The following is an 87,202-nucleotide window of genomic DNA, read 5'->3' on the forward strand; positions in this document are numbered from 1 at the left end:
TAGACGCTGATCGTGATCTGCCCGGGCTCGGCCACCTTGATCGGCAGGCTCCAGTCCGGATGCCACTGCGTGCTGGTCTTCAGCGCCCCTGCCGGCAGCGTGGCGTTCGTCGTGGTCACCGCTGTGCAGTCCTGGCCCTGGTTCAGCCCGGTGACCTGCGCAACTTTCAGATTGCGCGTCAGATCGTTCAGGTAGCAGCTTCGCTTGCCGTTGAAATCATCCCGGCTCGCGATGTTCCCGTTGGCGTCATAGGCCTGACTCCTGCTGCTCTGCAGGCTCCCCGCCCCCGCCGGCTGGGTCTGGCTGCTGAAGTAGTTCTTGCCGTTCAGGCTGAGCGCGCTCCAGTTCGTCACCTGCCCGCTCGGCTCGGTCATCACGATGCCTTGCGGCAGGATCCAGTCGTAGGTCCGCGCCACGTAGAGGCCCTCACGCTGCTCCGTCACCCGGATGCTCGGCGGTACCGCATAGCTCACCGCGTACTTGTCCACCCCGCCCGCATGCTCGGTGCTGATCGCTCTTCCTTCCGTGTCGTAGCCGAAGGTGGCGTAGCGCACGCCGCGCTCGTCGCTGACGCCGGTCAGCGCCCACCCCAGGTCGGCGCGCTCGTACAGCAGGGTCTTAGTCGTCCCGTTGTGCCAGGTGACGCTCGCAAGGTTGTTCTGGGCATCGAAGCCCAGCGTCGTCACCTGCCCGTTCGCATCGGTGATCGTGCTCATCCGCGTACTGCCCTCGGGCCCGGCGGTGTACGCGAAGTTCAGGCTGTGCCCGCGGTTGTCGCTCGCCTGGGTGAGCAGTCCTGCGCCGTCGTAGCTCAAGTTCACCTGCGTGCCGTCGGTCCAGGCCATCGCCGTCAACCGGCCCGTGCTCGTGTACGTCTCCTGCACGTTGCTCGTGCTGTCGTTGTAGACGTAGCCGCCGCCCGCCAGCGCGATGAATCGATCCGCGTTGCCCGGTTCGGCCGTCGGCGGCGTTGTTGCCGTGCTGGTCATCGTCCTGGAGATGCCGTTGCCACGGTCGAACACCGTCGGGTTGGGCAGCGAGGGCGCCGTGCCCGCACTCCTCGTTCCCAGGCTCACCTGTCGGTGCAGGTTGCTGAACCACAGCAGGCTGCCCAGCTTGCCGTAGCGCTGCACCTTGCCCGTCGGCCCCGAAGGAGGCGTCGTCCACACCTTCGGAATCTTGTCGCTGCTGTCGAAGGTGAACTGCAGCGTCGTGTTGCCCATCGCCAGCCCCGTGTCCACCACCTCGCGCTTCACGCCGCGCAGCGGGTAGATCGGGTTGCCCTTGCACACCTCGCACTCGGGGGGCGGCGGGCTCCATGCATAGGGCAGCAAGATCTCGTGGAGTTCGATCTCGCAGGCCTGCGTCGCCTCATTCCAGGCCAGCCCGTTCGGACACAGCGAGGCCCGATAGAAGTCCGGGTCTCGCGACGCCAACCACGCCGCGCCACTGCAACTCGTCTCGTAGTGAATGAACTGCCCGCCACTGTCGAACTGCGTCGCCGCGCGATAGCTGTCCAGCACGACCCTCAGCGCCGGCACATGCTGCACGCCTGCACCGTCCCAGCAGATGCCCGGCGCACCCAGGAACCCGCGCGCGAACGCCTCGTAGTTCGCCGGGATCTCCCCGAGCGTCTTCACGCAGCGCGGCAAGCTTCCCGAGTCCAGGGTGTTGCAGTACTGGTACGGCTGCGACTGCGGGACTTGAGCGAACACCGGCATCACGCACGCACACGCCAGCAGCGCCAGCAGGCGCCACATCTTCGAAGTCATTCACGTCCTCCCAAACCGTTCCGAGGGAGCCGCCCCAACGCAATGAGTCGGGCGGCCTTCAGCGCGACATCGCAGCTTCTACTGCGGGCTGCATCGATGTCGCGGCGGGCGGATTAGACACGAACGAAATGACGGAAACGAGTGCTTGTCGGGGTCTGACGACAGTTGTTGACGATCTGCAATTCGTTCACGAAACGTGAGGCTGCGTCATACCGGCGCGAATGATGCAGATCCATCGCATTTCAGCTGCGCGGCCCATCCGAATACGCGCAGGCCGGCAGGCTGGAAGCCTGCCGGCCCTTCACGACTTACCAGTTGAAGCCCAGCGTGTACTTCCCGCTGGTCGCGCCGGTGCCGCCGCTGTAGAACTTCACGCGCACATAGCGCGCCGACGCCGCAGTGTCGGTGTTGCTGACGCTCGCCGCATCGACGACGCCCGACCCCTTCTCGCTCGCGGCCAGCTGGGTGCCCGACGAGTTGTAGATGTAGAGGTCGTAGTCGCTCGACGCGTTGGGCGTCAGCGTGGCGGTCAGCGTCTTGCCGGCCGGCAGGTTGACGAGGAAGTAGTCACCATCGCTCGACGAGCCGATCGCGCCGTTCCACGTACCCACCGACGCCACTGCATTGGCGGTGCCGATGTTGTCATTCGGCTCGGTCTCGTTGTTGCCCGGCGTGACCACGCTCGCGATCTTCAGGAACTGCGCCGTCACCGGCCCCCATTGGCCCGACGACACCTTGGCGCGCACGAACACCAGGTGCTTGCCCAGCGACAAGCCTGTCGTGGCCAGCGTGCCGCTGAGCGACTCGGTGGTCTGGTTGAAGCTGCCGTCGGTGGCCGTCAGCGCAATGGCCGTGGCACCGGCCACCCACGGCGGGGTGTCGATGTAGGCCTCGCCGCCGGTCACGTTCAGCACGGGCTCGGTGCCGTTGCTCTGGTTGAAGCGCGTGTCGGTGGCCGATGCCGTCAGCGACACCGGCGTGCCGGCGAGCACGCCGCCGCCGCTGGCATCGCTGCCGAGCGCCACCGTGGTCACGTCGGCGCCGGCCGGCGTCTGGTACGGCGCGCGCACCACCTTGGCGGCGTAGATCAGCGCCGGCAGGTTCTTCGGCTTGGTCGTGCTGTTGTACGTGGTGCAGCTCTCGAAGAAGCTGGACCCCAGCTCGATCGTGTAGGCCGCCACGCCGAGCTCGCCATAGCTCGGGCCGTCGCTGGTGCCGTCGGTGGCGTACAGGCCGATCGACTGCTCCGGCGTGTAGCCGTTGAAGTACGCGAAGCGGCGGCCCAGCGTCTGCAGCGCGGTGGCGTTGGCCGTCGGCGTGCTCGTGGTGCCCCAGGGCCACAGCACCAGCTGGCTGTAGCTGTGCACGTCGATGTGGATGCCCGAGGTGTCGACCGGCGCGCCGTCACCGGGATTCGGGCCGCGGCGATCCGGGAAGATGCTGCGGATGTAGTTCTGCACCGCCTGCGTCTCGGGCTCGGAGCCGGCCGACGCGCCGCGGTAGGTGAGGTCGCACTGGCTGCCGCTGGAGCCCGAGCCCCCGGTGCTGTTCCAGCCGAACGTGAAGTTGCGGTTCAGGTCGGCACCGCGGGTGTTGCTGGTGGCGCCGCAGTAGGCGGTGTTGGTGTTCTTGCGCCACGAGAGCCCACCCTCGGCCTTCTTGCGGCCGTCGGGGTTGGTCTGCAGCAGCAGGTGCACCTCGTGGTGGTCGACGATCCAGGTCGCGTCGGGGTCGGTGCCGTAGCCGTTGAGCAGCCAGCGCGCGAACTCCAGGTTCAGCGGCGCGGTGGTGTATTCGCGGGCGTGAATGGCACTGTTGACGAACAGCTTGGGCTTGGTGCCGCCGATGGCACTGTTGGTGATCTTCAGCACCCGCATGTCGTAGCCGCCGGAGCCGACGGTCTTCTGCCAGGAGTCGCCGATGTCGATCCAGCTCGCGAGCGTCGGGTAGGTGGTGGTGAAGGCCGCCGCGGCGGTGAAGGTTTCTTCGACCGTCTCGTAGCAGGCGAAGCCGGGGATCGACTGGATGGTGGCGTCGCCGGCAGCGGCGCCGGTGATGCCGGTGCCGTCGGTGGACGCACCAGGTGCCGTGGTGCGGCTCTTGGCATCGGCGGCGGCCTGGATGGCGGCCAGGAAATCGTCGCGGCGCTGGATGAACTCGGGCGCGTTCTCGATGCGGAAGCCGAAGCTGCGCAGCGCGGCGATGTCGGCCGCATCGAGTTCGAGGACGAGGAAGCCTTGCTCGTAGTTGGATTCGAGCAGGTTGGCGTGGAAGGTGACGGCGGCCTTGCGCAGCATGGCTGCGTCGGGGTAGAAGGCCTTGTAGATGTTGGTGCGCTGCTTTTCCTGCTGTCGCAGCAGGCGCATCTCGGTGGCGGAGTCTTGAGGCGTGGCCACCTGGCCGGGCAGGCGCGCCGGGGTGGTGGGGCTGGACTGCGTGGACTGCGAGAAAGCTGACGGTACTGCGGAAACTGCAAGGAACAACGCGGCAATTGCCGCCCGCGGTTGCGGACGTACGTTGGTCATGGAACGCTCCCTGTGGTTTACGGTACCAGCCCAGCTGCGTGGGCTGGATCGGCGCGCGCTCTCGGCTGGGGATCGACCCATCGGAGCGCCGAATGATTCTGGGCGACTTCTCCCTGTTCGGCGATGGGAGTAACAAGATGAACAAGGTTATTTATTGGGTATTGGCAATGGCCGCGTGTTGCGGTAATTCGCGTGCGTGCGAAGGGGATGCCGCGCAATGGGCGCGCGACTTTGCTGCATTGCGAACAGTGCGCGGACACTTTGATGGTGGAAGCTGGGCAGCGGATGTGGACCGCTGGCAAGGGCGCAAGCATCGGCTGATGCAATGCCTGGCTGCTGGGTTGTCAACAGCGGGGACGCCGGTGGCGCAGGTGGTAGCGCGGATGGGGGAGCCGGATGCGCGGGTGGCGTGCCCGTCGGCGGCGTGCGACGGGGTGGTTCGGCTGATGGAAACGCGGGGGGAAGGCGAGCGGGTGGTGGCTGAAGGCACCCAGCTGTGGGTCTACCTGTGGCGCGGGCAGCACGATCGGTTGGTGTTCACCGTGCTCGCCGGCAAGGTATCTGACGTGGCGTGGGCGTATGCGCTGGAGTGACTCCGCGCTAGGCTGCCTCGACCCGGGCGCAGTACGACTCGAAGGTGCGCTTCCATGCGGAGCGGGCCAGGCATCGGTCGCGGTACGACACGAGCTTCGGATACGGCGCGATCAATGACGCGTCCTTGATGCCCGACGAGAGCACGTGCGCCATCAGGATGTCGGCGACGGTGAAGTTGTCTGTCGCGACGAACTCGCGGTTGGCGAACCAGCGCTCCAGGTTGCCCAGCATCCGGTTCACCCAGCCGACCAGGAACTGGCGGTGCTTGCCGCAGCTGCCATCGGCCGACCAGTCGAGCACCATCAGGCTGAGCAACGGCATCTCGACCGAGTTCATCGCGGCGAAGCACCAGCGCATCACCTGCGCCTCGCCGGCGCGGTCGGCGGGCATCAGGCGGCCAGACTTCTTGGCGAGGTGGACGACGATGGCGGCGGATTCGGACAGCAGCAGGCCGTCATCGTCGATCGACGGGATCTGCTCGAACGGGCTGAGCCGGCGATAGGCCTCGGTGTTCAGGTCGTGCGCGGGGTGGTCCATGCCGGCGATCTCGAACGGGATCTGCATCTCTTCGAGCGCCCACAGCACGCGCAGGTCACGGGTGTGGCCTCGGGCGCCGGCGTTGACTTTGGAGAAGCCGTAGAGCTTGAGCATGGAAGGTCCTTTGCTGAGTCCGACGTGCCGTGAAGGGTAGCGGCATCGCGATGTGGGATGCGCAAAACCTAGGGATAGTCTGCATAGCTGGTGATTCCGAGGGTTGCTGTCCCGCTAAAGCGGTAGAGACGCCCGGCACCGGGGCCGCGCTGGACCGTCTGCGCCTTTTGCTGCGACAGCGGACGCACTGCGGGCGCACCCATCCCTCGGCCACCAACTTTCTTCGCGCCATCCCCGAGTTCGGATCTGCGCAGTGGTCTTAGCAAGCCCTCAGGATCGAACCTTGGTTAGCTCTCTCGGATAAATACCTCGATCTCAACGCCGTCGAAGCTGTAGAGCGTCTTGCTGATTTGCTGTGCCAAAGAGGCGTCTACAGGTGAGGATTCGGTTGGCGCGTGTCGGGCAGCGACTATCCGGAGGACGTCGGCGCTGGACAGGCAGCCATGTACGGTGCGGGCGAATTCAGGCCATGAAACCCAGGCACTGCGCCTGTCGGCGCTCGCTTCGCCCGAAAAGCGAGCGGCGTGACGAGTCATCACGATCAGGACAGGTGGTCCGGACGACTTTGCCGATAGGTTCCTGATCCCCAACGCGGCCATTACCGTGCCTGAATCCCGGTTTGCAACCCATCCATGGACCCGGTCAACCCAGGTCCCGGCGCCCAACATGTTGCGCCGCCGGCTATCCCGTTCACGCAGGGACCGGGAAGACACGTCGTACCACTTGATCTGGACCAGCGCGACCGTGCCGTGGAGGTGGTCCACGATCGCGGCGTCGATGTCGGTGAGCACGCTGCCGTCTTGCCTCTTCAGCTTGAAACCTGATGGGGCGACCTCGTAGCGGGGCCCAGGAAATAGTGCCGCGAGTTCCTTGCGAAGCCGGTCCTCACGTGCGTCTACGGCCGTGTCCCAGTCCCTACGGTAGTGCCCGCGAAGGTGCCGGACCATGCCCACGAAAGGGTTCAGGAGCGCCGACATCGAGGGCACCAATGCAAAGTCCGGGCCGAGGTCCACGTAGAACGGGAAGGGGGTGTCGTAGTGTGACAACCACCCTGGGTTGGACTCCCCATCGAGCGTCATGGACCGCGTCGCCATGTCGGCCCACACAGGCTCGTACCCATTGGCGTGCCATCCGTGCGCGATATCACCGCGGGTGCGGTACAGCGTGAGCAGATTACGAAGGTCAAGATGCCTGTGCGTCGAGACGAGCCGTGTGCAGAACTCGAGGTGGCTTAGCGCCTGCGCTGCGACAAGCCGGCAGGCATCCTTCCATTGCCGGAATGTCCGCCCCCCGACCATCGCGTCGTCAGCGAGTGCCGTGGCTTCGGGCCACCAAGCCTCAAGCTGTCTGATGCGCTGTAGGCCGCGCTCCATCAGCGCTTCGTCGAAGGAGTAGCGGATAAACCATCCCCCGAGATCCGTGCTGGACCGCTCATCCAGTCGGCGCCTGATGCGCTTCAGTTGAGCGGCGCTCAGCGGTGCCAGCGCGCCCGTTGTCTTTAGCTGCTGCGCGATTAGCCAAAGTTCAGCGTGGCGATCAGCTGCCTCGGCGCGACCATGTTCAATTTCTATCGTTAACCGGCGCTCACCTTCGAACTTGGTCCTGCTCAATCCGTAGCGTTCCAGACTCGCGAGGCGATGGAGCGAGTGCAGGGTGCCACACCGCCAGAGGTAGTTGTCCATGTACTCCGTAAGCCGGTCGCTCGAAGGGCCCCACGGCATCGGACCGCTGCAAGAACCGACCTTGGCTAGCAATGGCTGCAGGGCCGGCGCGGCACCCATCAACATCTGGTGACGGGCGACGTCATGCTTCACCAGGTCCAATCGGTTCGGAGCCATCCGGAATGCGAACGCACACATGTCAAGCGTCCGGAATATTTCCGTGATCGCCTGGCGCTCGCAGCCTGCAACCGCCGTAGCGGCCGCTGCCTGGTTCTCGGCAATCAGTCGCCCGAGCAATTCGACCGCGCGTCCACCTTCCACGCACTTACCTCCCGGATGGGCCGTCGCTAGGTCTTCCCGAGCAACGTGAGGATTTCGTTCAGGGCAGCCCGCTGCGCGCGCAGTTGCTGCCTGAGCAGAAGTGTGCGTGCTGCGTCGAAGGCCTCCTCGACGTTGTCCTTGATTTCGAAAACTGGGAATCCGTCCACGTGTCTCTTGGGCTTTTGGTGCGCGAGTGCGTTCCGCCATTGCAGCAGATCCTTGATGCTGCCAATGCCCTCCTTGTACTGCTTCAGACCCTCGTGGTCCTTGCATAGGCTGACCGCCATATCCACCCGGCGGCTGCTATCAAATGACCGCGCCTTCACGAGTGTCTCGAAGTCCACAGGGTCAAGTTTGACGATGGCATCGATGAGCGCCTCGATCTCGCCGAAGTGGGCATGATCTCCCTCTTTGACGAGGACCTTGAGGCTCTTGACAACCGGACGCATCTTTTCCAGCAAGCGCTTGCACAACTCAACTTGCTTGCCGGCTTCAAAGCTGGCGTGCACTGCGCGAATCACGTCTGTCACTAAGTGGTCGAGGTCCGCTACGCCTGCCATAACGATGCCACGCATGTTCTCGACGTCCACCACCTTACGCACCGTCAGGTTGAAGACGTCTTTGATCTTCCTCAACAACTGTTCCGTAGGACGGCCGGAATAAAAGACCCCCTCCAAACCGCGATCGGCCGCTTCTTGGCGAAGCTTCGGCACGCCGCTGGCCGAATAAAAGATGACCTCTGTGAGGCAGTTCTGGTCGCGGATCTGCCGGATGACGTCGCTTCCATGCAGGTCACCGTTATCACCGTCGCCATCCGCGATGTTGTAGTCGATGATCAAGAGGTCGAATTGCGATCCATCGACTGCGGCCCTGATTTCCTCAGGTGACATTCGATACTCCAACTTGAGGTCAAAGCCTTGCGACTCGACGTACTCCTTCAAGTCGTCGGTTTCGAAGCTATCAAATGCGGCAATCTAAGTGGCCATGCCAGAAGCATCCGTGTACGAACACCACGGCCCGATACTTTGGGAACACCAAATCAGGCCGGCCAGGCAAGGCGGGAGCATGGAGCCGGTAACGGAGTCCCCGAGCGTGCAGCAAGCTCCGGAGGCGCAACTCTGGCTTGGTGTCCTTTCCGCGGATACGGGACATCCGCTCGGAGCGCTCGGCCGGGGTCAGGAAGTCAGTCATGGCACCTGCTACTGCTGGTCACTTTGCGCGGCCCCATTTCCTTGCCAGCATCCGCCAGAAACCTTGAGTGCAGGTCAACTGGTTGGAGGCAACGCCCTGTTTTCAGGGTATCCGAGATGCCGTATTGGCTGCGCTAAAGCCCCTTGTATGAGTTCAATCTCGAGCCATGCGCCCACACTCGGCAACGTCGTCGGGCGTCTCGACGTCCAGTCAAACTTGCATCATCATTCAGTCCTCGAAAGCCGAAGGAGAAGCGCATGGAGATTGACCTCTCACTCGATGAAGTTGAGATCCTAAGAGAGTGCCTGAACTACTCAAAATTGAACCTGAGAGAGGGGGCCGCTCCCGATGACATCAAGCGTCGGAAATTAGAACAGTTGGATGCTTTGCAGAAGAAGTTCAGCACTGTCATCCACCAGCCTCCTTTAAAAAGGGATTCGTAGCCGCGCGCAGGCCATGCCTCAATGAGGCTCAATCATTTCCGACGAGCAGTGCGAAGCGCCGAAACCTCCTCGACGCTCAACCAGGGCCTGCTCGCATGCACGACGCGGTGGCAGTTTGCGCACAATAGAGCCAGATCGTGAACGCTAGTTCGATGTCCCTCGACCAACGTATGGAGCGGCTTCGTATGGTGCACGTCGATGATGCCGCTGGCCGACGGCCCATACGCATCGATGAAGTCGAATCCGCACGCAGCGCAAGCCAGTCGCCCGGACTGCTTGAGGGCCATCGCCTTCACCTGCTCGACGAGCTTTCGGCTGCGTTCCCGTTGCCGATAAACGCGCGTGAGAATCCGCCCTTCTTCGGCATCCTGAATTCCGGGCTCGTCCTCCGCCAAATAGGCTGAGGCGTCGTCTCGACCTGAGATGCAACCTCGGATGGCCTGACTGACTTCGGTCAGCCGCTGCGGGTCGTTGGCAAAGAGCCGCCAAACAACTCCTTCGTCCCTGTTCCCTCGTCGCAGCCCGACCCTACCCTGCGCCGTATAGGTTGGATCGAACCGCCGGAAGTTCATCATCTTCATGTAGACGCCGGCGGGATTCCTGAACGTGCGCTTGTCGTCGAGCTGCACGGCTCGACCGAGTTCGTTCAAGATTGACGACAGCTCCTTGACCGCGGCACTGTTCTTAGAAGGAGGAGAGACGCGGTGTCGCAGGTACAAGTCCAACGCCAGGATCAACTCGTCCCTCGTCCACGCGGGATTGCGTGGAGCCCCCGGAGTTCCAATTGCCTTCGGCGCCTTTGCCATGTCCATCCCAGTGCCAATGTCGACGCGCATCGATCGTGCGCGATTCGAAGTCGCATTGTCTCGAACGAACGAGGATGGAGTCCATCACATTCGCGTCACAGCTTCGCGCCGACGCGCACCCACTCCCCCACCCGCTCCGCCTCTTCCGACAGCAACCGCAACGCCGTGACGCTCAAGCGCCTCAGCGAATCATGCCGAGACCGATCGATCAGAGGCGTGTGATCGTCCATGCGCAGCCAATCGTCGAACTCCGCGATCTCCAGCAGCGCTCGAACGCCATCGGCGACATCGATCGTCAGCCCGACTAGTCGATTCAAGTGACGCGCCTCGATGACCCGAGCGTCCGTCGACTCATCGGTCCACCGAAATTCCTCGAACTGCGAGGGAGAGGACGAGGGAGACTCCTCGTCGTCAGCGGCATTGATGCTCATGCGTATTGGCTCCAGAAGTTGAATGCGCGCGCGTGAAAAAGCCGCCAGTGGGCGGCCTCACGCGGGTATCTTCCGAGACGCCAATCTCGACCCAGGCTCTCGCCTGGGCGCGGCCAATGTAGCACGCACCCTGCCGCAGAATCGGCCTCATGCGCCATGTGCCACGACTCCTGCTGACTGCCCTGGCGACCGCGCTGCTGCTCGCGCTCTTGCTCGTCTTTGCAGCCTGGTACCTCACCCTCCCCACCACCCCCGACCCCTTCTACTCCGCCACCTACCGCATCCCCTTCCGCCCCGGCACGCTGCTGCGCCAGGAGCCCTTCACCCGCGGCGTGCCCGAAGGCGCCGTCGCGTGGCGCATCCTCCACGCCACCACGCGTGACGACGGCTCGCCCGCCCTCGCCAGCGCCATCGTGATGGTCGCGCGCAACGCGCCCGCCGGCCCGCGCCCGGTCGTCGCGTGGGCGCACGGCAGCACCGGCATCGTGCGCGGCTGCGCGCCCTCGCTGCTGGGCGATCCGTTCGCCCACGTGCCCGCGCTGCAGCCGCTGCTCGACCAGGGCTGGGTCTGGGTCGCCACCGACTACGTGGGCCTGGGCGCCGCCGGCATCCACCCCTACCTGGTCGGCACCGGCCAGGCCCGCTCCGCGCTCGATGCGGTGCGGGCCGCGCGGCAGATGGTGGGCGTGGCGCTGTCCGATCGCACCGTCGTTTGGGGCCATTCGCAAGGCGGCAACGCGGCCCTGTGGGCCGGCATGCTCGCGCCCCGCTACGCGCCCGACGTGCCGTTGGCTGGCATCGCCGCCCTCGCGCCGGGGAGCGACCTGCCGGCGCTGGTGGCCGCCGTGCAGCACACGCCGGTCGGCCGCATCACCTCGGCGTACCTGCTGCAGGCCTACAGCGACACGTATGGCGACGTGAAGTTCGATGACTACGCGCGCGGCTGGCCGGCGCTGATGGCGCGCGACATCGCGTCACGCTGCCTGGCGGGTGGCCGGGCCTGGTTCACTGCGGTCGAGGCGGCGGCTGTCGGCGGCAGCATCTTCTCCGCACCGCCTACGAGCGGGCCGTTGGGCCAGCGGCTCGCGGAGAACACGCCTGTCGGGCCGTGGACGCAGCCGGTGTTGATCGCGCAAGGGCTGGACGACGACCTGGTGCCGCCCGCGGTGCAATCGCGCTTCGTCGCAACACGCTGCCAGGCAGGGCGGGCGATCGACCACCGGCGCTACGCCGGGCGCGACCACGCCTCGCTGGTCGCGGCAGATTCACCGCTGACGAAAGACCTGCTCATGTGGACGCAATCCCGCTTCAGCCACCAAGCGCCGCACCCCGGCTGCCGAACCACCGATCAGTGAGCCGGCAGCCGCCTGCGCCACACCTCCAGCAACGCCACCCCCATCGCCAGCGCCAGCGGCCCGATCACCAGCCCCGTCGCGCCGAACGCCACCAGCCCGCCGACGATCGCGATGAAGGCCGGCAGCGTGTGCAGCCGCAGCTGCTTGCCGATCAGCACCGGGTACAGCAGGTTGTCGACCAGCGCGACGACGATCGATCCCCACAGCGTGAGGATCAGCGCCTTCTCCCAGCTGCCCTCCAGCAGCAGCAGCCCCGCCGCCGGGATCCACACGATGGCCGCGCCCAGCACCGGCAGGATGGACAGCACGAACATCACCAGCCCCCACAGCATCGGCGCCGGCAGCCCCAGCCACCAGAACATCAACCCGCCCAGCAGCCCCTGCAGCGCCGCGATCAACACCGTGCCCAGCACGCTGGCGCGCACCACCTCGGCCACGCGCTTGAAGATGCGGCTGGTCTCGCGCGCCGTCAGCGGCAGGACCGATCGCAGCCAGCGCAGCGCCAGCTCGCGGTCGCGCAGCAGGTAGAACAGCGCGAAGAAGGTCACCAGCAGCTGCACGCTGCCCCACATCGAGCCGGTCAGGAAGCCCTGCAGCCGCGGCGCGAGCTGCTTGGCCATCTCGTCGCTCGACGGCATCTGCTTCGTCGCCCACGCCACGGCGCGCGCCAGCGTCGGCCTGTCGCGCACCAGGTCGTCGACGCGCTGGCGCACCTCGTCGGACCGCAGGTGCTCCCAGCCCTCGCGCGCCTTTTCGACCATCACCGGGGCGATTGCCGCTGCCAGGACGAGCAGCACGGCCGCGAGCAGCGCCGTCGTCAGGCCGGCGCTCAGGTTCGGGCGGCGCACGCGGCGTGCAATGCGCCGGTGCAAGCCGTTCGCGACGATGGCCAGCGCCACCGCCCACACCAGCGCCGACACGAAGGGCTCGGTCATGCGCCAGCACAGCACCAGCACGATCAGCGTGATGACGGCGAGCGCGAACACCGAGACGCGGTTGCGGGTCAGGCCGGCTCGAGGCGGCGCATCAGCGGGGTCTTCGGGGGCATCGGCATCAAGGCTGTCCATTCAGGGGCGCGGGCAATCGGTGTTCCTGATGCGGGCTGGACCTGCCGCTCGCTCCGGAGTGGATGCATCCACATCAGTTCGCCGAGGTTGACTGAATTGATCTCCAGATCGCGGCGCAGGACTTCGTAGAGCTGTACGTTTTGCTCGAATGACGTCATCGATGTCTCCGGTGATCTCGTCGGGCTTGTTAAAAGAGTGGGGTGGTTTTTTTTAACACCGTGCGGGCATGGAGCGGGCCTTCGATACCTCAGGCTGAACGGGTCTTTGCAGTCGTGCAGTTGAAGTAGGCGACGAACCCTTCGACGGACGGGCCCTCGACCAGCTCGGTCCCTGCTCTCAAGAAACAGCACACTTCCGTTCGCCCTGAGCAGCGACCGAGCTTGTCGATGGCGCGTCTGTCGAAGGGTTGCGTCCGAAGCGGGCCAGGCCTTCGACAAGCTCAGTCCGAACGGTTTCTTTGCAACCGCCGGGTCCCTTCAAGGACCTGATGTGCTCAGGGCGAACGGGGGCTTAGGGCAAACGGGGACTCAGCGCAACGGGGCTCAGTTCGAACGTGGGTCGGTGCGCGAACGGGGCGCGGTGCGGGAGCGGACGAGCGCCCTCACCCAACCACTCGCCTCCCCCAACCCCAGCACCTCCCGCACCCCCGGCTCCATCGTCGCCAGCATCCCCTGTCGGAACGCCCAGCGCGTGCCGAACGGCACCGTCAGCTTCACCACGTCGCGCAGGCACAGGCGCGCCAGGCGCTCGCCTTCGGGCGTGCGGGCCATGCAGCGCGCTTCATACTCGCGCTGCAGTTGCTGCCACTGCGGCAGCGCCTCGGGCAGCTCGCTTATCCCCATCTCACGCCCCACGCGCTGCCAGAAGGCCAGCAGCAACGCGGTCTCGTGCGCCTCCAGCTTCACCCGCGCATGCCGTGCGTTCCAGCGCAGTGGCTCCAGGAAGAACGTGGCCAGCACGTAGCGGTAGTCGCTCGCATCCGCCGGCACATGGCGGTGCACATCTCGCAACCGCTGCAGCGCCACCCGCCCCGCCTCGCTGTCGAAGCCGTGGCAGATCAGCTCGCGCAGCGTCTGCCGCGTGCGCGCCAGCCGGGCCTGCGTCTGCGACACCAGCTGCGCATGCCCGTACAGCGTCGTCACCAGGTGCGCGATGCCCATCATGCGGATCAGCGCCAGGTAGGTGCCGATGCGAAACGTCATCCGGTGCCGGCCGTAGTACAGCGCCTCGATCTGCGTCGTCATGCCCCGGCCTCCCCCGGCTCGGCCAGCGCGATGCGCGTCTCGAACTTCGAGCAGTTCATCGCGAAGGTGCTCTTGAAATTCCGCACGTTGTTGTTCGACGAAAACACCTCGCGCGTGAACGCGTGGTACCGCTCCATCGACGCCGAGTTCACGATCAGCAAGAAGTCGAACTCGCCCGACACCTCGTAGCAGGCCATCACGTCGTCCTGCGCCGCCATCTTCTTCTCGAAGTTGCGCAACAGCGCATCGTTCTGCTTGTCGAGCTCGACCGAGACGAACACCGTCAGCGGCCGCCCCACGCGCTGCCGGTCGACGATCGCCACCTGCTTCATCAGCACGCCCGAGGCCTTCAGTTGCGCAATGCGGCGCTGGCAGGTGGCCGGCGAGCTGTGCACCCGCTCGGCCAGCGTGCGCATCGGCAGCGAGGCATCGTGTTGCAGCAGGTTCAGGATCTGGGTGTCGAGTCGGTCCATTCGCCCATTCTCGGCCAGCAAAACGGGACAAACGCATCACGCGACGCCCGATCGCGATGATTCCGCTCACGCGCTGCTGCCGACAATGCAGCATCCCAGCGTCCGTCCTGCCCGGAGCCCGCGATGTCCACGCCATCCTCCCCCTCAGCCACCGAGTTCGAAGCCCAGCTTCAAAGCTGGCGCCACCACCTGCACCGCCACCCCGAGACCGGCTTCAACGAGCGCCGCACCGCCGACCACGTCGCCCGCGTGCTCGAGCTGCTGGGCATCGAGGTGGAGCGCGGCATCGGCGGCACCGGCGTGGTGGGCACGCTGACGGTGGGCACCGGCCGCGGCGCGATCGGGCTGCGTGCCGACATGGATGCCCTCGCCCTCACCGAAGCCGCCGAGGGCCGCGCCCACGCGTCGCTGAACCCCGGCTGCATGCACGCCTGCGGGCACGACGGCCACATGGCGATGCTGCTCGGCGCGGCGCAGCTGCTCGCGCAGCGGCGGGATTTCGACGGCAGCGTGCGCTTCATCTTCCAGCCCGCCGAAGAGCACGGCCGCGGCGCGGCGGCGATGATGGCCGACGGCCTGTTCGAGCGCTTCCCGGTCGACGAGATCTACGGCGCACACAACATGCCCGGCCTGCCGGTCGGCCACATCGCCACGCGCGTCGGCGGCATCATGGCCAGCGAAGACAACTTCGTGATCCGCATCACCGGCCGCGGCGGCCACGCGGCGCGGCCGCACATGGCGGTGGACCCGCTGGTGATCGGCGCCGAGATCGTGCTGGCGCTGCAGACCATCGTCGCGCGCTCGGTCGACCCGGGGCAGCCGACCGTCGTCTCGTGCACCGAGTTCATCACCGACGGGATCCGCAACGCGCTTCCGACGCACGTGACGATCAAGGGCGACACCCGCAGCTATGCGCCCGAGGTGCAGGCGCTGCTCGCGCGGCGCATGCGCGAGCTGTGCGAGGGCATCTGCGCGGCGCATGGCGCGAGCTGTAGCGTCGAGTACACGCACGAGTTCGCGCCGACGGTGAACTGGGCGCAATGCGTGCCGGTCGCGGTGGCCGCCGCGGTCGAGGTGGTGGGCACGGACCGGGTCGATGACGACGTGGCTCCGATGATGATCTCGGAGGATTTCGGCGCCTTCCTGCGCGTGGTGCCCGGCGCCTTCGTCTTCATCGGCAACGGCGATGGCGACAGCCCCGGCGCGGTGCCGCTGCACAACGCGCGCTACGACTTCAACGACGCGCTGCTGCCGATCGGCGCGCGCTTCTTCGCGGAAATCATTCGCCAGCGGCTGCCGCGGCGGGAGGCCTGAATGCTGTTCGTCAACCCGCGGGCTGAGCGCCGGTCTTACGACGCCACGCTGCAGGCGATCCTGAATGTCGAGTCCGGGCGCGAGGGCCGGCGCTGGCTGCGGGCGTGGTCGCTGTTGAACGAAGGCGCCACGCCGCTGTGGCCGCTGCCGCGGCTCGCCGCGCAGCTCGGCATCGCGCACCTCGCGGTCAAGGATGAATCGACGCGCTCGCCGCTCGGCAGCTTCAAGGCGCTGGGGGCGCCGCTCGCGCTGCTGCGGCTGGTGTTGCGGCGCTGGCCAAATCGCGGGTGGCAGCCGGCCGATTTGCTGGCCGGGAAGCACGGCGCCGAACTGCGCGAGCTGGTGGTCATCAGCGCGACCGACGGCAACCACGGCCGCGCACTCGCGGCAGCCGCGCAGAGCATCGGCTGCCGCTGCGTGATCGTGCTGCACGCGCACGTCAGCGCCGAGCGCGAGGCACCGATCGCCGCGTTCGGTGCCGAGATCGTCCGCATCGCCGGCGACTACGACGCGTCGGTGCGCGAGGCCGCGCGGCTCGCCTCGGCGAACGGCTGGACGGTCGTCTCCGACACCTCGTACGACGGTTATGAAGAGATCCCTCGCGATGTGATGCAGGGCTACGGCACGATCGCCGACGAGGTGCTGGAGACGGGTGGGCCGCCGTTCACGCACGTCATCGTGCAGGGCGGCGTCGGCGGGCTCGCGGCCGGTGTTGTCAGCCATCTCTGGGAGCGCTTCGGCGCACAGCGGCCGACGTTCATCGTCGTCGAGCCGGCGCAGGCGGATTGCCTGCTGCAGAGCGCGCGCAGCGGTCGGGCCGCGCGCGCCAGTGGCTCGGTCGATTCGGTGATGGCCGGGCTGGCCTGCGGCGAGACTTCGCCGCTCGCGTGGCGCTTCTTGCAATCTGCCGTCGATGCGTTCATCACGGTGGATGACGATGCGGCCGTGCAGGCGATGCGCATGCTCGCCGAAGGCAGCGCCGGCGACGTGCCGGTGCTCGCCGGGGAATCGGGTGCGGCCGGGCTGGCGGGCTTGATCGCCGCGTTGGCCGATCGCGGCGCAGCGCAGCAACTCGGCCTCGACGCGAACGCCCGCGTGCTGCTGCTGAACACCGAGGGTGCGACGGCGCCGGGCGTCTACGAATCGCTCACCGGTCAATCGCCCGATGCGGTGCTGGCGGCGCAGGCCGCGTGGCGGGCGCGCGAAGGCATCGACGGCGCAGCGCTGCTGGCGCGCATCGACCAACACGCCCGCATCGGCGCGATCGACGGCGGCGGCGTCTGCCGCATCGCGCTGACCGATGCGGATCGCGCGGGCCGCGAGCAGCTGGTGCAGTGGATGAAGGAGGCCGGGCTCGAGGTGCACGTCGACCAGATCGGCAACCTCTTCGGCATCCGCGCCGGCACGCACGACCTGCCGCCGGTGATGACCGGTTCGCACATCGATACCGTCGCCACCGGTGGCCGCTACGACGGCATCTACGGCGTGATGGCTGGACTGAAGGTGGTGCGGTGGCTCGACGCGCACGGCGTGCGCACGCGCCGCCCGCTGGTGGTTGCGGCCTTCACCAACGAAGAAGGCGTGCGCTTCATGCCCGACATGATGGGCTCGCTGGTGCATGCCGGCGGGCTGCCGCTGCAGCAAGCGCTCGACACGATCGGCACCGACGGCGCGCGGCTCGGCGACGAGCTGCAGCGCATCGGCTTCGCCGGTGCGATGCGCTGCGGCACGATCCGCCCGCATGCCTTCGTCGAGCTGCACATCGAGCAGGGGCCGGTGCTGGAGTCCGAAGGCATCGCGATCGGCGCGGTGCACGACCTGCAGGGCATCTCATGGCAGTCGATCGCGATCCAGGGGCAGTCGAACCACGCGGGCACCACGCCGATGCACCTGCGCCGTGACGCCGGGCATTGCGCGGCGGCGATCGCCGTCTTCGTGCGCGAGCTGGCGCTGCGCTTCGGCGGCGCGCAGGTGGGAACGGTCGGCGCGATCGAGCTGCACCCGAACCTGATCAACGTGATCGCGTCGCGCGCGACGCTGACGGTCGATCTGCGCAACACCGACGAGGCGGTGCTGCAGCATGCCGAGGCCGAGCTGGACGGCTTCGTGCAGCGGCTCGCGGCCGAGCAAGGCGTGACGATCACCGCGCGACCGCTGGCCCGCTTCGAGCCGGTGCGTTTCGACGAGCGGCTGGTCGGCCGCATCGAGCAGGCCGCGGCGGCGCGCGGGCTCACGCAGCGGCGCATCACGTCGGGCGCGGGGCACGACGCGCAGATGATCGCGCGCATCGCGCCGTCGGCAATGATCTTCGTGCCCAGCCGCGGCGGCATCAGCCACAACCAGCGTGAGTTCACTGCGCCCGGTCAGCTGCGCGACGGCGCGAACGTGCTGCTCGATGTGCTGCGGGCGCTGGCGGACGAATAGCAAAGCACCCCGTAGCAAATCACCCCGTTCGCCCTGAGCCTGTCGAAGGGCCTGCGCGCTTGGCACCACGGCTTCGACAAGCTCAGCCTGAACGGGTGAGGCACAACCCTTCGACGGACGGGCCCTCGACAAGCTCGGTCCCTGCTCAGGGCGAACGGGGATGGGGAGGCACCAGCGTCGTGCCGGTGATCTGCTCCTGCGCCTCCACCAGCGACGGCACGAACTTCGCGCCATGGCCCAACGCGCTGGCCAGCGTCAGCGACTGGTGCACCGCCTCGCCCAACCAGGCCGGCACCGTCAGGCTCTCGGCCAGGTGCGTGTAGTAGCGCAGATCCTTGCGCGCGTTGTCGAGCTCGAACGACAAGCCCTTCACGTCGCCCTGCAGCGTCTTCGCCATCGCCTGGAACAGCCCGGAGTTGACCGCGCCGACCGTCGTCACCGCCACCAGCTGACCCAGGTCGACCCCAGCACGCCGGCCGACCGCGAAGGCCTCGGCCGTCGACGTGCAGATGGCCTGTGCCATGAAGTTGTAGAGCAGCTTGACGACATGCCCCGCACCCGGCGGGCCGACGTGGTGCAGGTTCTCCGCGAAGCAGCGCAGCAACGGCTCGACGCGCGCGAAATCGGCCTGCTCGGCGCCGACCATCACCGTCAGCCGGCCGGCCTCCGCATCGGGAGCCGAGCGCGCCAGCGGCGCGTCGATCAGCAGCACCTGCTGCGCGGCACAGCGCTCGCGCAACACCGCGGTCGAGGCCGGCTCGCTGGTCGAGCAGTCGACGATCACGAGCCCCGGCTTCGGCCGCGCAAGCAGCCCGCCGTCGCCGGCGAACAGCCCCTCGACCTGCGGCGTGCCGGTCACGCAGATGAACACCACGTCGCAACGCGCGGCCAGCTCGGCCGGCGTGTCGAGCTGCAGCGCGCCACGCTCGATCAGGTCGGCCACGCGCTCGCGGTTGCGGTGCACGGTGAGGTGCAGCGCGTGCCCCTTCAGCTGCAGGTTCTTCGCGATGCCGTGGCCCATCAGGCCGCTGGCGCCGATGAATCCGATGTTGCTCATTTGGTGGTCTCCTGGTGTCTTGTTGATGGGACTGTTGGCAGAATCGATCGCTCATGACGCGCCCCACCGCCCCCTCGCCGCTGCCCGCCGACGCGCAAGACGTCGCCCGGCTGCTCGGCGAAGACATCATCTTCGGCCGGCTCGCGCCCGGCAGCCGCCTGGTCGAAGACCCGCTGATGGCGCGCTTCGGCGCGACGCGCCACGGCGTGCGCCAGGCGCTGGCCGAGCTGGAGCGCATCGGCATCGTGGTGCGCGAAAAGAACAAGGGCGCCAGCGTGCGCGCACTGGCCGCCACCGAGGTGCGGCAGATCTACGAGGTGCGCGAGCTGCTGCACCGGCAGGCGGCGCTGCGAATTCCGCTGCCGGCCGATGCCGCGCTGGTGTCGGCGCTCGAAGCGCTGCACCGGCAGTTCGTCGCCGCGCTGCACGCTGGCGACCACGGCACGGTGCACCGCATCAACGACGAGTTCCACCTGACGCTGTTCGGCGGCTGCGGCAACCCGTACCTCGTCGACTCGATCCGCCACTTCATGTGGCTGAGCCTGCCGGTGCGGGCCCAGCGCACCGCCGCGGCCGGCCATTCGGAAGCTGCGGCCGAAGAGCACCTGCAGATGATCCGGCTGCTGAAGGGTCGCGACAACGCGGCGTTGGCAGAGCTGTGCGTCGCGCATCTGCAGCTGGCGAAGCGGGACTACCTGGAGGCCACCGATCACCAGCGGTGATGGACCTGGGCCTTCGCGTGTTTCTCGTAGATGGCGTTGACGGCCCGCATCGTCTCGGCTGACAAGGCCGGCAGGTCGGCCGCGTTCATGTTCTCCTCGACCTGCGCCGGCTTGCGCCCTCCGGGAATCGCACAGGTCACCGCCTCTTGCATCAGGATCCAGCGCAGCGCGAACTGCGCCAGCGTCTGGCCGGCCGGCACCAGCGGGCGCAGTGCCTCGACCGCTTCGAGCCCGCTCGCATAGTCGAGCCCCGAGAAGGTCTCGCCCTTGTCGAACGCCGCGCCTTCGCGGTTGAAGCTGCGGTGGTCGTCGGCGGCGAACTGCGTCTGGCGCGTCAGCCCGCCCGACAGCAGGCCCGACGACAGCGGCAGCCGCGCGAGGATGCCGACGCGGCGCGCCAGCGCCTCGCGGAACAGCAGCTCGGCCGGCCGCTGGCGGAAGATGTTGTAGATGATCTGCACCGACTGCACGCCGGGGAAGTCGATCGCCTTCAGCGCCTCTTCGACCTTCTCGACGCTGACACCGTAGTGGCGCAGCTTGCCGGCCCGCACCAGGTCGTCGAGCACGCCGAACACCTCGGGCATGTAGTACACCGGCGTCGGCGGGCAGTGCAGCTGCAGCAGGTCGAGCGCGTCGGTGCCGAGGTTGCGCAGGCTGCGCTCGACGAAGGCAGTCAGGTTCTCGCGGTTGTAGCCCTCGGCCGCATGCGGGCTCAGCCGCCGGCCGGCCTTGGTGGCCACGTAGAAGGTCTCGCTGCGCTCCTTGCGCAGTCGCGCGATCAGCCGCTCGCTGTGGCCGTCGCCATACACGTCGGCGGTGTCGAAGAAGTTGACGCCCAGGTCGAGCGCGCGGTGCAGCGCGGCCATCGATTCGCCGTCGTTCACCTGGCCCCAGGTGCCGCCGATGGCCCAGGCGCCGAAGCTGATCGTGGACACCTTCCAGCCGGTGCGGCCAAGTTCGCGGTAATGCATGGGTCTGTCTCCAGAGATGTTTCGCGGATTATCGATAATTTCACGCGCACGGGGCCAATTGGGAACGTTTCTCAACACGGTAGCCCGGCGATTTATCATGCGCGCACGGCGAATGTCGTCCATCGTTTCATCAATCGCCAGCCATCGCGCTCCCAATGGAACCGCATCCGGTCCCGGGTCGCCCAGCCAGCACAAGTGCCCGCAACAGGGCATCGGAGCCTCTTTTCCATGGCAGTTCACCCCTCCTTCCGTCCGCTGACGGCCATTGCGCTCGCGATCGTCGCGTTGCCGCTCGTCGTGCGCGCCCAGCAGTCCGACGCGGCTGAAGTCACGCTCGAACCGGTGCAGGTCAGCGGCAACTGGCTGGGCAGCGGCCTGCAGAACAGCGTGAAGAGCTTCGCCGGGGCACGCACCGTCGTGAAGAAGGAAGAGATCGAGCAGACCGGCGCGGCCTCGATCGGCGACGTGATGCGACGCATCCCCGGCGTGCAGTCGACCGAGAACTCCGGCAGCGCCGGCAGCGCGATCTCGCTGAACATCGGCGTGCGCGGGCTGACCGGGCGCTACTCGCCGCGCTCCACCGTGCTGCTCGACGGCATCCCGCTGGCGGTCGCGCCCTACGGCCAGCCGCAGCTGTCGTTCGCGCCGGTGAGCCTGAACAACATCGAGTCGGTCGACGTCGTGCGCGGCGGCGGCGCGGTGCGCTACGGGCCGCAGAACGTCGGCGGCATCATCAACTTCAACACCCGCTCGATCCCGGCCACCGACACGTTGAGCGGCGACGCGACGGTGCGCTACAACGACTTCAGCGAAGGTGGCGGGCACAACACGCAGTACAGCCTGTTCCTCGGCCGTGAACTCGACAACGGGCTCGGCCTGGCGCTGCTGTATTCCGGGCTGGACGGCAGCGAATGGCGCGCCAACAGCGACGAGAAGGTGAACGACCTGGCCGTCAAGTTCCGCCAGCCGCTCGTCGGCAAGGCCGAGGTCTACGGCAAGCTCTCGTACTACGACGTCACCTCGCGCACGCCCGGCGGCCTGACCCCGGCGCAGTACGACGCCGACCCGTTCCGGAACACCCGCCCCACCGACTACTGGAGCGGCGTGCGCAAGGGCATCGACCTGGGCTACCTGAACCCGCTGTCGGCCACGCAGGAGGCCGAGGTGCGGCTCTACTACAACGAGAGTTCGCGAGCGAGCGTGCTGATCAACACCGGCGGCACCTTGCTGACGCACCAGCCGCGCAACTACCGCGTGCTGGGCGTCGAGCCGCGCTACACGCAGCGCCTCGCATTCGGCAGCGTGGCGCACGACGTGACGGTGGGCTACCGGTTCGTGCGCGAGCGCGGCGACGACAACAGCTTCACCGAGAACTTCCCGAGTGGCGGGGCCAACCCGACGACCAGCTTCGAGAACGAGACCGACGCCCATGCGGTGTATGTGGACGATCGCATCGCGATCGGCAACTGGCGCATCACGCCGGGCGTGCGCTTCGAGCACATCAGCACCACGCGGATCGACGGTGCTGGCAAGACCTTCGACACCGACAACAACAAGGCGCTGCCGTCGGTGAACGTGGCATGGCTGGTGACCAGCGAGTGGACGCTGTTCAGCAACTACAACACCTCGTTCGGCCCGGTGCAGAACATCCAGCTGAACTCGCAGACGGCCACCAACCCGCTGAAGCCCGAGGTCGCGAAGACCTTCGAGCTCGGCACGCGCTGGAAGAGCGCGACGCTGAGCGCGGAGCTGACGGCCTTCCGGCTGCGCTTCGACAACCAGATCCAGCAGGTGACTGCAGGCGCGTTCCCCAGGTTCGCGAACCTGGGCGCCACCAAGCACGACGGCGTCGAGACGGCGCTCGACTACAGCTTCGACAAGGACAGCGCCCTCGCCGGCCTGAACGTCTTCGCGAACTACACGCACACGCGGGCACTGCAGGAGTCGGGCGACACGGCGGGCAACGAGGTGCCGTTCTACTCGCGCGACACCGACACCGTCGGCGCGCGCTACCGGCTGGCCGCGTGGTCGTTCAACCTGTCGAGCACGCACCAGAGCTCGCAGTTCTCGGACAACGCCAACGGCTGGGCTGAAACCGTCAACGGTGGCGCCGGTCTCGTCCCCGGCTACCGCCTGTGGAACGCGCAGGTCGGCTGGAAGCTGCCGACCGCCACCGCGATCGATGTGCAGGTGGGCATCAACAACCTGGCGGACAAGCGCTACTACACGCGCAACGTCGACGGCAACCTCGGCCGCATGGTGGGCGCGCCGCGCACCACCTACGTCCAGGCGCGCGTGGCGTTCTGATGAGCGCCATCGCGCAAGCGCCGTCGCGACGCCAGGGGCTGCGCCGCGTGTGGCTGCGGCTGCACCGCTGGATGGGGCTCAGCGTCGGCTGGGTGCTGGCCATCGTCGGGCTGCTCGGCGCGGTGCTGGTGGTCGCGCAGCCGGTGGACCGCTGGGCGCATCCGAACCTGTTCAAGGCAGACACCCAGGTCGAGGCAGCCGGCGGGACCGCGGTGGCGCTGGAGCCGATCCGGCAGCGCCTGGTCGCCGAGTTCGGCAGCGCCAGCGCGATGACCTTCCGCCCGCCGCGCACGTCTGACGAGACGCTGTGGGTGCTGGTGCGCGGCAAGCGCTGGGGCGGCACCGTCTACTTCGATCCCGTCACCGGCCGCGAGCAGGGCCGGCGCGGCGACAGCGAAGGCTTCGTCGGCTTCACGTTCAAGCTGCACAGCTCGCTGCTGCTGCAGGACACCGGCAAGGCGATGCTCGCGTGCGGCGCGCTGGCCTACCTGCTGATGCTGGTGACCGGCGTGGTGCTGTGGTGGCCGCGGCGCTGGCCGCCGTCGTGGCGCGTCGAGCTGCGCCAGGGCGTGCTGCGCGGGCTGTTCGACCTGCACCGCACCGGCGGCGTGATCATGGGGCTGGTGATCGCGGTGTCGGTGGCGAGCGGCGCCTACATGGCGTGGCGGCCACTCGGCGAGTTCGTCACCTTCCTGGCCGGCGGCACGTTCATGCGCCCACCGGCCCTGCCGAAAGAGGCGAAGGACGCGCCGGGCGGATCGCCCGTCACCGTCGACGAGCTGGCCGCGCAGGCGCAGCGGCAGTTCCCTGCGGACCCGATCGGCTACATCCAGTTGCCCGGCCCGGACCGCCCGGTGCGCGTGCGCATGCGGCTGCCCGACGATCCGCATCCGAACGGGTTGACTTCCGTCTGGCTGCACCCGCGCACCGGTGAAGTCCTGTCGGTGCAACGCTGGAGTGAATTGGATCCGGGCGGCCGCGCGGTGGCCTGGGTCTACCCGCTGCACGTCGGCGAGCTCGGCGGCCTGCCGCAGCAGGTGCTGACCTTCTTCAGCGGCCTGGCACTCGGCGGCCTCGGGCTGACCGGCGTGTGGCTGTGGTGGCGACGCCGGCCGGCCTGAGCAAAACGGGGCAGGACTGAGCCCACCCTCGTTCGGGCTGAGCTTGTCGAAGCCCCGGTCCGATGCGAGCAGGCCCTTCGACAGGCTCAGGGCGAACGGGGCATTGCCGTTCGGGCTGAGCTTGTCGAAGCCCCCCCGAGCGTCGGACACAACCCTTCGACGGACGGGCCCTCGACAAGCTCGGTCCCTGCTCAGGGCGAACGGGTTTGTGCGGTCGTAGTCAGCCGCGCGGCCGGCTTGCGGCTCGACAGGAAGGGCCCGAGCGCCGCACGCGCCGCCTCGAACGACTGCCAGACCGCCAGGTCCGGCAACGCCGGGATCGTCACCACCTCGCCCTGGTCGAACGCGACCAGCGAGGCATCGACCATGTCCTCGGCCGACATCACGATCTCGCTCGGCAGGTGCTCGACCGGCAGCCCCGCCAACGCCCAGAAATCGGTGCGCGTCGCGCCCGGCAGCACGGCCTGCACCCGCACGCCCTTCGCGCCGATCTCGTGCTGCAGCGCCTCGGTGAAATTCAGCACGTAGGCCTTGGTGCCGCCGTAGGCGCCGTTCAGCAGCGCCGGCGCGACCGCCGCGATCGACGAGATGTTGATGATCGCGCCCAGTCCGCGCTTCACCAGCCGCGGCGCCACCGCGCGCGCGAGCCGCGTCAGCGCGACGACGTTCAGCTGGATCATCTCGTCGAGCCGGTCCGGCGACGAATCGACGATCGGCGCGGCGACGTTGAAGCCGGCGTTGTTGACCAACACCCCGATGCCGTCGTCCGACTGCAGGCGCTCGGCGATGCGCTGCTGGTCCTGCGGCTTCGTCAGGTCGGCCACCAGCACCTCGGTGCGGCGGCCGGTCTGCGCGGTGATGCGCGCGGCCAGGGCCTGCAGCCGTTCGCCGTTGCGGGCAACCAGCACCAGGTCGTGGCCACGCCGGGCCAGGCGGTCGGCGTAGACCGCACCGATGCCGGAGGAGGCGCCGGTGATCAACGCGGTGCCGAGAGGATTCGTGGAGCTCATGTCGATGTCCTTCAGGAACGCCGTGCCAGGCGGAAGTGCGGCACGCGGCGATTGACAGCTCGAAGCTTGCGCCGTATCGTTTTGACTCATAAGTCCTGGAAGCCTCGTTTCGTGCCATCTTCCAAAAACGCCCCCGTCCGCCGCATCGGCGTGATCGTCTTCCCCGGCTTCCAGATCCTCGACCTCGCGCCGATCGCCGCCTTCGAGCTCGCGAACCTGTACGCCGGGCGGGTGGTGTACGAGGTCGAGCTGCTGTCCGAGCACGGTGGGCTGGTGCGCAGCTCGTCGGGGGCCACGGTCGATTCGAAGCCGTTCAGTGCGGTGCGCTACGACACGCTGGTCGCCACCGGCGCGCTCGACGTCGCACCGACCACCGAGGGCCTGTGCCGCTTCCTCGCGCGCAGCCTGAAGCGCGTGCGGCGCATCACCAGCATCTGCAGCGGCGCATTCATCCTGGCCGAGGCCGGGCTGCTCGATGGCCGCCGCGCCACCACGCACTGGAACTTCGCGCAGGCGCTGCAGAACCGCTTCCCGCGCATCACGGTGCAGCCCGACCGCATCTACGTCAACGACGGCCCGATCTGGACCTCCGCCGGCATGACGGCCGGCATCGACCTGGTGCTCGCGCTGATCGAGGAAGACCTCGACGCCGAATGCACCCTCTTCATCGCGAAGAAGCTGGTCGTCTACCACCGCCGCATCGGCGGGCAGACGCAGTTCTCGGCGCTGCTCGAGCTCGCGCCCGACTCCGACCGCATCCAGAAGACGCTGACCCATGCGCGCGCAAACCTGCGCGACGAGCTGTCGGTCGACGAACTCGCCGAGGTCGCGCACCTGAGCCCGCGCCAGTTCAGCCGCGCGTTCAAGGCCGAGACGGGGCAGTCGCCGGCGCGCGCGATCGAGCAGCTGCGCGTGGAAGCGGCCCGCGCGCTGATCGACACCGGGCAGCTCTCGCTGGTGGTGATCGCGCGCGACACCGGCTTCGGCGACCCCGAGCGCATGCGGCGCGCGTTCATTCGGGCCTTCGGGCAGCCGCCGCAAGGCATCCGTCGCAGTACACGTGAGCTACAACGCGAGCAACAACGCGCCTGATTTGTCACGCAGGCGCACACAGCAGCGCCATTCGTCTGGACATCGACGGTGCGTTCTGCATCGTTCCTGCAGAACTGTTCGATAGCGTGTCCGCTTCCGGTATGAACACGAAGGCGGACGGGCATGAGCGACGAGATGGAGACCCAGTTGATGCGCTGGCCGCTGCGGCTGCTGCTGCAAGGGCTGGACGCACGCGACGAGAACGCGGTGCGCCACTTCCTGGCGCGCGCCACCCGCCAGCTGAAGCACGAGTGGCAGGTGGTGCATGACGGGGATGCCGAGGTCGTGCTGGTCGCGGGCCTCGAGGTCGACACGGTGCGCGGCATGCTGGAGCCGCCGCTGATGACGCTGCACCTGGTGCCCGCTGCGCAGGATTCGCGCGCACTGGCCTGGCGCACCGGCCGCGCACCCGGCAGCGTGCTGAGCAGCCCGCTGCAGTTCGACGCGCTGGTCGAAGCCCTCGAATGCGCCGAGCACTGCGCCACCGGCGAGGTCCCGGCCTCGTTCACGCAACTGTCGGCCGGCTGCCGCTTCCGGCTGCGCCGCTGGCCGCCCGCCGGGCTGCTGTGGGACGACGCCGAGAACCTGCGCCTCGCCAGCTTCCTGCTGACGCGCTCGCTCGACCTCGAGAAGCTGATGCGGCTCAGCAATGTCGCCGCCGACAAGTGCGTCGCCTTCATCACGCGGATGGCCGCCGCGAACCTGCTGCACCTCGAACCCGGCGGCCCGATCATCGAGCCCTTGTCACCCTCGCCCATGCCACCCGTGCGCAGCGATGCCTCGTCGCGCCGCCCCACCCGCGCCCCGACCGGCCTGCTGCACGCGTTGCGCCGGCGCCTGGGGCTGGCGAGCCGCTGAACGGAGTCGCCCATGCCGCACTCGGGGTTTCCGGACATCGCCTTCCACACCACCGGCTCCGAGGCGCCGCAGCCGCCGCGCGATCCGGTCGCGGTCGCGCTGGCGGGGCTGTGCCGCCAGGCCGGCGTCGAAGGCTGCACGCTCGTCGAGGCCTCGAGCGGGGCCGTGCACTCCACCAGCGGCAGCACGCGCGGCAGCGGCAGCGTGTGGGAAGCCGCCACCGACTACTGGCGCCTGTATCACCGGCAGCAACGGCATTTCGTGCCATGGGGCTGCCTGCGCGCGGCGGTGTTCGTGCATGACAGAGGCGCGATCGGCGTGCTGCCGTGCTGCGACGAGCCGCCGCTGGTGGTGGTCGTCAGCGCCCGCGCCGACGGCGTCGACTGGGAAGAGTGCGAGCGCCTGACGCGTGCGCTCGGCGCCGCGCTGCGCTCGCTGCTCGACCGGCCGCTGATCGAGATCGCCACCGCCTGAGCGGCCTGCCGGGGGCTCATCCGACCCCTATCCATCGTGATTTCGCGTGATGTCCATACGCCAACATGATGCATCAATACCAATTGATGCCACCTCTCGCAAGCATTGCAAGCGGGTGAAACCGCTTCCACTTCGGAGCAGACCGGCCTCCTACCATCCGACGGACTTCAGCCCCGGCGACCCCTGCGTCCCGGGCCCGCGAAGCCCCACAAGGAGGACGACCCATGTTTCCGTTTCGAAGCAGCAAGCTCTGCCTGGCGTTGATCGTCGGCGCCGGCTTCACGCAGCTCGGCCACGCCGCCGACCTGGCCGCCGGCCGCTACACCGTTCGCTCGTCGTTCAGCGGCCTGTGCCTGGCGGTCGACGGCGGATCGACCGCCGAAGGCGCGAACGTCGTGCAATCGACCTGCGACACCTCGCCGGCGCGCCAGTTCGACCTGCAACGCGACAGCCAGGGCTACTACCGGCTGGTGAACGTGAACAGCGGCAAGGTCGTCGACGTGCAGGACATCTCGACCGCCAACGGCGCCAATGTCCACCAGTGGACCTGGCTGAACGGCGACAACCAGCGCGTCGCGCTGCAGGACCTGGGCGGCGGCAAGTACTACGTGCGCTTCAAGCACAGCAACAAGTGCATGGACGTCGGCAACTCGAGCCGCGCGTCGGGCGGCAACATCGGCCAGTGGGAGTGCAACGACGGCGAGACCGAGAAGTGGAGCTTCGTGCCGGTGGCCGGCGCGCCCGCTCCGGCCCCTGCGCCCGCCCCGGCACCGACGCCAGCCCCCGCGCCGTCGTCGCGCTACAGCGTGCGCTCCAATTTCAGCGGCCTGTGCCTGGCCGTCGCCGGTGACTCGACCATCAGCGGCGCCGACATCGTGCAGATGGCCTGCAACAGCTCGCTCGGACGGCTGTTCGACCTGGTGCGCGACACCGAGGGCTATTACCACCTGACCAATGCCAACAGCGGCAAGGTCATCGATGTGCAGGACGTGTCGACCGCCGATGGTGCGAACGTGCACCAGTGGCAGTACGGCGGCGGCGACAACCAGCGCTTCACGCTCGACAACCTCGGCGGCGGCCTGGTGAACGTGCGCTTCAAGCACAGCAGCAAGTGCCTGGACGTCGGCAACTTCAGCAAGGCCGAAGGCGGCCACATCGGCCAGTGGAGCTGCAACGGCGGCGAGACCGAGAAGTGGACGCTGGTCGCGGCCGCTCCGGCGCCGTCTCCTGCCCCGGCCCCGGCACCCGCGCCTGCGCCCGCTCCGGCACCGGCTCCCACGCCAGCACCGGCACCGGCCCCCGCTCCCGCACCGGCCCCTGCACCCGCACCCGCACCCGCACCCGCACCCGCACCCGCACCGAGCCCGGCACCTGCGCCGGCGCCTGCGCCCGCTCCGGCACCCGCGCCTGCACCGGCCCCTGCGCCCGCTCCGGCACCCGCGCCTGCACCGGCCCCGGCTCCGGCACCCGCTCCGGTCCCCGGCCGCGGCGCCAACGTGCCCTGGGTCGAGTACCAGGCTGAAGACGGCAGCACCAACGCCCAGATCATCGGCCCGAGCCGCCAGAAGTGGGACGCGAACCACATCGAGGCCGAGGCCATCGGCCGCAAGGCGGTGCGCCTGAACAAGACCGGCGACTACGTGTCGTTCCAGACCACGAAGGCCGGCAACGGCGTCGTCGTGCGCTACTCGATCCCCGACGCCCCCGGCGGCGGCGGCATCGACAGCACGCTCGGCCTGTACGTGAACGGCGTGCGCGTGAAGACGCTGCCGCTGACCTCGCGCTACAGCTGGTCGTACCAGGGCGGGCTGATCGGCGACCCGATCGTCGACAAGCCGGCCGGCCAGCCGCACACCTTCTTCGACGAGGTGCGCACGCTGCTGACCGACAGCATCCCGGCCGGCGCGACGGTGATGCTGCGCCGCGATGCGCAGGACACCGCCGCGTTCTACGTGATCGACCTGGTCGACATCGAGCCGGTGCCCACCGCGCTGACGATGCCGGCGGGCTTCACGTCGGTCACGCAGTTCGGCATCCAGCCGAACGACGGCAAGGACCACGCCGACGACGTGCTGCGCGCGATGCGCTCGACCAGCAAGCTGTGGTTCCCGCCGGGCGACTACCTGCTGCAGAAGATCTCCGGCGGCAACGTCGGGCTCGACAACCCGGGCATCGAAGTGCGCGGCGCGGGCATGTGGTACACGAACCTGAAGGGTCCGAAGTCGCTGTTCTTCTGCTACGGCGCCAGCGCGAAATGCGTGTTCGGCGATTTCTCGATCCTCGGTGAATCCAAGGCCCGCGCCGAGGAATCCGAAGGCGTGCAGAAGGCCTTCGCCGGCCCGATGGGCGCCAACAGCCTGATCGAGAACGTCTGGATCGAGCACGTGGTCGGTGCGATCTGGGTCGGCAACGATCCCCCGTACCAGACGCAGGCGACGCAGAACCTGACGATCCGCAACTGCCGCATCCGCAACACCTATGCGGACGGGATCAACCTGGACAACGGCACGTCGAACTCGGTGGTCGAGAACTGCCACCTGCGCAACACCGGCGACGACGCGCTGGTGGTGTGGTCGATCAAGTGGACCGACTGGGTCAAGGACAAGACCTACCAGCTGGGCGAGAACTTCATCAGCCCGGAAGGCAGGAACGCGCCCGACCAGGGCCAGGGCGTCAACAACGTGTTCCGCAACAACACGGTGCAGATGCCGTGGCGCGCCAACTGCTTCGCGGCGTATGGCGGTGCGAACAACGTGTTCAAGGACAGCGTCTGCGAAGACGTGCTGACCTACCCGGGCATCCTGATCGACAACGAGTTCAGCTCCTACCCGTTCGGCCCGGCGACCACGACCTTCAGCAACATCTCGCTGATCCGTGCGGGCGGCCCGATGTTCCTCGAGAACACGGCCACCCCGTGGCAGCACGGCGCGCTGAAGTTCTACATGCGCGAAGGCGACGTGAACAACATCCTGGTGGAGAACGTCGACATCATCGACCCGACCTACTCCGGCATCGAGTTCCGCGGCTTCGGCTCGGCCTTCGTGCCGCCGGGCGAGAAGTTCCACCCGGACCTGCTGCGCGACGCTGACAACGCGAAGTTCAGCAACGTGAAGCTGAAGAACATCAAGATCACCAACCCGGGCAAGTACGGCATCGAGGTCATCGACAACGGTGGCCGCGGTGCGGTGAACTTCGACGGCGTGGTCGTGACGAACCCGGCGCTGGGCGGCCTGAAGCAGGACACCGCGCCGAGCAGCTTCTTCATCCGCGGGACCGGCAACTCGGGCTGGTAAGACAAGTCTTGCGCCTGCCAGGGCCCGGTGTCGCGCTGCGATGCCGGGCCTTTTTCCTTGTGGCTAGCGTTCAGTCCACTTGGCGCGCTCCGCCTTCGTATAGAGCGCACGCATGCCGGGGCTGAGGAAGATGTAGCCGACCAGGATCGACTGGTAGACGGCAACCGCCGCGCTGACCATGGCGCCGGGGGGATTGGACGTCCACATCGACGCCACCGCACGCACGGAGACGATGACACCCAGGATGAGCAGCCCACCCAGGTAGCGGGACGCTGCCTGGCCGCCTTGCACGGTTCGCCAGGCGGCAATGCCAACGATGACCAGGAAGATGGCGCTGAAGATGCTCCCGCCAAAAACGGCAGATGCGGCACTCACCAGCAAGTAAGCGCCGAGCAGAACGATGAAGGCTCTCGGCGCCCGCGCGACCGCTGGCGCCTCAAGGTTGGAGGATGGGGGCGCGTACGGATTCCTGTCAGACATGTTCACTCCTCTTCGTTGTTGATGTGCGGCCTCGTGGCCGATCTCCTCGCGGAGCGCGGATGGTAGCCGCGGGCCCGTACGATGCGGGTCACGATGCATTCCGACGACGACCCTGCGCCACCAGCCGCCTTTCCGTCTCTGGTCGAGTCCGCGCGCTGGTGGCTGAAGCTCGGCTTCATCAGCTTCGGCGGGCCGGCCGGGCAGATCGCGGTGATGCACGAAGAGCTGGTTGTGCGGCGGCGCTGGATCTCCGAGGGCCGCTTCCTGCATGCGCTGAACTACTGCATGGTGCTGCCCGGCCCGGAGGCGCAGCAGCTCGCCACCTACATCGGCTGGCTGATGCATGGGCGCCTGGGCGGCATCGTCGCCGGTGCGCTGTTCGTGCTGCCGTCGCTCGCGATCCTGATTGCGCTGTCGTGGGTGTACCTGGCGTTCGGCAAGCTGCCGGCGGTGGCGGGCGTCTTCCACGGCATCAAGCCGGCGGTGACGGCGATCGTCGTGGCCGCGGCCTGGCGCATCGGCTCGCGCACGCTGCGCAACCCGGCGCTGTGGGCCATCGCGGCCGCGGCGTTCCTGGCCTTGTTCGCGCTGAACCTGCCGTTTCCGGTCGTGATCGTCGCGGCCGGGCTGGCCGGCGCGGTCGGTGGGCGCATCGCGCCGGCGATGTTCAGCATCGGCGGCGGGCATGCCGGGACAGAGGCCCCGCATGCGCCCGCGTTGATCGACGACGGCACGCCGACACCGCCCCATGCCCGCTGGCGCGCCGCATCGTTCGTGCGCGTGCTGGCCGCCTGCCTCGCGCTGTGGCTGGCCGCGATGCTCGGGCTCACGCTCGCGTTCGGCTGGCACGGCACGCTGACGCAGATGGGCTGGTTCTTCACGAAGGCGGCGCTGCTGACCTTCGGCGGCGCCTACGCGGTGCTGCCCTACGTGTTCCAGGGCGCGGTCGAGCAGCACCACTGGCTGACGGCCGCGCAGATGATCGACGGGCTGGCGCTCGGCGAGACCACGCCGGGCCCGCTGATCATGGTGGTCGCGTTCATCGGCTTCGTCGGCGGCTGGACGCAGGCCCTGTTCGGCAGCGAGTCCGCGTTCCTGGCCGGCGCGGCGGCGGCGGGGGTGGTCACCTTCTTCACCTTCCTGCCGTCGTTCTGCTTCATCCTGCTGGGCGGCCCGTTCATCGAATCGACGCACGGGCAACCGGCCTTCACCGCGCCGCTCAGCGCGATCACCGCGGCGGTGGTCGGCGTGATCGCCAACCTGGCCTTGTTCTTCGCGCTGCACGTGCTGTGGCCGCAGGGTGTGCACGGCCTGCCCGACCTGCCGAGTCTCGCGATCGGCATCGCCGCGGCGATCGCGCTGATCCGCTACCGGCAGGGCGTGGTCCGGGTCGTGCTGTGCGCGGGCGCCGTGGGGTTGCTCCTGGCGCTCGCTGCGCGTGCGTGAGGCCTGACCTAGACTCGCCCCGCATCAACGACAGCCGGGACCGCGAATGCTGAAGATCTGGGGCAATGCCGATTCGATCAACGTGCAGAAGGTGCTGTGGTGCTGCGAGGAACTCGCGCTGCCCTATGAGCGCATCGACGCCGGCCGGCACTACGGCGTCGTCAACACGGCCGAGTTCCGGCGCCTGAACCCGAACGGCCTGGTGCCGACGATCGACGACGATGGCTTCGTCGTGTGGGAATCCGGCACCGTGCTGCGCTACCTGGCGGCCAAGCATGGGGCCGGCAGCCTGTGGCCCGACGATGTCGTGGCGCGCGCCGAGGTCGACCGCTGGATCGACTGGTCGAACTCGACGCTGTGGCCGGCGATGGTGCCGATCTTCCGCGCGTTCCTGCGCACGCCCGAGCACGAGCGCGACGACAACCTGATCGAAGCCGCGCGGAGCGAGACGCTGGAGGCGATGCACATCCTCGACGCCCACCTCGAAGGCCGCGCGTTCGTCGGCGGCGAACGCTTCACGATGGGCGACATCGCGCTCGGCTGCGCGGTCTGGCGCTGGATGACGCTGCCGATCGAGCGCGAGGAGCTGCCGCAGGTGCAGCGCTGGTTCGATGCGCTGTCGAAGCGCGAGGCGTACCGGAAGGTGGTGATGTTGCCGTTGGTGTGAGCGGCATCCAGTAGCGTTTTCGCACCAAAACTGCCGTTTAATAGCGGTTTCGCATCACCGTGAGCGGAATTGCATGGACATTGGCTTCTCTGCGCTTCTTCAGCAGCACCCCCTGAGGCTGGTCCAGCCGCTGCGGGTCCATTCAAGCCTCGGCAAGAGTCGCCGTCGCAGCGAGACGCCGTCCCTCGTACAAGCCCAGTTTCCGCCGAGCTATCAGCCGGGGGATTCCTTCCAGGGGCACTTTGAGTTCGGCCTCAAGTACGAGGAGATCCACCTGGAGTTTCTCGCCCGGCTGTTTGCCGCCGTCGGCCGCGAGCCGCTCGAGGCGTGGTGCCGAACAGAGCCCTTCGGCCAGTACGCCCGCCGGGCGGGCTTTCTTTTCGAATGGCTCACCGGCCAATCGCTCGACGTTCCCGATGTCGGCAATGTCGCCTATGTCGACGCGTTGCCGGTCGGCAGCTACGTCACTCGCACCAAGCCGCAGCGCAACCAACGCTGGCGCGTCAACGACAACCTGCCCGGCACGCGGGACTTCTGCCCGCTCGTGCGGCTGTCCGATCCGTTGAACGCGGCCGGGCAGTTCGACCCCGGCGCCGCCCTGGCGGGCCTCGACGCCGAGTTCGGCCCGGACATGCTGCTGCGGAGTGCGAGCTGGCTGACCTTCAAGGAATCGCAGGCCAGCTTCGCGATCGAGCGCGAGGCCGACCAGGACGCGCGCATCCGCAGGTTTGCACAGGTGATCGCCGAGCACTGCGGGCGGGTGGACGAGCCGCTGAGCGATGCGACGCTGGCGCTGTTGCAGGCCGGGATCCTCGGGCCGGGCGCATTGCGGCTGGGCATCCGCCGCTCGCCGGTGTTCGTCGGCCAAGCCTCGTTGAGCCACAACGTCGTGCACTACGTCGCTCCGCACTTCGCACACGTGCCGGCGATGCTGGACGGCCTGAAGGCGTTCGAGGTCGCCACGCGTGGGGCCTCCTCATTGATGCGTGCCGGCGTGCTGGCCTTCGCCTTCGTCTACATCCATCCGATGTGCGACGGCAATGGCCGGTTGCATCGCTTCCTCGTCAACGACACGCTGCTGCGCGATGGTGCGATTCCCCACGGAACGATTCTTCCGGTGTCCGCGACGATCGTCCAGTCGACACGACTGCGGGCCGACTACGACCGAGTGCTGGAGGTCTTCTCACAGCCCTTGATGCGCCGCTATGCCGGCGACTATCGCTTCGGCGAAAGAGAGATCGCGGCAGACGGCACGCCCTACGACTTCGTGTTCGAGGCCTATGACGATGCGCAGTTTGCGTGGCGATTTCCCGACCTGACCGAGCACGCGATCTACACCTGCAAGCTGATCGAGTCGACGATCGTCGACCAGATGGCTGGCGAAGCACGCGTGCTGCGCCGCTTCGATATGGCCAGCCGGCGGCTGAAGGCGGTGATCGAAATGCCGGCGCCCGACGTCATCCGCGTCATCCGGTCGTTGAAGGAGAACAGCTGGGTTGCGTCCGGCAAGTTGCTGAAGGAATACCCCTTCCTCGATGACCTGCTTCAAAGAAGGCGCGCGATCGAGGCGGTGCGTTCCGCTTTCGAGGACCGTCAGCCCGAGGACATCGCCGACGCGTGAGAACTCGGCACGGCCTGGTGATGCCATCGCGGTGGTCACCGTAAAGACTCTTCACCCCGGTGCGACAATCCCGCTCCTGCCTGCCGCCCCTTTCCTGTCGCCTGATTTCCCGCCCGCCGTGCCCGACAACATCACCCTGCTGCGCCGACAGAACGTCCTCACGTTGTTCCAGCGCTTCGCCGAAGCGCAGATGCGCGACGGCATCGCCCCGAAGGGCATGGAGCAGCTGTTCGCGCAGGCGCTGCAGATCAGCCCCAGCATGTGGAGCCAGGTCAAGAGCAGCCGCCCGATCGGCGACAAGCTCGCGCGGCAGATCGAGGCGGCGCGTGCCCAACCCGCCGGCTGGCTCGACGAAGCGCACGAGCCGCAGGGGCTGACGCCCGCCGAGCTTCAATTCCTCCAGCTCGCGCTGAAGGCCTGGCGGGAAACGAATGCCGACGGGCGCAAGCAGCTGCGGCTCGCCGTGAAGCGGATCGCCGCCGGCGAGGACTGAGCCGGCCGGCCGCGCGCCGCGTCAACGGTGCGCGGCGCTCTCCAACAACCGCTTCAGCGTCTGCAGGTCGCCCGTGACCTGTGCGCAATCCTTATCGAAGCTCGCATTGTCGGCCCCCGCGGCACGGAACAGCATGAACGTCAGCTCGCAGCCGTCGCCATTGGCCACCGCGCGCATCGGGTTGCTGAACACCGTGCCGTCGGGCAGCGTGACGTCGTGGTCCAGCACGCCGTACGGGTTGTCGGGCGCCATCTCGATCTGCACCCGGCCCATCGGCGATTCGCCGAACCAGCGCCCGTCCTCTTCGACGATGCCGGCCGCCAGGCCCGAGGCCCATTGCGGCAGCAGCGAGGGCTGGTGCGCGAACTCGTAGACGACCTGCCAGGGCACGGCGATCGAGGCGGTGACGATGCGGACATCCTGCAGCATGGCGCGCTCCTTGATTCCTGCGGACTGTGTCGGGGCAATCAGCGTGCCGGCTCGCGCAGCGGCAGCGCCGCCACCAGCACGCCGAGCACCAGCCCGCCCAGCACGTCGACCACGACATGCTGTCGGATCGCGATCGTCGAATAGGCGATGCCCACGCACCAGGCCAGGTTCACCCATCGCAGCGCGACGGGCACCTCGAGTTCGCGCAGGTGTCGCGCCAGCAGGTGGCAGGTCAGCACCGCGAACGACACATGCAGCGACGGGAACGCGTTGCGCGACGCATCGCCCGCGCGCAGGAACTGCAGGCTGCCGTACTGCGACCAGTCGACACCGAAATCCGGCACCGCGCTCGGGTAGAACAGGTAGAACGCGAAGCCGATCGCGCTCATCAGCGCGGCCCGCAGCACGTAGCGCAGCAGCTCGCCGCCATCCTTCGAAAACGCCGGCGCGAGCGACACGTAGACCCACAGCGACGCATACACCGGCAGCAGCCCCTCGCGCAGCGTGAACCAGCGGTCCACCGCCAGCACCGGCATCACCGTCACGGCGGCCTGCGGTGAGCGCGCGGCCCAGAAATACAGCACGAAGAACAGCGAGATGCCAGCGGTGATGCCCACCAGCTTGGTCGGCCACAGCGCGAGCAGGCGCCGCAGGGCGGCACGGGGCCAGGGGGCTGCAGGACGGGGGAGCGCGGTCGAGGTCACGGCGACGGGTCAAGGTCAGGGTAGACCCGCATCATCGCGCGGTTTGGCTTGTCATTGCCTTTGCGTCCCGACGTACGCGAGCAGACCGGCCACCAGCGCATCGAAGGCCACGCGGCAGCGCGGGCTGCTGCGCAGGTCCTCGTGCATCGTGACCCAGGTCGGCAACGGCAGTGCGATCAGCTTCGGCAGCAGCCGCACCAGGCTGCCGTCGCGCCGCGCCAGCGGCACCTGGCACATGCCGATGCCGGCACCGGCGCGGATCAGCGCCAGCTGCGCCAGGTTGCTGTCGCTGCGCAGCGTGAAGGTCTCGCGCCGCATGCCTTGCAGCGCCTTCTCGGCCTGCCGCAGCCAGGCCGACGGCTGGTCGTAGCCGATCGTCGCGTGGGCCGCGAGTTCTTCGGGCCGGCGCGGCGTGCCATGCCGTTCGAGGTAGTCGCGGCGCGCATGCAGGCCCAGCTCGATGCTGCCGACGTGGCGCGCGATCAGCTGCTCCTGCTTCGGCTGCACCATGCGCACCGCGATGTCGGCCTCGCGGCGCAGCAGGTCTTGCAGCTTGTCGGTCAGCACCAGCTCGATCTTCAGCTGCGGATGCGCCTCGTGGAGCTCGGCCAGGATGGTCGGCAGCACCTCGACGCCCATCACGTCGCTGCAGCTGATGCGCACCGTGCCCTTGACGATGCCGTCGCCTCCCTGGCCGCCGGCCGCGCGCTCCAGCGCCGCCGCGGTGCTCTGCATCGCCTCGGCATAGGGCCGCAGCGACTGCGCCGCCTCGGTCGGCAGCAGGCCGGTCTGCGAGCGGGTGAACAGCACGACCCCGAGCGCCTGCTCGAGCGCCGCGACGTGGCGGCCGACGGTCGGCTGCGTGATGCCGAGCCCCCGGGCCGCGCCGGACAACGAGCCTTCGTCGAGCACGCCGAGGAAGGTCCGGTAAAGCTCCCAGCCGATGGTCGAAGTCATTCATAAATGTATAGCGTCACGCCGATGCTCGGCAATTCCATCTGAGCGCCTCCATCGCCAGAATTCATTCCATTCCCACCACCCACCTGGAGATCGACATGAACGACGGCAACACCCGCAGCAGCGACAAGACAGCCCTGGTGCTGGGCGCCACCGGCGGCATCGGCGGCGAGGTCGCGCGCCAGCTGCGCGACGCGGGCTGGACGGTGCGCGCACTGCAGCGCGGCGCCACCGAGGCGATGCAGCAACGCGACGGCATCACCTGGCTGCGCGGCGACGCGATGCAGCGTGCCGACGTGATGCGGGCGGCCGAGGGCTGCCAGGTGATCGTGCATGCGGTCAACCCGCCGGGCTACCGCGGCTGGGCCGAGGTGGTGCTGCCGATGGTCGACAACACGATCGCCGCGGCCGTGGCGCAACGCGCCACCATCGTGCTGCCGGGCACGGTCTACAACTTCGGGCCGGATGCGTTCCCGCTGCTGCGCGAAGAATCGCCGCAGCACCCGCAGACCCGCAAGGGCGCGATCCGCGTGCAGATGGAGGCCCGGCTGGAGGCCGCGAGCCGCCAGGGTGCGCGCGTGCTGATCGTGCGGGCCGGCGACTTCTTCGGGCCGAAGTCGGGCAACAACTGGCTCGCGCAGGGCATGCTGAAGCCCGGAAAGCCGGTCACGTCGATCGCGACCCCGGCCGACGAAGGCGTCGGCCACCAATGGGCCTACCTGCCGGACGTGGCGCGCACGATGGTCGAGCTGCTGGATCGGCGCGATGCGCTCGGCCCGTTCGAACGCTTCCACATGGCCGGCCACTGGGATGCCACCGGCCGGCAGATCGCCGAGGCGGCGCAGCGCGTGGTCGCGCGCCGCAGCGGGCAGGCGCCGCGCATCACGCGCACGCCGTGGTGGCTGCTGCGCCTGATGGCGCCCTTCGTCACGACGCTGCGCGAAATGATGGAGATGCGCTACCTGTGGCAACGGCCGGTGCGCATGGCCAACGACCGCTTGCTCGCGGTGCTGGGCCGCGAGCCGCACACGCCGCTGGACGAGGCCATCGAAGCGGCCTTGGTCGGCATGGGCTGCCTGGACGCCAGGCGTCAGCCCGCCGGCGACAGCCCGGCGATGAACTTCAGCACCGCCGCATCGCTGAAGTAGTTCGTGTGGAAGGTCGTCGCCGTCTTGCCGAGCGACAGCACCTGCGGCTTGCCTTGCGCCGGCTCGCCGAAGAAGCTCATCGACTCGGTGTCGACGACCAGGTCGTTCGCGCCGGGGAACACGATGTCGGCACCGAGGGCCGCGAGCTGCAGGCCGGGGTTGCGGAAACGCGTCCAGAACTTCCACGCCGGCTCGTCGAGGTTCGGCTCGAAATCGGCCGACACCACCGCGAACGTCGGCTGCACCAGCCACCGATCGGCGAACAGCGCACGCGTCTCGGCGTTGTCGGTGGTGCGCTGCTGGCTCGCGAGCCCCGGCACCAGCACGACGGCGGCGTCGGCCAGCGGCAGCGCCGAGCCGAGCTGCAGCGTCTTCCCCAGCACCTTGGCCAGCCCGGCGGCACCGGCGGCCAGCGGGAACACCGTGCTCGCCGCCTGCCCGGCCAGCGACAGCGCGTTCGCGATGTTGGCCAGCATGTCGAGCGCGGCACGCAAGCGATACGGCGACGCGAGGCTGGTGCCGCCCAGCGGCGAGCCGACGAACACCGCCCGGCGCACCCGCACCGGCGCCAGCCGCAGCAGCCACGACGCGACCAGCCCGCCGCGGCTGTGGCACACGATGTCGATCGGGCCGGCGATGCCGCGCAGCGCACGCTGCAGGTCGAGCGCGTTCAGCCACGGCGCGACCGACAGCGTCGGGTGGTCGAACGCGAAGATGCGCTCGCCGTAGGCCTGCTGCCACTGCGCGAGCAAGGCCAGCCCGGCCGGTGTCGCGCGGAGCTGGTCGAACCACATGTCGCTGTTGCTGAAGGTGCCGTGCACCAGCAGCAGCGCGGGCTGCGCGCCATCGAGCTGCGGCGCTGGCGCCGGCACCAGCGCGCCGCCCACCCATTGGCGCAGGCCCTGGTGCGGCGTGAGCTTCGCATCCAGCGCCACCAGCGATTGCGTGATCCGGTTCGGCCCGATGTCGTCGTACTCGAAGCGCTGCAGCACGTCGCCGAAGCCGAACCAGCCGGCGCGCCGCGAGCGGCCGCGCAACACCTGGGCGGCCGGCGGCTCGTAGTTCCAGCGCAGCACGCCGTCGTCGTCGCGCAGGCTGACGCTCGCGCGCGGGTCGGCCATCGACGGCGTGAAGCCGCGCCGGCGCCGCATCGAGATCGGCAGCGCCACGGCCTGCGACGGCGCCGGTTCGCGCAGCCCGAGCCTCGCGTCGGCCGCCGCCCAGGGGTCGGCGCTGAAGGGCAGCGGATCGCCGGTCGTGACGACGGCGTTCATGCCGGCTCCCCGAGGGCCAGCGCGGCCGGCGCCACGATCGGCAGCGGCGTGACCTGGTGCTCGCGCGCGATCGCGATGTCGAGGATCGAATCGAAATCGCGCGGCTCGCTGAGGGCCTGCACGCCGGCCTCGCGCGCCTCGCGGAAGCCGCAGTGCTCGGTCAGCCGCACGCTCTCCAGCGGCGCGAGCTTGCCGTCGCGGATCAGCCCCCACACCTCGCGGTAGCTGGCGCGGCCGGCCCGCCACGGCCGCGTCTGCGCGCCCGGCGAGCCGGTGCGGTGCTCGTCGCTCGGCGGCATCGCGTCGCCCGGGTTGATCACCTCGCGGTAGGCGAACTGGTAGTCGCGGTGGCGCCAGTAGCCGGGCAGCGCATGGCCGTCGAGCAGGAACACCACCGGGTGGATGTCGACCAGCTCCAGGCAGGCGGCGAACAGCAGCGTCAGGTCGATGCAGGTGCCCATGCGCGCCGCGCGCACCGCGCTCGGCGTGCGCAGGCGCTGCGAATCGAGCGCGCGGTTGTAGGTGGGCGGCGGGTTGATGTAGCCGAGGTCCCATTCGTGCAGCAGCGCCGACCAGATCGCCTCGACCTGCAGGTCGACGTTCTCGAGGCTGGCCGGGTCGCCGGACGACGAGGACTGGTAGCCCTCGAAGCCGGCGCTCGGGTCGTCTCGGATCACCCGCACGTAGCGCTGCGCGAGCGTGATCGCGCGCTCGACCGCCGGGTCGCGCGGCAGCACGAACGACGGCAGCCAGACGCCGCTGGTGCTGTTGTCGAGCCACTGGTCGACCGGCATCAGCCGCATCGCGTAGGTGTCCTTGTGGATCACCCGCCCACCGACCATCACCTGCACGAACAGGCTGCTGACGACCGCCTCGGAGACCGAGCGCATCAGCCGCGCGGTCAGCGGCATCTTGACGCGCGCGCCGAGGCTGGTGCGCTCCTGCGTCAGCTCGATCTCGGCCTCGTAGCGCGCCCGCTCGATGCCGCAGTTCAGCTCGACCAGCACATGGGCGCGCGTGAGCGGCTGCGTCACCGCGCCGCGCAGCTCGAAGCGGTGGAACAGCGCGCTGCGCTTCTCGGCGGAGTCGCCCTGGTTGTGCAGCTCGGCGTAGTTGAATTCGGTGCGCGGTTCGACGACGGCCCGCAGCGGGGCGCGTGCCACGGCGGGCGCACGTGCCGGGGTCGCCGCCGCGGTGCGCGCCAGGCGCGGCCCGCCGGGCTGCGCGACCAGCGGCGCGCGCGCCCACAGCGCGATGCCGGTGCCGGGCACCAGGTCGACCTGCGCGCGCGTCGCGGCCCAGGCCTGTTCGAACGCGACCGGCAGGTTCCAGGCCTGGGCCGCCAGCTGCGCATACAGCGTCTCGAAGAAGTAACCGGCCAGCGCGTCGTCGAACGCGTCCTGGAAGCCCATCGCCGCCAGCACGCCGGCCGGCAGCAGCTGCGGCGCGATGCGGGCCGCGGAGTTCCACAGGTTCAGCCCGACGAAGAACGGCCGGTGCCGGCCGCCGCCGGTCAGCGCATGCGCCAGCTCGGGCGGCGCCACCATCACCGGCAGGCCGTCGCTGCGGCGCATCAGGCAGCCGTCGACCACGCCCTTGTCGTCGCGCTGCCATTCGGCGGCACTGCGCCGCTCGTCGTGCAGCGTCACCGCGACATCGGTGCCGGCGCCATTGGCGAGTTGCGCGATGCCTTCGTGGTTGTCGAAACCGCAGACGTGCACGACCTCGGGCCGGAACGCCGCGCACAGCGCCGTCAGCTCGGCCAGCGTCGGGTTCACGGCCACGCGCCAGCGCGGGTCGTCGCCGGCCAGGCCGAAGGCGCGGCGCACGCGCTCGGTCTCGTCGGTCGCGTCATAGGCCTGCGCAAGCGCGCCGGGCAGGCTCTGGACGACCAGCACCCGGCCATCCATGCGGCGCACCGGCAGCGGCTGCCGATCGGCGAGGTCGAGGTGGCGCATCACCGTCAGGCCGGACCCGCCCGCCGCAGCGGACCCGCCGGTGCGGCGGTAGCGCCGCGTGGCCCGCGACAGCACGAACTCCCACGGAAAGATGCGCCCCTCCCAGCCGACGCTCTCGGCCTCGAACGGCATCGTCACGACGACGCGGCCGGCCTGCGCGATCTCGCGCAGTGCGTCGTCGGTCAGCCCGAAGGCCTTCAGCGTCGTGGTGGCATCGGCCTGGTGGCGGTCGGCCACATCGGGCATGTCGCGCCAGCGCTCGCGGCTGCGCAGCACGTAGCTCCAGCGCATCGCCTCGTTGGCCAGCGAACGCGACCGCGCCGCGGGGTCCGGCACCACGCCGGCGCCGCCGAGCCGGTAGCGCTTGGTGGCGGTGACGATCTGGATGCGGGACAGGAAGCCGTCGGCTTCGTTACGCGGGGGCATGGGGTTCTCCGAGGCTCGGGCAGGCCGCGCGAGTCTATCGGGCCTTGGGCCTCGGGCCTGGCTTCCCCCGGCCGTCAGTCGGTGCGGGCGGCGCGGACCACCAGCGCGTCGGTGCGGGCCGTGTTCGGTGCCATCACCGACAGCCTGCGAGCGTCGGCATCGAAGAAGGCGATGCCGCCGAAGGCCGATCCGTTGGAAGCGCAATCGTCGCCGCTGAGGGCCAGCACGATGTCGAAGGCGTTCGCATCGCTGCGCGGCGTCAGCGTGCCGGCGACACGGCAGCCGGTGCCGCTGCCGCTGAGCACGCCCTGCGCGTCGATCGTCAGCGCGACGCTCAGGCTGTCGGCGGGCCGCGCCGCCTGCGCGTCGTAGCTGCCGGCCACGTCATCGAGCGAGGCCGTGCGCTCGTACGCCGGGTTGTAGGTCATCGAGAAGGCCGGAGCGTCGGCCGAGAGCGTGCCATCGAAGCGCTGCGCCGCGACCACGGTGGCGCTCAGCTGCGTGGCCGTCACCGTGCCGTCGGCCAGGCTGAAGTCGATGGTGTCGATCGTGGCACTCGAGCTGAACGCACCGTCGACACCGGCGCCGGTGCCTTGCACCAGGCCGGCCACCGAGTCGGGCGCGTCCTGTGCCGAGTAGAGGATGCTGAAGCTGCCATCGCTGAAGACCAGGCCGGTCAGCGTGCGGTGATCGTCGGTGCTGCCGGTCCACCAGCCTGCCGCGACGGTGGGCACCGGCGTCGGGGTGACGACGGTGCCGCCACCGCCGGTCGAGCCACCGTCCGTCGCGGCGCTTGTGCTACCACCCCCGCCCCCTCCACCACCGCAGGCCGCCAGCAGGCCCAGCATCCCCACCATCACCACCAGCATTCCCGAACGGCGTCCCATGAGTTCCTCTGCGACAAGAGTGCGAAAGGACTCGATTGTTCGAGCCTGTCGCTCGTTCGCCCACGGGAGACATGTACTTCTGCACCGCGTCCGGGCGACGAAGCCGGCCGAAGTGCGACTTCGGACCAGTCTGGATCGCGATATACGAACCATATATACTTCGTACATCACCTCCAACCTCCCTTTCAGGCACCGCCATGGGCATCGTGAAGATTTCAGACCAGATGCATGACAACCTGCGCAGCGCGAGCGACGCGCTGAGCCGCTCGATCAACGCGCAGGCCGAGCACTGGATGCGCGTGGGCATGCTGTGCGAGCTGCACCCGGCACTGAGCTACGGCGACATCTGCCAGCTGATGCTGCGCGCGGCGCAGTCGAACGAGCCGGCGCTGTCGTTCATGAAGCCGGTCCCGCCGAGCCCGGTGGCCGCCCGCACGCCGCGCAGGGCCGCCCGATGAACCGCCCCGCCCGCTCGGTGAAGGTCCACCCCGCCGCCGACCTCGCGATGGCGCGCGCCGCCGGAGCGCTGGCCGCCGACGTGCTGCGGATGATCGCGCCGCACGTGAAGGCCGGCATCAGCACCGGCGAACTCGACCGGCTGTGCCACGACCACATCGTCGAGGTGCAGAAGGCGGTGCCGGCCAACGTCGGCTACCACGGCTACACGAAGACCATCTGCGCGTCGGTCAATCAGGTGGTGTGCCACGGCATCCCGTCGGACGACGAAGTGCTGCGCGACGGCGACATCGTCAACCTCGACGTCGCGGTGATCCGCGAGGGCTGGTACGGCGACACCAGCCGCAGCTTCGTCGTCGGCGAGGTCTCGCCGCTCGCGCAACGGCTGGTCGACACGACCTACGAGGCGATGCGCGCCGGCATCCTCGCGGTGCGGCCGGGCGCGACGCTCGGCGACGTCGGCCATGCGATCCAGACGGTGGCGCAGCGCGAGGGCTTCAGCGTCGTGCGCGAGTACTGCGGGCACGGCATCGGCCGCATCTACCACGATGAACCGACGGTCCCGCACTACGGCCAGCGCGGCCAGGGGCTGAGGCTGGTGCCGGGCATGGTGTTCACGATCGAGCCGATGCTGAACGCCGGCAAGGCCGGCACGCGCACGCTGGCCGACGGCTGGACGGTGGTCACGCGCGACCGCTCGCTGTCGGCGCAGTGGGAGCACATGGTCACGGTGACCGACACCGGCGTCGAGGTGCTGACGCCGTGGCCGGAAGGAACGGGCGCCTACGCTGCGCTGCCCTGAGGTTCAGGGCAAGCGCGTCAAGGCACCAGCGAGTGCACCCAGGCCGACACCGGGTTGCCCCGGATCACCAGCCGGTTGCGCGCGAGGCATTCGAACTGCGCGCCGAGCTTGCGGGCGACCGCTAGGCTCGCTTCGTTGCCTTCGGCGACGACGATCTCGATGCGCTGGAAACCCAGTGCGCTGAAACCATAGCTGGCCAGCGAACGCGCGGCGCGGGTCGCGATGCCTTGGCCTTGCGCCGACTGGCGGACCCAGTAGCCGAGGTTGCAGACGCGGTGGATCGTGTTGAACTGGTTGAGCCCGGCGCCGCCGACCAGCCGGCCGCTGCGCTCGTCGAACAGGGCGAACTCGCAGGCCTGCCCCTGGGCCAGGCTGTCGACGCAGACATCGACCCAGTCGATCGCATCGCGCACGCCGTAGCCGGGGTGGCACCAATCCATCCAGCGGCCGATCGTGCCGATCGATTCGCGGGCGGCTTCGGCCATGGCCCGCGCGTCGTCGCGCGTCCAGGGCCGCAGCACCATGCCGTCGAAGCGCAGGGGCTCCATCGGGTCGCGCGTGTCGATGCGGCGCGAGGCGGTGTCACCCATCTCGAACTGCCACGGCGCAGCGGCCAGTGGCGCGGCTTCGGTGGGGGGCAGGCCGTCGTCGACGACACGCCCACTGTGATTGAAATCGCCGAAGTCGTCGAGGAACGAAGCAGCGGCATCGTCGCGGGGGCGCGCGTCACGGGAGAGGACATTACGAAAGGCCATTGTTCGCATCATCGGTAGGCGCCACGCGCCGGTCGTCTTCGATCACGGTGTCGGCCCAGGCGCTGCCGGACGTGAAGCCCGAGTGCTGCATCGTCGACGGTGCAGCGGCATCGGCGTCGTGCCGCAGCGGCGCGCCGCCGATGCGGGACCACAGTCGCTGGAACAAGGGCGCCGCATCCTCGGCACCAGGTTTTCTGGAAGACATCGATTCCATCCCTGGAGGAGCACCGACGGGCGGCGCGATGCCGGATGAATGGCAAGAAGCGGTCCATGCCGGCGCGCCGGCCCGGCGCGCGATTTGTCAGTCCCCGCTTGCGGCCGGGCCGCGCCGGCGCTGCGTTTGCGCCGTCCATCGACACGGCGCGCACCTGACATTCAAAAACTGTCAGGTGCCGATTGCGTCGGCCGGCGGACACTTCTTGTTCCAGGGTGCCGCGGATCGTCAGATCGTCACTGCGGCTCGCGCACGCCGTGGTCCAGCACCGCCCGCACCTTGCTGGCCAGCGCCCGCGCGCTGTACGGCTTGGACAACAGCTCGACGCCCGGGTCGAGCCGCCCGCCGTGCACGATGGCGTTTTGCGCATAACCCGACGTGAACAGCACCGCGATGCCGGGCAAACGCTGGCGCGCCTTGTCGGCGAGTTCCGGGCTCTTCAGCCGGCCGGGCATCACGACGTCAGTGAACAGCAGGTCGATCGCCGCATGGTGTGCCACCGCGTCGTCGATCACCACCAGCGCCTGGTCGGCGTCGCTCGCCTTCAGCACCCGGTAGCCGAGCTCCTGCAGCATCTCGACGGTGGCGCCGCGCACCGCGGCATCGTCCTCGACCACCAGCACGGTCTCGGCCCCGCCGCCGGCGTCGTCGGCGGCCGCCGCGGCACCCGGATCAGGCGTCGCGTCGACCTCGCCCTCGGCGGCGCGGGCACGCGGCAGGTAGACCTTGACGGTCGTGCCCTGCCCCGGCTCGCTGTAGATCTTCACGTGGCCGCCGGACTGCCGCACGAAGCCGTAGACCATCGACAGCCCGAGCCCGGTGCCGGCGCCGGCCGGCTTGGTGGAGAAGAACGGCTGGAACACCTGCGACAGCACCTGCGGCGTCATGCCGCAGCCGGTGTCGCTGACGGCCAGCATCACGTACTGGCCCGGCTTCACGTCGACCTGGCCGCGCACGTAGTCGTCGTCCAGGAAGGCGTTGCCGACCTCGATCGTCAGCCGGCCGTTGCCGTCCATCGCGTCGCGGGCGTTGATCGCCAGGTTCAGCAGCGCGTTCTCGACCTGCGTCGGGTCGATGAAGGTGTGCCACAGCCCGCCGGAGACGATCAGCTCCACCTCGACGCCCTCGCCGATCGAGCGGCGCAGCAGGTCCTCGATGCCGCCGATGAAGCGGCCGACGTCGACCACCCGCGGCGCCAGCGCCTGGCGGCGGCCGAAGGCCAGCAGCTGGCTCGCGAGCTTGGCGCCGCGCCGCACGGCCGCGCTCGCGCTGTCGAGGCGCTGCATCACCTTCACGTCGTCGTGCGTCAGCCGCGACACCAGGTGCAGGTTGGCCGAGATCACCTGCAGCAGGTTGTTGAAGTCGTGCGCGACGCCGCCGGTCAGTTGCCCGACCGCCTCCATCTTCTGCGCCTGGCGCAGCCGCTCTTCCGCCAGGTGGCGCTCGGTGATGTCGATGGCCTCGGGCACGACCGCGACCACCGCGCCGTCGCGGTCGTGCACCGGCCGCACCGCGAAATCGAACTGCCTCCAGCCGGCCGGCAGCAGCAGGCGCAGCTCCTGGCGCCGGCTGTGGCCCTGCGCGGCCGCCTGCACCGCGAGCCGAATCGTCTCCGGCATGCCCGGCGTGCGGGCGAACCACGGCGAATCCCAGTAAGGCCGGCCGACCACCTCATCGAGCGTGGCGCCAATGCCGCGCAGCGAGGTCTCGTTGGCATCGAGCAGGCTGCCGTCGAGCGCGAGCAGGCCCTGGTACTGGAAGCTGGTCGAGAAGATGGTGCGCATGCGCGCCTCGCTGGCCTGCAGCGCCTCGGTGCGCGCGGCGACGCGCGCCTCGAGCCGCGCCTGCAGCTCGGCATGCCGGCCCTCCGCATCGGCCAGCAGCTGCGCGGTGCGCTGCCGCTCGGCCTGTTCAGCGCGGTGCAGTCGGCGGCTGCAGTGCAGCGACCAGCCGAGCCAGACCGCGCCCGGCAGCAACGCGCCGAGCATCCATGACAACGCGATCGGCAACGCAGCCATCGTCAGCGCAGTCGCGTTCGCGACAGGCGTTTCGCGTTGGCCACCGCGGTGCGGTGGACCGGTGCGAGACCGTGGCCCAGCACGCCGAGCGCCGCCGATTGCAGCTGCGTGCCGATCGCCTGCGCCGACGGCGGTCCCCACGGCGACAGGCAGGCGCGCCACCAGAACATCCCGAAGGCCTGCTGCGCGCGCCAGGCCTGCATCCCCATCGCCAACCACGACTGCTGGAACGCGGTCGTCTTCTCGGCACTCATCCGGGTGAACTCGCGCCGGTCGCGTTCCGAAGGTGCCGCACCGGCCAGCGCCATGCGGGCGATGCGGTGCGCCATCACCGGCGGCACGGCAAAGGCGAGTTCTGCGCTGCGCTGCGCGAGCGAGTTGCGTTGGCGTTTCGACATGACAGGCTCCTGGGTTGCAGCCACTGTAAAGGCCGTGCTGCCGTGCAGCAGCGGGTCGCGCCCTATTCCTACAGCGCGTGCCATCGCAGTCCGACGCACGGCGCGTCGACGCGCGCCGACGATTCGCTGCACACGGCCACTGCATGGCCGCATGCCCACCAGGAGACACCACCCATGGCCTACCAAGATGTTGCAAGCGTCGGCATTCAAGACGGTCTGCCCGGCCGCCGCGCCGTCCCCTCCATCGCACCCGCCGCCGTGCCGGCCAACGCCGACAGCACCCGCAGCGCGGTGTCGTGGGGCGCGGTACTGGCCGGCGCCGCGGGCGCGGCCGCGCTGTCGCTGATCCTGCTGATCCTGGGCGTCGGGCTCGGTCTGTCGGCGCTGTCGCCATGGGCACGCGAAGGCGTCAGCGCAAGCACCTTCGGCGTCGGCACGATCCTGTGGGTCACGCTGACGCAGGTCGCCGCGTCGGGCATGGGCGGCTACCTCGCCGGCCGGCTGCGCACGCGCTGGGCCGACACCGCGGGCGACGAGATCTACTTCCGCGACACGGCGCACGGCTTCCTGGCGTGGGCGGTCGCGTCGCTGGCCACCGCCGCGGTGCTGGGCAGCGCGATTGGCGGCATCGTCGGCACCGGTGCCCGGGCCGGCGTGACCGGTGCCGCGGGTGCCGCCTCGGCGGTGCCGGGCAGCAGCGCCACGGACGTGATGAACTACCACGCCGATGCGCTGTTCCGCCGGGACCCGGCGGCCGCTGCACCGACCACCACCGATGCGCCGCCGCTCGCCGAGGTCGGCCGCATCTTCGCCGCCGGCGGCCGCGCCGCGACGCTGCCGCCCGACGACATGCGCTACCTCGGCCAGCTGGTCGCACAGCGCACCGGCCTGTCGCAAGCCGATGCCGAGCGGCGCGTCACCGACGGCTGGAACCACCTGCAGACCGCGTTGAACGACGCTCAGGCGCGTGCACGCGACGCGGCCGACACCGCGCGCAAGGCCTCCGCCTATGCGTCGCTGTGGCTGTTCATCTCGCTGCTGGCCGGCGCCTTCGTCGCCAGCCTGTGCGCGACCTGGGGCGGCAGCCGGCGCGATCTGTGAAGTTGGACGAACCATCCCACTGAACCACCCACCGGAGACACCTGATGCGATCCCTTCTTCTGTTCTTCCTCGGCGTGCCGATCCCGATCATCATCCTGATCGCGCTGTTCTTCCACTGACATGGCCGAGATCCGCACCGGCCAGGCCGACACGCCGCTGACGCGCGAGGAGTTCGGCCGGCGCTTCCAGCAGCGCTGGTTCGATCCGGCCTACGACGCCGAGCGCGACGCGATCGCGCGGCTCGAGGAGATCGCCTGGAAGGCGGTCGACGAAGGCCGCAAGTCACCGGTCACGCGCGCGGCCGGTCCCGGCTTCGCGGACCCGGGCTACGAGGTCGCGGTGCAATGGCTCGACACCCGACAGCGCCTGAAGGCCGCGCAGGCGAACTGGGCCAAGCCCGGCGCGCGCTCGCGCGTGCTGGTGGTGTGCGGCAGCGCGCGCAACGACGGCAGCTGCCCCGGCGAGGTGTCGAAGACCTGGCGGCTGAGCGGCCTGGTGCGCGAGGAGGTCGAGCAGGCCGGCCTCGATGCCGACCTGCTCGACCTGAGCCTCGTGACCTCGGAATACGGCCGCCGCATCCACCCGTGCAAGGGCTGCGTCGGCACCGCGATGCCGCTGTGCCACTGGCCGTGCAGCTGCTACCCGAACCATGCGCTCGACCAGGCCAGCGACTGGATGGCCGAGATCTACGAGCGCTGGGTCAGCGCGCACGGCATCGTGATCGTCGCGCCCACCTACTGGTACCAGTCACCGAGCCCGTTGAAGCTGATGATCGACCGGCTGGTGTGTGCCGACGGCGGCAACCCGGACCCGAGCAGCACGCACGGCAAGAAGGTGGCCGAGGCGAAGGCGATCGAGGAAAAGGGCTGGGACTTCCCGAAGCACCTCGCCGGCCGCGTGTACGGGCTGGTCGTGCACGGCGACGTGGCCGGCGTCGAGCAGCAGCGGCATGCGCTCGCCGACTGGCTCGACTGGATGGGCCTGGTCGATGCCGGCGACGGCGCGCGGCTCGCCCGCTACCTCGGCTACTACGAGCCGTACTTCAACAGCCACGAGGCGCTGGACGCCGACACGGCGTTCCAGCAGGAGACGCGCAACGTCGCGCGGGCCGTGGTGTCGGCCGTCGCGCAGTTGCGCAGCGGGACGCTCTCGCGCCCGGATGCCGGGCTGGAGCCGCCGCGCCCGAAGTAGCGGCGCGGCGACATCCGTTCAGATCAGACGCGCGGCGGATCCCCCTCGCGCTGCGGGTGCCGGTGCTTCGCCACCGCGGCGATGAAGGCCTGGATCGTCTTGTCGTCGCCGTTGCCGAGCAGCACACCCGGGTCCGGCGTGCCATCGCCCAGCGTCGTCGGCACGCCCGCCTTCTCGATCAGCGCGCGGCCGGCGCCGAGCGCCAGCAGTGTCTTGCCGTGGCGCCAGGTCAGCGCCGGGTACTCCAGCGCCTGCCCGAGGCCGAGCAGCACGTCGACACCCTTCTGGCCATCGGGCAGCACGACCGCGTCGAACAGCACCGGTGGCGAGTTCTCGATCGACCCGGTGGCCAGCAGCGGCTCGCCATCGGAGGTCGTCACCGCACCGATGCGCGGCGCGATCACCGTCGTCACCGCGCCGGCCTTCTGCAGCGCGGCCACCAGCTTCGCAATCGGCTTGCCGGCCACGCCGTGCGCCGCGAGCAGCGCGATGCGGCGCGTGCGGATGCCACCGTCGCCCGGCCGCGCCTTCAGCGACAGCGCCGGCGACACCGTCACCTCCGGCTTGGCCGGCTTCGGCAGCGCGCGCGGCAACGGCGGCGGCAGCGGCATCCCCAGCCCGTCGGCGACTGCCTTCGCCAGCGGCTTCGACACGTTCAGCAGCGAGGCCACCATGCGCTCGCGCACCGCCGGCACCGTGACCTTGCTCAGCTCGAAGCGGAAGCCGCCGATGATGTGCGCCTGCTCGACCGGCGTCTGGCTGTCGAAGAACAGCGTGGCCTGCGTGTAGTGGTCGGCAAACTTCTCCGGCTTGCCGCGCAGCTTCTCGCCATTGACCGGCTGTGGGAACGACACGAAGCCCTTCGCGCCGGCCTGGAACGGGCAGCCGCCGCCGAGCGAGTTCGGCTCGTACGCGACGCGGCCGCGGTTCACCGTCTGCCGGTGCAGCCCGTCGCGCTGGTTGTTGTGCACCGGCGCGAGCGGCGCGTTGATCGGGATCTCGTGGAAGTTCGGCCCGCCCAGCCGCGAGATCTGCGTGTCGACGTACGAATGGATGCGCCCGGCCAGCAGCGGGTCGTTGCTGAAGTCGATGCCCGGCACCACGTGCGCGACGCAGAACGCGACCTGCTCGGTCTCGGCGAAGAAGTTGTCCGGGTTGCGGTTCAGCACCATGCGCCCGACCGGCTGCAGCGGCACCAGCTCTTCCGGGATGATCTTGGTGGCGTCCAGCACGTCGAAGCTGAAGGCCTCGGCCTGCTCCTCGCTGAACACCTGCAGGCCCAGTTCCCACTCGGGGTACTCGCCCGATTCGATCGCTTCCCACAGGTCGCGCCGGTGGTAGTCGGCGTCGGCACCGGCGAGCTTCACCGCCTCGTCCCACACCAGCGAATGCGTGCCGAGCAGCGGCTTCCAGTGGAACTTGACGAAGCTGCTCTCGCCGCGCGCATTGACGAGGCGGTAGGTGTGCACGCCGAAGCCCTGCATCATCCGGTAGCTGCGCGGGATCGCGCGGTCGGACATCGCCCACATCAGCATGTGGGTCGACTCCGGCATCAGCGACGCGAAATCCCAGAAGGTGTCGTGCGCCGACGCCGCCTGCGGCATGCCGTGGTGCGGCTCGGGCTTCACCGCGTGGATCAGGTCGGGAAACTTCATCGCGTCCTGGATGAAGAACACCGGGATGTTGTTGCCGACCAGGTCCCAGTTGCCCTCGTCGGTGTAGAACTTGATCGCGAAGCCGCGCACGTCGCGCGCGGTGTCGACCGAGCCGCGCTCGCCGGCCACCGTCGAGAAGCGCACGAACACCGGCGTGCGCTTGCCGGCCTCGGCGAACGGCGCGGCGCGCGTCAGCCGGGTCAGCGGCTTGTAGCACTCGAAGTAGCCGTGCGCCGCCGAGCCGCGCGCATGCACGATGCGCTCGGGGATGCGCTCGTGGTCGAAGTGCGTGATCTTCTCGCGCAGGATGAAGTCTTCGAGCAGCGCCGGCCCGCGCAGGCCCGCCTTCAGCGAGTTCTGGTTGTCGCCGACCGCGACGCCCTGGTTGGTCGTCAGCACCTCGCCGCCGGCATCGGCGCGCACGCGCTGCAGCGAGCCGAAGCCGTCGTGCGACGGCGTGTCGTCGCCGCCCTCGCCGGTCTTGCCGGTGTCGTTGGCCTCGGTCAGCGTGCCGGCGCCGGTGGACACCGATGCGAGCGGGCTGCGCTGCCCGACCGGCGGCGCGACAGCGTTGTCGCGGCCGATCTCGTTCGGCTTGTTGGCATTGAACGGGATCGCGGCGGCGAGCGCCTGCACCTCGACGGCCTGGCGCTCCTGGCCAGCAGGGCTTGGCGGGATCGGGCGGCGCTTGCTCGCGGGGGTCTTCGAAGGGGTCTTGGGCATGGGAGGGCGACTCGCTGAAAAGCAGACAGGCAGGGGGACGGCGGAGAGAGTTCGGTCAGAGGTGGCCGCGCCCGGCCAGAGCACTGCAGGCCTGCGCGCAGACACGGCAGGCCTGGGCGCAGGCCTGGCAGTGGTCCATCGAATGCTTGCCGCATTCGTCGCCGCACACGCGGCACAGGTGGGCGCACAGCTCGCAGGCGTCGCCCAGATGGGCGCTGTCGCGAGCGAGGTAGGCGGCGGTCAGCCGGCAGGCGTCGGCACAGTCGAGGTCGAGCGCGATGCAACGCCGCATCGGCGACGGATCGGGCTCGCCGAGGCACGAGACGGCGCAGTGCAGGCAGGCGGTGGCGCAGGCCTGGCAGGCCGCCAGGCAGGCGTCGAGGGTCTGGTCCTTCATGAGGGGGATCCTTCCGTCAAGGCGTCAAGGGGTCTTGCGCGGCTTGGTCGACTGCAGGTCCGGCGGCGCGGGCTTGTGCAGGCTGGCCTTGCCGGCCTCGGCCGACGGCAGCTCGGCGGGCGTCGCGCCATCCGGGTTGGTGCCGGCCTTCGGGCCGTGCTTGGTGTCGGGGCTGCCGGCGTCGTGGATGCTGCGCGGCTTGGTGGTCGGGTTGGTGGTCGGGTTGGACGGGCTGGAGGGCTTGCTCATCACGGTCTCCTGGAGTGCGGGCCGCTCAGCGCCGGGGGCGGCTGAGGACCCAGAGGGCGGTGCCCAGCACCGCGGCAACGCCGACGCCGGCAGCGACGGCCTGGGGGCTGGGGCGGTGCCGGCCGAGGAAGACCTTGGCCCCAGCGAGGATCAACCCGTAGCGGCCGGCCTTGCCCGGTCGCTGGAGCCAGGCCCCGATCGCCCTGCCTGCTTCGGACAGCGGCCCCGCGTGCCGCGCGTTGCCGGTCAGGCGCGCGGTGCTGGCTTCGTCTTCGATGTGTTCGATGTGTGGTGTGCTCATCGTCGACCCCTGGGATGTCATGCCGACCCGTGGCAAACGGCATACCTGTGCGCGTTGCGCAAGATCGCACCCGCAGTCGCGTACTTCTCCTACAGCGAACGCGATTCGAATGCGTAGATTGGGGTGGTCACCTTCCTCCCCCTTTCTCCACCCAGCCCACGCAAGGAGTTCCCATGCCGACATCCCACACCGCCACCCGCTCGCACGCCGCCACCGCCACGCGCACCCGCAAGGCACCGCCGGCCGACGCGATCAAGCTGCTGCGCGCCGACCACGCCGAGGTGAAGAAGCTGTTCGCCGAGTACGACAAGCTGGCGAAGGCCGAGGCCGATGCCAGCGAGCGCGAAGCGCTGGCCCTCGACATCTGCGCCAAGCTGACGGTGCACGCGCAGATCGAGGAAGAAATCTTCTACCCGGCCTGCCGCGACGTGCTGCAGGACCAGGACGACCTGCTCGACGAGGCCACCGTCGAGCACGCCAGCGCGAAGGACCTGATCGCGCAGCTGCAATCGAGCTCGCCCGACGACGACATGTACGACGCCAAGGTCAAGGTGCTCGGCGAGTACATCGACCACCACGTGAAGGAAGAGCAGAACGAGCTGTTCCCGAAGGTGCGGCCGAAGCTCGACCGCAAGGAACTCGGGGAGCAGCTGCAGGCGCGCAAGGACGCACTGCTGGCACGCCTCGACGGCGCGCACTGACAGGTCGAAGCCCCGGCCGCCGCCATGGAATCGCTGTTCGCGTTCCACGTCTCGCCGCTCGAGCTGATCGTCCGGGGCACGCTGATCTACTGGTTCCTGTTCCTGCTGTTCCGCTTCGTGCTGCGGCGCGATGTCGGATCGGTCGGGATTGCCGACGTGCTGCTGGTCGTGTTGATCGCCGACGCGTCGCAGAACGCGATGGCCGGCGGCTACGAGACGGTCGCCGAGGGCTGCGTGCTGGTGCTGACGCTGATGGGGTGGAACTGGCTGCTCGACTGGGCCGCGTTCCGCTTCGACGCGGTGCGCCGTTTCGCCGAGCCGGCGCCGCTGCTGCTGGTGCGCCACGGCCGCGTGTTGCACCGCAACTTGCGGCAAGAATTCCTGACGATGGACGACCTGCAGTCCCAGCTGCGGCAAAGCGGCATCAGCAATCTGAAAGAAGTGCGTGCGGCGTTCATGGAGTCCGACGGCCGCTTCTCGGTGATCACCCGCGACGGCCGCCAGACCCGCGGCAGCTCGCCGGCCGAAAGCCCGGCCACCGACGGCTGAGCGGCTCGCCGGTCGCTCAGCCGGCCGCCACCAGCGGCCGGGTCCGCCGCAGCACCGCCTCCAGCTCGTCCAGGTCGACCGGCTTCACGAAGTGCGCATCGAAGCCGGCCTCGCGCGAGCGCTGCCGGTCTTCCGCCTGCCCCCAGCCGCTCAGCGCGATCAGGTGGATCGCCTGGCCCCAGTCTTCCGCACGGATGCGCCGGGCCACCTCGTGGCCGGTCAGGCCGGGCAGGCCGATGTCGAGCACGATGGCCTGCGGTCGGAAATCGCCGGCCGCAGCCAGCGCCGACGGGCCGTCGTGCGCGACCCGCACCTCGTGCCCGCTCATCTCCAGCACCTCGGCCAGGCTTTCGGCGCTGTCGATGTTGTCGTCGACGACCAGCACCCGCAGCGCTCCGGCCGCGGTGGGCGTCGTCACGCCCGCCACCGGTGCGGGCGATGCCGCCGGCGCGCGCGGCGGTTGCCGAGCCGGCACCGCGGCCGGCCAGGCCACCGCCACCAGCGGCAGCCGCACGATGAAGCGGCAGCCGGTGCCCACGCCGTCGCTGTGGGCCTCGACGCTGCCGCCGTGCATCTCCACCAGCTGCTTCACGAGCGCGAGGCCGATGCCGAGCCCGCCCTGCGCCCGCGCGACCGAGCGGTCGACCTGCGCGAACATGTCGAACACCCGCGGCAGCATGTCGGGCGCGAGGCCGACGCCGGAATCCTGCACCGCGATCACCGCCTCGCCATTCTCCGGGTCCGCGCCGCGGCCTTCCTCGCGCCATGCGCTCAGCTCGATCGAGCCGCCCTCGGGCGTGTACTTGGCGGCGTTGTTCAGCAGGTTCGCGACGATCTGGCACAGCCGCGTGGTGTCGCCGTCGACGCACAGCTCGCCGGCCGGCGGCAATTGCACTTGCAGCGTGTGCCGGCCCGCATCGACCAGCGGCCGGCTGGTCTCGACCGCCGTCTTCAGCACCTCGACCAGGTCGACGCGCGTGCGGCGCAGCTCGAGCTTGCCCTGGCTGATGCGGCTCACGTCGAGCAGGTCGTCGACCAGGTGCACCATCTGCCCCAGCTGCCGCTCGATCACGTCGCGCGCATGCGCCTGCGCCACCGGCCCCGGGCTGCGCTGCATGATCTGCAGCGCATTGCGGATCGGCGCCAGCGGGTTGCGCAGCTCGTGCGCCAGCGTCGCGAGGAACTCGTCCTTGCGGCGGTCGTTGTCGTGCAGCGCCTCCTCGGCCAGCTTGCGGTCGGTGATATCGGCGACGATGCCGAGCAGCCGGCGCGCGCCGCCGCGTGCATCGCCGTCGACGCCGTAGAACACGCCGTGCGCCTCGATCCAGTGCAGCGAACCGTCGGGCCACAGCACGCGCGCCTCGAAATGCAGGTCCTGCCGCGTCGCCTCGCTGGTCTGGAACAGCGTCGCCACCCGCTCGCGGTCGGCCGGGTGCAGGTGCGACAGCATCACCCGGTGGCCCCACTGGCCGACCGGCTCGTCGTAGCCGAAGCAGCGGTCGTGGCGCAGCGAGGTGCGCGCGGTGTCGCTCTCGAGGTCGAGTTCCCATTCGCCGATGCGTGCCGAGGCCAGCGTGAACTGCAGCCGCGCCTGGCTTTCGTGGAAGGCCGCATCGATCAGCGCCTGCTCGGTCACGTCGGACGCGATCACCAGCACCGATTCGACGCTGCCGTCGTCGGCGAACTCGGGCATCAGCCGGGCGTTGAAGAAGCGCTTGCCCTGGCTCTCCTGCCCTGGCCCCAGGCCCCGCATCGTGTAGTTCAGCCGCACCAGCCGGCCGCTGGCGAACACCTCCTTCAGCGCGCCGTTCCATTGCGCGCACAGCGCCGCCGGCAGGCCCAGCTCGCCGAAGGTCTTGCCCAGCATCGCCGACGGCGCGATGCCGAGGTGGCGCTGCACCACCGGGCTGACGTACACATGGCGCAGCGCGCGGTCGATGCGCGCGAAGATGTCGGGCGAGTTCTCGACCAGCGTCGCGAACTCGCGCTCGCGGCGCGCCAGCGCGAGCGAGGCCACCATCAGCGTCTGCTCGGCCGCCACGCGCGCGCTCACGTCGCGGATCACGCACAGCCGGCCCATCGGTTCGCCCTGCGCGCCGCGCAGCCGCGACACGGTGCACTCCACCTGCATCGCCTCGTCGTTGCGCTTCACGTGCAGCAGCCGCGCGCGGTAGGCGCCCTGGTCGAGCAGCTCGCGCCGGCAGGCCTCGCGCAGCGTGTCGTCGGGCCAGACCTCGCGATACAGCTGGTCGGCACTGCGGCCGAGCAGCGCCGATGCGCTCTGCCCGTACTGCCGCTCGGCAGCGGCGTTCATGAAGATCAGGTGGCCACCGTCGTCGAACGCCAGCACCGCGTCTTCCATCTGCGACAGCACCGCGCGGCGCAGCTTGTGGTCGGCGGCGTTCGCGCTGTCGAGCGTGTAGACGTCGCTGCCGACGACGATCGCATCGACGTCGCCGTTGCGGATCGCGCGCAGCGTGTCCTCGGCCTCCTCCAGGCACTGTCGAAGCGCCTCGTTCTCCGCGACCGCGCGCCTCAACTGCTCGACCGGCGTCATTCGTGCGCTCCTGCCGCGTGCAAGCCGTGCAGCGGATCGAGCGAGCGGCGCAGGCGCTCGTCGTCCGACAGGTCGCCGATGAAGCGCCGCAGCGGCAGCGGCGCCAGCCGCACCAGCGTCGGCGCCGCGACGATCTGGTCGGCGGTGGCCTGCTCGACGTGCTCGCCGATGTCGAGCACCTCCAGCCGGTAGCGGCCCGACAGGTGGGTCTCGCAGAAGCGCCGTGCGTTGACGACCGCGCGCGCCGAGGCCGGCGTCGCCCCCGTGACGTAGAGCCGCAGGTCGACGAGGTCCGGCAGGCGGTCGTCCAGCGTCATCGCGACGCTCGCACGTAGGGCCGCACGTCGAGGCCGACCAGCACGCGCTCTTCGTTCGACAGGTCGCCGATGATCTTGCGCATCGGCTCGGGCACCTTGCGCACCAGCGTCGGCACCGCGAGGATCTGGTCGCCGGCGGCGAGCTGCGGGTTCACCAGCAGGTCGACCACCTCGATCGAGTAACGGCCCGCGAGGTGGGTCTCGCAGATGTGCTTGAGGTTGTCGAGGGCCGCCATCGACTTGGCCGTGTGCCCCGCGACGTACAGCTTCAGCTGCCACTCGGGATTGGTGGCCAGGGTGGAGATCGCACGCACGGCGGCATTCATGGCCGGGCCTCCAGCGCCTCGCGCAGCTTGCGCGCCGAGCCGGTCAGCACGCGCTGGTCGGCGACGAACACGTCGACCAGGTCGACCCCGTGGTCGCCGATCAGGAACTCGCGCACCTGGTTCGAATGCGGCATGCCGCGCGACTTGACCACCTGCATCGTGCGGGTGCGCTCGCCGTTGAATTCGAGGTTCGACAGCACGATCCAGCTGTCCATCAGCGACGAGACGCCGATGCCCGAGGTGTCGAACACCTCGTTGGCCGGGCCGTGCGTCAGCGTCGTGAACAGCGAGGTCACGCCCTGCTGCTTCAGGAAATCGATCAGGCGCAGCAGCGTGCCCTGCAGCGAGTTGTCGGGCTGGCGCATCTCGAGGTTGCTGATCGGGTCGATCACGACCGCGTCGGGCTTCGACGCCCTGACGATGTCGTACATCGCCACCAGGTGCTGCTCCAGCCCGTGCAGCGTCGGCCGCGACGCGTGGATCTCGAGCAAGCCCAACGCCCTCCAGCGCCCGAGGTCGATGCCGATCGACTTCATGTTGCGGATCAGCTGGCTCTCGGATTCTTCATAAGCGAACAGCACCGCCTTCTCGCCGCGGGCGCACACCGAGTCGACGAAGCTCGCGCCGATGCTGCTCTTGCCGGTGCCGGCGGTGCCCGAGATCAGCACGCTGCTGCCGCGGAACACGCCCTGCCCGCCCAGCATGCCGTCGAGCCCGCGCACGCCGGTGGAGACGCGCTCGTCGCAGGCCTGGTGGTCGAGCCGCAGCGAGGTGATCGGCAACACCGACAGGCCTTTGCTGCCGATCAGGAACGGGTATTCGTTGGTGCCGTGCGCCGAGCCGCGGTACTTGACGACGCGCAGCCGGCGCGTCGAGATCTGGTCGACGATGCGGTGGTCGAGCAGCAGCACGCAGTCGGCCACGTACTCTTCCAGGCCGTAGCGGGTCAGCGTGTTCTCGCCGCGCTCGCCGGTGACGACGGCCGTCATGCCGCGGTCCTTCAGCCAGTGGAACAGCCGGCGCAGCTCGGCGCGCAGCAACGCCTGGTTCGGCAGACCGGAGAACAGCGCCTCGATGGTGTCGAGCACCACACGCTTCGCGCCGATGCGGCGGATCGCATGGTCGAGCCGGATGAACATGCCTTCGAGGTCGTACTCGCCGGTCTCCTCGATCTCGCTGCGCTCGATCTTCACCTGGTCGATCACCAGCTTGCCTTCGGCCTGCAGCACATCGAGGTCGTATCCGAGCGAGCGCATGTTGGCGACCAGGTCGTCGCTGCTCTCCTCGAAGCTCATGAACACCCCCGGTTCGCCGTGCTGCAGCACCCCGTTCACCAGGAACTCGGCGGCCAGCAGCGTCTTGCCGCAGCCGGCCGCGCCGCACACCAGCGTCGGCCGGCAGCGCGGCAGGCCGCCTTCGGTGATCTCGTCGAGGCCGGCGATGCCGGTCGGGGCTTTCGGCAGCTGGCGATCCAGGGTGTCGGAATTCTTCATGCGGGGCGTTCTCCTCGTCAGCCGCGGCTCCTGACCGCGGCACTGATCTCGTCCATCAGCTGCTCGAGCTCTTCCGGTTCGAACGGCTTGCGCAGCGCCCGCACATGCGGGCCGAACTGCCGCACCCACTCGCCGAACTCGTAGCCCGAGCACAGCACCACCCAGCGGTCCGGCTGCTTCGCGAGCAGCTGCTTCGCGAGGTCGGTGCCGGAGATGCCGGGCAGGCTGACGTCGGTGATGACGATGTCGTACTCGTTCGCGGCGCACAGCGCCAGCGCCTCTTCGCCGTTGGCGCACGCGGTCAGCGCGCGCCCCGGCTGCTCCATCAGCATCGCGATGCTGAGGCGCAGGTCGTCGTTGTCTTCGACATAGAGCACGGTCACGTCTTGCAAATCGGGTCCTCCGGCGGGTGCCATGGTGGAAAAGTCTACGCTGCCGATGCGGGTGCATCGACCTGTATGCGAGGTGCTGCGTCGGATGGGTGGGGGCTCGCCAACCCAGCAAATGCGCGGGTTTCCGGGGCATGGCGCGCCGGCTGTAGTCTCCATCCTACAAAGGCTGTCGGCGCCGTCCGTCATGATCATGAGCGGATCCAGCGCTAGTCTGCACCACCGTTGCCCGCGCCGTATGCAAAAAGACATGCTGCGGGCCAGAATCGCGCTCGCCGACCTGCTCTCGCCGGCTTGAATCAGTATGGAAGCCCCGCCATGAACGTGCTTGAACTCAACGAGGTCGCGACGCCGGAACGCGAGATGGTCACCCTGCTCGCCGCATTGACGCAATTGCGGCGCGGCGACGCCAGCGTGCGATTGCCGCTGCACTGGGACGGGCTGGCCGGCAAGGTGGCCGACGTCTTCAACGACCTGGTCGAGCAGAACGCCGCGATGGCCGACGAGCTCGGCCGGCTGCGCCAGGTGGTCGGCAAGGAAGGCAAGCTGAAGCAGCGCGCGGTGCTCAGCGAGACGCGCGGCTTCTGGGGCGCGTCGATGGAATCGATCAACGCGCTGATCGACGACCTGGTGCACCCGACCAGCGAGGTGGCGCGGGTGATCGGCGCGGTGGCCCAGGGCGACCTGAGCAAGAGCATGGCGCTGGAGGTCGAGGGCCGCGAGCTCGAGGGCGAGTTCCTGCGCACCGCGAAGACCATCAACAAGATGGTCGAGCAGCTCGGCAACTTCTCGGCCGAGGTGACGCGCGTGGCGCGCGAGGTCGGCACCGAAGGCATGCTGGGCGGCCAGGCCAAGGTGAAGGGCGTGGCCGGCACCTGGAAGGACCTGACCGACTCGGTCAACTCGATGGCCGGCAACCTGACCGACCAGGTGCGCAACATCGCCGACGTGACGACCGCGGTGGCCAAGGGCGACCTGTCGAAGAAGATCGACGTCGACGTGAAGGGCGAGTTCCTGACGCTGAAGAACACCATCAACACGATGGTCGACCAGCTGCGGTCGTTCGCATCCGAAGTGACCCGGGTGGCGCGCGAGGTCGGCACCGAGGGCTCGCTCGGCGGGCAGGCGCGGGTGGAAGGCGTGTCGGGCACCTGGAAGGACCTGACCGATTCGGTCAACTCGATGGCCGGCAACCTGACCAGCCAAGTGCGCAACATCGCCGACGTGACCAAGGCGGTGGCCGCCGGCGACCTGTCGAAGAAGATCACCGTCGACGTGAAGGGCGAGATCCTGGAGCTGAAGAACACCGTCAACACGATGGTCGACCAGCTGCGATCCTTCGCCGCCGAGGTGACCCGCGTGGCGCGCGAGGTCGGCACCGAAGGCATCCTGGGCGGCCAGGCCGACGTGCAGGGCGTGGCCGGCACCTGGAAGGACCTGACCGAGTCGGTCAACTTCATGGCCGGCAACCTGACCAGCCAGGTGCGCAACATCGCCGAGGTGACGACCGCGGTGGCGGCCGGCGACCTGTCGAAGAAGATCACGGTCGACGTGAAGGGCGAGATCTCGGAGTTGAAGAACACCATCAACACGATGGTCGACCAGCTGCGGTCGTTCGCCGCCGAGGTGACGCGGGTGGCGCGTGAGGTCGGCACCGAAGGCAAGCTCGGCGGCCAGGCCGACGTGCAAGGCGTGGCCGGCACCTGGAAGGACCTGACCGATTCGGTGAACCTGATGGCGTCGAACCTGACCAGCCAGGTGCGCAACATCGCCGACGTGACCAAGGCGGTGGCCGCCGGCGACCTGTCGAAGAAGATCACGGTCGACGTGAAGGGCGAGATCCTGGAACTGAAGGCCACCATCAACACGATGGTCGACCAGCTGTCGTCCTTCGCGGCCGAGGTGACGCGGGTGGCGCGCGAGGTCGGCACCGAAGGCCGGCTGGGCGGCCAGGCGCAGGTGCGCGATGTGTCGGGCACCTGGAAGGACCTGACCGACAACGTGAACTTCATGGCCGGCAACCTGACCGGCCAAGTGCGCGGCATCGCGAAGGTGGTGACCGCGGTGGCCAACGGCGACCTGCAGCAGAAGCTGACGGTGGAGGCCAAGGGCGAGATCGCCGCGCTGGCCGAGACCATCAACAGCATGACCGAGACGCTCGCGACCTTCGCCGACCAGGTGACCACGGTGGCGCGCGAGGTGGGCGTCGAAGGCAAGCTGGGCGGCCAGGCCAAGGTGCCCGGCGCGGCCGGCACCTGGAAGGGCCTGACCGAGAACGTCAACCAGCTGGCGGCCAACCTGACCACGCAGGTGCGCGCGATCGCCGAGGTGGCGACCGCGGTGACGCAGGGCGACCTGACGCGCTCGATCACGGTGGAGGCGCAGGGCGAGGTGGCCGCGCTGAAGGACACCATCAACGAGATGATCCGCAACCTGAAGGACACCACGCAGAAGAACACCGAGCAGGACTGGCTGAAGACCAACCTGGCGAAGTTCAGCCGCATGCTGCAGGGCCAGAAGGACCTGCTGACGGTGGGCCAGCTGATCCTGTCCGAACTCGCGCCGGTGGTCGGCGCGCAGCAGGCCGAGTTCTACGTGCTGACCGGCAGCGGCGGCCTGGGCCCGCGGCTGAAGCTGTTCGGCAGCTATGCCTCGGGCGGCCAGGCCACGCACGGCAAGGAGGTCGACCTGGGCCAGGGCCTGGTCGGCCAGTGCGCGGTCGAGAAGACCAAGATCCTGGTGACCAACGTGCCGAGCAGCGCGATACGCATCGCCACCGGGCTCAGCGAGGGTGCGGCGCTCGACATCCTGGTGCTGCCGATCGTGTTCGAAGGCGAGGTGCGCGGCGTGCTGGAGCTGGCCTCGCTGGAGCGCTTCAACCCGGCGCACCAGGCCTTCCTCGACCAGCTGACCGAATCGATCGGCATCGTGATCAACACGATCAGCGCCAACATGCGCACCGAAGACCTGCTGACGCAGTCGCAGTCGCTGGCCGAGGAGCTGCAGAGCCGCCAGCAGGAGCTGCAGCAGACCAACGAGGAGCTGCAGGAGAAGGCCCGGCTGCTGGTGCACCAGAACCAGGAAGTCGAGCGCAAGAACCAGGAAGTCGAGCAGGCGCGGCAGGCGCTGGAAGAGAAGGCCGAGCAGCTCGCGCTGACCTCGAAGTACAAGTCCGAGTTCCTGGCCAACATGTCGCACGAGCTGCGCACGCCGCTGAACAGCCTGCTGATCCTGTCGGACCAGCTGTGCAAGAACAGCGACGGCAACCTGACGCCGCGCCAGGTGGAGTTCGCGAAGACCATCCACCTGTCGGGCAACGACCTGCTGATGCTGATCAACGACATCCTCGACCTGTCGAAGATCGAGTCGGGCACGGTCGCGGTCGACGTGTCGGAGCTGCGGCTGGAAGACCTGCAGCGCTCGGTGGACCGCAGCTTCCGCCACGTCGCCGAATCGCGTCACGTCGCGTTCGAGATCGGCGCGCCGGTGCGTCTCGCGCCTTTGCCGAAAACCATCGTCACCGACGTGAAGCGGCTGCAGCAGATCATCAAGAACCTGCTGTCGAACGCCTTCAAGTTCACCCACCAGGGCGCGGTGCGGCTGACGATGGAGGTGGTGGACCGCGGCTGGTCGCGCGACAACGAGGACCTGAACCGCGCGTCGCAGGTGCTGGCGTTCTCGGTGTCGGACACCGGCATCGGCATCTCGCCGGACAAGCAGCAGATCATCTTCGAGGCCTTCCAGCAGGCCGACGGCTCCACCTCGCGCAAGTACGGCGGCACGGGCCTGGGCCTTGCGATCAGCCGCGAACTGGCGCGGCTGCTGGGCGGCGAGATCCGGCTGGTCAGCGCGCCGGCCGAGGGCAGCACCTTCACGCTGTACCTGCCGCAGAGCTACAGCCCGACGCGCAGCCTGCGGCACGGCCGCGGCACGCCGCCGGGCGTGATGAGCGAGGTGCTGCCGATGCTGGAGCGGCCGCGCGTGGAGGTGCCGATGTCGGTGGCGACATCGGTGAGCGACACCGCTGACGCCGACGAGATGGGCGACAACGCCGCCAACGACGACCGCGCCGACATCCTGCTCGGCGACAAGGTGCTGCTGATCGTCGAGAACGACCTGGCCTTCGCCGACGTGCTGCTGCAGGCGGCACGCCGCGTCGGCTTCAAGGGGCTGGTGAGCACCAGCGGCGCCACGGCGCTCGCGCTGACGCGCGACTTCCAGCCGGCGGTCATCACGCTCGACATCTTCCTGCCCGACATGGAGGGCTGGCGCATCCTCGAGCGGCTGAAGTCCGACCTCGCGACGCGCCACATCCCGGTCTGCGTGGTATCGACCGACGACTCGCGCGAACGCGCGCTGCGCTCGGGCGCGGTGGGCTTTTTGACGAAGCCGCTGCAGTCGGTCGACGAGGTGGAAGAAGCGCTCGGCCACCTGCACGAATTCGCCGAGCGGCGCCGCAAGCGGCTGCTGGTGATGATGGACGACACGCCGGCGCGCGCGCAGTTCCTGGACGCGCTCGACACCGAGACCGACATCGTGCAGGCGAGCCGCGCCGACGAGGCGCGCGAGCGCATCGCGCACGGCAGCATCGACTGCCTGATCACCGACGGCAGCGTGCCCGACTTCGGGCCGGAGGACGTGATCGAGTCGCTCGAATCGCGGCCGCTCGCGCGCCAGCTGCCGATCGTGCTGGCGAGCAGCGACCCGGCAGTGTGCGTCGCGTGGGAGCGCGGCCACAGTGCGTTCGCGCTGCGCCGCGCCGATTCGCTGGAGCGCATGCTCGATGCGTCGGCGTTCTTCCTGCACCGCGGCGAGGCGACCATGTCGGAAGAAGAACGCCGCTCGGCGCGCGAGCTGCATGACGCCGACCGCCGGCTGCACGGCCGCAAGGTGCTGATCGTCGACGACGACATGCGCAACATCTTCGCGCTGGCCACCGTGCTCGACAACCACGGCATGGTGATCGTCTCGGCCGAGAACGGCCGCGATGCGATCCGCCTGGTGGAGACCGACCCGAGCATCGACATCGTGCTGATGGACATCATGATGCCGGAGATGGACGGCATGGAGACGATGCGCCAGATGCGCAGGCTGCCGCGCGGCAAGGAGCTGCCGCTGATCGCGGTGACGGCCAAGGCGATGAAGGGCGACCGCGAGAAGTGCATCGACGCCGGGGCCTGGGACTACCTGTCCAAGCCGGTCGACACCGCCTACCTGCTGGTCGTGCTGCGCGGGTGGTTGAGCAAGTGAGCGCGCCCCACGATCTCGACCCGAGGGTGAACATCCTCGTGGTCGACGACCTGCCGGAGAAGCTGCTGGTGTTCGGCACCGTGCTCGAGGAGCTCGGGCAGAACCTGGTGTTCGTGCGCTCCGGCCGCGAGGCGCTGCGCGAGGTGCTGCAGCGCGAGTTCGCGGTGATCCTGCTCGACGTCAACATGCCCGACATCGACGGCTTCGAGACCGCGGCGCTGATCCGGCAGTACAAGCGCTCGGTCGACACGCCGATCATCTTCATCACCTCGTACGCCGACGAGATGCAGACCGAGCGCGGCTATGCGCTGGGCGCGGTCGACTACATCCAGTCGCCGGTGGTGCCGCACATCCTGCGCAGCAAGGTGCGGGTGTTCGTGCGGCTGTTCGCGATGCAGCGGCAGGTGCGCGAGCAGGCCGATGCACATGCGGCAATGGTGGCGGCCGACGCCGCGCGCCGCGTCGCCGAGGACAACGACCGCCGCTCGGCCTTCCTGGCCGACGCGAGCCGGGTGCTCAGCGGCTCGCTGCAGGCCGAGGTCTGCGTGCAGGCGCTGGCCGAGCTGCTGGTGCCGGCGATGGCGAGCGCCGCGCTGGTGCTGCCGGGCGACGAGCCGGGGCCGCGCCAGAAGCTGGTGTGCGCGTCGTCGGGCGCGGGTGGGGGCCATACCGCGAACCGCATGCTGATGGACATCGCGCCGCCGCTCGCCGCCGCGCTGCGCCAGGCGCTGGCCGAACGCCGCACGGTGACGCTGGCGCCGGCCGACCTGGCCGCGCTCGCGCCCGACGCGTTCGGTGCGGGCCGCGCGCGCGCCCTGCCGTGGCAGGCGGTGCTGGCGCTGCCGCTGATCAACGGCGACCGGCTGCTCGGCGCGCTGCTGGTGGCGACCGACGACGCGCTGCAGCGGCCCGACTGGCGCGTGCTCGACGACCTGGCCGCGCGCGCCGCGGCGGCGCTCGAGAACGCGATCCTCTACGGCAGCCTGCAAGGCGAGATCGTCGAGCGGCGCGCCGCCGAGATGCAGCTGCAGGAGGCCGGCCGGCGCAAGGACGAGTTCCTCGCGATGCTGTCGCACGAGCTGCGCAACCCGCTGGCGCCGATCCGCACCGCGCTGGAGGTGATCCGCCGCATCGCGCCGCCCGATCCGAAGATCGGCTGGGCCACCGACATCATGGTGCGCCAGCTCAAGCAGATGACGCGGCTGATCGAGGAGCTGCTGGATGTGGCGCGCATCAGCCAGGGCAAGATCGTGCTGAGCCGCGAGAAGGTCGACCTGAACGCGGTGATCCTGCAGAGCGTCGAGACCGCGCAACCGCTGATCGACGCCCGCGAGCAGCGCCTGCAGGTGCTGCCGCTGGCCGAGCCGATGTGGCTGCACGGCGATTTCGCGCGGCTGGCGCAGATCGTGTCGAACCTGCTGAACAACGCGTCGAAGTACAGCGAGAAGGGCACGCGCATCGCGCTGGAGGCGAGTGCCTCGCCGCAGGGTGCGGTGATCCAGGTCAGCGACCAGGGCATCGGCATCGATGCGCAGCTGCTGCCGCGCATCTTCGACCTGTTCACGCAGGGCTCGCGCACGCTGGACCGGGCGCAGGGTGGGCTGGGCGTCGGGCTGACGCTCGCGCAGCGGCTCGCGCAGATGCACGGCGGCAGCCTCGAGGCGGCCAGCGAAGGCATCGGCCGCGGCGCGGTGTTCACGCTGCGGCTGCCCTGCGTCGGCCTGGTGCGCAGCGGCGAGGCCGGCGGCCCGGCGCCCGAAGCGGGCACGACGCACCCGGCGCGCGTGCTGGTGGTCGACGACAACCACGACGCGGCGCACAGCGTGGCCGACCTGCTCGCGCTCGGCGGGCACGAGGTGCGCACCGCCGCCGACGGCCGCGAGGCGCTGAGCGTCGCCGAGCACTTCAGCCCCGAGGTGGTGGTGCTCGACATCGGGCTGCCGATCCTCGACGGCTACGAGGTCGCGGCGCGGCTGCGCACGATGGACGGCACGCGCGGATCGCTGCTGCTCGCGCTGACCGGCTACGGCCAGCAGGACGACCGCGCGCGAGCCAAGGCGGTTGGCTTCGATCACCATTTCGTGAAGCCGGCCGATCCGGTGGCGCTGCAGAAGTGCATCGACGGGTGGCTGCGGGAGCGTGGCAACGCCGAGCGGCAACAGACGGGCTGACCGACCGCCCCGCAAAACGACCGCGGCGCGCCGGGACGAATGGCCTGAAGGGCCACCTGGCAGGGAACCGCGCGCGCCCGGCGGTTACTGATGCGCGCATGAGTGGCTGGCGCGATTACCTGTGGATCACCTGGTGGCGTTCGCTGTGGGACGGCGACGGCCCGCGCGGGCGGGCGCACCCCGCTGCGCGCCTGCCGCGGACGCCGAAGGAGCGGCTGCAGCATCGCCTCGTCGACGACTACGCCCGCCACGTGGCCGGTGCCGATGGCGTCGTGCGAACGCTGCGCCGCTGGATCGACGGGCTCGGCGGCCACCTCGACCTGTCGCGCTGCGAGCGCGCCGCGGTGCGCCAGTTGCCGAAGGAGCTGATCGACGACTGCATCTCGTATGTCACGCAGCGCAGCCGGCATGAACAGTTGCGCATCACGCTGCCTGACGGGCTGAACCAGCAGGTCGGCTGGTGGTCGGACTACGGCCTGGGCTGACCCGGGTGGGCGGGACGCCTGCATCGAACTTCCCCTGAGTCCTACACCGTTTGCCTCTTTTGCCCGATAGGCAGCACCGCGTCAGCGCTCTACCCTGGGACCAACGAATTTCAGGAGCGTCCTATGGGTCCCAGCACCGACACCTGCTCGCCGTCCGCGGCGCTGGGCCTGGCGCCGATCTCCCGCCCGGCCCTCGGCCTGCTGGTCAGCGAGCCGTGGCGCGCCGCCGTCGAGCTGGCCTCCCACAAGCTGCGCCGCGGCTTCTCGAAGGCGCAGCAACCCGGCGACGGCCACCCGGTCGTCATCTTCCCCGGCCTCGCGGCCGATGGCGCGGCGGTCGCCACGCTGCGCGAGCACTGCACTGCCCTCGGCTACACCGCGTTCGACTGGGGCCGCGGCCTGAACGTCGGCCCGCGCGGCGACGTCGACGCCTGGATGGCCAACCTCGCCGACCACGTGCAGACCCTGCTGAAACCGCACGGCGGCCGCGCGACGCTGGTCGGCTGGAGCCTCGGCGGCCTCTACGCCCGCGAACTCGGCAAGCTGCTGGCGCCCCAGGTGCGCCGCGTCATCACGATCGGCACGCCGTTCAACGCCGAGGCCGACCACAGCCACGTCGGCTGGCTGTACCGCCTGCTCAATGGCGCGCCGGCCCGGCTCGACCCGGCGATGAGCCGCCGGCTGCGCACGCCGCCGCCGGTGCCGACCGCCTCGATCTACAGCCGCAACGACGGCATCGTCGCGTGGCAGACCTGCATCCACGGCCCGCAGGAGCATGCGACCGGCCGGGTGCGCGACGTGGAAGTCGACAGCAGCCACATCGGCATGGTGTGGAACCCGCGCGTGCTGAATGCGGTCGGCGACCTGCTGGCGCTGCCGGGCAGCGGCCACTGATCCACCGGCCAGCGCTTCAGCGCCCCGGCGCCCCCATCAGCCGCGCCAACGTGCCGTCGGACTTCACCTTCTCGAACGCCGCCCGCGTGCGCGCCACCACGTCGTCGGGCGTGGCCTTGCTGTAGGCCATGAACAGCCCGGTCGACAGCGCATCCAGCGTGTAGACCTTCTCCAGCATCGCGGCGCAGTCGATGTGCGACTCCTCGCACAGCTGCCGCGCGTCGCGCTCCGGCATCGGCACCAGCTGCACCTGGCGGTGCAACAGCTTGCGGAAGTTGTCGCCGTTCTGCGCCGACACCACCAGCCGCGTGAAGCCCTGCGACTGCAGGTACTGCTGGCGCACGTCGTCGCGCATCACGCCGACGCTGTAGGCCTTGGCGTCCTGCAGCGTGCGCACCACCACCTCGGTGTCGGTGCGCAGCTTGTACAGGTGGTACTCGATGCGCATGAACTCGCCGGCCCACTTGAACCGGTCCTCGCGCTGCGGCGTGCGCGCGATCATGAAGATCAGCACGTTCGGCTCTTGCAGCGCCATGTCGTAGGCGCGCGCCCACGGGTAGATGCCGGCGCGGTAGTCGGTGATGCCGGCGCGCTGCATGGTGGCCGCGACCACCTCGCTGGCCGGGCCGAGCACGCGGCCGGCGCTCAGCCAGGTGTAGCCGGACTCCTCGGTGACGCCGCGGATCGCCTGGGCGTGCGCGGCGGCGCCGGCATACGCCAGCGCGACCGCGAGAACCGTGTGAATGCAACGCATGTCTTCCTCCTTCTGATCAGGCGGCCACCCGGTCGCGGCCTTGTCGCTTCGCGCGGTACAGCGCCTGGTCGGCGCGGTGCAGCAGCGCATCGAAGCGGTCCATCGTCTCGGGATCGAACTGCGCGACGCCGATGCTCAGCGTGACGCGCGGCGCGACCTGCGACGCGCTGTGCGGGATGTCGCGCCCGGCCAGCGCCTCGCGCAGCCGCTCGGCCGCGGCGTGCGCCTGCTCGGCATCGACCGCCGGCAGCAGCACCGCGAACTCCTCGCCGCCGATGCGTGCGGCCAGTTCGCCGGCGCGGCCGAAGGTCTCGCGCAGCGTCTGCGCGATCAGGCGCAGGCAGTCGTCGCCGAGCGCGTGGCCATAGGTGTCGTTGTAGCGCTTGAAGAAATCCACATCGCACAGCAGCACCGACAGCGGCTGGTTCAGGCGCTGCGCGCGGCGGAACTCGACATCCTTCACCTCGTCGAAATGGCGCCGGTTCGCGAGGCCCGTCAGCGGATCGCTGCGCGACAGCTCCTCCAGCTGCGCATTGGCGGCACGCAGTTCGGCGGTCTGCTCGTCGACCAGTTCGGCCAGCCGGTCGCGATGCGCAGCCAGGTCGCGCTCGTCGCGACGCTGCCGCTCCAGGTAGTCCGACAGGTTGCCCTGCAGCTGGTTGACGCCCGACTCCAGCAGGCTGAGCTCGTCGCGCCGGCCCGGCGCGCGCTCGAGCCGCAGCCGGTGGTCCAGCGTCTGCGGCGTCAGCGCGCCGAGGTGGCGCGCCATGCGCCGCACGTGCACGGTGACGGTGCGGTTGAAGACCCACATCACCAGGCCCGCCAGCAGCAGCGACTGGATCAGCTGGGTCAGCACGATGCCGGCCAGCTCGCCGCGCAATCGCTCCCACAGCACGCGTTCGTCGCCTTCCAGCGTCAATTCGCCGACCACCTCGCTCGCGCCGGGATAGGGCTCGTAGTTCAGCTGGCGGTGCAGCACCGGCGCGCGCTGCGAGGGCTGCGCACCTTCGCGGCGCTGCGCCATCAGCTCGGTGGTGCGGCCGTTCTGCAGCAGCCGCAGCTCGACGCGGCCGACCGGGCTGACCTGCGCGACGCCGTTGACGTGGGTCTGCAGCGCGTCGCGGTCCATCTCCCAGATGGCCTTGGAGAGCGTGCGCTGGAACACCTGGTCGATCAGCGTCAGCTCGGCCGTCATCGCCGCCAGGTTGGCCTGCCAGGCCGACCAGGTGCGCACCGCCACCGCGGCCCCCGTGAAGACGATGCCGAACACCAGCGTCGCCAGCACCAGCTGGCGGCCGAGCGAGCCGTTCAGCCCGCCGTTGTCAGAGCCACTTGCGCTGGAGGCTCTCATAGGTGCCGTTGCGGCGGATCGTCTCCAGCCCTTTGCGGAATCGCTCGACCACCTCGTCGGGCGTCTTCAGGCTGAAGGCCATGTCGAGCCCGCCTTCGGTGCCGAGGTCGGTGAGGGCGAGCGTGCGTTGCACGGTGCGGGCGGGGTCGTCGCCGGCCTGGCGCACCAGCCAGGTCACGTTCAGCTCGTTGGCGATCCACAGGTCGACGCGGCCGCCCTTCAGCTTCTCGTAGTTCAGCTCGTAGCGGTTGCTCGACTGCAGGTTCTGGCCGATCTGGAAGCCGTTGGCGACCAGGTACTGCTCGCCGGCGTCTTCGTTGACGGTGGCGATCTGGAAGCGGCGCGCGTCGTCCAGCGTCTTCACCGGCGGCGTGCGGCCGCTCAGCGAGAACAGGTACCAGCGCGTCGGCGCGATCACGCCGACCCACTTGAAGCGCTTCTCGCGCTGCGGCGTGCGGGTGATCGAGTAGATCAGCACGTTCTCCTGGTTCAGCGCGATGTCGTAGGCGCGTGCCCAGGGCATCACCTGGATCGGCGTGCCGGCGAGGCCGGCCTCCTTCAGCACCGCCTGCACGACCTCGGTGCCGAGGCCGGTGACCTGGCCGTTCAGCGTCATGTTGTAGGGCGGCAGCTCCTCGGTGACGATGCGCAGCGATTGCGCGGCGGCCAGCAGGGGCAGCATCCCGAGCAGGCAGCAGGCAAGACGGCGCAACGGGGAAAGAGCGGACATGCGGGACTCGGCGGACGGAGCAACGCCTTTTTTTCGACCACTCCGGCCAGCGACTTGAGCGCAGCGGCGCGGCGTGGCGTGACGAAATGCTGGTTCGCCGCGGCGGGAGCCGATATAACTGACGCACCCCGAGGAGAGCCCATGACCGCACCCGTGCACCACATCACCCACCCGCTGATCCAGCACAAGCTGACGCTGATGCGCCAGAAGGACCGCAGCACCAACAGCTTCCGACGCCTGCTGAACGAGATCAGCATGCTGATGGCCTACGAGGTCACGCGCGACATGCCGACGCAGATGATCGAGATCGAGACGCCGCTTGAGACCATGATGGCGCCGGTGATCGACGGCAAGAAGACGGTGTTCGTCAGCATCATGCGGGCCGGTGCCGGCTTCCTCGACGGCATGCTGAACGTGGTGCCGGGCGCGCGCATCGGGCACGTCGGGCTGTACCGCGACCCGAAGACGCTGGTGGCGGTGGAGTACTACTTCAAGATGCCGGCCGACATGCACGAGCGCGACGCGATCGTGCTGGACCCGATGCTGGCCACCGGCAATTCGGCGGTCGCGGCGGTGGACCGGCTGAAGGAGACGCGGCCGAAGTCGATCCGCTTCGTGTGCCTGCTGGCGGCGCCGGAGGGGCTGGCGCACTTCCGGTCGGCGCACCCGGACGTGCCGGTGTACACCGCAGCGATCGACCGGCAGCTGGACGAGCACGGCTACATCGTGCCGGGGCTGGGGGATGCGGGGGACAGGTTGTTCGGCACCAAGTGACCCACGTTCCGTTCGCCCTGAGCCTGTCGAAGCCCTCGTGCCAGGGCGCCAACCCTTCGACAGGCTCAGGGCGAACGGGCTTGGGTGTCCGTCGGCAGCGTGATCGCCACGCGCAGCCCGCCATCCGGCCGGTTCGCGAGCGCGATGCGCCCGCCATGCGCCTCGGCGATCTCGCGCGCCAGCGCCAGCCCGAGCCCGGTGCCCGCGCGCTTCGTCGAATAGAACGGCAGCAGCGCCTGCGCAAGCACCGTGTCGCTCATGCCCGGGCCGCGGTCGGCCACCTCGAAGCGGATCTCCGCGCCGCTGTCCACCAGCGACAGCGTGACGCCCTCGGCCGGCCCGCCCGCCTCGTGCGCGTTCTTCAGCAGGTTGATCAGCGCCTGCTCGACCTGCGCCGCATCGAACACGCCGGCTCGCGCCGGCAGCTCGCCGCTGCGCGTGAACGGGTACTGTGCCGCCAGCGCGTCCAGGAACGGCGCCCACTCGACGCGCGCGAGCCGCGGCGCCGGCAGCTTCGCGAAGCGCGCATAGCCGTCGAGGAACCCGTGCAGGTGCCGCGCGCGCTCGCCGATCGCGGCGAACACCTCCGGCAACCGCTGCACGTCGCCGCGCCGCGCCAGCTCGGCCCCGCTGTGGGCGAGCGACGAGATCGGCGCCAGCGAGTTGTTCAGCTCGTGGCTGATGACGCGGATCACGCGCTTCCAGGTAGCAACCTCTTGCCGCGACAGCTCGCGCGTCATGCGCCGGAACAGCAGCAGCCGGTGCGGCCGGCCCTGCAGCCGGAACTGGCGCTGCGACAGGTGGAAGGTCTCCTCGCTGCCGTCCAGCGTGACGCTGAACAGCGCATCGGTGCCCTCCTCGACCGCGCGCACCAGCGCCGGCGGCAGCGTCGCGAGCAGCGCGCCGAAATCGCCGCCCTCCAGGCTGCGGCCTTCGCCCAGCAGCTGGCGCGCCGCGATGTTGGCATAGGCGACACGCTGCCGCACATCGGTCAGCACCAGCGCGACCGGCGTGTTCTGCACCACGGTGTCGAGCAGCAGCTCGCGCTGCGCCAGGTGCTGGCGCTGGTCGCGCAGCGCATGACCCAGCGCGTTGTGATGGCCCACCAGCGCGCCGAGTTCACCGCCGTGGTCGTCGCTGATCGAGACGCTGAAGTCGCCATCGCGGTAGCTGAGCACCGCACTCTCCAGCGAGCGCAGCAGCCGCTTCAGCGGCGCGACCAGGCGCGACGAGCCCCAGGCCGCCAGCAGCAGCGCGAGCACCGCGGCCGCACCGACCAGCAGCGCCGCATGGCCGCCCCAGCGCGCAAGCGCGGCCAGCACCGCCGCATGCAGCGCGGCACCGGCGCCCAATGCGGCGACCAGCGCCAGCAGCAGCCGTGTGCGCAGGCTCACCGGGCGCATGCCGTGCTCAGACCGGCAACCCGTAGCGCTCCATGCGCCGGTACAGCGCCTGGCGCGACAGCCCGAGCGCCGCGGCGGCGCGGCTGACGACGCCGTCGGCGCGCGCCAGCGCCGCGACCACCGCGTCGCGGCTCGGTTCGTCGAGGTTGCGCGCCATCGCGGGCTCGACCGGCGGCAGGCCGAGCAGGTCGGGCGTGATCGGCCCGCCGCGCGCCAGCAAAGCGGCCCGCTCGATCACGTTCTTCAGTTCGCGCACGTTGCCCGGCCAGGCATGCGCGAGCAGCTGGGCGCGCGCCGCATCGCCCAGCTGCGCGCGGCCGGCGAGGAAATGCTCGGCCAGCGGCAGCACGTCGTCGCGGCGCTGCGCGAGCGGCGGCAGCGCGACCTCGATCACGTTGAGCCGGTAGTACAGGTCTTCGCGGAAGCTGCCGGCGCGCACCATCGCCTTCAGGTCGGCATTGGTCGCGCTGATCACGCGCACCCGCACCTGGCGCGTGCGCGACGAGCCGACGCGCTCGAAGCGCCCGGTCTCGAGCACCCGCAGCAGCTTGACCTGGCCGGGCAGCGGGAGCGTGCCGATCTCGTCGAGGAACAGCGTGCCGCCGTCGGCCGCGTCGAAGCGGCCGTCGCGCGACTTGCCGGCGCCGGTGAAGGCGCCGCTCTCGGCACCGAACAGCTCGGCCTCGATCAACTCGGCCGGCAGCGCGCCGCAGTTGACCGCGACGAACGGGCCGTCGCGCACCGCCGAGTTGGCATGCACGGTGGCGGCGATGCGCTCCTTGCCGCTGCCGTTGGGGCCACTGACCAGCACCGGCAGCTCGGAGCGCGCGACCTGGCAGGCCAGTTCCAGCGTGCGCTCCATCGCCTCGGACGCGTAGACGATGCCGCCCAGGTCGTGGCGCTGCGCGAGCGCCTCGCGGCGGCGCCGGCGCTCGTCGCGCACGCGGGCCACCTCGCGCGTCGATTCGGACAGCTCCAGCAGGTTCTCGACGGTGGCGACCAGCTTCGCGTCGTCCCAGGGCTTGGCGAGGTAGTCGGCAGCGCCGGCCTTGACCAGCTCGACAGCAGCCTCGAGCCGCGTCCACGCGGTCAGCAGGATCACCGGCAGGTCGGGCTGGCGCTCGCGGATCGCGCGGAACAGCGCCGCGCCTTCGGCGCCGGAGGTGGTGTCGGCGCTGAAGTTCATGTCCTGGATCACGACGTCGACCGGGCCGCGATCGAGCGCGGCCAGGCCGTCGGCGGGGGTCAGTGCGACCTCTGCCTGGATGTCGTGCAGCGACAGCAGCAGCGACAGGGCCTGGCCGACCGCGGGGTTGTCGTCGATGATCAGGATTCGGCGCATGGGGCGCGAGCTTACTAGGCGCCCCGCATGACCACCACCGGCGGCAGCGCGGCAGCGCGGCGCGCCGGGCCGAGCACCGCGACCTGGCCGAGCACCCACAGCGTCACCGCGCCGATCGGCAGGCACACCCAGGGCAGCTGCGGCAGCTCGTACAGGCTCATCAGCAACCGGTTGATGCCGTACGCGGCCGTCATGCCGAGCACGATGCCCATCGTCGTCAGCAGGAAGTTCTCGGTCTGGAAGTAGCGCAGGATCTGCACCCGCGACGCGCCGAGCGCGCGCCGCACGCCGATCATCCGCGTGCGCTGCTGCACCCAGAAGCTGGCCAGCCCGACGATGCCGAACGCGGTGACCACCAGCAGCGCGATGCACACCGCCACCAGCAGCGCGGCCATCCAGCGGTCCTGGCGGTAGTACTCGTGGCGCATGTCGTCGAAGGTCTCGCGCTCCATCACGATGCGCTGGCTGTCCACCGCCTGCAATGCGGCGACCGCGTCCTTCAGCAGCCGGTCGCGCTGCGCCGCGTCGGCGACGCGCACCAGGTAGTTGCCGTCGTTGTAGACCGGCTGCACCGGCAGCAGCGTCAGGTACGCGCCGCGCGGACCGTTCGGCTGCGGGATCGACATGTGCTCGACCACGCCGACCACCCGCATAGGCGACGACCCGAACACGTACAGCGAGCGGCCGATCGCGCTGCCTTCCGGGAACAGGCGCGCCGCGGTGCCGCGGTCGACGATCACCGCCGGCACCTTCGGCTCCTCGCGCTCCAGCGCCGAGGCCGGCTGCACTTCTTCCGGCAGGAAATCGCGGCCCTCGACCAGCTTCAGGCCGAGCGTCGCGAGCGCGTTCTCGCCGACCAGGTAGAGCGCCGCGCTGAGGGTCGGCGACGGCTGGTCGGGCGAGATGTTGACGCCGGCATCGGACGAGCCGTTGCCGAACGGCACGTGGTTCACGCTGGTGGCGGCCTTGACGCCCGGCAGCGCGCGCAGCGTGGCCAGGTCGCGCCGCGTCAGCGCCTCGGCGTTGTCGCGGCGGGCGACGTCGTTGAGCCGGATGTGCAGCAGCTCGGCCTCGGCCAGCCCGGTGGGCGCCTGCATGCGCTCCAGCCGCTCGCTGATCAGGAACAGCGCATTGCTGACGATCGCGCAGCTCAGCGCGACCTCCAGAACGATCAGCGCGGCAGCGGTCTTGTGGCGGCGCAGCGTCGACAGGATCGGTCGGATGTCCATCATCACGTTCTCCTTGGTTCTTGCGCGCTCATTGCGATTTGAGTTGCAGCGCCGGCGTCACCTGGCAGGCGCGCCACGCCGGCAGCAGCCCGGCGGCCAGACTGGCCACCAGCGCGAGCACCAGCGTGGTCGCGAGCATCGGGGCGTCGAGGTACGCGAGCTGGGCGTAGCTGGCCGGGTTCTGGCGCACGCCCCACAGCCCGAGCAGCGCGAGGCCGAGCCCGAGCACGCCGCCGACGATGCCGATGCTGCCGGCCTCGACCAGGAACTGCCCGAAGATCGCGCGCCGCGTCGCGCCGAGCGCGCGCCGCACCGCGATCTCCGGTGCGCGGCGCATGCACTTGGCGAGCAGCAGCCCGACGGTGTTGGTCAGGCACACCAGCAGGAAGCCGAACGCGAGCCACAGCTGCAGGTGCACGTCGCCGGGCACGACGTGCCTGAAATCCATGCGCTCGGTGACGTTGCGCAGGCGCACGTTGGTCGGCCGCTCGAAGCGGCCGGCCGCGCGCTGCTGCTCGGAGTAGTCGGTGAGGTACTGGCGCAGGGCCGGCGCATCGGCCGCCGACGGCATCTGCACCCAGTACTGCAGCCAGGCGCAGGGCGCGTTGAGGGCGCGCGGATCGGGCGTGGTGCGGTTGCCCCAGCAGGTCAGGCTGCCGGCGATCGGCAGCCGGGCCTGCAGCGCGGTGGAAAACGGCGTGAACACCTGCTCGGTCTTCGCGAAGCGCCCGGCGAACAGGTCGTAGTAGTGCGGCACCGGGCGCCACGGCGCGAGCACGCCGACGATGCGCAGGTCGTGGTCGCCGGCGCGCAGCATGCGGCCGGTGCTGTCGGCGCCGTCGAACAGCTTCTGGTTCAGCTCGTGGGAGATCACCGCGACGCGCGCGCCGGCTGCGTCGTCGGCCGCCTCCCAACCGTGGCCGTAGCGCCAGGGCGTCTCGAACATCGAGAAGAAATCGGCGGTGGTGTAGCGGGCGCTCGCGAAGAACGGCGGCCGGTCGGTCTGCGCCGGCTGCACCGCGACCGAGCCGCCGGTCATCATCACCTGGCGTTCGCCGCGCTTGTCGCGCAGCAGGGCCTCGGCGTCGAAGCGGGTCAGCTGCTCGAGCGGTTCGGAGCCGGGCGGCGAGCCGCCGCGTTCATTGGCATCGAGCTGCACGTAGAAGAGCCGGTCGCTCTTGCCGGGGATCGGGTCGCCGGACAGCACGTGGAACACCGTCAGCGTGGTCATGCTGGCGCCGATGCCGAGCGCGATCGCGAGCACCATCAGGGCAGTCAGCGCGGGGCTGCGCCGGAAGCTGCGCAGCGCCAGGTCGAGGTGGTAGCCGAACATGGTGGGGCTCTCCTATTTGAGCAAGGTGTTGACGGCGGCCAGGTCGGCCTCGTCGATGCGGCCGGCCGCCTGCAGCAGCAGCAACCGGCTCAGCACGAACTGGTGGCGCGCCTGCGAGTACGAGGCCTGCGCCGAGGCCTGGGTCTGGATCGCGAGCAGCAGGTCAGTCATCGTCTGCGTGCCGAGTTCGTGGCCGATGCGGGTGGAGGCCAGCGCGCGGCCGGCCGAGTCGACCGCAGTGCGGGTGGCGTCGATGCGGCCGATGCCGGCGGCGACGCTGCGGTACTGCTCGAGCGTCTCGCGCGCGACGCGGCGGCGGCGCTGTTCGTAGTCGTCGCGCGCTGCATCCTGCTGGTGGAACGCCTGGCGCAGCTGCGACTGCGTGGCGCCGCCGGCGAACAGCGGCACGTTGAGCATCAGGCCGATGCTCGCGACGTTGCGGCCGTCGGTGTTGCTGGCCGGCGTGGGCCAGGCCGCGGCACGGCCGACGCCGAGATTGGCGCTGAGCGTCGGCAGGTGGCCGGCGCGGGCGGCGGCGATGCCCTGCCCTGCCCCATCGACGACATGGCGCTGCGCAGACAGCGTCGGGTTGTGCCGTAGCGCGTCGTCGACCCAGGCCTGCGGATCGGCCGGTGCCGGCAACGCCATCGGCAGTTCGTCCTGCAAGCGGTTCAGCGCCGGCGCGGGCTGGCCGGTGATCTCGGACAGCGCCTCGCGCGCATCGTCACGCGCCTCGCGGGCATCGATGCTGGCGGCGCGCGCAGCCGCGTGATAGGCCCGCGCCTGCTCGACATCGACCTGCGCCGACAGCCCGTTGCGGAAGCGCTGGTCGGACTGCTCGACCTGCTGGCGGAACGCATCTTCATTGGCCTCGACCTGGCGCACCGCGTCGTCGGCGGTCAGCACGTCGAAGTAGGCGCGGGCGACGCGGGCGCACAAGGCCTGCTCGGCGGCGCGCACCAGCTCGTCCTGCGCATCGGCCTGCGACTGCGCGACATGCAGTTGCGACAGGCGGGCCACGTCGACCAGCACCTGGTTCAACGTGACCGAAGCGGTACGGCTGTTGATGCGCTCGCCGGGGTCGCTGGTGGGCTGGGCGCGGTCGTATGACAGGCCGGCCGAGGCTTGCGGCAGCAGCGGTGCGCGGGCCTGGACGACGCCTTCCTTCGCGATGCCGCGTTGGGCGTCGGCGGCGGACAGCACCGGGTCCGCGCGGCGGGCCTGCTGGTAGATCTGCAGCAGGTCGTCGGCTTGGGCTGCCAATGGCGCGATGGCGAGCGACATCACTGCGATGCAGCGGCGCATCGCGGCGGTTGGGGAACTGGGCTGGGGGCTCATGCCGGGGCGGTCGGCCCTGGCGGGCCGACTGCACGAAGAAGCTCGGCTCCGTGGGTGCATCGCCAAACTCCCTCCACTCACTTCGTTCGTTGTGGTCAAACAGTGGCGATGAGTCAGTCTACGAAGCGCGCTGGCGCGCGCCACCCCCGAAGCCGATCTTCTCCGTCGCCCCAGAAATCGCCCCCAGCCCAGTTCCCCAACCGCCGCGAAACACCAGTCGCTCTTGTTCAGGGGAAAAGATTGGTCAGGTGATTGAGCACGTAAGCGCTCGAACGCTTCGTGGGCCTGTTCAGGCTCTTCCACCCTCACGCACAGAGCGCCTTTGCTCGCACCCACGTCAGCCCACCAACTCACCAGCCGAAGCCGAAGACAGCCGAAGCTCATCTGATACATCCACGACCTGTCCATCAACAACGTGAACGTTGCGCTGCGCCCGCGCCGCCAACTGCGGATCGTGCGTGACCATCACGATCGTCGCGCCCGAGCGGTGCAGTTCCTCCAGCAGCGCCATCACGCTGCGCGCCATCTGGCTGTCGAGGTTGCCGGTCGGCTCGTCGGCCAGCAGCAGGCGCGGGCTACCGGCCAGCGCGCGCGCGATCGCAACCCGCTGCTGCTGTCCGCCCGACAGCTCCGCCGGGTAGTGCCGTTCGCGTGCTGCCAGCCCGACCCGCTCCAGTGCGTCGCGCACGCGGCGACGGCGCTCGTCGGCCTTCATGCCGCGGTAGCGCAGCGGCACCTCGACGTTGTCGGCGATGTTCAGGTCCGGGATCAGGTTGAAGGCCTGGAAGATGAAACCGATCTTCTCGTTGCGAATGCGCGAACGGGCGTTGTCGTCCAGCTGACCCACCTCGACGCCATCGAGCAGGTAGCTGCCGCCGGTCGACGCCTCCAGCAAGCCGGCGATCGTCAGGAAGGTCGTCTTGCCCGAGCCCGACGGGCCGGTCACCGCGACGAACTCGCCCTCCTTCACCTCCAGGTTGAACGCGCGCAACGCATGGGTCTCGATCACCTCGGTGCGGTAGACCTTGGACAGGCCGGTCATCTTGAGCATGGGAGTCCTTCGATGTCAGTGTTCGATGGGGAGATTCACTGGCTGACGGCAACGTGCTCGGCGCCCTGGAACAGCTCGGCACCGGACACCACCACCCGGTCGCCGACGGCCAGGCCGCCGAGGATCTCGACCTTGTCGAGGCTGCGCGCGCCGACCCGGATCGGCGTCTTGACGGCCACGCCGTCGCGCAGCACATAGGCGTGCGCGCCACCGGCCTCGTCGATGAAGCTGCCGCGCTGCACCGCGAGCACGTCGTCGCGCTTGTCGAGCAGCACGCGCACCGCCAGCCGCTGGTTCTGGCGCAGCTGGCTCGGCTGCTCGGTGGCGCCACCGCTGAAGCGCAGCCGCGCCGCGACCTCGTTGTTGACGACCTCGGGCGACACCGCGCTGACCGCCGCGCGCCAGGTGTGGCCGTTGCCGCTGATCTCGCCCGGCATGCCGACGCCCAGGTCGCGCGCGAAGCTCTCGGCCACCTGCATCTGCACCTCCAGCGCCGACAGGTCGATCACCGACAGCAGCTGCGCGTCCTTCGCAACGTTCGCATGCTCGGCGATGAACAGTTGGCCGACCTGGCCCTCGACCGGCGAGCGCACGGTCAGGCTCTCGACCTGGCGCTGCAGGTCCTTCACCATCAGCAGCTGGCGTGCATGCGCGAGCTGCTTGGCCTGCACGTCGAACTTCAGGCTGTCGTCCTTCAGCTTCAGGCCGGCCTCGGCATGCTCGAGCGCGATGCGCGCCTTCTGCAGCGTGTCGCGCGCATGCTCGACCTGCATGCCCGACACCGCGCCCGCATCGAACGCCTTCTGCTGGCGCGCCAGGTCGTTCTGCGCGCTGCTGTGGTCGATGCGCGCCGAGTCGAAGGCCGCCTGCAACGCGCCGCGCTGCTGCCGCGCGTCGACATCGGCGCGCAGCACGTCGGCCTTCATCGCATCGGCGTTCGACAGCTCCTGCGCGAGCTTCGCGGCCAGCTCGGGGCTGTCGATCAGCGCCAGCACCTGGCCGCGCGCGACGCGGTCGCCGGCATGCACCTTCAGCGTCGCGGCACCGCCACCGGCGGCATACAGCGTCGGGCTGACGGCCGCCACGACCTTGCCTTCGGCCGCGATGTCGCGCACGAACGGGCCGCGCTGCACGGTCGCGACCAGCAGGCGCGAGGCCGAGACCGACGGGCCGGACAACCAGCCGTGGCGCAGCGCCGGCGTCGACACCGCCACCGCCGCGAGGGCCGCGAGCGACACGCCGATCGCAAGCCATGGCCCGACCCGCATCCGGCGCTTCGGCAGCGGCTGGTCCTGGGCCGAGGTGTCGCGGATCACGGGAGCGTCGTTCGCAGCGTTCATGGGCTGCTTCATTGCAACGCCCGTGCCCGCGCGGGCTGCCGGTGAAAGTACCGCTGAATCAAGGGCTTGGCGCGGATTGCCCCTGGCGCCGACGTGTCCGCGGACACTCGCCGGACGGACAACGGACAGCGCGCCGACAATCTGCCGCCATGACGACCGCACCCACCGCCGCGGCCACGCACGATGCGCTGGCCACGCTGACCCAGGCCTTCTTCGACGCCGTGTCCTTCGAGCCGGGCGGGCGCCCGCCCTACGAGCGGCTGCACGACCTGTTCATCGACGGCGGCCTGCTCATCCGCAACCTCGGGCCGGCGCCCGAGGTGACGACGGTCGCGCAGTTCATCGCGCCGCGCCAGCGCTCGGTGGAGGCCGGCGAGCTGACGGCGTTCCGCGAAACCGAGCTGGCCGAGATCACCGAGGTGTTCGGCCAGGTGGCGCACCGGATGAGCACCTACGCGAAGGCCGGAACGCTGAACGGCCAGGCCTTCGCGGCGCGCGGCGTCATCTCAACGCAGTTCGTCTCGACCCCGGTCGGCTGGCGCATCAGCGCGATGGCCTGGGACGACGAGCGCCCGGGCGTCGAGATGCCCGCGCGCTACGAACCGCCTGCCGGCTGAATGCTCAGCCCTTGAACGGGTTGGCGGTCGCGAACCACAGGCCGATGCCGGTCGCGATGATGAACGCGCCGTCGAGCACGCCGACCAGCAGGAACACCTTCTGCTGCAGCGGCTCCATCAGCTCGGGCTGGCGCGCCGACGCTTCGAGGTACTTGCTGGCCAGCACGCCGACCCCCAGGCAGGAGCCGATGGCGCCGAGGCCGATCATGTGGCCGACGGCCAGCGGGACGAGGTTGAGGGTGCTGGCATCATTCATGAATGCTCCTTCGGTTGGACATGGCTGCATGCTCGCCGCCTGACCCCCTGCAGTCCATGACCTTCGAGGTCATGTCCATGGAGAACCCGATGCTCTTCGTTCGCAACGTCACCCTGCCCGACGGCCGCCGCGGCCACGATGTGCTCGCACGCGACGGCCGCATCGAGGCCATCGGCCCCCAGCTGCCGCTGCCCGAGGGCGCGACGCTGCTCGACGGCCAGGGCTGGCTGCTGTCGCCGCCCTTCGTCGACGCCCATTTCCACATGGACGCCACGCTCAGCCACGGCCTGCCGCGCGTCAACCAGAGCGGCACGCTGCTCGAAGGCATCGCGCTGTGGGGCGAGCTGAAGCCGCTGCTGACGCAAGACGCGCTGGTCGAGCGCGCGCTGCAGTACTGCGACTGGGCAGTGGCCAAGGGGCTGCTCGCCGTGCGCTCGCACGTCGACGTCTGCGACGACCGGCTGCTCGCGGTCGACGCGCTGCTGCACGTCAAGCAGCAAGTGAAGCCGTACCTCGACCTGCAGCTCGTCGCGTTCCCGCAGGACGGCGTGCTGCGTTCGCCGACCGCGCTCGGGAACCTCAAGCGCGCACTCGATCGGGGCGTCGACGTGGTCGGCGGCATCCCGCACTTCGAACGCACGATGGCCGACGGCGCCGAGAGCGTGCGCCTGCTGTGCGAACTGGCCGCCGAGCGCGGGCTGCACGTCGACATGCACTGCGACGAGAGCGACGACCCGCTGTCGCGCCACATCGAGACGCTCGCGTTCCACACGCAGCGGCTCGGGCTGCACGGCCGCGTCACCGGCTCGCACCTGACCTCGATGCACTCGATGGACAACTACTACGTCAGCAAGCTGCTGCCGCTGGTCGCCGAGGCGCAGGTGCATGCGGTCGCCAACCCGCTGATCAACATCACGCTGCAGGGCCGCCACGACAGCTACCCGAAGCGCCGCGGCATGACCCGCGTGCCCGAGCTGATGGCGGCCGGCGTCAACGTCGGCTTCGGCCACGACTGCGTGATGGACCCGTGGTACTCGTCCGGCAGCGCCGACATGCTGGAGGTCGCGCAGATGGGCCTGCACGTCGCGCAGATGACCTCGCAGGCGCAGATGCGGGCCTGCTTCGACGCGGTCACCGTCAACAGCGCGAAGATCCTCGGGCTCGACGGCTACGGCCTGGCCGTGGGGGCGCGCGCCGATTTCGTGCTGCTGCAGGCGCGCGACCCGGTCGAGGCGATCCGGCTGCGCGCGGCGCGGCTCGCGGTGGTGCGCGGCGGGCAGGTCGTCGCACGGACGCCGGCGGCCACCGCTACGCTGTCGCTGCCGGGGCGGTCGGCCAGCGTCGACTGGACGCTGCAGCGCTGAACTTTCTCTAGCGGCCCGCGGCTTCGCGGAAGTAGCGGATCCGGTCGTCGTCCGCCGGGTGCGACGCGATCGCGATGCCGAGCCAGCCCGGCTCGCCGCCGTCCGAGCGCTTGCGGCGCTCGTCGGCGATCTGCTCGAAGAAGCGCACCATCGCGTCGGGCGAGATGCCGGCGGCCTTCATCAGGTGCACGCTGTCGGCATCGGCCTCGCGCTCGGCATCGCGCGCATAGCCGGCCTGCCCGAGCACCAGTGGCACGCCGGCCAGCAGGCTGCTGAAGTCGCCGACCACCACGCTCGTCACCACCCCCAGCGCGGTCGCCTGCACCAGCATGCGCAGCCCGTGGCGGTGCCGCACATGGCCCAGCTCATGGCCGAGCACGCCGAGGATCACCGCCTCGTCGCCATCGACCAGCGCGACCAGCTCGTCGGTCAGCACCATCGTGCCGCCGGGCAGCGCGAACGCATTCGGGCCCAGCGACTTGTCCTTGCCGCGGCGGAACAGCAGCTCGTGCGGCGGCGCGCCCTGCGGCCAGGCCTGCGCCACCGCGCGCTCGAACGCGGCGCGCAGCTTCGCCTGCTGCGCCGGCGGCAGTTCGCTGGCCTGCACCAACTGGCCATCCACCGACTTCATCGCGGCGTTGCCGATCTCGCGGTCGACCGACTGCGGCAGCACCGCGACGACCGCGCGCGCGGCCCACGGCAGGCCCCACAGGTAGCCGGCGGCCAGCAGCAGCACCAGCGCGACGACGATGCCGCCGACCCAGCGCCAGCTTTGCTGCGCCTTCACGACCAGCGTCTCGCCGCGGCCGCTGGCCCGCGCCCAGGCGTCCCAGGCGGTGGCCTCGGTGCAGTGCAGCGCGCCGCCATCGTTCAGGTGCGCGACGCGCGCGCCGTGGCGGGTGCGCTCCGGCCATTGCACTTCGGCCAGCGGCACGCTGCGCGCGATGCCGTCGCCGGCGATCAGCAGCCGCTCGCCGCTCACATGGATGCGCACCCGGTGGCTGCGCGCGCTGCGGCCGTCGAAGAAATCGACCTCGAGCGCGGGGGCGGCGGGGGGACCGGACGGTGCGTTCACAGCCCGACGTCGATGCCGAAGAAATCACCGGCCGCGTCGCCGGCGGCATCGCCCTCGTGGCCGGCCTGCGCGACCAGCGCATCGAGGTGGGTGCGACTGACGATGCCGACCGATTCGAGCCGCAGCCGCGTCAGCGCGACGCGCGCGAACGGCCAGTACAGGCCGAGCGTCACGACCATCAGCAGCCAGTTCAGCAGCGTCGTGCGCAGCAGCGGCCCGAAGCGCAGCTCGCTCTTGAAGCGCAGGTGCTTGTTGCCGGTGCGCGACCACAGCAGGTTCTGGAAGCGCGACGTGAAGTACGGGCGGGCGAAGACCTGCATCAGCAGCGAGACCGCAAGGATCAGCACGACGCTGAAGATGATGATCGCGACGCTGCCACGCCCGCCCTGTCCACCTGCGTGCCCGCGCAGCCAGTCGCCCAAGCTGTCACCGAACAGCGCGAACCCGCCGGCCATCGCAAAGCCCACGACGAGGCCGGACAGGATCCAGACGCCGAAGCTCTTCAGGCACAGCCCGTAGAACGCCCCGGGGCCGGCGCGCAGCTCGGTCTGCAGCTGCGCGAACGCATAGTGGTCGTGCTGGTATTTCTTCAGGTTCCACAGCAGCAGCGGCATCGCCAGCAGCGTGATGCCCATCACCGCGCCGAAGGCCGGGCCATACCAGCCGGGCGGGTGGGTCGGGTCGGGCACCGCGAGCAGGACCACCAGCAGCACCGCGCTGGGCGCGAACACCGGCAGCAGTGCGCGGTAGGCGCCGCCGACGCTGCCGGTGAAGCGGAAACGCAGCCCGCGCCAGCTGGTGTTGGCGAGCCGGAACTGCAGCGACGACTTGAACAGCGCCGGCCACAGCAGCGCGATGATCACGAAGGCCACCAGCCCGGCCACCGGCGAGAAACTGCCGGCCGCCGAATACAGCCCGCCGAGCAGCGCGACCAGCAGGTAGCCGCGCAGCATCTTCTTCGGGTCGCCGTGGAAGCCCAGCGGCTGGCCGGCGACCAGCGTGTTGCCGTAGAAGTAGCGCAGCCGCCGCACCTTGGCCCACGGGAAGTAGAGCCCGGCCGTGACCAGCGTCAGCAGCAGGTTGACGATCCAGATCCGGAAGTATTCGCTGCCGGAGCCGGTGAAGCGGATCGGCAGGCGCTCGTTGAGCGTGCTGTTGTCGAAGCCGGAGGAGATGGTCGCTGGTGGCAGCGTGGCGTCGAGCGTCGAGACGACGCCGTCCAGGCCGGCGCTGTCGATGCTGGCGCTCTGGGCCGGCTGGTCACCGTCGGGCGCGGTGAATCCGTCGTGTGGCGTGGTCATGTCGTGTGCGCCGTGCCCTGTGGATGGGCGGCGTTCTCCCTCGCGAAAACTTTAACACCGCGCTTTGCCGCCGCCATACTCCCCTGTTCGGGGCCATCGGGGAGCGCACCCTTCGCTAGAATCGATTTCACTCCAGGGACACCCACACATGAAACTCATCGGCTCGCTCGCAAGCCCCTACGTGCGCAAGGTGCGCATCGTGATGGCGGAAAAGAAGCTCGACTACCAATTCGAACTGGAAGACGTGTGGACGCGCGACGCGATCATGAAGTCCAACCCGCTGGGCAAGGTGCCGGTGCTGGTGATGGAAGGCGGCGAGGCGGTGTTCGACTCGCGCGTGATCGTCGAGTACATCGACACCCGTTCGCCGGTGGGCAAGCTGATCCCCGAGACCGGCCGTGAGCGCACCGAGGTGCGCACCTGGGAGGCGCTGGGCGACGGCCTGCAGGACGCCGCGATCCTGGCCCGCCTGGAGCAGACCTGGGCCGGCCGCAGCGAAGGCCAGCGCAGCGCGGCCTGGGTCAGCCGGCAGATGGACAAGGTGCATGCCTGCCTGGCCGCGATGAGCCAGGGGCTGGGGGACAAGGCCTGGTGCTCGGGGACGCATTTCACGCTGGCCGATATCGCGACCGGCTGCGCGCTGGGGTACCTCGACTTCCGGTTCGCGCACATCGATTGGCGCAGCAGCTATCCCAACTTGTCGAAGTTGTACGAGAAGCTGGCGCTTCGGCAGAGTTTCATTGATACGGCGCCGCCGAAGGGTTGATTCTGTTCACTGCGTGGCATTGCCGGGTCTCGCCCCGGCGGGCGAGTCACTTTCATTTGGGGCTCAAATGAAAGTAACCAAAGCAAAGAGCCTGAATGCAACACCATACGGTTCGTTCT

At 69.5% G+C, this 87,202-nt stretch carries 77 protein-coding genes and 3 pseudogenes; 32 read left to right on the plus strand and 48 right to left on the minus strand.

Annotation, left to right across the window (positions count from 1 at the left end; genetic code table 11):
* Both BUE42_RS26410 and BUE42_RS26415 read right to left on the minus strand, forming a co-directional pair.
* Window positions 1-1,772: pseudogene (locus tag BUE42_RS26410) on the minus strand (RHS repeat protein); the annotation flags it as partial.
* A gap of 308 nt (window positions 1,773-2,080) precedes the next feature.
* Window positions 2,081-4,297, minus strand: coding sequence for a M14 family zinc carboxypeptidase (locus tag BUE42_RS26415; RefSeq protein ID WP_143171773.1), 2,217 nt, complete (start codon window positions 4,295-4,297; stop codon window positions 2,081-2,083).
* Between the two features lie 92 nt (window positions 4,298-4,389).
* Here BUE42_RS26415 and BUE42_RS32640 point away from each other — a divergent pair, with 92 nt between their 5' ends.
* Entirely contained in the window at window positions 4,390-4,890 is a 501-nt protein-coding gene (locus tag BUE42_RS32640; RefSeq protein WP_143171774.1) for a hypothetical protein, read from the plus strand.
* Between the two features lie 7 nt (window positions 4,891-4,897).
* Here BUE42_RS32640 and BUE42_RS26425 read toward each other — a convergent pair whose 3' ends face one another.
* From BUE42_RS26425 to BUE42_RS26440, 4 genes and pseudogenes are all read right to left on the minus strand, one after another.
* Window positions 4,898-5,542, minus strand: coding sequence for a glutathione S-transferase family protein (locus BUE42_RS26425; protein WP_073468279.1), 645 nt, complete (start codon window positions 5,540-5,542; stop codon window positions 4,898-4,900).
* A 287-nt stretch (window positions 5,543-5,829) separates the two neighbouring features.
* Window positions 5,830-7,524 (minus strand): hypothetical protein, encoded by a 1,695-nt coding sequence (locus BUE42_RS26430; protein ID WP_143171775.1) that lies wholly within the window; start codon window positions 7,522-7,524, stop codon window positions 5,830-5,832.
* A 26-nt stretch (window positions 7,525-7,550) separates the two neighbouring features.
* A complete protein-coding gene (locus BUE42_RS26435; RefSeq protein WP_073468281.1) occupies window positions 7,551-8,465 on the minus strand; it encodes a response regulator in 915 nt (304 codons plus the stop codon).
* 22 nt (window positions 8,466-8,487) lie between these two features.
* A pseudogene (locus BUE42_RS26440) lies at window positions 8,488-8,715 on the minus strand (very short patch repair endonuclease); the annotation flags it as partial.
* A gap of 257 nt (window positions 8,716-8,972) precedes the next feature.
* Here BUE42_RS26440 and BUE42_RS32645 point away from each other — a divergent pair.
* Window positions 8,973-9,158 carry a hypothetical protein gene (locus BUE42_RS32645; protein WP_143171776.1) on the plus strand — a complete coding sequence of 62 codons (186 nt, stop codon included), beginning with the start codon at window positions 8,973-8,975 and terminating at the stop codon, window positions 9,156-9,158.
* A gap of 32 nt (window positions 9,159-9,190) precedes the next feature.
* Here the strand turns inward: BUE42_RS32645 and BUE42_RS26445 are convergent, their stop codons facing one another.
* Complete coding sequence (locus BUE42_RS26445) at window positions 9,191-9,787, minus strand: HNH endonuclease (RefSeq protein ID WP_200799033.1); 597 nt, start codon at window positions 9,785-9,787, stop codon at window positions 9,191-9,193.
* A gap of 272 nt (window positions 9,788-10,059) precedes the next feature.
* Entirely contained in the window at window positions 10,060-10,395 is a 336-nt protein-coding gene (locus tag BUE42_RS26450) for a hypothetical protein (RefSeq protein WP_073468282.1), read from the minus strand.
* Between the two features lie 149 nt (window positions 10,396-10,544).
* Here BUE42_RS26450 and BUE42_RS26455 point away from each other — a divergent pair, with 149 nt between their 5' ends.
* On the plus strand, window positions 10,545-11,750 hold the full coding sequence (locus BUE42_RS26455; protein WP_073468283.1) for a lipase family protein: 1,206 nt from the start codon (window positions 10,545-10,547) through the stop codon (window positions 11,748-11,750).
* Here the strand turns inward: BUE42_RS26455 and BUE42_RS26460 are convergent.
* The 4 genes from BUE42_RS26460 to BUE42_RS26470 all read right to left on the minus strand — a co-directional run bounded on the left by BUE42_RS26460 (window position 11,744) and on the right by BUE42_RS26470 (window position 14,534).
* Complete coding sequence (locus BUE42_RS26460; protein ID WP_073468284.1) at window positions 11,744-12,817, minus strand: AI-2E family transporter; 1,074 nt, start codon at window positions 12,815-12,817, stop codon at window positions 11,744-11,746. The genes BUE42_RS26455 and BUE42_RS26460 overlap by 7 nt on opposite strands.
* The gene (locus tag BUE42_RS32650) at window positions 12,754-12,975 is read right to left on the minus strand and encodes a hypothetical protein (RefSeq protein ID WP_143171777.1); all 222 of its coding nucleotides are present in this window, start codon (window positions 12,973-12,975) and stop codon (window positions 12,754-12,756) included. Before BUE42_RS32650 ends, BUE42_RS26460 begins: the two co-directional genes overlap by 64 nt.
* 384 nt (window positions 12,976-13,359) lie before the next feature.
* A complete protein-coding gene (locus BUE42_RS26465; protein ID WP_073468285.1) occupies window positions 13,360-14,061 on the minus strand; it encodes an oxygenase MpaB family protein in 702 nt (233 codons plus the stop codon).
* Window positions 14,058-14,534 (minus strand): Lrp/AsnC family transcriptional regulator, encoded by a 477-nt coding sequence (locus BUE42_RS26470; protein WP_073468286.1) that lies wholly within the window; start codon window positions 14,532-14,534, stop codon window positions 14,058-14,060. Before BUE42_RS26470 ends, BUE42_RS26465 begins: the two co-directional genes overlap by 4 nt.
* 123 nt (window positions 14,535-14,657) lie before the next feature.
* On the opposite strand from BUE42_RS26470, the gene BUE42_RS26475 reads away from it, so the two are divergent.
* The 3 genes and pseudogenes from BUE42_RS26475 (at window position 14,658) to BUE42_RS33945 (ending at window position 18,272) form a co-directional block, all read left to right on the plus strand.
* Complete coding sequence (locus BUE42_RS26475; protein WP_073468287.1) at window positions 14,658-15,848, plus strand: M20 aminoacylase family protein; 1,191 nt, start codon at window positions 14,658-14,660, stop codon at window positions 15,846-15,848.
* Window positions 15,849-17,051: pseudogene (locus BUE42_RS33940) on the plus strand (diaminopropionate ammonia-lyase); the annotation flags it as partial. It abuts the gene before it with no gap.
* A gap of 6 nt (window positions 17,052-17,057) precedes the next feature.
* Entirely contained in the window at window positions 17,058-18,272 is a 1,215-nt protein-coding gene (locus BUE42_RS33945) for a Zn-dependent hydrolase (protein WP_235002630.1), read from the plus strand.
* Between the two features lie 145 nt (window positions 18,273-18,417).
* Here BUE42_RS33945 and BUE42_RS26485 read toward each other — a convergent pair whose 3' ends face one another.
* Complete coding sequence (locus BUE42_RS26485) at window positions 18,418-19,329, minus strand: NAD(P)-dependent oxidoreductase (RefSeq protein WP_073468289.1); 912 nt, start codon at window positions 19,327-19,329, stop codon at window positions 18,418-18,420.
* A 53-nt stretch (window positions 19,330-19,382) separates the two neighbouring features.
* Between BUE42_RS26485 and BUE42_RS26490 the strand changes: the two genes are divergently transcribed.
* Entirely contained in the window at window positions 19,383-20,051 is a 669-nt protein-coding gene (locus BUE42_RS26490; protein ID WP_073468290.1) for a GntR family transcriptional regulator, read from the plus strand.
* Here BUE42_RS26490 and BUE42_RS26495 read toward each other — a convergent pair.
* Complete coding sequence (locus BUE42_RS26495) at window positions 20,039-21,022, minus strand: aldo/keto reductase (protein WP_073468291.1); 984 nt, start codon at window positions 21,020-21,022, stop codon at window positions 20,039-20,041. The genes BUE42_RS26490 and BUE42_RS26495 overlap by 13 nt on opposite strands.
* Before the next feature lie 228 nt (window positions 21,023-21,250).
* Here BUE42_RS26495 and BUE42_RS26500 point away from each other — a divergent pair, with 228 nt between their 5' ends.
* Complete coding sequence (locus tag BUE42_RS26500) at window positions 21,251-23,329, plus strand: TonB-dependent receptor family protein (RefSeq protein WP_073468292.1); 2,079 nt, start codon at window positions 21,251-21,253, stop codon at window positions 23,327-23,329.
* Window positions 23,329-24,450: a PepSY-associated TM helix domain-containing protein gene (locus tag BUE42_RS26505; protein ID WP_073468293.1), complete on the plus strand. Its 1,122-nt coding sequence runs from the start codon at window positions 23,329-23,331 to the stop codon at window positions 24,448-24,450. Before BUE42_RS26500 ends, BUE42_RS26505 begins: the two co-directional genes overlap by 1 nt.
* 191 nt (window positions 24,451-24,641) lie before the next feature.
* Here the strand turns inward: BUE42_RS26505 and BUE42_RS26510 are convergent, their stop codons facing one another.
* Window positions 24,642-25,460 carry an SDR family NAD(P)-dependent oxidoreductase gene (locus tag BUE42_RS26510; RefSeq protein ID WP_073468294.1) on the minus strand — a complete coding sequence of 273 codons (819 nt, stop codon included), beginning with the start codon at window positions 25,458-25,460 and terminating at the stop codon, window positions 24,642-24,644.
* Between the two features lie 111 nt (window positions 25,461-25,571).
* On the opposite strand from BUE42_RS26510, the gene BUE42_RS26515 reads away from it, so the two are divergent.
* The 4 genes from BUE42_RS26515 (at window position 25,572) to BUE42_RS31785 (ending at window position 31,177) form a co-directional block, all read left to right on the plus strand.
* Window positions 25,572-26,552 carry a GlxA family transcriptional regulator gene (locus tag BUE42_RS26515; protein ID WP_073468295.1) on the plus strand — a complete coding sequence of 327 codons (981 nt, stop codon included), beginning with the start codon at window positions 25,572-25,574 and terminating at the stop codon, window positions 26,550-26,552.
* Window positions 26,553-26,675: 123 nt separating this feature from the next.
* Window positions 26,676-27,410 carry a hypothetical protein gene (locus BUE42_RS26520; protein WP_073468296.1) on the plus strand — a complete coding sequence of 245 codons (735 nt, stop codon included), beginning with the start codon at window positions 26,676-26,678 and terminating at the stop codon, window positions 27,408-27,410.
* Window positions 27,411-27,422: 12 nt separating this feature from the next.
* Window positions 27,423-27,884, plus strand: a complete 462-nt coding sequence (locus tag BUE42_RS26525; RefSeq protein WP_073468297.1) for a hypothetical protein — start codon at window positions 27,423-27,425, stop codon at window positions 27,882-27,884.
* 224 nt (window positions 27,885-28,108) lie between these two features.
* A complete protein-coding gene (locus BUE42_RS31785; protein ID WP_083614604.1) occupies window positions 28,109-31,177 on the plus strand; it encodes an RICIN domain-containing protein in 3,069 nt (1,022 codons plus the stop codon).
* A gap of 63 nt (window positions 31,178-31,240) precedes the next feature.
* Here BUE42_RS31785 and BUE42_RS26550 read toward each other — a convergent pair whose 3' ends face one another.
* The gene (locus BUE42_RS26550; protein WP_073468298.1) at window positions 31,241-31,657 is read right to left on the minus strand and encodes a hypothetical protein; all 417 of its coding nucleotides are present in this window, start codon (window positions 31,655-31,657) and stop codon (window positions 31,241-31,243) included.
* 93 nt (window positions 31,658-31,750) lie between these two features.
* On the opposite strand from BUE42_RS26550, the gene chrA reads away from it, so the two are divergent.
* The 4 genes from chrA to BUE42_RS26570 all read left to right on the plus strand — a co-directional run bounded on the left by chrA (window position 31,751) and on the right by BUE42_RS26570 (window position 35,884).
* Window positions 31,751-33,103, plus strand: coding sequence for a chromate efflux transporter (gene chrA, locus BUE42_RS26555; protein ID WP_235002621.1), 1,353 nt, complete (start codon window positions 31,751-31,753; stop codon window positions 33,101-33,103).
* A gap of 46 nt (window positions 33,104-33,149) precedes the next feature.
* Window positions 33,150-33,770 (plus strand): glutathione S-transferase family protein, encoded by a 621-nt coding sequence (locus tag BUE42_RS26560; RefSeq protein ID WP_073468300.1) that lies wholly within the window; start codon window positions 33,150-33,152, stop codon window positions 33,768-33,770.
* Window positions 33,771-33,843: 73 nt separating this feature from the next.
* Window positions 33,844-35,391 carry a Fic family protein gene (locus BUE42_RS26565; protein WP_073468301.1) on the plus strand — a complete coding sequence of 516 codons (1,548 nt, stop codon included), beginning with the start codon at window positions 33,844-33,846 and terminating at the stop codon, window positions 35,389-35,391.
* A 118-nt stretch (window positions 35,392-35,509) separates the two neighbouring features.
* Complete coding sequence (locus BUE42_RS26570) at window positions 35,510-35,884, plus strand: hypothetical protein (protein ID WP_143171778.1); 375 nt, start codon at window positions 35,510-35,512, stop codon at window positions 35,882-35,884.
* Window positions 35,885-35,905: 21 nt separating this feature from the next.
* On the opposite strand, the gene BUE42_RS26575 is transcribed toward BUE42_RS26570, so the two are convergent.
* Genes BUE42_RS26575 through BUE42_RS26585 form a run of 3 tightly spaced genes read right to left on the minus strand, consistent with a single transcriptional unit; the run spans window position 35,906 to window position 37,974 of the window.
* On the minus strand, window positions 35,906-36,313 hold the full coding sequence (locus BUE42_RS26575; protein WP_083614606.1) for a hypothetical protein: 408 nt from the start codon (window positions 36,311-36,313) through the stop codon (window positions 35,906-35,908).
* Window positions 36,314-36,351: 38 nt separating this feature from the next.
* Window positions 36,352-37,017, minus strand: coding sequence for a phosphatase PAP2 family protein (locus BUE42_RS26580; protein ID WP_235002623.1), 666 nt, complete (start codon window positions 37,015-37,017; stop codon window positions 36,352-36,354).
* 51 nt (window positions 37,018-37,068) lie between these two features.
* On the minus strand, window positions 37,069-37,974 hold the full coding sequence (locus BUE42_RS26585; protein ID WP_073468302.1) for a LysR family transcriptional regulator: 906 nt from the start codon (window positions 37,972-37,974) through the stop codon (window positions 37,069-37,071).
* A gap of 98 nt (window positions 37,975-38,072) precedes the next feature.
* On the opposite strand from BUE42_RS26585, the gene BUE42_RS26590 reads away from it, so the two are divergent.
* Window positions 38,073-39,122, plus strand: a complete 1,050-nt coding sequence (locus tag BUE42_RS26590) for an NAD-dependent epimerase/dehydratase family protein (RefSeq protein WP_073468303.1) — start codon at window positions 38,073-38,075, stop codon at window positions 39,120-39,122.
* Here BUE42_RS26590 and BUE42_RS26595 read toward each other — a convergent pair.
* From BUE42_RS26595 to BUE42_RS33200, 3 genes are all read right to left on the minus strand, one after another.
* Window positions 39,065-40,396 (minus strand): esterase/lipase family protein, encoded by a 1,332-nt coding sequence (locus BUE42_RS26595; RefSeq protein WP_073468304.1) that lies wholly within the window; start codon window positions 40,394-40,396, stop codon window positions 39,065-39,067. The genes BUE42_RS26590 and BUE42_RS26595 overlap by 58 nt on opposite strands.
* The gene (locus BUE42_RS31790; protein ID WP_083614608.1) at window positions 40,393-42,780 is read right to left on the minus strand and encodes a hypothetical protein; all 2,388 of its coding nucleotides are present in this window, start codon (window positions 42,778-42,780) and stop codon (window positions 40,393-40,395) included. Before BUE42_RS31790 ends, BUE42_RS26595 begins: the two co-directional genes overlap by 4 nt.
* A 74-nt stretch (window positions 42,781-42,854) precedes the next feature.
* Entirely contained in the window at window positions 42,855-43,667 is an 813-nt protein-coding gene (locus BUE42_RS33200) for a hypothetical protein (protein ID WP_200799038.1), read from the minus strand.
* A 197-nt stretch (window positions 43,668-43,864) separates the two neighbouring features.
* On the opposite strand from BUE42_RS33200, the gene BUE42_RS26610 reads away from it, so the two are divergent.
* Window positions 43,865-44,125: a ParD-like family protein gene (locus BUE42_RS26610; protein ID WP_073468306.1), complete on the plus strand. Its 261-nt coding sequence runs from the start codon at window positions 43,865-43,867 to the stop codon at window positions 44,123-44,125.
* Entirely contained in the window at window positions 44,122-44,925 is an 804-nt protein-coding gene (gene map / locus BUE42_RS26615; RefSeq protein WP_073468307.1) for a type I methionyl aminopeptidase, read from the plus strand. Before BUE42_RS26610 ends, map begins: the two co-directional genes overlap by 4 nt.
* A 17-nt stretch (window positions 44,926-44,942) precedes the next feature.
* Here map and BUE42_RS26620 read toward each other — a convergent pair whose 3' ends face one another.
* From BUE42_RS26620 to BUE42_RS26635, 4 genes are all read right to left on the minus strand, one after another.
* Window positions 44,943-45,680 (minus strand): GNAT family N-acetyltransferase, encoded by a 738-nt coding sequence (locus BUE42_RS26620; RefSeq protein WP_235002625.1) that lies wholly within the window; start codon window positions 45,678-45,680, stop codon window positions 44,943-44,945.
* Window positions 45,667-45,885, minus strand: coding sequence for a hypothetical protein (locus BUE42_RS26625; protein WP_143171779.1), 219 nt, complete (start codon window positions 45,883-45,885; stop codon window positions 45,667-45,669). Before BUE42_RS26625 ends, BUE42_RS26620 begins: the two co-directional genes overlap by 14 nt.
* A gap of 245 nt (window positions 45,886-46,130) precedes the next feature.
* Window positions 46,131-47,912, minus strand: coding sequence for an ATP-binding protein (locus BUE42_RS26630; protein WP_073468309.1), 1,782 nt, complete (start codon window positions 47,910-47,912; stop codon window positions 46,131-46,133).
* 2 nt (window positions 47,913-47,914) lie between these two features.
* Window positions 47,915-48,310, minus strand: coding sequence for a polyhydroxyalkanoate granule-associated phasin (locus BUE42_RS26635; protein ID WP_073468310.1), 396 nt, complete (start codon window positions 48,308-48,310; stop codon window positions 47,915-47,917).
* A gap of 174 nt (window positions 48,311-48,484) precedes the next feature.
* On the opposite strand from BUE42_RS26635, the gene BUE42_RS26640 reads away from it, so the two are divergent.
* The gene (locus tag BUE42_RS26640; RefSeq protein WP_235002628.1) at window positions 48,485-49,411 is read left to right on the plus strand and encodes a hypothetical protein; all 927 of its coding nucleotides are present in this window, start codon (window positions 48,485-48,487) and stop codon (window positions 49,409-49,411) included.
* 120 nt (window positions 49,412-49,531) lie between these two features.
* On the plus strand, window positions 49,532-50,602 hold the full coding sequence (locus BUE42_RS26645) for a flavodoxin family protein (protein WP_073468311.1): 1,071 nt from the start codon (window positions 49,532-49,534) through the stop codon (window positions 50,600-50,602).
* Window positions 50,603-50,625: 23 nt separating this feature from the next.
* On the opposite strand, the gene BUE42_RS26650 is transcribed toward BUE42_RS26645, so the two are convergent.
* From BUE42_RS26650 to BUE42_RS26665, 4 genes are read right to left on the minus strand one after another with little or no spacing between them, the layout of a single operon-like run.
* Window positions 50,626-52,980 carry a catalase gene (locus tag BUE42_RS26650; protein WP_073468312.1) on the minus strand — a complete coding sequence of 785 codons (2,355 nt, stop codon included), beginning with the start codon at window positions 52,978-52,980 and terminating at the stop codon, window positions 50,626-50,628.
* Window positions 52,981-53,035: 55 nt separating this feature from the next.
* Window positions 53,036-53,377: a four-helix bundle copper-binding protein gene (locus BUE42_RS26655; RefSeq protein ID WP_073468313.1), complete on the minus strand. Its 342-nt coding sequence runs from the start codon at window positions 53,375-53,377 to the stop codon at window positions 53,036-53,038.
* A gap of 24 nt (window positions 53,378-53,401) precedes the next feature.
* Window positions 53,402-53,626, minus strand: coding sequence for a hypothetical protein (locus tag BUE42_RS26660; RefSeq protein ID WP_073468314.1), 225 nt, complete (start codon window positions 53,624-53,626; stop codon window positions 53,402-53,404).
* Window positions 53,627-53,651: 25 nt separating this feature from the next.
* Entirely contained in the window at window positions 53,652-53,927 is a 276-nt protein-coding gene (locus BUE42_RS26665) for a hypothetical protein (protein ID WP_073468315.1), read from the minus strand.
* Between the two features lie 173 nt (window positions 53,928-54,100).
* Here BUE42_RS26665 and BUE42_RS26670 point away from each other — a divergent pair, with 173 nt between their 5' ends.
* Window positions 54,101-54,628, plus strand: a complete 528-nt coding sequence (locus tag BUE42_RS26670; protein WP_073468316.1) for a hemerythrin domain-containing protein — start codon at window positions 54,101-54,103, stop codon at window positions 54,626-54,628.
* A gap of 24 nt (window positions 54,629-54,652) precedes the next feature.
* On the plus strand, window positions 54,653-55,177 hold the full coding sequence (locus BUE42_RS26675; protein WP_073468317.1) for a DUF421 domain-containing protein: 525 nt from the start codon (window positions 54,653-54,655) through the stop codon (window positions 55,175-55,177).
* Between the two features lie 16 nt (window positions 55,178-55,193).
* On the opposite strand, the gene BUE42_RS26680 is transcribed toward BUE42_RS26675, so the two are convergent.
* The 5 genes from BUE42_RS26680 to BUE42_RS26700 are packed head-to-tail and all read right to left on the minus strand — an operon-like array spanning window position 55,194 to window position 60,253.
* Window positions 55,194-57,734 carry a hybrid sensor histidine kinase/response regulator gene (locus tag BUE42_RS26680; RefSeq protein WP_073468318.1) on the minus strand — a complete coding sequence of 847 codons (2,541 nt, stop codon included), beginning with the start codon at window positions 57,732-57,734 and terminating at the stop codon, window positions 55,194-55,196.
* Window positions 57,731-58,051: a circadian clock KaiB family protein gene (locus tag BUE42_RS26685; protein WP_073468319.1), complete on the minus strand. Its 321-nt coding sequence runs from the start codon at window positions 58,049-58,051 to the stop codon at window positions 57,731-57,733. Before BUE42_RS26685 ends, BUE42_RS26680 begins: the two co-directional genes overlap by 4 nt.
* Window positions 58,048-58,377, minus strand: coding sequence for a circadian clock KaiB family protein (locus BUE42_RS26690; protein WP_073468320.1), 330 nt, complete (start codon window positions 58,375-58,377; stop codon window positions 58,048-58,050). Before BUE42_RS26690 ends, BUE42_RS26685 begins: the two co-directional genes overlap by 4 nt.
* Window positions 58,374-59,870 (minus strand): circadian clock protein KaiC, encoded by a 1,497-nt coding sequence (kaiC, locus tag BUE42_RS26695; RefSeq protein WP_083614610.1) that lies wholly within the window; start codon window positions 59,868-59,870, stop codon window positions 58,374-58,376. Before kaiC ends, BUE42_RS26690 begins: the two co-directional genes overlap by 4 nt.
* Before the next feature lie 17 nt (window positions 59,871-59,887).
* On the minus strand, window positions 59,888-60,253 hold the full coding sequence (locus BUE42_RS26700) for a response regulator (RefSeq protein WP_073468345.1): 366 nt from the start codon (window positions 60,251-60,253) through the stop codon (window positions 59,888-59,890).
* Between the two features lie 324 nt (window positions 60,254-60,577).
* Between BUE42_RS26700 and BUE42_RS26705 the strand changes: the two genes are divergently transcribed.
* The 4 genes from BUE42_RS26705 (at window position 60,578) to BUE42_RS26720 (ending at window position 69,059) form a co-directional block, all read left to right on the plus strand.
* Window positions 60,578-65,509: a HAMP domain-containing protein gene (locus tag BUE42_RS26705; protein WP_073468321.1), complete on the plus strand. Its 4,932-nt coding sequence runs from the start codon at window positions 60,578-60,580 to the stop codon at window positions 65,507-65,509.
* 26 nt (window positions 65,510-65,535) lie between these two features.
* Window positions 65,536-67,680, plus strand: a complete 2,145-nt coding sequence (locus BUE42_RS26710; RefSeq protein WP_073468322.1) for a response regulator — start codon at window positions 65,536-65,538, stop codon at window positions 67,678-67,680.
* A gap of 98 nt (window positions 67,681-67,778) precedes the next feature.
* Entirely contained in the window at window positions 67,779-68,165 is a 387-nt protein-coding gene (locus tag BUE42_RS26715) for a hypothetical protein (protein ID WP_073468323.1), read from the plus strand.
* Window positions 68,166-68,288: 123 nt separating this feature from the next.
* Complete coding sequence (locus tag BUE42_RS26720; protein WP_073468324.1) at window positions 68,289-69,059, plus strand: alpha/beta fold hydrolase; 771 nt, start codon at window positions 68,289-68,291, stop codon at window positions 69,057-69,059.
* A gap of 16 nt (window positions 69,060-69,075) precedes the next feature.
* On the opposite strand, the gene BUE42_RS26725 is transcribed toward BUE42_RS26720, so the two are convergent.
* Genes BUE42_RS26725 through BUE42_RS26735 form a run of 3 tightly spaced genes read right to left on the minus strand, consistent with a single transcriptional unit; the run spans window position 69,076 to window position 71,894 of the window.
* On the minus strand, window positions 69,076-69,813 hold the full coding sequence (locus tag BUE42_RS26725) for a substrate-binding periplasmic protein (protein ID WP_073468346.1): 738 nt from the start codon (window positions 69,811-69,813) through the stop codon (window positions 69,076-69,078).
* 16 nt (window positions 69,814-69,829) lie between these two features.
* Entirely contained in the window at window positions 69,830-71,164 is a 1,335-nt protein-coding gene (locus BUE42_RS26730) for a diguanylate cyclase domain-containing protein (RefSeq protein WP_073468325.1), read from the minus strand.
* Entirely contained in the window at window positions 71,136-71,894 is a 759-nt protein-coding gene (locus BUE42_RS26735) for a substrate-binding periplasmic protein (protein WP_073468326.1), read from the minus strand. Before BUE42_RS26735 ends, BUE42_RS26730 begins: the two co-directional genes overlap by 29 nt.
* Window positions 71,895-72,035: 141 nt before the next feature.
* Here BUE42_RS26735 and upp point away from each other — a divergent pair, with 141 nt between their 5' ends.
* Window positions 72,036-72,668 carry a uracil phosphoribosyltransferase gene (gene upp / locus BUE42_RS26740; protein ID WP_073468327.1) on the plus strand — a complete coding sequence of 211 codons (633 nt, stop codon included), beginning with the start codon at window positions 72,036-72,038 and terminating at the stop codon, window positions 72,666-72,668.
* Window positions 72,669-72,733: 65 nt separating this feature from the next.
* On the opposite strand, the gene BUE42_RS26745 is transcribed toward upp, so the two are convergent.
* The 7 genes from BUE42_RS26745 to BUE42_RS26775 all read right to left on the minus strand — a co-directional run bounded on the left by BUE42_RS26745 (window position 72,734) and on the right by BUE42_RS26775 (window position 81,704).
* On the minus strand, window positions 72,734-74,071 hold the full coding sequence (locus BUE42_RS26745; RefSeq protein ID WP_073468328.1) for a sensor histidine kinase: 1,338 nt from the start codon (window positions 74,069-74,071) through the stop codon (window positions 72,734-72,736).
* A 7-nt stretch (window positions 74,072-74,078) separates the two neighbouring features.
* The gene (locus BUE42_RS26750; protein WP_073468329.1) at window positions 74,079-75,413 is read right to left on the minus strand and encodes a sigma-54-dependent transcriptional regulator; all 1,335 of its coding nucleotides are present in this window, start codon (window positions 75,411-75,413) and stop codon (window positions 74,079-74,081) included.
* A 14-nt stretch (window positions 75,414-75,427) separates the two neighbouring features.
* Window positions 75,428-76,645, minus strand: coding sequence for an ABC transporter permease (locus tag BUE42_RS26755; RefSeq protein ID WP_200799035.1), 1,218 nt, complete (start codon window positions 76,643-76,645; stop codon window positions 75,428-75,430).
* 25 nt (window positions 76,646-76,670) lie between these two features.
* Window positions 76,671-77,975: an ABC transporter permease gene (locus BUE42_RS26760; protein ID WP_073468331.1), complete on the minus strand. Its 1,305-nt coding sequence runs from the start codon at window positions 77,973-77,975 to the stop codon at window positions 76,671-76,673.
* A 12-nt stretch (window positions 77,976-77,987) separates the two neighbouring features.
* Window positions 77,988-79,259 (minus strand): TolC family outer membrane protein, encoded by a 1,272-nt coding sequence (locus BUE42_RS26765; RefSeq protein ID WP_200799036.1) that lies wholly within the window; start codon window positions 79,257-79,259, stop codon window positions 77,988-77,990.
* Window positions 79,260-79,650: 391 nt separating this feature from the next.
* Complete coding sequence (locus tag BUE42_RS26770) at window positions 79,651-80,364, minus strand: ABC transporter ATP-binding protein (protein ID WP_073468333.1); 714 nt, start codon at window positions 80,362-80,364, stop codon at window positions 79,651-79,653.
* A gap of 35 nt (window positions 80,365-80,399) precedes the next feature.
* Window positions 80,400-81,704: an efflux RND transporter periplasmic adaptor subunit gene (locus tag BUE42_RS26775; protein WP_200799037.1), complete on the minus strand. Its 1,305-nt coding sequence runs from the start codon at window positions 81,702-81,704 to the stop codon at window positions 80,400-80,402.
* Window positions 81,705-81,853: 149 nt separating this feature from the next.
* On the opposite strand from BUE42_RS26775, the gene BUE42_RS26780 reads away from it, so the two are divergent.
* Window positions 81,854-82,321: a hypothetical protein gene (locus BUE42_RS26780; RefSeq protein ID WP_073468334.1), complete on the plus strand. Its 468-nt coding sequence runs from the start codon at window positions 81,854-81,856 to the stop codon at window positions 82,319-82,321.
* A 4-nt stretch (window positions 82,322-82,325) separates the two neighbouring features.
* Here the strand turns inward: BUE42_RS26780 and atpE are convergent, their stop codons facing one another.
* The gene (atpE, locus tag BUE42_RS26785; RefSeq protein ID WP_073468335.1) at window positions 82,326-82,577 is read right to left on the minus strand and encodes a F0F1 ATP synthase subunit C; all 252 of its coding nucleotides are present in this window, start codon (window positions 82,575-82,577) and stop codon (window positions 82,326-82,328) included.
* 56 nt (window positions 82,578-82,633) lie between these two features.
* Here atpE and BUE42_RS26790 point away from each other — a divergent pair, with 56 nt between their 5' ends.
* On the plus strand, window positions 82,634-83,941 hold the full coding sequence (locus BUE42_RS26790) for an amidohydrolase family protein (protein ID WP_369823007.1): 1,308 nt from the start codon (window positions 82,634-82,636) through the stop codon (window positions 83,939-83,941).
* Window positions 83,942-83,948: 7 nt separating this feature from the next.
* On the opposite strand, the gene BUE42_RS26795 is transcribed toward BUE42_RS26790, so the two are convergent.
* Both BUE42_RS26795 and BUE42_RS26800 read right to left on the minus strand, forming a co-directional pair.
* Window positions 83,949-85,016, minus strand: a complete 1,068-nt coding sequence (locus BUE42_RS26795) for a M48 family metallopeptidase (RefSeq protein WP_073468336.1) — start codon at window positions 85,014-85,016, stop codon at window positions 83,949-83,951.
* On the minus strand, window positions 85,013-86,317 hold the full coding sequence (locus BUE42_RS26800; protein ID WP_083614613.1) for a YjgN family protein: 1,305 nt from the start codon (window positions 86,315-86,317) through the stop codon (window positions 85,013-85,015). Before BUE42_RS26800 ends, BUE42_RS26795 begins: the two co-directional genes overlap by 4 nt.
* Before the next feature lie 148 nt (window positions 86,318-86,465).
* Between BUE42_RS26800 and BUE42_RS26805 the strand changes: the two genes are divergently transcribed.
* On the plus strand, window positions 86,466-87,083 hold the full coding sequence (locus tag BUE42_RS26805; RefSeq protein ID WP_073468337.1) for a glutathione S-transferase N-terminal domain-containing protein: 618 nt from the start codon (window positions 86,466-86,468) through the stop codon (window positions 87,081-87,083).
* The last annotated feature ends 119 nt before the right edge of the window (window positions 87,084-87,202 follow it).

The sequence above is a fragment of the Rhizobacter sp. OV335 genome (assembly GCF_900142965.1).
GTDB lineage: Bacteria > Pseudomonadota > Gammaproteobacteria > Burkholderiales > Burkholderiaceae_C > Rhizobacter.

What these genes read in the sequence shown, in the direction of transcription:
- BUE42_RS26415 (WP_143171773.1), bottom strand. Translation starts at nt 4,297, where the DNA reads ATGACCAACGTACGTCCGCAACCGCGGGCGGCAATTGCCGCGTTGTTC.
- BUE42_RS32640 (WP_143171774.1), top strand. Translation starts at nt 4,390, where the DNA reads ATGATTCTGGGCGACTTCTCCCTGTTCGGCGATGGGAGTAACAAGATG.
- BUE42_RS26425 (WP_073468279.1), bottom strand. Translation starts at nt 5,542, where the DNA reads ATGCTCAAGCTCTACGGCTTCTCCAAAGTCAACGCCGGCGCCCGAGGC.
- BUE42_RS32645 (WP_143171776.1), top strand. Translation starts at nt 8,973, where the DNA reads ATGGAGATTGACCTCTCACTCGATGAAGTTGAGATCCTAAGAGAGTGC.
- BUE42_RS26450 (WP_073468282.1), bottom strand. Translation starts at nt 10,395, where the DNA reads ATGAGCATCAATGCCGCTGACGACGAGGAGTCTCCCTCGTCCTCTCCC.
- BUE42_RS26455 (WP_073468283.1), top strand. Translation starts at nt 10,545, where the DNA reads ATGCGCCATGTGCCACGACTCCTGCTGACTGCCCTGGCGACCGCGCTG.
- BUE42_RS26460 (WP_073468284.1), bottom strand. Translation starts at nt 12,817, where the DNA reads ATGGACAGCCTTGATGCCGATGCCCCCGAAGACCCCGCTGATGCGCCG.
- BUE42_RS32650 (WP_143171777.1), bottom strand. Translation starts at nt 12,975, where the DNA reads ATGACGTCATTCGAGCAAAACGTACAGCTCTACGAAGTCCTGCGCCGC.
- BUE42_RS26465 (WP_073468285.1), bottom strand. Translation starts at nt 14,061, where the DNA reads ATGACGACGCAGATCGAGGCGCTGTACTACGGCCGGCACCGGATGACG.
- BUE42_RS26470 (WP_073468286.1), bottom strand. Translation starts at nt 14,534, where the DNA reads ATGGACCGACTCGACACCCAGATCCTGAACCTGCTGCAACACGATGCC.
- BUE42_RS26475 (WP_073468287.1), top strand. Translation starts at nt 14,658, where the DNA reads ATGTCCACGCCATCCTCCCCCTCAGCCACCGAGTTCGAAGCCCAGCTT.
- BUE42_RS26485 (WP_073468289.1), bottom strand. Translation starts at nt 19,329, where the DNA reads ATGAGCAACATCGGATTCATCGGCGCCAGCGGCCTGATGGGCCACGGC.
- BUE42_RS26490 (WP_073468290.1), top strand. Translation starts at nt 19,383, where the DNA reads ATGACGCGCCCCACCGCCCCCTCGCCGCTGCCCGCCGACGCGCAAGAC.
- BUE42_RS26495 (WP_073468291.1), bottom strand. Translation starts at nt 21,022, where the DNA reads ATGCATTACCGCGAACTTGGCCGCACCGGCTGGAAGGTGTCCACGATC.
- BUE42_RS26500 (WP_073468292.1), top strand. Translation starts at nt 21,251, where the DNA reads ATGGCAGTTCACCCCTCCTTCCGTCCGCTGACGGCCATTGCGCTCGCG.
- BUE42_RS26505 (WP_073468293.1), top strand. Translation starts at nt 23,329, where the DNA reads ATGAGCGCCATCGCGCAAGCGCCGTCGCGACGCCAGGGGCTGCGCCGC.
- BUE42_RS26510 (WP_073468294.1), bottom strand. Translation starts at nt 25,460, where the DNA reads ATGAGCTCCACGAATCCTCTCGGCACCGCGTTGATCACCGGCGCCTCC.
- BUE42_RS26520 (WP_073468296.1), top strand. Translation starts at nt 26,676, where the DNA reads ATGAGCGACGAGATGGAGACCCAGTTGATGCGCTGGCCGCTGCGGCTG.
- BUE42_RS26525 (WP_073468297.1), top strand. Translation starts at nt 27,423, where the DNA reads ATGCCGCACTCGGGGTTTCCGGACATCGCCTTCCACACCACCGGCTCC.
- BUE42_RS31785 (WP_083614604.1), top strand. Translation starts at nt 28,109, where the DNA reads ATGTTTCCGTTTCGAAGCAGCAAGCTCTGCCTGGCGTTGATCGTCGGC.
- BUE42_RS26550 (WP_073468298.1), bottom strand. Translation starts at nt 31,657, where the DNA reads ATGTCTGACAGGAATCCGTACGCGCCCCCATCCTCCAACCTTGAGGCG.
- chrA (WP_235002621.1), top strand. Translation starts at nt 31,751, where the DNA reads ATGCATTCCGACGACGACCCTGCGCCACCAGCCGCCTTTCCGTCTCTG.
- BUE42_RS26560 (WP_073468300.1), top strand. Translation starts at nt 33,150, where the DNA reads ATGCTGAAGATCTGGGGCAATGCCGATTCGATCAACGTGCAGAAGGTG.
- BUE42_RS26565 (WP_073468301.1), top strand. Translation starts at nt 33,844, where the DNA reads ATGGACATTGGCTTCTCTGCGCTTCTTCAGCAGCACCCCCTGAGGCTG.
- BUE42_RS26575 (WP_083614606.1), bottom strand. Translation starts at nt 36,313, where the DNA reads ATGCTGCAGGATGTCCGCATCGTCACCGCCTCGATCGCCGTGCCCTGG.
- BUE42_RS26585 (WP_073468302.1), bottom strand. Translation starts at nt 37,974, where the DNA reads ATGACTTCGACCATCGGCTGGGAGCTTTACCGGACCTTCCTCGGCGTG.
- BUE42_RS26590 (WP_073468303.1), top strand. Translation starts at nt 38,073, where the DNA reads ATGAACGACGGCAACACCCGCAGCAGCGACAAGACAGCCCTGGTGCTG.
- BUE42_RS26595 (WP_073468304.1), bottom strand. Translation starts at nt 40,396, where the DNA reads ATGAACGCCGTCGTCACGACCGGCGATCCGCTGCCCTTCAGCGCCGAC.
- BUE42_RS31790 (WP_083614608.1), bottom strand. Translation starts at nt 42,780, where the DNA reads ATGCCCCCGCGTAACGAAGCCGACGGCTTCCTGTCCCGCATCCAGATC.
- BUE42_RS33200 (WP_200799038.1), bottom strand. Translation starts at nt 43,667, where the DNA reads ATGGGACGCCGTTCGGGAATGCTGGTGGTGATGGTGGGGATGCTGGGC.
- BUE42_RS26610 (WP_073468306.1), top strand. Translation starts at nt 43,865, where the DNA reads ATGGGCATCGTGAAGATTTCAGACCAGATGCATGACAACCTGCGCAGC.
- map (WP_073468307.1), top strand. Translation starts at nt 44,122, where the DNA reads ATGAACCGCCCCGCCCGCTCGGTGAAGGTCCACCCCGCCGCCGACCTC.
- BUE42_RS26620 (WP_235002625.1), bottom strand. Translation starts at nt 45,680, where the DNA reads ATGGCCTTTCGTAATGTCCTCTCCCGTGACGCGCGCCCCCGCGACGAT.
- BUE42_RS26625 (WP_143171779.1), bottom strand. Translation starts at nt 45,885, where the DNA reads ATGTCTTCCAGAAAACCTGGTGCCGAGGATGCGGCGCCCTTGTTCCAG.
- BUE42_RS26630 (WP_073468309.1), bottom strand. Translation starts at nt 47,912, where the DNA reads ATGGCTGCGTTGCCGATCGCGTTGTCATGGATGCTCGGCGCGTTGCTG.
- BUE42_RS26635 (WP_073468310.1), bottom strand. Translation starts at nt 48,310, where the DNA reads ATGTCGAAACGCCAACGCAACTCGCTCGCGCAGCGCAGCGCAGAACTC.
- BUE42_RS26640 (WP_235002628.1), top strand. Translation starts at nt 48,485, where the DNA reads ATGGCCTACCAAGATGTTGCAAGCGTCGGCATTCAAGACGGTCTGCCC.
- BUE42_RS26645 (WP_073468311.1), top strand. Translation starts at nt 49,532, where the DNA reads ATGGCCGAGATCCGCACCGGCCAGGCCGACACGCCGCTGACGCGCGAG.
- BUE42_RS26650 (WP_073468312.1), bottom strand. Translation starts at nt 52,980, where the DNA reads ATGCCCAAGACCCCTTCGAAGACCCCCGCGAGCAAGCGCCGCCCGATC.
- BUE42_RS26655 (WP_073468313.1), bottom strand. Translation starts at nt 53,377, where the DNA reads ATGAAGGACCAGACCCTCGACGCCTGCCTGGCGGCCTGCCAGGCCTGC.
- BUE42_RS26660 (WP_073468314.1), bottom strand. Translation starts at nt 53,626, where the DNA reads ATGAGCAAGCCCTCCAGCCCGTCCAACCCGACCACCAACCCGACCACC.
- BUE42_RS26665 (WP_073468315.1), bottom strand. Translation starts at nt 53,927, where the DNA reads ATGAGCACACCACACATCGAACACATCGAAGACGAAGCCAGCACCGCG.
- BUE42_RS26670 (WP_073468316.1), top strand. Translation starts at nt 54,101, where the DNA reads ATGCCGACATCCCACACCGCCACCCGCTCGCACGCCGCCACCGCCACG.
- BUE42_RS26675 (WP_073468317.1), top strand. Translation starts at nt 54,653, where the DNA reads ATGGAATCGCTGTTCGCGTTCCACGTCTCGCCGCTCGAGCTGATCGTC.
- BUE42_RS26680 (WP_073468318.1), bottom strand. Translation starts at nt 57,734, where the DNA reads ATGACGCCGGTCGAGCAGTTGAGGCGCGCGGTCGCGGAGAACGAGGCG.
- BUE42_RS26685 (WP_073468319.1), bottom strand. Translation starts at nt 58,051, where the DNA reads ATGACGCTGGACGACCGCCTGCCGGACCTCGTCGACCTGCGGCTCTAC.
- BUE42_RS26690 (WP_073468320.1), bottom strand. Translation starts at nt 58,377, where the DNA reads ATGAATGCCGCCGTGCGTGCGATCTCCACCCTGGCCACCAATCCCGAG.
- kaiC (WP_083614610.1), bottom strand. Translation starts at nt 59,870, where the DNA reads ATGAAGAATTCCGACACCCTGGATCGCCAGCTGCCGAAAGCCCCGACC.
- BUE42_RS26705 (WP_073468321.1), top strand. Translation starts at nt 60,578, where the DNA reads ATGAACGTGCTTGAACTCAACGAGGTCGCGACGCCGGAACGCGAGATG.
- BUE42_RS26715 (WP_073468323.1), top strand. Translation starts at nt 67,779, where the DNA reads ATGAGTGGCTGGCGCGATTACCTGTGGATCACCTGGTGGCGTTCGCTG.
- BUE42_RS26720 (WP_073468324.1), top strand. Translation starts at nt 68,289, where the DNA reads ATGGGTCCCAGCACCGACACCTGCTCGCCGTCCGCGGCGCTGGGCCTG.
- BUE42_RS26725 (WP_073468346.1), bottom strand. Translation starts at nt 69,813, where the DNA reads ATGCGTTGCATTCACACGGTTCTCGCGGTCGCGCTGGCGTATGCCGGC.
- BUE42_RS26730 (WP_073468325.1), bottom strand. Translation starts at nt 71,164, where the DNA reads ATGAGAGCCTCCAGCGCAAGTGGCTCTGACAACGGCGGGCTGAACGGC.
- BUE42_RS26735 (WP_073468326.1), bottom strand. Translation starts at nt 71,894, where the DNA reads ATGTCCGCTCTTTCCCCGTTGCGCCGTCTTGCCTGCTGCCTGCTCGGG.
- upp (WP_073468327.1), top strand. Translation starts at nt 72,036, where the DNA reads ATGACCGCACCCGTGCACCACATCACCCACCCGCTGATCCAGCACAAG.
- BUE42_RS26745 (WP_073468328.1), bottom strand. Translation starts at nt 74,071, where the DNA reads ATGCGCCCGGTGAGCCTGCGCACACGGCTGCTGCTGGCGCTGGTCGCC.
- BUE42_RS26750 (WP_073468329.1), bottom strand. Translation starts at nt 75,413, where the DNA reads ATGCGCCGAATCCTGATCATCGACGACAACCCCGCGGTCGGCCAGGCC.
- BUE42_RS26755 (WP_200799035.1), bottom strand. Translation starts at nt 76,645, where the DNA reads ATGATGGACATCCGACCGATCCTGTCGACGCTGCGCCGCCACAAGACC.
- BUE42_RS26760 (WP_073468331.1), bottom strand. Translation starts at nt 77,975, where the DNA reads ATGTTCGGCTACCACCTCGACCTGGCGCTGCGCAGCTTCCGGCGCAGC.
- BUE42_RS26765 (WP_200799036.1), bottom strand. Translation starts at nt 79,259, where the DNA reads ATGTCGCTCGCCATCGCGCCATTGGCAGCCCAAGCCGACGACCTGCTG.
- BUE42_RS26770 (WP_073468333.1), bottom strand. Translation starts at nt 80,364, where the DNA reads ATGCTCAAGATGACCGGCCTGTCCAAGGTCTACCGCACCGAGGTGATC.
- BUE42_RS26775 (WP_200799037.1), bottom strand. Translation starts at nt 81,704, where the DNA reads ATGAACGCTGCGAACGACGCTCCCGTGATCCGCGACACCTCGGCCCAG.
- BUE42_RS26780 (WP_073468334.1), top strand. Translation starts at nt 81,854, where the DNA reads ATGACGACCGCACCCACCGCCGCGGCCACGCACGATGCGCTGGCCACG.
- atpE (WP_073468335.1), bottom strand. Translation starts at nt 82,577, where the DNA reads ATGAATGATGCCAGCACCCTCAACCTCGTCCCGCTGGCCGTCGGCCAC.
- BUE42_RS26790 (WP_369823007.1), top strand. Translation starts at nt 82,634, where the DNA reads ATGACCTTCGAGGTCATGTCCATGGAGAACCCGATGCTCTTCGTTCGC.
- BUE42_RS26800 (WP_083614613.1), bottom strand. Translation starts at nt 86,317, where the DNA reads ATGACCACGCCACACGACGGATTCACCGCGCCCGACGGTGACCAGCCG.
- BUE42_RS26805 (WP_073468337.1), top strand. Translation starts at nt 86,466, where the DNA reads ATGAAACTCATCGGCTCGCTCGCAAGCCCCTACGTGCGCAAGGTGCGC.